The 115,343-nt window shown below is 72.1% G+C and carries 88 protein-coding genes and 1 other RNA gene (1 of these 89 running past the window's edge); 33 read left to right on the forward strand and 56 right to left on the reverse strand.

The window, feature by feature from the left end; translation table 11 throughout:
• Positions 1 to 1,020 (reverse strand): DUF2510 domain-containing protein (locus QNO09_RS27680; RefSeq protein WP_283972977.1); only part of this gene is annotated, 1,020 nt, incomplete at its 3' end.
• Between the two features lie 244 nt (positions 1,021 to 1,264).
• Between QNO09_RS27680 and QNO09_RS27685 the strand changes: the two genes are divergently transcribed.
• Positions 1,265 to 1,675 carry an SsgA family sporulation/cell division regulator gene (locus QNO09_RS27685; RefSeq protein WP_283972978.1) on the forward strand — a complete coding sequence of 137 codons (411 nt, stop codon included), beginning with the start codon at positions 1,265 to 1,267 and terminating at the stop codon, positions 1,673 to 1,675.
• A gap of 11 nt (positions 1,676 to 1,686) precedes the next feature.
• Here QNO09_RS27685 and QNO09_RS27690 read toward each other — a convergent pair whose 3' ends face one another.
• A complete protein-coding gene (locus tag QNO09_RS27690; protein WP_283972979.1) occupies positions 1,687 to 3,093 on the reverse strand; it encodes an FAD-binding oxidoreductase in 1,407 nt (468 codons plus the stop codon).
• 92 nt (positions 3,094 to 3,185) lie between these two features.
• On the opposite strand from QNO09_RS27690, the gene QNO09_RS27695 reads away from it, so the two are divergent.
• Entirely contained in the window at positions 3,186 to 4,604 is a 1,419-nt protein-coding gene (locus tag QNO09_RS27695; protein ID WP_283972980.1) for a tetratricopeptide repeat protein, read from the forward strand.
• Positions 4,605 to 4,655: 51 nt separating this feature from the next.
• Here QNO09_RS27695 and hppD read toward each other — a convergent pair whose 3' ends face one another.
• Entirely contained in the window at positions 4,656 to 5,801 is a 1,146-nt protein-coding gene (gene hppD / locus QNO09_RS27700; protein ID WP_283972981.1) for a 4-hydroxyphenylpyruvate dioxygenase, read from the reverse strand.
• 123 nt (positions 5,802 to 5,924) lie between these two features.
• On the opposite strand from hppD, the gene QNO09_RS27705 reads away from it, so the two are divergent.
• The 6 genes from QNO09_RS27705 to QNO09_RS27730 are packed head-to-tail and all read left to right on the forward strand — an operon-like array spanning position 5,925 to position 10,705.
• Positions 5,925 to 6,395, forward strand: coding sequence for an Lrp/AsnC family transcriptional regulator (locus QNO09_RS27705; protein WP_031140050.1), 471 nt, complete (start codon positions 5,925 to 5,927; stop codon positions 6,393 to 6,395).
• Positions 6,396 to 6,413: 18 nt separating this feature from the next.
• On the forward strand, positions 6,414 to 7,061 hold the full coding sequence (locus tag QNO09_RS27710; protein WP_283972982.1) for an ABC transporter permease: 648 nt from the start codon (positions 6,414 to 6,416) through the stop codon (positions 7,059 to 7,061).
• The gene (locus tag QNO09_RS27715) at positions 7,054 to 8,313 is read left to right on the forward strand and encodes a betaine/proline/choline family ABC transporter ATP-binding protein (protein WP_283972983.1); all 1,260 of its coding nucleotides are present in this window, start codon (positions 7,054 to 7,056) and stop codon (positions 8,311 to 8,313) included. The genes QNO09_RS27710 and QNO09_RS27715 overlap by 8 nt, the downstream gene beginning before the upstream one ends.
• Complete coding sequence (locus tag QNO09_RS27720; protein ID WP_451524676.1) at positions 8,310 to 9,116, forward strand: ABC transporter permease; 807 nt, start codon at positions 8,310 to 8,312, stop codon at positions 9,114 to 9,116. Before QNO09_RS27715 ends, QNO09_RS27720 begins: the two co-directional genes overlap by 4 nt.
• Complete coding sequence (locus tag QNO09_RS27725; RefSeq protein WP_283972984.1) at positions 9,113 to 10,078, forward strand: glycine betaine ABC transporter substrate-binding protein; 966 nt, start codon at positions 9,113 to 9,115, stop codon at positions 10,076 to 10,078. Before QNO09_RS27720 ends, QNO09_RS27725 begins: the two co-directional genes overlap by 4 nt.
• 51 nt (positions 10,079 to 10,129) lie before the next feature.
• On the forward strand, positions 10,130 to 10,705 hold the full coding sequence (locus QNO09_RS27730) for an ArsR/SmtB family transcription factor (RefSeq protein ID WP_283972985.1): 576 nt from the start codon (positions 10,130 to 10,132) through the stop codon (positions 10,703 to 10,705).
• 180 nt (positions 10,706 to 10,885) lie between these two features.
• Here the strand turns inward: QNO09_RS27730 and QNO09_RS27735 are convergent, their stop codons facing one another.
• The 14 genes from QNO09_RS27735 to QNO09_RS27800 all read right to left on the reverse strand — a co-directional run bounded on the left by QNO09_RS27735 (position 10,886) and on the right by QNO09_RS27800 (position 29,639).
• Positions 10,886 to 11,677, reverse strand: coding sequence for a S16 family serine protease (locus QNO09_RS27735; protein ID WP_283972986.1), 792 nt, complete (start codon positions 11,675 to 11,677; stop codon positions 10,886 to 10,888).
• 129 nt (positions 11,678 to 11,806) lie between these two features.
• A complete protein-coding gene (locus QNO09_RS27740; RefSeq protein ID WP_283972987.1) occupies positions 11,807 to 12,448 on the reverse strand; it encodes an IclR family transcriptional regulator in 642 nt (213 codons plus the stop codon).
• A gap of 336 nt (positions 12,449 to 12,784) precedes the next feature.
• Positions 12,785 to 14,584, reverse strand: coding sequence for a DEAD/DEAH box helicase (locus tag QNO09_RS27745; protein WP_283972988.1), 1,800 nt, complete (start codon positions 14,582 to 14,584; stop codon positions 12,785 to 12,787).
• 506 nt (positions 14,585 to 15,090) lie between these two features.
• Positions 15,091 to 15,579: a DUF6083 domain-containing protein gene (locus QNO09_RS27750; RefSeq protein WP_283972989.1), complete on the reverse strand. Its 489-nt coding sequence runs from the start codon at positions 15,577 to 15,579 to the stop codon at positions 15,091 to 15,093.
• Positions 15,580 to 15,738: 159 nt separating this feature from the next.
• Entirely contained in the window at positions 15,739 to 16,905 is a 1,167-nt protein-coding gene (locus tag QNO09_RS27755; RefSeq protein WP_283972990.1) for an SUKH-4 family immunity protein, read from the reverse strand.
• A gap of 384 nt (positions 16,906 to 17,289) precedes the next feature.
• Positions 17,290 to 19,599 carry a xanthine dehydrogenase family protein molybdopterin-binding subunit gene (locus QNO09_RS27760; RefSeq protein WP_283972991.1) on the reverse strand — a complete coding sequence of 770 codons (2,310 nt, stop codon included), beginning with the start codon at positions 19,597 to 19,599 and terminating at the stop codon, positions 17,290 to 17,292.
• On the reverse strand, positions 19,596 to 22,436 hold the full coding sequence (locus tag QNO09_RS27765) for a 2Fe-2S iron-sulfur cluster-binding protein (protein ID WP_283972992.1): 2,841 nt from the start codon (positions 22,434 to 22,436) through the stop codon (positions 19,596 to 19,598). The genes QNO09_RS27760 and QNO09_RS27765 overlap by 4 nt, the downstream gene beginning before the upstream one ends.
• Positions 22,433 to 23,326, reverse strand: a complete 894-nt coding sequence (locus QNO09_RS27770) for an FAD binding domain-containing protein (RefSeq protein ID WP_283972993.1) — start codon at positions 23,324 to 23,326, stop codon at positions 22,433 to 22,435. The genes QNO09_RS27765 and QNO09_RS27770 overlap by 4 nt, the downstream gene beginning before the upstream one ends.
• A gap of 260 nt (positions 23,327 to 23,586) precedes the next feature.
• A complete protein-coding gene (locus tag QNO09_RS27775) occupies positions 23,587 to 25,206 on the reverse strand; it encodes a beta-N-acetylhexosaminidase (protein WP_283972994.1) in 1,620 nt (539 codons plus the stop codon).
• 1 nt (position 25,207) lies between these two features.
• The gene (locus QNO09_RS27780) at positions 25,208 to 26,053 is read right to left on the reverse strand and encodes a carbohydrate ABC transporter permease (RefSeq protein ID WP_283972995.1); all 846 of its coding nucleotides are present in this window, start codon (positions 26,051 to 26,053) and stop codon (positions 25,208 to 25,210) included.
• A complete protein-coding gene (locus QNO09_RS27785) occupies positions 26,050 to 26,901 on the reverse strand; it encodes a carbohydrate ABC transporter permease (protein ID WP_283973062.1) in 852 nt (283 codons plus the stop codon). The genes QNO09_RS27780 and QNO09_RS27785 overlap by 4 nt, the downstream gene beginning before the upstream one ends.
• Positions 26,902 to 27,245: 344 nt before the next feature.
• Positions 27,246 to 28,544, reverse strand: coding sequence for an extracellular solute-binding protein (locus QNO09_RS27790; RefSeq protein WP_283972996.1), 1,299 nt, complete (start codon positions 28,542 to 28,544; stop codon positions 27,246 to 27,248).
• A 211-nt stretch (positions 28,545 to 28,755) separates the two neighbouring features.
• Entirely contained in the window at positions 28,756 to 29,037 is a 282-nt protein-coding gene (locus QNO09_RS27795) for a DUF3039 domain-containing protein (RefSeq protein ID WP_003990595.1), read from the reverse strand.
• Between the two features lie 29 nt (positions 29,038 to 29,066).
• Positions 29,067 to 29,639, reverse strand: coding sequence for a YqgE/AlgH family protein (locus QNO09_RS27800; RefSeq protein WP_283973063.1), 573 nt, complete (start codon positions 29,637 to 29,639; stop codon positions 29,067 to 29,069).
• Between the two features lie 253 nt (positions 29,640 to 29,892).
• Here QNO09_RS27800 and murA point away from each other — a divergent pair, with 253 nt between their 5' ends.
• On the forward strand, positions 29,893 to 31,233 hold the full coding sequence (murA, locus tag QNO09_RS27805; RefSeq protein ID WP_283972997.1) for a UDP-N-acetylglucosamine 1-carboxyvinyltransferase: 1,341 nt from the start codon (positions 29,893 to 29,895) through the stop codon (positions 31,231 to 31,233).
• A gap of 116 nt (positions 31,234 to 31,349) precedes the next feature.
• Here murA and QNO09_RS27810 read toward each other — a convergent pair whose 3' ends face one another.
• From QNO09_RS27810 to QNO09_RS27850, 9 genes are all read right to left on the reverse strand, one after another.
• On the reverse strand, positions 31,350 to 31,631 hold the full coding sequence (locus QNO09_RS27810) for an HU family DNA-binding protein (protein ID WP_003990598.1): 282 nt from the start codon (positions 31,629 to 31,631) through the stop codon (positions 31,350 to 31,352).
• 338 nt (positions 31,632 to 31,969) lie between these two features.
• Positions 31,970 to 33,403, reverse strand: a complete 1,434-nt coding sequence (locus QNO09_RS27815) for an NAD-dependent malic enzyme (protein ID WP_283972998.1) — start codon at positions 33,401 to 33,403, stop codon at positions 31,970 to 31,972.
• A gap of 342 nt (positions 33,404 to 33,745) precedes the next feature.
• Complete coding sequence (locus QNO09_RS27820) at positions 33,746 to 36,043, reverse strand: HelD family protein (protein WP_283972999.1); 2,298 nt, start codon at positions 36,041 to 36,043, stop codon at positions 33,746 to 33,748.
• Positions 36,044 to 36,169: 126 nt separating this feature from the next.
• Positions 36,170 to 37,003 (reverse strand): anti-sigma factor family protein, encoded by an 834-nt coding sequence (locus QNO09_RS27825; protein ID WP_283973000.1) that lies wholly within the window; start codon positions 37,001 to 37,003, stop codon positions 36,170 to 36,172.
• On the reverse strand, positions 37,003 to 37,524 hold the full coding sequence (locus QNO09_RS27830) for a sigma-70 family RNA polymerase sigma factor (protein ID WP_010039908.1): 522 nt from the start codon (positions 37,522 to 37,524) through the stop codon (positions 37,003 to 37,005). The genes QNO09_RS27825 and QNO09_RS27830 overlap by 1 nt, the downstream gene beginning before the upstream one ends.
• 353 nt (positions 37,525 to 37,877) lie before the next feature.
• On the reverse strand, positions 37,878 to 38,471 hold the full coding sequence (locus QNO09_RS27835; RefSeq protein ID WP_283973001.1) for a CGNR zinc finger domain-containing protein: 594 nt from the start codon (positions 38,469 to 38,471) through the stop codon (positions 37,878 to 37,880).
• A gap of 438 nt (positions 38,472 to 38,909) precedes the next feature.
• A complete protein-coding gene (locus QNO09_RS27840) occupies positions 38,910 to 40,061 on the reverse strand; it encodes a uroporphyrinogen-III synthase (protein ID WP_283973002.1) in 1,152 nt (383 codons plus the stop codon).
• A 116-nt stretch (positions 40,062 to 40,177) separates the two neighbouring features.
• Positions 40,178 to 41,563: a nitrate/nitrite transporter gene (locus QNO09_RS27845; protein ID WP_283973003.1), complete on the reverse strand. Its 1,386-nt coding sequence runs from the start codon at positions 41,561 to 41,563 to the stop codon at positions 40,178 to 40,180.
• A gap of 158 nt (positions 41,564 to 41,721) precedes the next feature.
• Positions 41,722 to 42,684, reverse strand: a complete 963-nt coding sequence (locus QNO09_RS27850) for a hypothetical protein (RefSeq protein ID WP_283973004.1) — start codon at positions 42,682 to 42,684, stop codon at positions 41,722 to 41,724.
• Positions 42,685 to 42,819: 135 nt separating this feature from the next.
• Between QNO09_RS27850 and QNO09_RS27855 the strand changes: the two genes are divergently transcribed.
• Entirely contained in the window at positions 42,820 to 43,362 is a 543-nt protein-coding gene (locus QNO09_RS27855; RefSeq protein ID WP_283973005.1) for a hypothetical protein, read from the forward strand.
• Here the strand turns inward: QNO09_RS27855 and QNO09_RS27860 are convergent.
• From QNO09_RS27860 to QNO09_RS27905, 10 genes are all read right to left on the reverse strand, one after another.
• Positions 43,345 to 43,935, reverse strand: coding sequence for a hypothetical protein (locus tag QNO09_RS27860; RefSeq protein WP_283973006.1), 591 nt, complete (start codon positions 43,933 to 43,935; stop codon positions 43,345 to 43,347). The two genes, QNO09_RS27855 and QNO09_RS27860, sit on opposite strands and share 18 nt — an antisense overlap.
• An 8-nt stretch (positions 43,936 to 43,943) precedes the next feature.
• Positions 43,944 to 45,335: a hypothetical protein gene (locus tag QNO09_RS27865; protein ID WP_283973007.1), complete on the reverse strand. Its 1,392-nt coding sequence runs from the start codon at positions 45,333 to 45,335 to the stop codon at positions 43,944 to 43,946.
• Complete coding sequence (locus tag QNO09_RS27870; protein WP_283973008.1) at positions 45,332 to 45,634, reverse strand: DUF6317 family protein; 303 nt, start codon at positions 45,632 to 45,634, stop codon at positions 45,332 to 45,334. Before QNO09_RS27870 ends, QNO09_RS27865 begins: the two co-directional genes overlap by 4 nt.
• A complete protein-coding gene (locus tag QNO09_RS27875) occupies positions 45,631 to 46,260 on the reverse strand; it encodes a hypothetical protein (RefSeq protein WP_283973009.1) in 630 nt (209 codons plus the stop codon). The genes QNO09_RS27870 and QNO09_RS27875 overlap by 4 nt, the downstream gene beginning before the upstream one ends.
• Before the next feature lie 77 nt (positions 46,261 to 46,337).
• Positions 46,338 to 47,663: an acyltransferase family protein gene (locus QNO09_RS27880; RefSeq protein WP_283973010.1), complete on the reverse strand. Its 1,326-nt coding sequence runs from the start codon at positions 47,661 to 47,663 to the stop codon at positions 46,338 to 46,340.
• Positions 47,660 to 49,858, reverse strand: a complete 2,199-nt coding sequence (locus QNO09_RS27885; protein WP_283973011.1) for a bifunctional polysaccharide deacetylase/glycosyltransferase family 2 protein — start codon at positions 49,856 to 49,858, stop codon at positions 47,660 to 47,662. The genes QNO09_RS27880 and QNO09_RS27885 overlap by 4 nt, the downstream gene beginning before the upstream one ends.
• Before the next feature lie 478 nt (positions 49,859 to 50,336).
• Positions 50,337 to 51,353 carry a hypothetical protein gene (locus tag QNO09_RS27890; RefSeq protein WP_283973012.1) on the reverse strand — a complete coding sequence of 339 codons (1,017 nt, stop codon included), beginning with the start codon at positions 51,351 to 51,353 and terminating at the stop codon, positions 50,337 to 50,339.
• A 166-nt stretch (positions 51,354 to 51,519) separates the two neighbouring features.
• The gene (locus QNO09_RS27895; protein WP_283973013.1) at positions 51,520 to 52,485 is read right to left on the reverse strand and encodes a LysR family transcriptional regulator; all 966 of its coding nucleotides are present in this window, start codon (positions 52,483 to 52,485) and stop codon (positions 51,520 to 51,522) included.
• 238 nt (positions 52,486 to 52,723) lie between these two features.
• Positions 52,724 to 53,590 carry a hypothetical protein gene (locus QNO09_RS27900; protein ID WP_283973014.1) on the reverse strand — a complete coding sequence of 289 codons (867 nt, stop codon included), beginning with the start codon at positions 53,588 to 53,590 and terminating at the stop codon, positions 52,724 to 52,726.
• A 12-nt stretch (positions 53,591 to 53,602) separates the two neighbouring features.
• Complete coding sequence (locus QNO09_RS27905) at positions 53,603 to 53,848, reverse strand: hypothetical protein (RefSeq protein ID WP_283973015.1); 246 nt, start codon at positions 53,846 to 53,848, stop codon at positions 53,603 to 53,605.
• A 249-nt stretch (positions 53,849 to 54,097) separates the two neighbouring features.
• Here QNO09_RS27905 and QNO09_RS27910 point away from each other — a divergent pair, with 249 nt between their 5' ends.
• From QNO09_RS27910 to QNO09_RS27920, 3 genes are all read left to right on the forward strand, one after another.
• Positions 54,098 to 55,306, forward strand: coding sequence for an MFS transporter (locus QNO09_RS27910; RefSeq protein WP_283973016.1), 1,209 nt, complete (start codon positions 54,098 to 54,100; stop codon positions 55,304 to 55,306).
• A gap of 77 nt (positions 55,307 to 55,383) precedes the next feature.
• A complete protein-coding gene (yicI, locus tag QNO09_RS27915) occupies positions 55,384 to 57,633 on the forward strand; it encodes an alpha-xylosidase (protein ID WP_283973017.1) in 2,250 nt (749 codons plus the stop codon).
• Complete coding sequence (locus tag QNO09_RS27920) at positions 57,633 to 58,634, forward strand: LacI family DNA-binding transcriptional regulator (RefSeq protein ID WP_283973018.1); 1,002 nt, start codon at positions 57,633 to 57,635, stop codon at positions 58,632 to 58,634. The genes yicI and QNO09_RS27920 overlap by 1 nt, the downstream gene beginning before the upstream one ends.
• Before the next feature lie 48 nt (positions 58,635 to 58,682).
• Here QNO09_RS27920 and ssrA read toward each other — a convergent pair.
• The 5 genes from ssrA to ftsE all read right to left on the reverse strand — a co-directional run bounded on the left by ssrA (position 58,683) and on the right by ftsE (position 62,584).
• Positions 58,683 to 59,071, reverse strand: a transfer-messenger RNA (tmRNA) gene (gene ssrA / locus QNO09_RS27925).
• A 98-nt stretch (positions 59,072 to 59,169) separates the two neighbouring features.
• Positions 59,170 to 59,652 (reverse strand): SsrA-binding protein SmpB, encoded by a 483-nt coding sequence (smpB, locus tag QNO09_RS27930; protein ID WP_062927167.1) that lies wholly within the window; start codon positions 59,650 to 59,652, stop codon positions 59,170 to 59,172.
• Positions 59,653 to 59,698: 46 nt separating this feature from the next.
• Positions 59,699 to 60,868 (reverse strand): S41 family peptidase, encoded by a 1,170-nt coding sequence (locus QNO09_RS27935; protein WP_283973019.1) that lies wholly within the window; start codon positions 60,866 to 60,868, stop codon positions 59,699 to 59,701.
• 68 nt (positions 60,869 to 60,936) lie between these two features.
• A complete protein-coding gene (gene ftsX, locus QNO09_RS27940; RefSeq protein ID WP_283973020.1) occupies positions 60,937 to 61,854 on the reverse strand; it encodes a permease-like cell division protein FtsX in 918 nt (305 codons plus the stop codon).
• A gap of 40 nt (positions 61,855 to 61,894) precedes the next feature.
• Positions 61,895 to 62,584 carry a cell division ATP-binding protein FtsE gene (ftsE, locus tag QNO09_RS27945; protein WP_003990615.1) on the reverse strand — a complete coding sequence of 230 codons (690 nt, stop codon included), beginning with the start codon at positions 62,582 to 62,584 and terminating at the stop codon, positions 61,895 to 61,897.
• Between the two features lie 257 nt (positions 62,585 to 62,841).
• Here ftsE and QNO09_RS27950 point away from each other — a divergent pair, with 257 nt between their 5' ends.
• Positions 62,842 to 63,042, forward strand: coding sequence for a hypothetical protein (locus QNO09_RS27950; RefSeq protein ID WP_283973021.1), 201 nt, complete (start codon positions 62,842 to 62,844; stop codon positions 63,040 to 63,042).
• Positions 63,043 to 63,143: 101 nt separating this feature from the next.
• Here QNO09_RS27950 and QNO09_RS27955 read toward each other — a convergent pair whose 3' ends face one another.
• The 4 genes from QNO09_RS27955 to QNO09_RS27970 all read right to left on the reverse strand — a co-directional run bounded on the left by QNO09_RS27955 (position 63,144) and on the right by QNO09_RS27970 (position 68,277).
• Positions 63,144 to 63,761 (reverse strand): hypothetical protein, encoded by a 618-nt coding sequence (locus tag QNO09_RS27955; RefSeq protein WP_283973022.1) that lies wholly within the window; start codon positions 63,759 to 63,761, stop codon positions 63,144 to 63,146.
• A gap of 289 nt (positions 63,762 to 64,050) precedes the next feature.
• Positions 64,051 to 65,157, reverse strand: coding sequence for a peptide chain release factor 2 (prfB, locus tag QNO09_RS27960; RefSeq protein ID WP_283973023.1), 1,107 nt, complete (start codon positions 65,155 to 65,157; stop codon positions 64,051 to 64,053).
• Positions 65,158 to 65,215: 58 nt separating this feature from the next.
• Entirely contained in the window at positions 65,216 to 66,463 is a 1,248-nt protein-coding gene (locus QNO09_RS27965; RefSeq protein ID WP_283973024.1) for a serine/threonine-protein kinase, read from the reverse strand.
• 122 nt (positions 66,464 to 66,585) lie between these two features.
• On the reverse strand, positions 66,586 to 68,277 hold the full coding sequence (locus QNO09_RS27970) for a serine/threonine-protein kinase (protein ID WP_283973025.1): 1,692 nt from the start codon (positions 68,275 to 68,277) through the stop codon (positions 66,586 to 66,588).
• 362 nt (positions 68,278 to 68,639) lie between these two features.
• On the opposite strand from QNO09_RS27970, the gene QNO09_RS27975 reads away from it, so the two are divergent.
• From QNO09_RS27975 to QNO09_RS28015, 9 genes are all read left to right on the forward strand, one after another.
• Positions 68,640 to 72,656: an FHA domain-containing protein gene (locus tag QNO09_RS27975; protein WP_283973064.1), complete on the forward strand. Its 4,017-nt coding sequence runs from the start codon at positions 68,640 to 68,642 to the stop codon at positions 72,654 to 72,656.
• Between the two features lie 174 nt (positions 72,657 to 72,830).
• A complete protein-coding gene (locus tag QNO09_RS27980; RefSeq protein ID WP_283973026.1) occupies positions 72,831 to 74,243 on the forward strand; it encodes an ABC transporter substrate-binding protein in 1,413 nt (470 codons plus the stop codon).
• A 67-nt stretch (positions 74,244 to 74,310) separates the two neighbouring features.
• Positions 74,311 to 75,594, forward strand: coding sequence for a carbohydrate ABC transporter permease (locus QNO09_RS27985; protein ID WP_283973065.1), 1,284 nt, complete (start codon positions 74,311 to 74,313; stop codon positions 75,592 to 75,594).
• Positions 75,591 to 76,451 (forward strand): carbohydrate ABC transporter permease, encoded by an 861-nt coding sequence (locus tag QNO09_RS27990; protein WP_283973027.1) that lies wholly within the window; start codon positions 75,591 to 75,593, stop codon positions 76,449 to 76,451. Before QNO09_RS27985 ends, QNO09_RS27990 begins: the two co-directional genes overlap by 4 nt.
• A 142-nt stretch (positions 76,452 to 76,593) precedes the next feature.
• Positions 76,594 to 78,855 carry a bifunctional glycosyltransferase/CDP-glycerol:glycerophosphate glycerophosphotransferase gene (locus QNO09_RS27995; RefSeq protein WP_283973028.1) on the forward strand — a complete coding sequence of 754 codons (2,262 nt, stop codon included), beginning with the start codon at positions 76,594 to 76,596 and terminating at the stop codon, positions 78,853 to 78,855.
• 158 nt (positions 78,856 to 79,013) lie between these two features.
• On the forward strand, positions 79,014 to 81,224 hold the full coding sequence (locus tag QNO09_RS28000; RefSeq protein ID WP_283973029.1) for a bifunctional glycosyltransferase/CDP-glycerol:glycerophosphate glycerophosphotransferase: 2,211 nt from the start codon (positions 79,014 to 79,016) through the stop codon (positions 81,222 to 81,224).
• Positions 81,225 to 81,232: 8 nt separating this feature from the next.
• Complete coding sequence (locus QNO09_RS28005) at positions 81,233 to 83,473, forward strand: bifunctional glycosyltransferase/CDP-glycerol:glycerophosphate glycerophosphotransferase (protein ID WP_283973030.1); 2,241 nt, start codon at positions 81,233 to 81,235, stop codon at positions 83,471 to 83,473.
• Positions 83,470 to 85,308, forward strand: a complete 1,839-nt coding sequence (locus QNO09_RS28010) for an arabinofuranosyltransferase AftB family protein (RefSeq protein ID WP_283973031.1) — start codon at positions 83,470 to 83,472, stop codon at positions 85,306 to 85,308. The genes QNO09_RS28005 and QNO09_RS28010 overlap by 4 nt, the downstream gene beginning before the upstream one ends.
• A gap of 72 nt (positions 85,309 to 85,380) precedes the next feature.
• On the forward strand, positions 85,381 to 86,940 hold the full coding sequence (locus QNO09_RS28015) for a hypothetical protein (protein WP_283973032.1): 1,560 nt from the start codon (positions 85,381 to 85,383) through the stop codon (positions 86,938 to 86,940).
• Positions 86,941 to 86,959: 19 nt separating this feature from the next.
• On the opposite strand, the gene QNO09_RS28020 is transcribed toward QNO09_RS28015, so the two are convergent.
• A complete protein-coding gene (locus tag QNO09_RS28020; RefSeq protein ID WP_283973033.1) occupies positions 86,960 to 87,373 on the reverse strand; it encodes an organic hydroperoxide resistance protein in 414 nt (137 codons plus the stop codon).
• Positions 87,374 to 87,491: 118 nt separating this feature from the next.
• On the opposite strand from QNO09_RS28020, the gene QNO09_RS28025 reads away from it, so the two are divergent.
• Positions 87,492 to 87,980 (forward strand): MarR family winged helix-turn-helix transcriptional regulator, encoded by a 489-nt coding sequence (locus QNO09_RS28025; protein WP_283973034.1) that lies wholly within the window; start codon positions 87,492 to 87,494, stop codon positions 87,978 to 87,980.
• On the opposite strand, the gene QNO09_RS28030 is transcribed toward QNO09_RS28025, so the two are convergent.
• Positions 87,910 to 89,460, reverse strand: coding sequence for a glycosyltransferase family 39 protein (locus QNO09_RS28030; RefSeq protein WP_283973066.1), 1,551 nt, complete (start codon positions 89,458 to 89,460; stop codon positions 87,910 to 87,912). The two genes, QNO09_RS28025 and QNO09_RS28030, sit on opposite strands and share 71 nt — an antisense overlap.
• Positions 89,461 to 89,617: 157 nt before the next feature.
• On the opposite strand from QNO09_RS28030, the gene QNO09_RS28035 reads away from it, so the two are divergent.
• Both QNO09_RS28035 and galE read left to right on the forward strand, forming a co-directional pair.
• Positions 89,618 to 91,276, forward strand: coding sequence for a glycosyltransferase (locus QNO09_RS28035; RefSeq protein ID WP_283973035.1), 1,659 nt, complete (start codon positions 89,618 to 89,620; stop codon positions 91,274 to 91,276).
• A gap of 72 nt (positions 91,277 to 91,348) precedes the next feature.
• The gene (gene galE / locus QNO09_RS28040; protein WP_283973036.1) at positions 91,349 to 92,329 is read left to right on the forward strand and encodes a UDP-glucose 4-epimerase GalE; all 981 of its coding nucleotides are present in this window, start codon (positions 91,349 to 91,351) and stop codon (positions 92,327 to 92,329) included.
• Positions 92,330 to 92,561: 232 nt separating this feature from the next.
• Here the strand turns inward: galE and QNO09_RS28045 are convergent, their stop codons facing one another.
• A complete protein-coding gene (locus tag QNO09_RS28045; protein WP_283973037.1) occupies positions 92,562 to 93,188 on the reverse strand; it encodes a TetR/AcrR family transcriptional regulator in 627 nt (208 codons plus the stop codon).
• 185 nt (positions 93,189 to 93,373) lie between these two features.
• Here QNO09_RS28045 and QNO09_RS28050 point away from each other — a divergent pair, with 185 nt between their 5' ends.
• The 4 genes from QNO09_RS28050 to QNO09_RS28065 all read left to right on the forward strand — a co-directional run bounded on the left by QNO09_RS28050 (position 93,374) and on the right by QNO09_RS28065 (position 99,023).
• Entirely contained in the window at positions 93,374 to 94,288 is a 915-nt protein-coding gene (locus QNO09_RS28050) for an ABC transporter permease (RefSeq protein WP_283973038.1), read from the forward strand.
• Positions 94,281 to 95,105, forward strand: coding sequence for an ABC transporter ATP-binding protein (locus tag QNO09_RS28055; RefSeq protein WP_283973039.1), 825 nt, complete (start codon positions 94,281 to 94,283; stop codon positions 95,103 to 95,105). The genes QNO09_RS28050 and QNO09_RS28055 overlap by 8 nt, the downstream gene beginning before the upstream one ends.
• A 79-nt stretch (positions 95,106 to 95,184) precedes the next feature.
• On the forward strand, positions 95,185 to 97,380 hold the full coding sequence (locus QNO09_RS28060) for a CDP-glycerol glycerophosphotransferase family protein (protein ID WP_283973040.1): 2,196 nt from the start codon (positions 95,185 to 95,187) through the stop codon (positions 97,378 to 97,380).
• Positions 97,377 to 99,023: a glycosyltransferase gene (locus QNO09_RS28065; RefSeq protein ID WP_283973041.1), complete on the forward strand. Its 1,647-nt coding sequence runs from the start codon at positions 97,377 to 97,379 to the stop codon at positions 99,021 to 99,023. The genes QNO09_RS28060 and QNO09_RS28065 overlap by 4 nt, the downstream gene beginning before the upstream one ends.
• Before the next feature lie 217 nt (positions 99,024 to 99,240).
• On the opposite strand, the gene QNO09_RS28070 is transcribed toward QNO09_RS28065, so the two are convergent.
• The 5 genes from QNO09_RS28070 to QNO09_RS28090 all read right to left on the reverse strand — a co-directional run bounded on the left by QNO09_RS28070 (position 99,241) and on the right by QNO09_RS28090 (position 107,692).
• Positions 99,241 to 100,794 carry a hypothetical protein gene (locus tag QNO09_RS28070; RefSeq protein WP_283973067.1) on the reverse strand — a complete coding sequence of 518 codons (1,554 nt, stop codon included), beginning with the start codon at positions 100,792 to 100,794 and terminating at the stop codon, positions 99,241 to 99,243.
• On the reverse strand, positions 100,778 to 100,909 hold the full coding sequence (locus tag QNO09_RS28075; RefSeq protein ID WP_283973042.1) for a hypothetical protein: 132 nt from the start codon (positions 100,907 to 100,909) through the stop codon (positions 100,778 to 100,780). Before QNO09_RS28075 ends, QNO09_RS28070 begins: the two co-directional genes overlap by 17 nt.
• A 112-nt stretch (positions 100,910 to 101,021) precedes the next feature.
• Positions 101,022 to 105,971 carry an NAD-glutamate dehydrogenase gene (locus QNO09_RS28080; RefSeq protein WP_283973043.1) on the reverse strand — a complete coding sequence of 1,650 codons (4,950 nt, stop codon included), beginning with the start codon at positions 105,969 to 105,971 and terminating at the stop codon, positions 101,022 to 101,024.
• 471 nt (positions 105,972 to 106,442) lie between these two features.
• Positions 106,443 to 107,108 (reverse strand): HAD family hydrolase, encoded by a 666-nt coding sequence (locus tag QNO09_RS28085; RefSeq protein ID WP_283973044.1) that lies wholly within the window; start codon positions 107,106 to 107,108, stop codon positions 106,443 to 106,445.
• A gap of 68 nt (positions 107,109 to 107,176) precedes the next feature.
• Positions 107,177 to 107,692 (reverse strand): DUF6912 family protein, encoded by a 516-nt coding sequence (locus QNO09_RS28090; protein ID WP_283973045.1) that lies wholly within the window; start codon positions 107,690 to 107,692, stop codon positions 107,177 to 107,179.
• Positions 107,693 to 108,394: 702 nt separating this feature from the next.
• On the opposite strand from QNO09_RS28090, the gene QNO09_RS28095 reads away from it, so the two are divergent.
• Entirely contained in the window at positions 108,395 to 109,150 is a 756-nt protein-coding gene (locus QNO09_RS28095; protein WP_283973046.1) for an Rv3235 family protein, read from the forward strand.
• Positions 109,151 to 109,216: 66 nt separating this feature from the next.
• On the opposite strand, the gene secA is transcribed toward QNO09_RS28095, so the two are convergent.
• Positions 109,217 to 112,063: a preprotein translocase subunit SecA gene (gene secA, locus QNO09_RS28100; protein WP_283973047.1), complete on the reverse strand. Its 2,847-nt coding sequence runs from the start codon at positions 112,061 to 112,063 to the stop codon at positions 109,217 to 109,219.
• 281 nt (positions 112,064 to 112,344) lie between these two features.
• Here secA and QNO09_RS28105 point away from each other — a divergent pair, with 281 nt between their 5' ends.
• Together QNO09_RS28105 and QNO09_RS28110 are read left to right on the forward strand one after the other, a co-directional pair.
• Positions 112,345 to 112,911, forward strand: a complete 567-nt coding sequence (locus QNO09_RS28105) for a GNAT family N-acetyltransferase (RefSeq protein ID WP_283973048.1) — start codon at positions 112,345 to 112,347, stop codon at positions 112,909 to 112,911.
• A gap of 100 nt (positions 112,912 to 113,011) precedes the next feature.
• Positions 113,012 to 114,184 carry a winged helix-turn-helix domain-containing protein gene (locus tag QNO09_RS28110; protein WP_283973049.1) on the forward strand — a complete coding sequence of 391 codons (1,173 nt, stop codon included), beginning with the start codon at positions 113,012 to 113,014 and terminating at the stop codon, positions 114,182 to 114,184.
• A 9-nt stretch (positions 114,185 to 114,193) separates the two neighbouring features.
• On the opposite strand, the gene QNO09_RS28115 is transcribed toward QNO09_RS28110, so the two are convergent.
• Together QNO09_RS28115 and hpf are read right to left on the reverse strand one after the other, a co-directional pair.
• A complete protein-coding gene (locus tag QNO09_RS28115; protein ID WP_283973050.1) occupies positions 114,194 to 114,940 on the reverse strand; it encodes a response regulator in 747 nt (248 codons plus the stop codon).
• A gap of 205 nt (positions 114,941 to 115,145) precedes the next feature.
• On the reverse strand, positions 115,146 to 115,343 hold the final stretch of the coding sequence (gene hpf, locus QNO09_RS28120) for a ribosome hibernation-promoting factor, HPF/YfiA family (RefSeq protein ID WP_283973051.1). 498 nt of this gene lie beyond the right edge of the window; the window shows 198 of its 696 coding nt (coding positions 499-696); its start codon lies off the right edge, out of view — the gene reads right to left on this strand; its stop codon occupies positions 115,146 to 115,148.

The raw sequence follows: 115,343 nt of genomic DNA on the forward strand, positions 1-115,343 counted from the left end.
CTTGCCCACGCCCGGCGCCTGCGCGGCGGCCCGGGCGGCGGCGGCCTTGCCCGCGCCGAAGCCGGGGCCGGACGGACCGCTCGCGGGCCCGGACGCACCGCTCCCGGGGCCGGTCGGCCCGGCCTGCGCGCCGAAGGCGGGCCCCGACGGGGCCCCGACGGGGCCCGCCGATCCGTGTTCACCGCCGAAGGCGGACGCCGCCGCGCCGCCGGCCGGCCCGAAGCCGCCGCCGGCCGCCCCGGCCTGCCCCGCGAAACCGGACGCCGCCGCGCCGCTTCCCGAGACGCCCGAGCCCGCCGGTCCGAATCCGGGGCCGGGGCCGGGGCCGGAGTTGTCGCCTGGACCCACCCCACGGTCCGGACGGCCCGACCCCCCGGGCGGCTTCGAGCCGCCGCCGGCCCGGCCGGTGCGCGAGGACACCGCGCGGAACGTCATCGTGCCGTCGTCCGGGGCATCGGCCGAGGCCCCTCCCCCGGCGTTGCCCGCCGGGCGGCGGAACACGAACGTGCCCTCCCCCGCCGCGGCGTTCGCCTGGCCCGAGGGCGGGAGGTCCGCGGTGCCGTCGGAGCGGGCGGACTCCCCGTCGGGCCGGCGGTCGGCGGGCGGCACCCTCGGGTCGGCACCCGGGGCGCCCTGCCGGTCCGCGCCCTGCGCACCCTGCGGCGCGCCCCACGAGACCCGGCGGTCCTGGTCGCCGCCGAAGCCGGACTGGCGGGAGCGGTCGGCACCCCAGGCGGACGCGGGCTCGGGACGGCTGCCGTGCTGGGCGTCGGCGGCGGACGGCTCCGCGACCGGGTCCTCGTCGAAGAAGTGCGGGCCGGTCTCCTCCACCGGGGCGGGTCGCGCCGCACCCGCCCCGGGCGGCGGCGCGAGCGACTCACCGTCCTTGGGCGCCGGACGGCTGGTGCCCGGCACCCAGGAGGCGCCGTTCCAGTACCGGACATATCCAGGAATGGACGGGTCCGGGTAATACCCTTCGCGGGGCCTGTCGTCACCGGGGGCCGGGGTTGGGGCGCTCATGTCCGTCGTCCCGTATCTGCTCGGGGGCCAAATGGGGGCCTCCACATCTATCAGACGAGCGCCGGCCGCAGCGCCGCTCCCACGGGACCCGCCCCTTTCGAGCACCGATGTGCTACGCACGGCACCGCTCCGGGGGGTCCCCTGCGAAAAAACTTCCGGCAAGGCACGTAATGCCGCGGCCCCTGCCCGCTCTCTCCCCCTGACCAGCCCTCACGGGCAGCCGTCAGGAGAAGGGAACACCGCCATGCACACCGTGGTGGAGCGGGATCTGGAGCTGAACCTCGTCCTGTCGCCGGAGCGCAGGATCCCGGTGCCGGCCCGGCTCGGGTATCTCACCGACGACCCCTACGCCGTCCACGTCACCTTCCACGTCGACTCCGAGCACCCCGTGTACTGGACGTTCGCCCGGGACCTGCTGGCGGAGGGCGTCTTCCGGCCCTGCGGGCAGGGGGACGTGCGGGTGTGGCCGACGAGGACCGAGGGGCGCGGCGTCGTGCTGATGGCGCTGAGCTCACCCGACGGGGACGCCCTGCTGGAGGCCCCGGCGGCGGCGGTGTCGGCCTGGCTGGAAAGGACGCTGCGGGTGGTCCCGCCGGGCACGGAGGGTGAGCAGCTCGGCCTCGACGACGAGCTGGCCCAGCTGCTCGCCCAGTGAGGGCCCGGGCCTCAGAAGAGCTTGCCCGGGTTCAGGATGTTCAGCGGGTCGAAGGCCTGCTTGACGGCCCGCTGCATCTCCATGCCCACGGGGCCGATCTCGCGCGCCAGCCACTCCTTCTTCAGCACGCCGACACCGTGCTCGCCGGTGATGGTGCCACCCAGTTCCAGGCCGAGGCCCATGATCTCGTCGAAGGACTCGCGGGCGCGCCGGGACTCGTCGGGGTCCGCGGGGTCGAAGCAGACCGTCGGATGGGTGTTGCCGTCACCCGCGTGGGCGACGACACCGATGGTGAGCCGGTACTTCTCGGCGATCCGGTCGACGCCTTCGAGCATCTCGGCGAGCCGGGAGCGCGGCACGCACACGTCGTCGATCATCGTCACGCCCTTGACCGCCTCCAGCGCGGTGAGCGACAACCGCCGGGCCTGGAGGAGCAGTTCGGACTCGGCCACGTCGTCGGCGGGGACGACCCGGGTGGCGCCGGCCGCCTCGCACAGCGCGCCGACGGCGGCCAGGTCGGCGGCCGGGGCGGTGGTGTCGAACGCGGCCAGCAGCAGGGCCTCGGTGGTCTCGGGGAGGCCCATGCGCGCCATCGCGTTGACGGCCTTGACCGTCGTACGGTCCATGAGTTCGAGGAGTGACGGGACGTGGCCGCCCTCCATGACGCGGCACACGGCGTCGCACGCGGCTGCCGCGGAGGCGAACTCGGCGGCCAGCACCAGCTGCGCGGGCGGCTTGGGGCGCAGCCCGAGGACGGCCCGGACGACGATGCCGAGCGAGCCCTCGGAGCCGACGAACAGGCGGGTCAGGTCGTACCCGGCGACGCCCTTGGCGGTGCGGCGGCCGGTGGACATCAGGCGTCCGTCCGCGAGGACGACGTCGAGGCCGAGGACGTACTCGGCGGTCACCCCGTACTTCACGCAGCACAGGCCGCCGGAGGCGGTGCCGATGTTGCCGCCGATGGTGCACATCTCCCAGCTGGAGGGGTCCGGCGGGTAGTACAGGCCGTGTTCGCCGACGGCCCGGGACAGGGCGGCGTTGATCACGCCGGGTTCGACGACGGCGACGCGGTCGACCGGGTTGATCTCCAGGATCCGGTCCATCTTCGTCAGGGAGAGCACGATGCAGCCGTCGCAGGCGTTGGCGGCGCCGGACAGGCCGGTGCGGGCACCCTGCGGGACGACCGGGACGCGCAGGGCGGTGGCGGTGCGCATCACGTGCTGCACCTGCTCGGTGGTGCGGGGCAGTACGACGACGGCCGGGGTGCCGGCCGGGCAGAAGCTCGCCATGTCGTGGGCGTAGGAGGCCGTGACGTCGGGATCGGTGAGGACCGCCTCGGCGGGGAGACCGTCGAGCAGGAGGTCGGCCAGACGGGAGGTCGTTTCGTCGCCGGGCGCTTCGATACGGCTCATGATCACAGGTTGGCATCCGGGGCCATCGGTGTGAACCCCGTCGGCGGCACCCTTCACCTGCCCGGGTGTGGTCGTCGTATTGACGCACAGTGACCGTCATGGAGAACGAGCAGGAGGGCCCGGAGCGGCGGAAACGAAGCGCGGGACGCCGCCCGGTGCTGATCGCCTCCGTCGCGGGGTGTGCCGTGCTGGGCGGGGTGCTGGTGTTGCTGCCGTGGGAGCGGGCGACCGAGCCCGCCCCGCCGTCGCCGGGGGCCCTGGCCATGGCCGCGGTGGCCGACGGGGTGCCGGCCGCGCTGCCCGGCCTGGCGGAGCTGATCGACGAGCGGGAGAAGGCCGTGCGGGCACGTCCGCGCGACGCGACGTCCTGGGCGGTGCTCGGGGCGGCCTACGTGGAGCGGGGGCGGCGCCTGGCCGACCCGGCGTACTACCCGCGCGCGGAGCACGCGCTGCGGAGGTCGCTGACGGTGCGCCCGCAGCGCAACACCCGGGCTCTGGCCGGGCTGGCCGCGCTGTCGAACGCCCGCCGGGACTTCCGTGCCGCGCGCCGGTGGGGCGAGGCGGCGCTGAAGCTGGAGCCGCGCCGGTGGACGACGTATCCGCTGCTCATCGACGCCTACACCGGGCTCGGCGAGCACAAGGCGGTCAAGCGGACGCTGGACCGGCTGACCGAACTGCGCTCCGGCCCCGCCGTGCTCGCGCGGGCCGCGGCCGTGTACCGGGACCGGGGCCGGCGGGAGGACGCGGCGGCCTCGCTGGCGGACGCGGCGGCGGGCGCGCGGGCCCCCGCCGAGCGGGCGGCCTACCTGGAGCGGGCCGGGCAGCTGGCCTGGGAGCGCGGGGACCTCGAGGTCGCGCTGCGGCATTTCCGGGAGGCGGTCCGGCTCGACCCCGACCAGCGGGCCGCGCAGGCGGGTCAGGGCCGGGCGCTGGCGGCCCTCGGCCGGACGACCGAGGCCCTGAACGCCTACCGGGTGGCCCTCGCCCGGCAGCCGTGCCCGCGGTACGCCCTGGAACTGGGCGAGTTGTACGAGTCGCTGGGCATGCCGGAAGCGGCCCGGGTGCAGTACGACCTGCTGCGGCAGCGGGTGCGGGCCGCCGCGGCGGGCGGGGCGGACGAGGAGCTGGTGCTGGGCCGGTTCGAGGCCGACCACGGCGATCCGCGGGCGGCGGTGCGGCGGTTGCGGGCGGAGTGGCGGCGCCAGCCCGGGACGGAGGTCGCCGACGCGCTGGGCTGGGCGCTGTACCGGGCCGGGAAGCCGGAGGAGGCCCTGCGGTTCGCGCTGGCGGCGACGGACTCCGAACGCGGGGGCGGGGTGCGCGACGCGGTGTCCATGTACCACCGGGGCGTGATCGAGCGGGAGCTGGAGCGCTACGGCGCGGCCCGCCGGCACCTCGCGGAGGCTCTGCGGATCAACCCGTACTTCTCTCCCCTGCACGCGCGTGCCGCCCGGGAGGCGGCGCGGGAGCTGGGGGAGCCGCCGGACGAGGATGTTCCGGAGATGGCCGGGCCATGAGTTCGTGCGGGTGCCCCGTGACACCCGCACGAGCCCGGTGGGGCGATGGGGTCACAGGTTGCCGCGGCGGTCCTGCTCGCGCTCGATCGCCTCGAACAGGGCCTTGAAGTTGCCCTTGCCGAAGCCCATCGAGCCGTGGCGCTCGATGATCTCGAAGAAGACGGTCGGACGGTCCTGGACCGGCTTGGTGAAGATCTGCAGCAGGTAGCCGTCCTCGTCGCGGTCGGCGAGGATCTTCAGTTCGCGCAGGGTGTCGATGGGGACGCGGGTCTCGCCGACCCACTCCCCGAGCGTGTCGTAGTAGGAGTCGGGCGTGTTGAGGAACTCGACGCCGGCCGCCCGCATCGTGCGGACCGTCTGGACGATGTCGCCCGTGTTGAGGGCGATGTGCTGCACGCCCGCGCCGCCGTAGAACTCCAGGTACTCGTCGATCTGGGACTTCTTCTTGGCGATGGCCGGCTCGTTGATCGGGAACTTGACCTTGAGCGTGCCGTCGGCGACGACCTTCGACATCAGCGCGCTGTACTCGGTGGCGATGTCGTCGCCCACGAACTCCTTCATGTTCGTGAAGCCCATGACCTTGTTGTAGAAGCCGACCCACTCGTTCATGCGGCCGAGCTCGACGTTGCCGACGCAGTGGTCGATCGCCTGGAAGGTGCGCTGGGCGGGCGGCTCGACCATCGGCTGGGCCGCGACGTAGCCGGGCAGGTAGGGGCCGTCGTAGCCGGAGCGCTCGACGAGGGTGTGCCGGGTCTCGCCGTAGGTGGCGATGGCGGCCAGGACGACCGTGCCGTGCTCGTCCTTCCGCTCGTACGGCTCGGCGACCGAGCGGGCGCCGTGCTCCAGGGCGTAGGCGTAGGCGGCGCGCGCGTCCGGGACCTCGATGGCGAGGTCGACGACGCCGTCGCCGTGCTCGGCCACGTGCTGCGCGAGGAAGTGGCCCCACTCGGTGGAGGGCTTGATGACCGAGGTGAGGACGAAGCGGGCGGAGCCGTTCTCCAGCACGTAGCTCGCGGTCTCGCGGCTGCCGTTCTCCGGTCCGGAGTAGGCGACCAGCTTCATGCCGAAGGCGGTGGAGTAGTAGTGCGCCGCCTGCTTGGCGTTGCCCACGGCGAAGACGACCGCGTCCATTCCCTTGACCGGGAAGGGGTCGGCCTGCCGGGCGGTGTCGGGAGTGTGGTGTGTGGTCTGCGTCATAGCCGCAGGGTCTCCCCGACCGGCAAGGTGCGCAATAGTTTGCGTTTTTGCTGGGCAATCTGTTCAGCATTACGGCCGTATCGGCGGCCCTTCTGTACAGGATGACCATGCCGGGAGGCTGCTGTGGCGATCGATCATCTGGACGGCCGGATCATCCTGCTGCTCGCCAGGGAACCGCGGATCGGGGTGCTGGAGATGTCCCGGCGGCTGGGTGTGGCACGCGGCACCGCGCAGGCCCGGCTGGACCGGCTTCAGTCGAACGGAGTCATCCGGGGGTTCGGTCCGCAGGTGGATCCGGCCGCGCTCGGCTACCCGGTCACGGCGTTCGCGACGTTGCAGATCCGGCAGGGGCAAGGGGCCGACGTACGGGCCCACTTGGCGACCGTGCCGGAGGTGCTGGAGCTGCACACGACCACCGGCACCGGGGACATGCTCTGCCGGCTCGTGGCCCGCTCGAACGCCGATCTCCAGCGTGTGATCGACCGGGTCGTCGGTTTTGATGGCATCGTCCGGGCCTCCACGGCGATCGTCATGGAGAACCCCGTTCCGCTGCGGATCATCCCGCTCGTGGAGCAGGCCGCGGAGGAGACCTGAGTCGTGGGGTGAGCGCGTGTGAACTTCTGGGAGTACCTGGTCAACCGGCACCAGCAGCTGCTCGCGGACGCCTACCAGCATGCGAGCGCCGTCTTCCAGTGCATGGTCGTGGCGACCGTGCTCGGGGTGCTGATCGGCATCGCCGGCTACCGCAGCGAGTGGGCCGGGAACCTCGCGACCACGACCACCGCCACCATCCTGACCGTGCCGGCGCTCGCCCTGATCGGCCTGCTCATCCCCGTCGTGGGCCTCGGCGTGCCGCCCACGGTGATCGCGCTGACGCTGTACGGGCTGCTGCCGGTGGTGCGCAACGCGATCGTCGGGTTGCGCGGCGTCGACCCGACACTGGTGGACGCCGCCACGGGCATCGGCATGTCCCGGCCGGCCCGGCTGCTGCGGGTCGAGCTGCCGCTGGCCTGGCCGCCGATCCTGACCGGCATCCGGGTCTCCACCCAGATGCTGATGGGCATCGCGGCCATCGCGGCGTACGCCTCCGGGCCCGGTCTCGGCAACGTCATCTTCCGCGGCCTCGCCTCGCTGGGCAGCGCCAACGCGCTCAACCAGGTCCTCGCGGGGACGCTCGGCATCATCGTCCTGGCGTTGCTGTTCGACGCCGCGTACGTCCTGCTCGGACGGCTGACCATTCCCAGGGGGATCCGTGCCTGAGACCGGCGACCACGGTGCCTCCATCGAGCTGGAGGGCCTGACCAAGCGCTACCCCGGCAGTGCGCGGCCGGCGGTGGACAACGTGAGCATGGAGATCAAGGCGGGCGAGGTCGTCGTGTTCGTCGGCCCGTCGGGCTGCGGGAAGTCGACCACCCTCAAGATGATCAACCGCCTGATCGAGCCGACCGGCGGCCGCATCCGCATCGGCGGCGAGGACGTCACCGACATGGACCCGGTCAAGCTGCGCCGCAAGGTGGGTTACGCCATCCAGTCCGCCGGGCTCTTCCCGCACATGACGGTCTCCCAGAACATCGGGATCGTCCCGAAGATGATCGGCTGGCCCAAGGCACGGATCAAGCAGCGGACGGAGGAGCTGCTCGACCTCGTGGGCCTGGACCCCGGGGAGTTCCGCGGCCGCTACCCGCGTCAGCTGTCCGGCGGGCAGCAGCAGCGCGTGGGCGTGGCCCGGGCCCTGGCCGCCGATCCCCCGGTGCTGCTGATGGACGAGCCGTTCGGGGCGGTGGACCCCATCACCCGGGAGCACCTCCAGGACGAGCTGATCCGGCTGCAGCACGAACTGCACAAGACGATCGTCTTCGTCACCCACGACTTCGACGAGGCGATCAAGATCGGTGACCGGATCGCGGTGCTGCGCGAGCGGTCGCACATCGCGCAGTTCGACACCCCCGAGGCGATCCTGACCAACCCGGCGGACGACTTCGTGTCCGGGTTCGTGGGGGCCGGTGCGGCGCTGAAGCGGCTGAACCTGACCCGGGTACGGGACGTGGAGATCACCGACTATCCGACGGTCACGGTCGACGACCCGTTGCAGCAGATCTTCAACCGGCTGCGCACCAGCGGCAGCAACGAGATCCTGCTGCTCGACCGGCGCGGACGCCCCTACAAGTGGCTGCGGCGCGGCGATCTGATGCGGGCCCGGGGCTCGCTGGCCCGCGCCGGGACCCTGGTGCACGACACCGTCACCCGGGACGCGACCCTGCGGGACGCCCTGGAGGCCGTGCTCACCGACAACGCCGGGCGGGTGGCGGTGACCGGGCGGCGCGGCGAGTACACGGGCGTCGTCGACATGGAGACCCTCATGAACTCCGTGCACGAGATGCTGGAGGCCGACCGGCTCGACGCGATGGAGCACCAGCACGAGCTGGAGTCGCTGCGGGCCTCCCAGACGCACGCGGAGCAGGAGGGGGCCCCGGGCCCGGCGGCCTTGAGCGGCCCGGGAGGAGAACGGTGACCGCCACGGAGGTCGTGGAGACCTCCGAGCCTCCGGAGGAGGCTGAGGCGCCCCCACCGGAGCGCCGGCCCGCCCGCCTCACCTGGCAGAAGCTGACGTTCCTGCCGGTCGTCCTGATCGCCGTACTGCTCGCCACCTGGCTGTGGTTCCAGCAGGCCGACCTGGACGCGCTCACCCGCAACGCCCTGTCGGGCGACCAGGTGAGCAAGGCGCTCTGGCAGCACATCCAACTGACCGTGATCTCCACGTTCTTCGTGCTCGTCATCGCGATCCCGCTGGGCATCCTGCTGACCCGCGGGGCGGTGAGCAGGGCCACCCCGGTGGCGATGGCCTTCGCCAACACGGGTCAGGCGACCCCGGCGATCGGCCTGCTGGCCCTCCTGGTGATCTGGCTGGGCATCGGCCGCAGGGCCGCCCTGATCGGCATCATCGCCTACGCCATCCTGCCCGTGCTCTCCAACACGATCACCGGCCTGAAGGCGAACGACCCGACCCTGCTGGAGGCGGCCCGGGGCATCGGCATGTCCCCGCTGGGGGTGCTGGCGCGAGTGGAACTCCCCCTGGCCGTCCCGCTGATCCTCGCGGGTGTGCGCACGGCCCTCGTCCTGAACGTCGGTACGGCGACCCTGGCGGTCTTCGGCGGGGGCGGCGGCCTCGGCGTGCTGATCACGACCGGCATCACCAACCAGCGGATGCCGGTGCTCGTGCTGGGATCGGTCCTCACGGTGGTGCTGGCGCTGCTGGTGGACTGGCTGGCGTCGATCGCCGAACTGCTGCTGCGACCGCGGGGGCTGCGGCCATGAGGCGGCGTACGTGCCTGTCGGCGGCGGGCCTGCTGCTGACGGCGGCCGGCTGCGGACTGACCAGCGGCTCCCCCTTGACCGACGATGTGGAGCCGGGCTCGATCGGCCGGGGTGAGCCGCTGAAGGGCGCACAGCTGACGGTGACGTCGAAGTCGTTCACCGAGCAGCTCATCCTCGGCTCGATCATGGGCATCGCGTTCGAGGCGGCCGGCGCCGACGTCATCGACCGCACCGGCATCCAGGGTTCCCTCGGCAGCCGCGAGGCGGTGCGCAAGGGCGACGCGGACGCCGGATACGAGTACACGGGCACGGCCTGGATCACGTACCTCGGACACAGCGAGCCGATCGCCGACCCGCAGGCGCAGTGGGAGGCCGTGAAGAAGGAGGACGCGGGCAACGGGCTGGTCTGGCTGCCGCCCTCGGAGCTGGACAACACGTACGCGCTGGCGACGAACCAGCGGAACGCGAAGAAGTACGGCGTGAAGACCATGTCCGACGTGGCGAGGCTGGCGGAGTCCGACCCGGAGGCCGTGAAGCTGTGCGTGGAGGTCGAGTTCGCGAACCGGGCGGACGGGTTGCCGGGCATGCAGAAGGCCTACGGCATGAACGTGCCCGCCCGGAACATCACCCAGATGGACACCGGCATCATCTACACCCAGACCGACACCGGCACTTGCACGTTCGGCGAGGTGTTCACCACCGACGGGCGCATCAAGTCCATGAACCTCGCGGTCATGGCGGACGACAGGGAGTTCTTCCCCCACTACAACGCCGCGCCGATGATCAACGCCAAGTCGCTGAAGGAGTGGCCGGCGATCGCGGAGGTCCTGAACCCGGTGACGGCGAAGCTCGACAACTCCGTGGCGCGGACGCTGAACGCGAAGGTGGACGTGGACGGGGAGGACCCCCATCAGGTGGCGCTGGACTGGCTGGTGGAGGAGGGGTTCGTCAAGGAGGGATGAGTTACAAAGAAGTCGTTGCAAAGAGAGCTTTGCAACGCTACCTTTGCATGCATGCCCGACGAACCGGCTCCCCGCCTTCTCGACGCCCGCTCCCTGCGCGGCCTGGCTCATCCCCTGCGGATGCAGCTGCTGATCGCACTACGCCGCGGCGGTCCCGCCACGGCCTCCGGCCTGGCGGAGAAACTCGGCGAGTCGAGCGGTGCGACCAGCTACCACCTACGGCAACTCGCCGCGCACGGTTTCGTCGCCGACGACCCGGAGCGGGGCAAGGGGCGGGAGCGGTGGTGGAAGGCGGTCGACCGGGGCGTGCAACTCGACGAGACCCTGATCAAGGACCCGGACCCGGCCGTGCGGGGAGCCGTCGCCCTGTTCCGGTACGAGCTCGCCGACGTGCACACCCGGGAGGTCGCGACCTGGCTCGGCAACACGAGTGAGTGGGGTGAGGAATGGGACGGCGCCACGGACCTCAGCGACTTCACTCTGCAGCTCACTCCCGAACTCGCACGTGAGCTGGTCGGCAAGATGCACGACCTCATCCAGAGCTACCGCCCCCTGCCCGAAGGCACACCGGACGCCGAAACGGTACGCGTCCACACGCACGTCTTCCCCAGCCAGACGACGTTGTGAAAGGCCATCACCCATGCACCCGGACATCCACCTCACCCTGCACCACGCCCGCGCCGCCGAACTCCGCGCCGAGGCCGGACCCCGTCCGGCGCGCCGTCCCGACCTTCGTACGCGTCTGGGCTGGACCCTCGTGGAAATGGGGTTAAGACTCGCCACCCGGCCCGGAACGGCCACCGCCCACTAACAACTCGGCACGGACCCCTTGCCCGTCTCCAGGGCCACCAGGGAACTCACCGTGCCCTTGAGGGTGGTCACCGGAATCAGCCGCAGGCCCTTCGGCAGCTCGGCGCGCGCGTCCCCGCACTCCGCCTTCGGCACCAGGAACACCGTCGCACCGTCCCGCTTCGCGGCCTGCGTCTTGAGGGCGACGCCCCCCACCGCACCGACCCGGCCGGTCGCGTCGATCGTGCCCGTACCGGCGATGACCCGGCCGCCCGTGAGATCGCCGCCCGTGCCGTCGCCGTCGAGCTTGTCGATGATCCCGAGGGAGAACAGCAGCCCCGCACTGGGCCCGCCCACGTCCGCGAGCTTCAGGCTGACCTCGATGTCCTTGCCGTCGAGACCGAGGTACCCCAGCGCGGCCCGCGTCGCCGCGTCCTGGGACTCCTTCATCTGCTTCTCGTTGTGCCGCTCGATCTCCTTGACGCTGTTCCCGCTCGGGTAGACGGAGTCGCGCGGCATGACCGCCTGGTCGGTGCGGAACCAGCCGTCGACGACGTCGAGGAGCGAGACGCGGGTGCCCGGGGAGGTCGCCTCGATGGTGGTCATCCGCAGCTGGCCTGGGGTGTCCCGGACCGGCGCCCCGGAGATGGTGATCACCTCCGTGCCCTTGTTCTCGCCCAGCACGTTCGCCGTCAGCCCCGGCTGCGCCACCGAGAACGGCAGCGGTGCGAACACCGCCGTGGCGAACAGGGCCACGACGGGCAGGGCGCAGACGGCGACGGCCTGGGGGCGCGTGAGGCGAGAGAACACAGGATCAATCTAACGCGGGCGTGCGGTACACCCGGGGTCAGGGCGTCGGAGGCCCTCTTCCCGGTACGCCCGGGATCAGGGCGTCGGGGCCCTCTTCCGCGACCCGGCCAGGCGGCCGAGCGGCGTCCGTCAGCGCAGCGCCTCCGCGACCTCCCGGGCCGCGTCGACGACCCGCGGTCCCACCCGCTCCGGCACCGCCTCGGCCAGCATCACCACGCCCACACTGCCCTCGACGCCCGTCACGCCCAGCAGCGGCGCCGCCGCCCCGCACGCGCCCGCCTCCAGCTCCCCGTGGGTCAGGGTGTAACCGGGGCCGGCCATCGGGTGCTGCCGGGCCCCGAGGATCGCCTTGCCGGCGGCGCCCCGGTCCAGAGGGTGGCGGAACCCGGCCCGGTAGGCGACGTGATAGTCCGTCCAGGTCGGTTCCACGACGGCCACCGCGAGCGCGTCCGCGCCGTCGACCAGGGTCAGATGCGCCGTCGCGCCGATGTCCTCGGCCAGCGATCGCAGCGCCGGCATCGCGGCCTCCCGCACCAGCGGATGGACCTGCCGCCCCAGCCGCAGCACCCCGAGGCCGACCCGGGCACGTCCTCCGAGGTCACGGCGTATGAGGGCGTGCTGTTCCAGCGTGGCGAGCAACCGGTACACGACGGTCCGGTTCACCCCGAGCCGGAGCGAGAGTTCGGTCACGGTGAGCCCGTGGTCCGTGTCGGCGAGCAGCTTGAGGACACGCAGTCCCCGGTCGAGCGTCTGAGAGGTCTCCGCGGTCACGACGCCCACTCCTTAGTGGTGAGGTCGGCGGCCCCTCGGTCGGCGGATGCGTCACCGAGTCCCGTCGGTCACGCGCTTCAGAGGCCGCCGATCGGCCGGCGGCCCGGCCTGTCCGGACCGCGTCGCTTCACGGCTGCGCTCCGCGGCGGCGCTGCCACGGGGCGTGTGCGTAGCCGGACAGTAGCGAAGCAGGTTCGCTCAGCGGAAGCCTCCGTCCAGAATCCGGGCACGGTCCGGTGTGGAGTGCTTCTGTTTGGGGCGGTATGCGCGCCCCGAAGGGGCGCGGGGAACTGCGCGACCAGCCACACACAACCCGCGGACGACACCACAGGGGCGTCACTTCATCCGGGTCGCCCACTCCTGCACCTTGGCGATCCGCTGCTTCAACTGCCCCGCCGTCGCCTCAGCCGCCGGAGGCCCCCCGCACACGCGCCGCAGCTCCGTGTGGATCACGCCGTGCGGCTTGCCGCTCTGGTGGACGTACGCGCCGACCATCGTGTTGAGCTGCCGCCGCAGCTCCATCATCTCCTTGTGGGAGACCACCGGCCGCCGCTCGGCCGGCACTTCGAGCAGGTCGGCTTCCTCGTCCGGCTTCTTGCGGCTGTGCGCGATCTGCCGGGCCTGCCGCTTCTGCAGCAGCAGCTGCACCTGGTCGGGCTCCAGCAGCCCCGGGATGCCGAGGTAGTCCTGCTCCTCCTCGCTGCCCGGGTGGGCCTGCATGCCGAACTCGGCGCCGTTGTACATGACCCGGTCGAAGACGGCCTCGGACTCGAGGGCCTCGAAGGAGAACTGCTCCTGCTCGCCGGTGTCCTCGTCCTGCTCCCGGTTCGCCTCGTCCATCTCCTTCTCGGACTCGGCGTACGGGTCCTCCTCGCCCCCCTTCTTGGGCTTGTCCAGGACGTGGTCGCGCTCGCGTTCCATCTCGTTGGCGAAGGAGAGCAGGTCGGGCACGGTCGGCAGGAACACCGAGGCGGTCTCACCGCGCCGCCGGGACCGCACGAAACGCCCGACGGCCTGCGCGAAGAAGAGCGGCGTGGAGATGGTGGTGGCGTACACGCCCACCGCCAGGCGCGGTACGTCGACGCCCTCGGACACCATCCGCACCGCGACCATCCACCGGTCGTTGTTCGCGCTGAACTCGTCGATCCGCTCGGAGGCGCCGGAGTCGTCGGACAGCACGAGGGTGGCCTTGCTGCCGGTGATGTCCCGGATGAGCTTGGCGTAGGCGCGCGCCGAGTCCTGGTCGGAGGCGATGACGAGGGCGCCGGCGTCCGGGATGGCCTTCCTGACCTCGGTCAGCCGCTGGTCGGCCGCCCGCAGCACGGAGGGCATCCACTCACCGCGCGGGTCGAGGGCGGTCCGCCAGGCCTGGCTGACGGCGTCCTTGGTCATGGGCTCGCCGAGACGGGCGGCGATCTCGTCACCGGCCTTGGTGCGCCAGCGCATGTTGCCGCTGTAGGAGAGGAAGATGACCGGCCGGACGACGTTGTCGGCGAGCGCGTTGCCGTAGCCGTAGGTGTAGTCGGCCGCCGACCGGCGGATGCCGTCGTTGCCCTCCTCGTACGTGACGAAGGGGATGGGGTTGGTGTCGGACCGGAAGGGTGTACCGGTCAGCGCGAGCCGGCGGGTGGCGGGCTCGAACGCCTCCAGGCAGGCCTCACCCCAGGACTTGCTGTCACCGGCGTGGTGGATCTCGTCGAGGATGACGAGGGTCTTGCGCTGCTCGACGCGGTTGCGGTGCAGCATGGGCCGGACGCCGACACCGGCGTACGTCACGGCGACCCCGTGGTACTCCCGGCCGAGCGGCCCGGCACTGTACTCCGGGTCGAGCTTGATCCCTATCCGGGCGGCGGCCTCGGCCCACTGCTTCTTCAGGTGCTCGGTCGGGGCCACCACGGTCACCTGCTGCACGACGTGGTGGTGAAGCAGCCAGGAGGCCAGCGTCAGCGCGAAGGTCGTCTTGCCGGCGCCGGGGGTGGCGACCGCCAGGAAGTCCCGCGGCTGCTCCTGGATGTACCTCTCCATCGCACCCTGCTGCCAGGCGCGGAGCTTGCTGGCGGTACCCCAGGGGGCGCGGCCGGGGAACGCCGGGGACAGGTGGTGCGAGGCAGTGCTGGTGCCGGCGGTGGTAGTCACGGTCTCCGTTGGGGGTCGGGCGGCTCGTTCGAGGGAGCCTGACGGCTCGGCTACGTATGACAACCGGGCCACCCTACCGGCGTCCCGAGCCCACCCATGCGCGGACCGGGCCGGGTCACCGGTGGGTGGGACCGACGTCACAACCCCCGCAAGCGCCCCGCGATCCTCCCGACCTCCGCCTCGGCCCCGGAGGCCACGTCGACGACCAGCGCGTAGGCCGCGGTCCACCCCGGCCGGGTCGACGCCGTTGCGCAGAGGCTACGGTCCGTCCGCCGTCGTCTGCCGTCTGCCGTCTACCGCCTGCCGTCCGCCGTCCGCCCCGGATCTACGGTCGTCGTTCCCGCAGCCGTGTCGACACCCAGGCTCCGGCCAGTGCCACCAGCGCGACACGACCGTGTGCGCCGAGTGGTCGGGGCTCGCCTGCGCTGTGTCCGTCAGCGAGCTCCGCTCGGCGGGGAGTCACGTGGGTTCGGATCTCGCCACGGCCCCCACGGGAAAGTCCGGCGTCAGCCGGCGTCCGGAAGTGCTGCCGGGTCCCTTTCCTCGTCGGCCTTTTGTCCCGCTCTGCGCGCGTTCTCCGCGCGTGCGGCCTCCGGCCGGCGCCAGAGGCCGGCTTCCTCCAGGCTCAGGCCGGGGCAGGTGATGCGGTGCGGTACGCGGCACACGGCTCCTGGCGCGGGCTCGTCCTGGCGGCTGTTCCATGCCGTGCCGTTGGAGTCCACGTACCAGCGATGCCAGGCGGGCACCATGTGCGCCGGCAGCCGCATGTCCGGTTCGAGGAGGATGTGCCGGCCGTAGTAGGTGGCACGCCGTTCACCGGACAGTCCGCAGTGCGGGCAGAGGGGCGGAGCGGGCGGCTCGGGCCCGGTGGCGCCTTCCCTCACGGCCTGGGCCCGGTCGGTCTTCTCCCACGGCTGTGGCGCGCCCGGTGGCCGCTGCCGGTGGCCGTCCGGGTCGGGCAACGGGATGATGCTCCATTCGCCTGTGTCCCCCATGGGCGGAGCATGAGCGCGGGTCCGGGACGGGGGGAAGGGCGCGTTCAAGGCGCAACGGGGCAATCCGCCAGGGGTGTCCGGGCCCGTGTCACCGCTGGGGGTAGTCGCACACAACCCCGAATGCCTGTCAGGTGTCCAGGACGCCTGACGGCAGAGCCCTCAGAGCACCCCGCCTGCCTCGTCCTGGAACGCGACCGTCCAGTAGTGGCGTACCGTTCCGGCCGCGGTCACGCCCGTCGGGTCGACCGTCGACAGGACCTGGAGCATCGTCATGGCGAGCTGGTCGTAGGTGTCGGTCGTCAGCTCGTGGGACGACTGGGCGTCTATCGCGCGCTCGCGGTGCAGGAGCCAGAGCGTGAAGGCGAGGGTCGACACGTCCGTGTTGAGCGGGTACAGCGTCGCCTCGGGTTCGCTCCAGTTGAGGACCGCGCCCGTCGCGCCGTCGACGACCAGGCTGTTGTCCTCGACCAGGTGGCCCAGGCGGATCAGGCGGTGCGCTCCGGCGGGGAGTTGGACCGGGATCTCGCTGTCGGCGTAGTACTCGGCGAGCGTCGCCAGGGGGACGTCCGTGTCCAGGGAGAAGACGTGTGCGTCCTCCGGGAGGCCCACCTCGCGCAGGAACCGGCGGGTCGGCTCGTGCGTGAGGGTCGCGGGGAAGTCGACGTCCTCGAAGCGCGCCACCTTGCCGGGGCCGAACTCCTGGTCCAGGAGGCGGTGCGGGAGGTCCAGGGAGAGGCCGGACGTGCCGCCCCGCCCCGCCACCAGGGACAGGGGGCGGATCAGTGCCGCCATCTTCCAGAACGGGGCCGGTTCGCCGTCCGCGCCGTCGCGGAACACCGCCAGCAGGTGCTGAGACGCCTCCGCCACCGCCTTGGGGCCGTAGCGGCCCGCGTAGGAGGCGAACTGCCCGCGCAGGCCCGCCAGTTCGTCCGTGGCCTCCGCGAAGCGGACCAGCGTCCGCAAGGAGGGGGCCAAGGGGCGGCGGTCCATCACACCGGGGCGGTCGTGCAGGACGTACGCCGTCGAGACCTCGCCCGTCGCGCCGTCGAGCAGGACCGACTCCGTCTCCAGGCCGCCGGGGCCCAGTAGTCCGCCTATCACCAACTGCTCGCGCAGCTCCGCCGAGAGACGGTCGTCCGGGTCGGCCGTGGAGTCGGCGACCGTGCGCAGGCCTTCGCGGCTCAGCTCCGCGAAGCTCAGCACACCGCTGTCGCAGGGCAGTCCGGGGCCGGTCAGCCAGTGCCGCGTGGACGCGTGCGTCACCCACGGGTCCAGCTCGGACTCGGTCAGGGTGATCACCGCGCAACCGGCGTCGGTCATACTCATGGGCTCCCCCGCATGTGCTTGCTCACCGCCCCCTGACGGAGCACGGCAGACCGCCCGGCCCAGCCCGGCAGCCGTTCCCCACTGCCCAGAACAGTACGCCCCACCACTGACAACGCCCCGGAACAGCGACGCGCGCCCGACGACCACGCCGCGTCACCTCACAAGACGCTCAGAGCACCCCCGCGCGTTCCCTTTCCGCCGAAATCGCTTTCTTCCCTGGCGTCGCGTCGGTTCCACGCGGGCGGAGCGGAGTCCGGTGCGCGGGGTGTGGGCCTGCGGGCCCCCGGCGGGACGGGGCACGGTCCGGTCCGGGCAGCCCGGCGGGTCCGGCTCGGGCAGCCCGGTCCACAGCGACCCGGGCAGCCCGGCGGCAGCGAAGCGGCCTCAGGCCCGTTCCGTGACCACCGCGGCCTGGGGGCGGATCGGGAGGCGGTTCACCGGGCGGCCCGTCGCGGCGCGGACGGCGGACGCCACGGCCGCCGGGGACGCCACCACCGGCACCGCGCTGACCGCCTTCGCCCCGAAGGGAGCGACCACGTCCCGTTCCTCGACCAGCCGGACGATGCGGATGTCGGGCGCGTCGAGGGCGGTCGGGAGGGCATAACCGGTCAGGTCGGGGTGACGGATGAGGCCGCGTGGTGTGCGGAGGTTCTCCGTGAGCGCGATGCCCACGCCCTGGGTCACACCCCCCTCGATCCGGGCGGTGAGCTGGGCCGGGTTCAGGACGCGGCCCACGTCCTGGGCGACGGCCAGCTCCACGACCCGCACGGAACCGATCTCGATGTCGACGTCCACCACCGCGCGGATCGCGCAGAAGGCCATGCCCACGAAGGCGTCGCCCTGGCCGGTCTCGTTCAGCGGCTCGGTCGGGTGCGGGCGGCACTGGGCGGTGGCCCACAGTTCCTTGCCGTCCAGCGCCTCCGTCACGGTCGTGGAGAGCACCCCGTCGTACGACGTGATCTTCCCGTCGGTGATCTGGAGCAGCTCCGTCGACATGCCGAACTTGTGGGCGAGCGGCTGGAGGAGCTGGGTGCGGACCATCTTGGCCGCGCGCTCCACCGCCCCGCCCGAGACCCAGGTGTGCCGGCCGCGGCAGCCCGCGCCCGCCGGGGGCTGGTCGGTGTCGACCGGCGCCACGTGCACCTCGTCGATGCCGAGGGTCTCCTGGACGATCTGCCGGGCCAGCGTCGTGAAGCCCTGGCCGGTCTCGACGGCCGCGCACAGGACCGTCGCGACGCCGTCGTGGACCTTCACGGTGGCCGTGGAGACCTCGTCCGCGCCCTCCGCGCCGAGCATGTGCACCATGCCCACGCCGTAGCCCACGCCCCGGCGCACGGCACCCGGTTCGCCCGCGCCCTCGGGGCCGCCGGGCAGCAGCCACTCGTCCTCGGGCGTGTCCTTGGGCAGCGGCGGCAGCGGGTAGTCCCGTACGGCCTGGAGCAGTTCGGCCACGGGGGCGGGGCAGGTCACCGTCTGGCCGGTCGGCAACACGTCGCCCGTCGCCAGGGCGTTGCGCAGCCGCACCTCGGCAGGGTCGATGCCGAGCTTCTTGGCGATCTTGTCCATCTGCGCCTCGTAGGCGGCGCAGACCTGCATGGCGCCTTCGCCGCGCACGTGGCCGGAGGGGGGGTTGTTGGTGCGTACGGCCCAGCCCTCGATGAAGGCGTTCGGCACGACATAGGGGCCGCAGGCGAACGCGACGGCGGCGGCCAGGGCCTCGGAGGAGGTGTCGGCGTAGGCGCCCGCGTCGAGCAGGATCTGCGCCTCGACCTTGACGAGTCTGCCCTCCGCGTCGGCGTGGTGGCGGTAGCGCAGCAGAGTGGGGTGCCGGTGGACGTGGCCGAGGAAGGACTCCTCGCGCGTGGCGGTGAGCTTCACCGGGCAGCCGGTGCGCAGCGCCAGCAGGCCGAGCGGGAGCTGGAAGCCCTGGTCCTCGCGGTCGGCGGTGGCGCCGGGGACGCCGGTGACGACGACCTTGACGCGCTCGGGCTCCAGGCCGAACGCGGCGGCGGCCGCGTCGCGGTCGGCGTGCGGGTCGGTGGAGGCGAGGTACAGCTCCACCCCGCCGTCCGGGCGCGGCACGGCCAGGCCCGCCTCGGCGCCGATGGGCGCGGGGTCCTGGCGGCCGATGCGGTACAGGCCCTCGACGACGATCTCGCCGGCCGCCTCCGGGTCGCCGTGGCGCAGCGGGATGTGCCGGATCAGGTTGCCGTCCGGGTGCAACGGCTCGGCCTCGAAGGCCTGTTCCGGGTCGGTCACCGGGTCGAGCACCTCGTACTCGACGATGACGGCGGCGGCCGCCATGCGCGCGGTGTCCGGGTGGTCGGCGGCGACGGCGGCGATGGGTTCGCCGTGGTGGCGCACGACCTCGGAGGCGAAGACCGGACGGTCGGCCTTGCCGCGGCCGTGCAACGGGCTGCCCGGGATGTCCTCGTGGGTGACGACGGCGCGGACGCCGGGCATCTCGCGCGCGTGGGTGGTGTCGATGGACAGGATGCGCGCGCGCGGGTGCGGTGAACGCAGCACCGCCGCCCACAGCAGGCCCTCGGCCCACAGGTCGGCGGCGTACGGGAAGGTGCCCTCCGTCTTGGCACGGGCGTCGGCGGGCGGGAGCGAGGCGCCGATGCCGTGCGGGAGGGGTTCGGGGGCGGGGGCGGCCTCCGCGGCCTGTGCGGTGGCTGCTTCGTTGCTCACGCTGGGCCTCCGTCCTGGCCGTGGGGCTGGTCCTGCGGGTCCGGGGAGTGCGGGGTGTGCGGTTGCGGGGGCGCTCCGAAGGCCGACATGTTCACGCCACCGGCGCCCGGGCCCGCCTGGTGCGGAATGCGGGCCTCGTCGGTGTCGCCGTCGGCGGGCGCGGAGTGGGCCTCACGTTCGGCGACTACTTCCTTGACGGCGTCCACCACGCCCCGGTAGCCGGAGCAGCGGCACAGGTTGCCGCACAGTGCCTGGCGGGTCTCCAGCTCGGTCGGGGCCGGGTTTCCCTCCAGCAGGTCGTGCAGGGTCATCGCCATGCCGGGGACGCAGAAGCCGCACTGCACGGCGCCGCAGCGCGCGAGCGCCCGCTGCACGTCCGACGGCTGCCCGTCCTCGGCCAGACCCTCGACGGTGCGGACCTCGCTGCCGGCGGCGGTCACGGCCGGGACGAGGCAGGACGCCACGAGCCGCCCGTCGACCTGGACGTTGCACGCGCCGCACTCGCCCTGCGAGCAGCCGTCCTTGGCACCCGCGAGTCCGAGCCGCTCTCGCAGCACGTACAGCAGGGACTCGCCGATCCAGGCGTCGGTGACCGGGCGGTCGGTGCCGTTGACGCGCAGGGCGTAGGAGGCGAGGGGGTGTTCTTCCTGGGGGGCGACACCGGGCGGGGCGTCCGGGGTGCCGGCCGGGTCGGCCGCCGGGTCCTCCTCGGAAGCCCGGTCGTCCCGGGTCTCGCCGTCGGCGGCCTCCGGTCCGGTGCCGGCGTCCGCCTCCGCAGGGGCCCGCAGGGGCACGGCAGCGACCTCGGGGGGGCCGTCAGCGGCCTCTTGGCCCTCTGGAGCGTCCTCGGCGGAACCGGCGGGCTCACCGGGCCCCGGAGCGGCCTGTGAGGACTCCTGGGCGTCTTGAGTGCGCTGAGCGTCCTGGGCGTCCTGCGGAGACGCGGCGGCTTCCGGGGGGGCCTCGTGCACGGATTCCGGGCGGAACTCGTCGGGGGCCTCGGCGTACGGCTCGGGCGTCTGAGCGGCGGGCATCGGGTGACCGGCGGCACGGGACGGGTCCGGCCGGTGCCCGGCGAAGCCGGTGGGCTCCGGCCCCTGGCCGGCGGCATCGGCGGACTCGGGGCCGTGTCCGTGGTCGGGGAAACCGGTGGTCTCCGGGCCGTGGTCGGCGAACTCAGCGGCCCCTTGGCCCCGGTCGGCAAAGCGGGCGGACTCCTGGCCCTGGTCGACGAAGCCGGTGGTCTCCGGGCCGTGGTCGGCGAACTCGGCGGCCCCCTGGCCCCGGTCGGCAAAGCCTGCGGACTCCCGACCGTGATCGGCGCCGCGGGCGGACTCCGGGCCGTGATCGGCGAAGCCGGTGGTCTCCGGGCCGTGATCGGGAAAGCCGGTGGTCTCCGGGCCGTGGTCGGCGAACTCGGCGGCCCCCTGGCCCCGGTCGGCAAAGCCTGCGGACTCCCGACCGTGATCGGCGCCGCGGGCGGACTCCGGGCCGTGATCGGCGAAGCCGGTGGTCTCCGGGCCGTGGTCGGGAAAGCCGGTGGCCTGCGGGCCATGGTCGGCGAACTCGGCGGCCCCCTGGCCCCGGTCGGCAAAGCCGGTGGGTTCCTGGCCGTGATCGGCGGCGCGGGCGGACTCCGGGCCGTGATCAGAGAAGCCGGTGGCCTGCGGGCCGTGGTCGGCGAACTCGGCGGACCCCTCGCCCCGGTCGGCGAACCCAGCGGCCCCCTCGCCCTGGTCGGCGTAGCGGGACGGCTCCGCCGTGTGGCCGTTCGCCCCGGGGTCCTCCGGCGCGTACTCCGAAGGCTGGGGCGGGTGACCGGCGGTGGGCGTCTCCGGACCGTGCCCGGTGCTGCCGGACGGCTCCGGCGCATGGCCGAACCGCCCGGTCCCGTGCCCGGGGCCGGTGTCCTCGTGGACTCCCGGTGCGTGGACGTCCTGGGCGTACCCGGCCTCGCCCGGGCCCGCCTCCCCCGGCAACGGCCCGGCGGCCTGCTGGTCGGGGGCGTATCCGGAGGCCGGTCCGGCGTCGGCCCGCTGTCCTTGTCCGTGGCCCTGCTCGTGCTCGTGCCCCTGCTCGTGCCCGTGGGGGTAGCCCGGCTGCTCCTGCGACGCCCTGTCCTGCGGGTCCTGCTGCCCCCACGGCCGGCCCGCGGCCTGCGTCGCCCACGGCGCGGGCGCACCGCCCGGCAGCGTGGCCGGCGGGGTGCCGCCCCACTGCTCGACCAGAGAGGACGTAGTGAACTCGCCCGATTCGTCCGGGAGGTCCCCCCCGGCGACGGGAATGGACCACTGCCCCGTCACGTCGTGGCCGGGCGCGGCGGCGGCCGGGGTCTCCTCGAAGTTCCACTGCCCGGTCGCTGCCGGGTTGTACGTGAACCGGTCGTCCCCGGCGTGCTGCCGCGCGCCCGCGTCGGAGCCGTAGGGCGTCCCGGGGGCGTACGGCGCGTCGGAGCCGTATGACGCGTCGGGGTCGTACGGCCGTTCGGGCAGGTCGTGGCCCTGCTGCTGGTGCGTGCCGTGTTCGTGACCGTGCTGCCGGTGCCCGGCGTTCGGGTCGTGCCACTGCGCCCCGTCGGCGGGCGCCCCCGGCACCGGCCACGCGCCCGTGGCCGCCGGGTCGGTTCCGGCCGTCGTGGCGGGGGTGACCGTTATCTGCGGCGGCACGTAGCCGTGGCCCGGCGCGGCGAGGGGGCTGTCGGCGGCCAGCAGGGCGTCGACGCCTCCCTCGGGGAGCTCGACGAAGGCCGTGGCGCCGTCGTCGTACTCGCCCTGGGGCAGCGGGTCCCAGCGGCTGCCGCCCCGGGGCGTGCCCTCTCCGTGCTGGTCGTCGGTCACGACAGCGCCCTCCCCAGTGCTCGTCGGGCCAGCGCGGCGACGGTGCGCCGCAGGTGCAGTACGGCGGGCGGAAGCTGCGCGACCGAGCCGTCCTCGGCCGGCGCCGCGTCGGGGATGCAGGCCGCGGCGACGTACTCCCCGAACGCGCTCAGCGCCTCCGGCACGAGCGCGCGGTTGTTGTCCCAGTCGATGAGGCCGGCGACCCACTGCTCGGCGTCCAGCGGCCGCAGCGGCATCGGCGCTATGGCGCCCACCGCGCAGCGCACGCCCCGGCGCGCGGGGTCCAGGACCAGGGCCACGGACGCCACCGCGCGCCCAGGCCCGGTCCGGCCGGTCGCCTTGAGGAAGACCTGCGGGGCGTGCAGCAGCGGCACGCGCACGTAGCCGATGAGTTCGCCGGCGCGGAGCACGTCCATCCCGGCGAGCAGGTGCGACACGGGGATCTCCCGGCGGGCTCCGCCCGGGCCCGCGATGATCAGTGTCGCCTCCAGGGCGGCCAGCACCGGCAGCGCGTCCCCGGCGGGGGCGGCCGAGGCGATGTTGCCGCCCAGGGTGCCCGCGTTGCGGATGTGCGGCGGGCCCGCGGCACGCGCGGCGGCGGCGAGCGCCGGGATGAGGGCCGCGAAGTCGGGGCGACCCATACGCGCGTGCGTGAGGCCCGCGCCGAGCAGCGCGTGACCGTCGAGGTACTGCCAGCCGCGGATCTCGTTGATCCGCCCGAGGCCCACCAGGGCGGCGGGCCTGAGCTGCCCGGAGTTGACGGCGGCCATCAGGTCGGTGCCGCCCGCGACGGGCACGGCGGCGGGCACGGCGGTGAGTGCCGCCACGGCCTCGTCCAGTGTTGTGGGCAGCGTGACGGCCTGCGCCGCCTGCGGTGCGTGCGTGGTCAAACCGGCTGCCCCTTCCCGCTGCCCCACCTGGTCCCCACCTGTGCTGCCGTACGGTACGTGCTGACAGGGCGGACGTGGCAACTCTGGCACATCTTGGCGAGAGCCGAGGACACGGGTCCGCTAGGAGGCATTCGCCCACCTCACCGGTGAGATGGTCCGTTTTCGCATAGGTTCACCGCTGCGTGCCGATTGGCACTTTCGGTGACCCTTGTGCGCTTTTTCCGTGGCCTGTTCGAGCTGTTCGGTCGCGTCGGCCGCCGCTACCGGAGGGGCGGCGGACCCTCGATCGGGCGGCCCAGGACCCCGGGACGCCGCTGCCAGGGCAGCGGGCCCGTGGGCGGCCGGTAGGCGACACCCAGGGCGTCGAGCCGCCGGTAGTGGACGCTCATACGGCGCTCGAAGCCGGCGAAGTCCCGTTCCGGCGGCGCCGGCAGGGCGCTCCAGGCGACCTCCGCGAAGGCCGCGAGGCGGGGGAACGCCTGGTAGTCCACGCGGGCCTGGTCCTCCATCACCTCCGTCCACAGGTTGGCCTGGGTGCCCAGCACGTGCCGGGCCTCCTCGGGCGTCAGCTCCGGCGGCACCGGCTCGAACCGGTAGACGTCCTCCAGGGTGCGCACCCACCCGATCGGTACCGGCTCCTCGGGGCCCGCGTCCTGACGGTGGTCCAGGTACACCTGCTGCTCGGGGCACATGACGACGTCGTGGCCGGCCCGGGCGGCGGCGATGCCCCCGGCGTAGCCGCGCCAGGAGGACACGGCGGCGCCCTCGGCGAGACCGCCCTCCAGGATCTCGTCCCAGCCGATCAGCCGACGGCCGCGCTCGGCGAGCCAGGTGTCGAAGTGCCCGATGAACCAGGACTGGAGCCCGTCCTCGTCCACGAGGCCGAGTTCCCTGATGCGCGCCTGGGCGGTCGGCGACCTCCGCCACTGGTCCTTGGGGCACTCGTCGCCGCCGACGTGGACGAACTCCGAGGGGAACAGCGCGAGTACCTCCTCGAAGACGCCCTCGTAGAAGCGCAGGGTGTGGTCCGTGGGGGCGAGTACGTTCGGGTTGATTCCCCAGGTGTCCCAGACGGTGAGGGCGGTGGTGTCGACGACGTCGGTGTTGCCGAGTTCCGGGTACGCGGCGATGGCGGCCTGCGAGTGCCCCGGCACGTCGATCTCGGGGACGACGGTGATGTGCCGCTCGGCGGCGTAGGCGACGATCTCCCGGATGTCGTCCTGGGTGTAGTAGCCGCCGTGCGGCTTGTCCTCCCACAACGGCGAGGCCCGATGGCCGGTTTTGGTGCGGGCCCGCCAGGAGCCGATCCCGGTCAGCCGCGGATGCCGCCTGATCTCGATGCGCCAGCCCTGGTCGTCCGTCAGATGGAAGTGGAAGACGTTGAGTTTGTGTGCCGCCAGCAGATCGAGGTGACGGAGCACGCCTTCCTTGGGCATGAAGTGCCGGGCGACGTCGAGCATCGTGCCGCGCCAGCGGAACCGGGGGGCGTCCTCGATCGTGCGGTACGGCACGGCCCAGGCCCGGTCGGGGCCGAGCGGCGCCCTGCGGAAGGCGTCGGGGCCGAGGAGCTGCCGCAGGGTCTGTGCGCCCCAGAAGACACCGGCCGCGCCGCCGCCCTCGATGAGGACGCCGTGCCGGTCGCTGACGAGGCGGTACTCCTCGGGGCCGAGCCCGGCGGCGAGCCGAAGGGTGACGCCGTCGCCGTGGCCGGGCCGCCTCCCCTCGTGCAGGGGCAGGCCCGTGGACTGCCCCAGGACGGTGCGCAGCCAGTGGCCGACGCTCTCCGTCCCGGCGCCCGCGTCGAGCCGGGAGCGGGCCGTCAACCGCACCTGACCGGGGGCGGCGACGACACTGCGGGGTTGCGGAACCAGTTCGGTCACGTCAGTCCTTCACCGCTCCGCCCAGTCCGGAGACCAGGCGTCGCTGGACGAGTACGAAGAAGACCAGGACGGGAACGGTCATCACCGTGGAGGCGGCCATGACTCCGCCCCAGTCCGGGTCGTCGGGCTTGTAGAAGACGAGCAGGGCCATCGGCAGCGTCGACTGCGCGGTGTCACTGATGATGAACGACTTGGCGAACAGGAAGTCGTTCCAGGCGGAGATGAACGAGAACACGCTGGTGGCCACGAGCCCCGGCAGGACGAGCGGGAAAAGGATCTGCCAGAGGAATCGGGCCCGGCTCGCCCCGTCGATGCAGGCGGCCTCCTCCAGTGCTTCGGGAACGGCTTTCACGAAGCCCCGCAGCATCCAGATCGCGAAGGGCAGGGAGAAGGCGATGTGGGGCAGGATCAGCGAGCCCAGCGTGTTCAGCTGACCGGCGTCCCGCATGAGGAAGAACAGGGGGATCGTGAGGGCTTCCACGGGCACCGTCTGGGCGACCAGAAACATGATCAGAAGGGTGGTCCGCAGGCGGAAGCGGAATCGTGTGACGGCGGTCGCGGCGAGAAACGCGATCAGCGCGGAGGCGATCACGACACTGCCCGCGACGACAAGGCTGTTGAGGAAGTAGCGGCCGAATTCCTGTTGCCCGAAGACGCGCCGGAAGGAATCCAGGGAGGGCGTGAGCGTCCACGGTCTGGGTTCGCCGGACTCGATCTCCCCGGCCGGTTTGAAGGCGCTGAGCACCATCCAGTAGAGGGGGAAGGCCACGACGACCGCGATCAGCAGGGCGGCGGTCTCGGCGGCCGCCCGGCCCGGTCGGCGCACACGGCTGCGCGGCAGGTTCACAGTTCCTCCCCCTGACGGCGCAGCAGCCGCAGATAGACCAGCGTGACGGCGAGCAGGATCAGCAGCATCACGACCCCGATCGCGGAGCCGAGGCCGTACTGCGAGGACGCGAAGGCCTGCTGGTAGGCGTAGACGTTCAGGACGAGGTTCTGGCCGGCGATGCCGCCGCCGTTCGTCATGACGTAGATCTGCGTGAAGACCTTGAAGTCCCAGATGACCGACTGGATCGTGACGACGACCAGGATCGGCCGGAGCATCGGGGCGAGCACCGACCGCCAGATCCGCCACTGCGAGGCGCCGTCGAGGGCGGCGGCCTCCAGCACTTCGCCGGGTACGGCACGGATGCCGGCGTACACGGTCACCATCACGAACGGGAAGGAGCACCACACCACTTCGAGCAGGACGAGGAAGAAGGCGCTGAGACGGCCATAGGTCCACGAGTGGTCGCCGAGGCCCAGCATCCGGTTCACCGGCCCGAAGTCCGGGTCGAACAGGAACAGCCACACCGTGGACCCGGTCACGGCCGGGGTGGCCCACGCGCCCAGGGCGGCCAGCATCAGCGCGAGCCGCGGTACGGCCCGGACGCGGGTGAGCAGGACGGCGAGTGCGCATCCGACCGCGAGGGTGGAGACGACGCAGGCCGCCGCGAACAGCACGGTGGCGAGCAGCACCTGCCAGAACTGCGGGTCCCCGAACAGCTCGCTGTAGTTCGCGAATCCCTCGAAGGTGGCCGGTTCTCCGCCGCTGACCTGCGCCTGGGTGTACCGGAAGAAGGAGATCAGCCCGAGCTGGTAGATCGGGTAGACGAGCAGCCCGCCGAGCACGACGAGCGCGGGCGCGAGATACAGCCAGGGCGTCCAGCCGCCGGCCGCGAGCGGGGACCCGCCGGGCGCGGCCCGCCGCGGGCGCGGCCGGCCGGGCGAACCGTCGCCGTGCCCTCCCCCGGCTTCGGTGGCGGAAGCCGTCCGGGCCGTTCCGGCGGGGGCCGCCTCGGGCGCGGTGACGCTGCCCGGCGCGGAGGAAGGAGGGGACGCCGGCGCGGGTGCCCGGCCGCGGTGCGGTGGGCGTGCGACTCGGGCCGGGGGCGCCCCCGCGGGCACGGTCGGGCGCACGCCGTGCCCGGCCGTGTCGCCACCGGCCGGTCCGGGCCCCGCCGCAGCGGCCGTGGATTCCGTGCGGTCGTTCATCGGGTTCACCCCGCGGAGCCGAACGCGGCGTTCATCTTCTTCGCGGCGTCCCCGGAGGCCTTCGCGACGTCCTTCCTGCCGCTGACGATCTCCTGGAACATCGTCGGCAGGACCAGTGAGGAGTCGATCTGGGCCCAGGCGGGCGAGGCGGGGACGAACTGAGTTCCGGCGGACAGGGTCTGCACGAAGGGCTTCACGAACGGCTCCCGCCGCGCGGCCTGCGCCCGCACGTCCGTGAAGGTCGGCAGGAAGCCCATCGCGTCGAAGAGTTCGCTCTGTGTCTTCTTCGAGGCGAGCCGCTCCATCAGCCGGACGGCGAGTGTGCGGTGGGACGTGCTCTTCAGCACGCCGATGTTGTTGCCGCCCGCGAAGGCGGGAGCGATCGAGCCGGACTTCACCCCCGGCAGCGGGACGACGGCGTACCTGCCCTTGACCTTCCCTGCCTCGACGGCGGTGTGGCTGAAGTCGCCGCCGATCGCCATGCCCGCCTTGCCCGCGGCGAACGCGGAGATCGTGTCGTTGCCGCCCATGCCCGCGCACTTGGCGGCGGGGCAGTTGTCGTCGCCGAAGAGGGACGTGTAGGCCTTGATGCCCTTGCGGGCCTGAGGGCTGTCGATGCCGGACGCGTACGAACCCCGTCTGCCGTCGGCGAGTTCACCGCCGTGGGCCCACACGAACGGCAGCGCGCCGTAGGTGTAGGCGCCGCCGACGACCAGTCCGTACAGCTCGGGCTTCGCGGCGCGTATCGCGCGGGCCGTGGAGGCGAGTTCGTCCATCGTCCTGGGGACGGACAGGCCCAGCTCCTTGAAGACGTCCGTGCGGTAGTAGAGGGCGCGGACGCCGACGTAGAAGGGGGCGCCGTAGAGCCTGCCGTCCACCGTCACCGACCGCCTGGCCGTCGGGTCGGTGTCCTTCGCCTCGCTCCAGTCGCCGAACTCCGCGGTCACGTCGAGGAGTCCGCCGTCCTTCACATAGCCGGCCGTGTCGGTGTTGCCGTACTCCATCACGTCGGGGGCGGAGTCGGGGTCGTTGAAGGCGGCCTTGACGCGCTGGGCGCGGGTGTCGACGGGGATGTACTCGACGGCCACCTCGGTGCCCTGGTGGGCCTTCTCGAAGTCGGCGACGACCGAGTCGACGACCTTCTCCTTGGGGGCGTTGCCGACCTCCTGGAAGAGCCACACGCGCAGCGTGCCGGTCTTCTCGTCCTTGTCGGAGGAGGAGTTCGAGGAGGTCTGGGGTGCGCAGGCGGTGGCCAGGAGGGCGGCGAGCGCGGTGAGCCCGGCGATGGGGACGGACAGCTTCATGGAGTGCTCCTCCGAGGGAGTGTTGCAACATGCGCAATGAAGGTTTCGCTGTGCACAACACCACGGAGGCTAGGGACCACGGGAACACGGCCACAAGAGGTCTCAACCACTCTGTGACCGGCAGACGCACCTTGCGCAACGCCCGGACAGCACAAAAGCCTCCAGGGCGCGCAAAACGCGCCCTGGAGGCTTCACGCCCCGCGGGCAGGGGCTACTTGTCGCCCTTGCCCTTGTCGTCGTCGCCGGAGCTCATGGACTCGTAGATCTCCTTGCACATGGGACAGACGGGGTACTTCTTCGGGTCGCGGCCCGGTACCCAGACCTTGCCGCACAGCGCCACGACGGGGGTGCCGTCGAGGGCGCTCGCCATGATCTTGTCCTTCTGGACGTAATGGGCGAAGCGCTCGTGGTCACCGTCACCATGCGAGGTCTGCGGCGTCGGCTCAACGAGGGTCCCCGTACCAGTCCCGCGCTCGGGCTCGAGAGTGCTCATAGGGCCAAGGGTACTGAAGCTCACACGCATCAGTTGAGCGACGGGTCGTCCGGGTACGTCGCCACCATCGCCAGCTCGCCGCGCTGGCGTCGCAGCACCTCGCGCCACAGCCGCTCGGGGGACGGGGACGAGACGTCGCCGGGCTCCGACTCCACGACGTACCACGCGCCGTCCACCAGCTCGTCCTCCAGCTGGCCGGGGCCCCAGCCGGCGTACCCGGCGAAGATGCGCAGGGACCCGAGGGCGGAGGCCAGCAGCTCCGGCGGGGCCTCCAGATCGACCAGACCGATCGCGCCGTGCACCCGGCGCCAGCCCAGCGGGGCGGCCTCGCCGGAGGCGCCGCCGGGGACGACCGCGACGCCGAGGGCGGAGTCCAGCGACACCGGGCCGCCCTGGAACACGACACCCGGTTCCACGGCGAGATCCCCCCAGCCCTCCAGGATGTCCCCCACGTCCACCGGGGTGGGACGGTTGAGGACGACACCGAGGGAGCCCTCCTCGTCGTGGTCGAGGAGCAGCACCACCGCACGGTCGAAGTTCGGGTCCGCCAGGGCGGGGGTGGCCACGAGCAACCGCCCTGTGAGCGAGGACACCTCGGTCATGGCAGACATGATCCCGCATCTTGCCCTCGCATGGGGAGGCAATGGGGCAGCGGCGGAGAACGCAGCTCAGGGCACACCGAAGCGTCCCCGGCGCACGAAACCCGGCCGTGACCCCATGTGCCCGGAACGGAACGGTTCGTGTTGTGACAGAGCTATGACGTGGCTGGAGCTCACTCAGGCATACAGAAGGAGGGTGGTGGGCGATTACCCTTTCCCTCCTGGCCCCTGCCCGACTCCATGGAACGCGAGATTCATGACCGTCAACGACGATGTCCTGCTTGTCCACGGCGGAACCCCGCTGGAGGGCGAGATCCGTGTCCGCGGTGCGAAGAACCTCGTACCGAAGGCCATGGTCGCAGCGCTGCTCGGCAGCGCTCCGAGCCGGCTCCGCAATGTTCCGGACATCCGCGACGTCCGAGTCGTACGGGGTCTGCTGCAACTGCACGGTGTGACGGTCCGCCCGGGTGACGAACCCGGCGAACTGGTGATGGATCCGACGCGCGTGGAGAGCGCGAACGTCGCTGACATCGATGCCCACGCGGGTTCGAGCCGTATTCCGATCCTTTTCTGCGGGCCGCTGCTGCACCGCCTCGGCCACGCCTTCATCCCCGGTCTCGGCGGCTGCGACATCGGCGGCCGGCCCATCGACTTCCACTTCGAGGTGCTGCGGCAGTTCGGCGCGAAGATCGAGAAGCGGGCGGACGGGCAGTACCTGGAGGCGCCCCGGCGGCTGCGCGGCACGAAGATCCAGCTGCCGTACCCGTCCGTCGGCGCGACCGAGCAGGTGCTGCTGACGGCCGTCCTCGCGGAGGGCGTCACGGAGCTGGCCAACGCGGCCGTCGAGCCGGAGATCGAGGACCTCATCTGCGTGCTGCAGAAGATGGGCGCGATCATCGCGATGGACACCGACCGGACGATCCGCATCACCGGTGTGGACCAGCTCGGCGGCTACAACCACCGCGCCCTCCCGGACCGCCTGGAGGCGGCGTCCTGGGCGTCCGCGGCGCTGGCGACCGAGGGCAACATCTACGTCCACGGCGCCCAGCAGCGCTCGATGATGACGTTCCTGAACACCTACCGCAAGGTGGGCGGTGCCTTCGAGATCGACGACGAGGGCATCCGCTTCTGGCACCCCGGCGGCCAGCTGAAGTCCATCGCGCTGGAGACGGACGTCCACCCGGGCTTCCAGACCGACTGGCAGCAGCCGCTGGTGGTCGCCCTGACCCAGGCCACGGGCCTGTCCATCATCCACGAGACGGTCTACGAGTCCCGCCTCGGCTTCACGTCCGCCCTGAACCAGATGGGCGCGCACATCCAGCTCTACCGCGAGTGCCTGGGCGGCTCGAACTGCCGCTTCGGCCAGCGCAACTTCCTGCACTCGGCCGTCGTCTCGGGCCCGACCAAGCTCCAGGGCGCGGATCTGGTCATCCCCGACCTCCGCGGCGGCTTCTCGTACCTGATCGCGGCGCTGGCGGCCCAGGGCACGTCCCGCGTCCACGGCATCGGCCTCATCAACCGCGGCTACGAGAACTTCATGGAGAAGCTGGTGGAGCTGGGCGCGAAGGTCGAACTGCCGGGCAAGGCACTCGGCTGATTCCCGCCGTAGCGACGCGGTGAGTGACATCAAAGGGGCGGCCACCCGGTTCGGGTGGCCGCCCCTTTGATGTCACTCACTGTGGTTCGTACACCGTCGGCGTACGAACGGCAGGGTTACTTGCCCTTCGCGGCTTCCTTGAGCTTCGAGCCCGCGGAGACCTTCACGCTGTACCCGGCGGGGATCTGGATGGGCTCGCCGGTCTGCGGGTTGCGGGCGGTGCGAGCGGCACGGTGGGTGCGCTCGAAGGTCAGGAAGCCGGGGATGGTGACCTTCTCGTCGCCCTTGGAGACGATGTCGCCGACGACGTCGGCGAACGCGGCCAGCACGGCGTCGGCGTCCTTGCGGGTCACCTCGGCGCGGTCGGCCAGCGCGGCCACCAGCTCACTGCGGTTCATGTTGTTACTCCCGTGTTCATCTTGCCGTTGAGGCGTCAGATCGAAGCCGATGCTGCCAGGGTCCTCCGTGAGTCCCCGGACCCGGGTCCGTCGTCAGACCCTCGCGCCCAGGGACGCATCCTGCCTCTACCTGCGGCGGGAAAGCCAATCCGGCACCCGCAGGAGTCGTGGGAACACCCTTGGGGAGTCACACGAAAAGAGGGCCTGAGCCTGGCGCCACGATAGCTGCGCTGCTGACAGGGTTCTTGCGACGCGCCGGGTTCCCGGCGGTCGTGGGGTTACTCACAGTCCGGAGAGCCGGTGCGCCGGGCCTCCTCGGGGCTCGGCCAACCTGGGCCTCAGACGCCGGTCGGGCTGCCCGCCCCCGCACCGACCGCCCTGGCGGCCTCCCGCACGGCGCCGGCGACCGCTCCCGCGACCTTGTCGTTGAAGACGCTCGGGATGATGTAGTTCGGGTTCAGCTCGTCCTCGGTCACCACGTCCGCGAGCGCCTTGGCGGCGGCCAGCATCATCTCCGTGTTGACCGTCCGGGACTGCGCGTCCAGCAGACCGCGGAAGACACCCGGGAAGACCAGCACGTTGTTGATCTGGTTCGGGAAGTCCGAACGGCCGGTGGCGACAACGGCCGCCGTCTGGCGGGCGATCGCCGGGTCGACCTCGGGGTCCGGGTTCGCGAGAGCGAACACGATCCCGCCGTCGGCCATGGCGGCCACGTCGCTCCCGTCGAGGACGTTCGGGGCCGAGACGCCGATGAAGACGTCGGCGCCGCGCACGGCCTCCTTGAGGGTGCCGGTGAGGCCCTCGGGGTTGGTGTTGTCGGCGATCCAGCGCAGCGCCGAGTCCGGGGCGGCGTCCACCAGGTCCTCGCGGCCCGCGTGCACGACGCCGTGGATGTCGGCGACGACGGCGTTCTTGACGCCCGCGGCGATCAGCAGCTTCAGGATGGCCGTACCGGCCGCGCCGGCGCCGGACATGACGACCCGGATGTTCTCGATCGCCCTGCCGGTGACCCGCAGTGCGTTCGTCAGCGCGGCGAGGACGACGATCGCGGTGCCGTGCTGGTCGTCGTGGAAGACGGGGATGTCGAGGGCCTCGCGCAGCCGGGCCTCGATCTCGAAGCAGCGCGGGGCGGAGATGTCCTCGAGGTTGATGCCCGCGAAGCCGGGGGCGATCGCCTTGACGATCTCGACGATCGCGTCGGTGTCCTGGGTGTCGAGGCAGATCGGCCAGGCGTCGATGCCGGCGAACCGCTTGAAGAGGGCGGCCTTGCCCTCCATGACGGGCAGCGCGGCCTTGGGGCCGATGTTGCCCAGACCCAGCACGGCGGAGCCGTCCGTCACGACCGCAACGGAGTTGCGCTTGATGGTGAGGCGGCGGGCGTCCTCGGGGTTCTCGGCGATCGCCATGCAGACGCGGGCCACGCCCGGCGTGTAGACCATGGACAGGTCGTCACGGTTGCGGATGGGGTGCTTGGACGCCATCTCGATCTTGCCGCCGAGGTGCATGAGGAAGGTCCGGTCCGAGACCTTGCCCAGGGTGACGCCCTCGATGCCGCGGAGTTCCTCGACGATCTCGTCCGCGTGCGCGGTCGACGACGCCGCGATGGTGACGTCGATACGGAGCTTCTCGTGACCGGACGCGGTGACGTCGAGGCCGGTCACCGAGCCTCCGGAGGACTCCACGGCGGTGGTGAGCTGCGAGACGGCGGTTCCGCTCGCGGGCACCTCCAGCCGGACCGTCATCGAGTAGGAGACGCTGGGCGCCGTTGCCATGGCCGACTTCCTCTGCTTTCACCTGACGCTGAGTTGTGCCGTCCGATCGTCGCACCTACCGCTGAGTAGCAGGTAGCCGCCCTCGATTGCGAACGTTTTGTTCGCGGAACGGGGTGGAAGGGGCCGGAAAAAAGAGACCCACGTCACGGGGACGTGGGTCTCTTCCGAAAGTAAGTGGCACCGACCCGCCATGCTCGCCTCGCGGCAAGTGGTCGCTCGTAGCGACGAAGGTTGGGCCCGGGGGCTTGGATCGAGCCGGTGCCACATCCAGGCTAACAAACAGATCCCGTAAGGCCATTCCCGTACCGGTAGTTCATTTCGCCGACAAGTGGGTATCGGGCCTCAGTCCCTGAGCAGATCCGGAACTCCCGCCGCGTCGGGCTCGTCCCGGTCCGCCGAGACGACCGTCAGCTGCTGGGTGGCCCGGGTCAGCCCGACGTACAGGACACGCAGACCGGCCGGGGACTCGTCGGCGATCTCCGCCGGGGAGACCACGACCGTCGCGTCGTACTCCAGGCCCTTGGCCTCCAGGCTGCCGAGGGCCACGACCCGGTCACCGAGGCCGGTCAGCCAGCGGCGCGCCTCCTCGCGACGCTGCATGGCGACGACCACGCCGACCGTGCCGTCGACGCGCTCCAGCAGCCGGGCCGCCTCGTCGCGAACGGTCGCGCCCAGCGTGTCCTCCACGACGGTGAAGCGCGGCTCCACACCGGTGGAGCGGACCGCCTTCGGCGACACGGAGCCGGGCATGGCGAGGGCGAGGACCTTCGAGGCGAGGTCGGCGATCTCGGCCGGGTTGCGGTAGTTCACCGTGAGCTCGAAGCGGCGGCGGGGGCGGGTGCCGAGTGCCTCGTCGCGGGCCTGGGCGGCCTCGTCCGGGTCGGACCAGGAGGACTGGGCCGGGTCGCCGACGACCGTCCAGGTGGCGTGCCGGCCCCGGCGGCCGACCATGCGCCACTGCATCGGGGTGAGGTCCTGGGCCTCGTCGACGATGACGTGGGCGTACTCGACACGCTCCTGGGCGAGGCGTTCGGCGCGCTCGCGCTGCGACTCCTCGCGCACCGGCATCAGCTCCTCCAGGCCGGTGAGCTGGTCGAGCGGGTCGAGTTCGCGCTTCCTGCGGGGGCGGGCCGGGGCCCCGAGGACCGCCTGGAGCTCGTCGAGCAGGGCGATGTCGTGCACCGAGCGGCCCTCGCGCCTGAGGGAGCGGGCGACCTTGCGGACCTCGCCGGGGTTGAGGATGCGCCGGGCCCAGCGGCCGAGGCGGCGTTCGTCGGCCATGGCGTCCAGGACGGCCGCCGGGGTCAGCTCCGGCCACCAGGCGTCCAGGAAGGCGATGAAGGCGTCCTCGGAGGTGATGTCCTCGTCGAAGGAGGAGCGCAGCTCGGCGGCGAGCTCCGGGTCGCTGTGCCGGCCGGCCGCGCCGGACCGCTCCCACAGGGCGTCCAGGAGGAGCTTGCGGGCGCGGGGGCGCAGCAGGTTCACCGGGGCGGTCCCGCCGAGGGCGGCGCGGCGGATGCCGTCCAGTTCCCGGGCCTCCAGCTCCAGACGGCGGCCGAAGGCGACCACGCGCAGCCGGGCGGGCGGATCGTTCCCCTCCAGGGTGCCGCGCGCGGCCTTGCGCAGCACCTTGAGCATGCGGGAGGAGCCCTTGGCGCGGGCCACGGACGGGGAGTCGTAGAGCGTGGCCTCGCTGCCCTCGACCAGGGAGCCGATGGCGCGGATGGCGACCTGGCCCTCCTCGCCGAGGGAGGGCAGCACGCCCTCGGTGTAGGCGACGAGCAGCGGGGTCGGCGAGACGATGAGGATGCCGCCCGCGTAGCGGCGCCGGTCCTGGTAGAGGAGGTAGGCGGCGCGGTGCAGGGCCACGGCGGTCTTGCCGGTGCCGGGGCCGCCCTCGACGTACGTCACGGAGGCGGCGGGCGCGCGGATGACCAGGTCCTGCTCGGCCTGGATGGAGGCGACGATGTCGCGCATGGTGTGGCTGCGCGCCTGGCCGAGCGCGGCCATCAGGGCGCCGTCGCCGATGACGGGCAGCTCGTCGCCGTCGAGGTACGCCGTCAGCTCGGGGCGCATCAGGTCGTCCTCGACGCCGAGGACCTGGCGGCCCTTGGAGCGGATGACGCGGCGGCGGACGACACGGCCGGGGTCGACCGGGGTGGAGCGGTAGAAGGGTGCGGCGGCCGGGGCGCGCCAGTCGATGACCAGCGGGGCGTAGTCCGCGTCGAGGACGCCGATGCGGCCGATGTGCAGGGTCTCGGCGATGTCGGCGGTGTTGTCAGGGCGTACGGCCCCCTCCGCCGGTTCGATCGCGGTGTACGCCCCGTCGGGGCCCTTCTTGCCGTCCTGGCCGGTCAGCAGGTCGATACGGCCGAAGAGGAAGTCCTCGAACTCGTTGTTCAGCCGGCTGAGGTGGATTCCCGCGCGGAAGACCTGGGCGTCCCGCTCGGCCAGTGCGCCGGGGGTGCCGACCTGGCCGCGCCGGGCCGCGTCCTGCATGAGGAACTCCGCCTCGTGGATCTTCTCCTCGAGGCGCCGGTAGACCCGGTCCAGGTGTTCCTGTTCGACGCGGATCTCCCGGTCACGAACCGAATCGCGCACCGAACCGACCGCGTCTTGTCTGTGAGCCTGAACGGCCACCGGGCCCCCTTCTGACGTGCTGGGCAGCCGTCAACCGTACGCGAAGGGGACCCCTGGAGGCTACGGGCTGGCGGGCGGCCTCGGGACCTGTTGCCCCGATGGCGCCCGCCGGGCCACCGAACGGACCTACGCGTCGACCTCGACCAGCCGCTTGCCGTCGAAGGTCACTACCTCGAAGTGGTCGATCTGGTTCGGCTCGAAGGCGGCACCGCCCTGGACGTACAGCGGCTCCTTGGCCTTCTCGGACTTGGCGTCCGGCAGGCCGTAGCCCCATTCAGGGACGGACCAGGAGGCGAGGGTCTCCCGCTCGCCGTTCTTGCCGACCGCGACGAGGGCGCACTTGAGGGGGCCCTTGAGGTTCTTCAGCTCCAGGACGGTGCCGGTGCCCCAGTCCTTCTTCTGGACTGCGACGGTGGCGGAGACCTTGGTGTTCGGGTCGGTGGCCGTGATCTTGTCGGAGATGTCCTCGAAGGCGGCCTTGGCGGGGCTCGCCGCGAGCGGGCGGTTCTCCGCACCGCCGCTGCCGCCGTCGCCGCCGTTGGTCGCCACCGCGACGAAGGGACCGCCGATGATCAGCGCACCGGCCGCGGCCACCATGTAGAAGCTGCGGCGGCGCTTCTGGGCGCGGCGGTCGGCGACCTCGTCGACCAGCTTCTCCACCAGGCGCGGGCGGGGCTTCGCGGACAGCGACTCGCCGATCGCCGGGGTGCTGCCGGAGCCGGGCAGATCGGCGAGGGCGGCGAGCATCGGCTCCATGCCGGCCAGCTCGTCCAACTGCTGGGCGCACCATTCACAGGTCGCGAGGTGGGCTTCGAAAGCGGTCGCCTCGGCGTCGTCGAGGATGCCGAGGGCGTAGGCGCCGACGGTCTCGTGCTCGTTCGGCACCGGAGATTCCTGCATGGGACCAGACATACCCATGCCTCCCGTACCGAACCCTTGGTTACCCCCGTAAACACTCATCACGCCGTCACCCCCCGCTCCTCCAGCGCCAGCTTCATGGAACGCAGGGCGTAGAACACCCTGGAGCGGACGGTTCCGCTGGGTATGCCCAGAGTCTCGGCCGCCTCATTGACGGTACGCCCCTTGAAGTACGTCTCGACGAGCACCTCCCGGTGGGCGGGGGTCAGGTCGTCGAGGGCGTCCGAGAGAGTCATCAGCCACAGCGCCTTGTCGATCTCGTCCTCCGCGGGGATGACCTCCAGCGGCGACGGGTCGACCTCCTGCGGCCGGGCCTGCCGGCTGCGGTGGCCGTCGATGACGATGCGCCGGGCGACCGTCACCAGCCAGGGGCGTACCGATCCGGTCGCCCGATTGAGCTGACCGGCGTTCTTCCAGGCACGGATGAGTGTCTCCTGGACGACGTCCTCGGCGCGCTGCCGGTCTCCGGCGACCAGGCGCAGGACATATGCCAGAAGGGGTCCGGCGTGTTCGCGATAGAGCGCACGCATCAGCTCCTCGTCGGGTTCCGAGGGCTGGGACATGCGATGTCGGGCCCTCGGTGCACGTTCATTGGCCACGACGGAATCCTTGCGCACGCCCACCTCCGGTGTCCGGGGGTTCCCCCAGTCGGTCGCTCCACAAGCCGTACGGACGCGAGCGGTTGGGCGTTCAAAGAGACGCGACAGATTTCTTCGGAGTGACGTGACGAGGGGGGACATGGGTGCACATTCCCACCCCGCGTTCTTTACATTTCCGCCACATCGACAAGATCAAGCCAGGCTTTCCCTACGGTGGCGTAGGTAAACGGCATGTAATCGAAATCACTTTGTCGCCGCCCCCGCAGAAGTCGCATTTAGGACAGGGGAATTGAGTGCACGGACCACTCAATTCCGTTTCACGCGCGGGCGAGTGCCGCGCGCCGACGATGCCGGGCGACTCGTTCGCGGTTCCCGCAGACCTCGCTGGAGCACCAACGCCGCCTGCGGCCCCGGGAGGTGTCGAGGTACACGATGGGGCAGTTGTCCCCTTCGCACTGGCGCAGGGCCGCGCGGGCGACGGGGTCGGTCAGCAGGTCCACGGCGTCCCGGGCGACGACCGCGAGCAGGGCGGCGCAGCCGGGCGGAGCGTCCAACCTCCGCAGCAGCTGGCCGTCTTCGCCGCGGACCGCGCGCGGGGCCGGGGGCGCGGTGCGGGCCAGGTCGTTGACGCGGGCGAGGGCCAGGTCGTACGTCGCGACTCCGGGTCTCGGCCGGCAGCGCACCAACCGGTCGATCTGACCCCGCAGTTCACGGAAGGCGAGCAGCCAGCCGGTGTCGGCGTGGGCCAGGGCGGTGTCCGCGGGGACGAGTCCGGAGCCGGTGATCCAGGCGCGCAGCACGTCGACGGAGCCGAGCCGCTCCTGCGGGTGCGTGGTGGAGAGCAGGTCCAGGCAGATCCGCCCGGCGTCGAAGCGCAGCTCGTACGGGGCCGTGGCCGTTCCCAGTGCCATGTGCCTGTCACCGCCTAGGGTTCACCCCGGTCGCGAGGGCTTCGGTGAGACGCCGGTGAGAGGACCGGGAAACCGTTCCCTCTTACAGTGCCTGCCCGCGCCGACGCCGAAAACCCCTCACGCACACCTCGCCCCGACGACCACCCGGCGGGACCCTCGTTCAGGCCACGCCGGGGCCGACCCGGGGACGGCCGGTCCCTCTCGGGCCACCCCTCCACGCCCCGGCGGGCACCGCCTCCCCCGAGCACAGCACCCGGCGCACTCCCCGAGTCGACCCACCCGCGGGCGTCGCCCTCGGCCCGACTCCGTAACAGCGGGCGTCGCCCAGGCCCGACTCCCCATCCGCGGGCATTATGCCCGGCCCGATTCCCCCAAGGCCGGCGCTACGCGCCCAGCAGGGCCACATCCGGCGTGTTCTGGATCAACCTCCGGGCGGACTCACGCGTCCGCGTACTTCGTTTCGGCGCTGGGGTCCAGGGCCAGGCGGTAGCCGCGTTTGACCACCGTCTGGATCAGCTTCGGGGCGCCGAGGGCCGTGCGGAGGCGGGCCATGGCCGTCTCCACCGCGTGTTCGTCGCGGCCGGAGCCGGGCAGGGCGCGCAGGAGGTCGGCGCGGGCGACGACCCAGCCGGGACGGCGGGAGAGGGCGCGCAGGAGGGACATGCCAGCGGGCGGGACCGGTTTGAGGTCGCCGTCGACCAGGACGGCGTGGCCGCGGATCTCCACGCGGTGCCCGGCGACCGGGAAGGAGCGTGCCCGCGCGGGCAGTTCCTGGCACAGGAGCTGGACCAGGGGGCCGAGGCGGAAGCGTTCGGGCTGGACCGTGTCGATGCCGCGGGACTGCAGGGGCAAGGCCGTGACCGGGCCGACGCAGGCCGGCAGCACGTCGTGGCCGAGCGCCGCCAGCACCTCGTCGAGCAGTCCGCGTTCCTCCGCCCGGGAGAGGAGGGAGGCCGCGGCCGGGGCACTGGTGAAGGTCACCGCGTCCACGGCCCGGGCGACCGTCGCGTCCAGCAGGCGGTCGACCGGTGTGATGTCCTCCGGCGGCATCCAGCGGTACACGGGCACCCCGACCACCTCGGCCCCGCCCGCCCGCAGCGCCTCCACGAAGCCGGGCAGCGGCTCACCGTGCAACTGGATCGCGATGCGCAGGCCGTCGACGCCCTCCTCCAGCAGCCGGTCCAGCACCTCCGCCATGGACTCCGACGACGGCGACCACTCCTCCGTCAGGCCGGCGGCCCGGACCGCGCCCTTGACCTTCGGCCCGCGCGCCAGGATCCGTACGCCGCCCAGCCGCGCCAGCAGTTCCTCCCCCAGCCCCCAGCCGTCGGCGGCCTCGACCCAGCCCCGGAAGCCGATCGCGGTCGTCGCCACGACGATGTCCGGCACCTGCTCGACGATCTCCTTCGTCGCGGCCAGCAGTTCACTGTCGTCGGCGAGCGGCACGATGCGCAGGGCAGGGGCGTGCAGGACGGCGGCACCGCGTCGCTGCAGCAGCGCCCCGAGCTCATCGGCCCGGCGCGCGGCCGTCACACCCACGGTGAAACCCGCCAGGGGTCCGTGGTCCGGTCGCTGTTCTTCCTCGTACATGGCTCTCGTCCCGCACTCGAGTCGTCGTACTTATGGGTACGGCGTACCTACATGCCGATCGAGCCTGTCAACGGCTCGTGACAGGCCCGGATCGGCGTGATGACGACGGTGTTACGTCACACCCTGGCGTAGCTGAGCTGCGGCTCCGCCTCCGAGGTCGCCGTCGTGACGGGTACCCGGGGTGCCGTGCGGCGAAGGTATACGGCCCAGGTGACCAGGAAGCAGACCGCGTAGAAGGCGAGGAAGGCGACGAAGGCGCCGGTGCCGGAGCCGTAGGAGAGGAAGGACTGGCGGAAGGCGAGGTTGATGCCGACGCCGCCGAGCGCGCCCACCGCGCCGATGAGTCCCATGGAGGCGCCGGAGAGGCGACGCCCGTGGGCAGCGGCCGCTTCACCCTTCAGCCCCTTGGCGAGGGCCTTGTTCTGGAAGATGCCCGGGATCATCTTGAACGTCGAGCCGTTGCCGATGCCGGTGAGCACGAACAGCACCACGAACGCGACGGTGAACAGCGCCAGCGACTTCTCCATGCTGGCGGAGATGAGGACGGCGGTCGCCGCACCCATGCCGACGTAGTTCCACAGCGTGATCCTCGCACCGCCGTACTTGTCGGCCATCCAACCGCCCAGGGGGCGGATCAGCGAGCCGAGGAGCGGACCGATGAAGGTGACGTACGCGGCTTCCAGCGGGGTGCGTCCGAACTGGTTCGTCAGGACCTGGCCGAAGGCGAAGCTGTATCCGATGAACGACCCGAACGTGCCGATGTAGAGGAACGACATGATCCAGGTGTCCGGGTCCCGCGCGGCGTCCTTGGCGGCGCCGGTGTCGTTCTTCACGTTCTCGATGTTGTCCATGAAGAGCGCGGCCAGGACGGCGGCGACGACGATCAGCGGGATGTAGATCCCGAGCAGCACGCGCGGGCCGCCGCTGGCGCCGATGATCGCGAGCGCGGCGAGCTGGATCACCGGTACGCCGATGTTGCCGCCGCCCGCGTTCAGGCCGAGGGCCCAACCCTTCTTCCGCAGGGGGAAGAAGGCGTTGATGTTGGTCATGGAGGAGGCGAAGTTGCCGCCGCCGATGCCGGCCAGCAGACCGACGAGGAGGAAGGTGGCGAAGGAGGTCCCCGGCTCCATCACGGCGAACGCGGCGACGGTCGGGACCAGCAGGAGGCTCGCGGAGATGATCGTCCAGTTCCGTCCGCCGAAGATCGCCACGGCGAAGGTGTAGGGGACGCGGACGACGGCGCCGACCAGCGTGACCATCGAGGTCAGCATGAACTTGTCGGCGGGGGTCAGTCCGTACTCCGGGCCCATGAACAGCACCAGCACGGACCACAGGGTCCAGATCGAGAAGCCGATGTGCTCGGACAGTACGGAGAAGAAGAGGTTCCGGCGGGCGACCTTCTCCCCGGTCTCCTTCCAGAACGTCTCGTTCTCGGGATCCCAGTGCCGGATCCAGCGTCCGCCCTTGCTCGGGGGTACGGGTGCCGTGCCAGGGCCTGTCATGACGCCTCCACTGTGCTCCGGGGCTCGGTCGTACTTTGTGCGACTGACCCCGAAGGTAGGGAGGACGCGTTTCCTGCCTGTGGCACCGGGTGACCGCGAGGGAACTTTGCTCTCACCCCGGGCTCGGGCGGGATGAGAGGTCGCGGGAGGTTTCCGTGTCAGTGCTGCGGGGGCTGCCCGTGCGGGTGCTGGGGATGCTGGGGGTGGGGCTGGTGGTACGGCTGGTTGTAAGGGCCGGGAGGCTGCGCCCCGGAGGGGCCGGGCGCGGGACGGCTCTGGTGCGCGGCCGGTGAGGGCTGCCCCGGGTACGGGCCGGGTACGGGCGGACCGCCGTAGGGACCGGGAGCGGCCGGGCCCGGGTACGTGCCCGGCGCGGGCGGACCGCAGTAGAGACCGGGGGCGGGCCGCCGGCCGTCGTATGGTCCGGGTGCCGACTGGGCATACGGCCCGGGGGCCTGCGGGGCATACGCCCCGGGGGCCTGCTGCGCGTACGGCCCACCCCCGAACGGATTGCCCTGCCCCGGCGGCTGCGCCCCGGGCGGCAGGTACCGCAGCCGCCCGTTCTCGTCGTTCACCGGCACGAAGCCGGCCGCCCGCAGCCGGGCCGCGAACTTGGCGTTGCGCTTGCGCGTGACCCCGAGACCGATGCCGAAGATCGCCATGAACACCAGCCACACCGCACCGGCCGCGATGAAGTCGGCGGACTCACCCCCGAAACGGAAGCCGAGGATCACGCAGCCGAGGGTGACGCCCAGGGCCCCGTACGCCATGCGTTTCTCGGCGTGCTTGCCGGTGAGGTCGAAGTTGATGCGGGCCTTGAGCAGTTCGAAGGCGTCGGGCACGAGCGGCGGCAGGGAGACACCGTCCGCCGCGTTGGGGTACTGCGCCCAGTTCTGCCCGGCCCGGGCCCTGGCCTGCGGGCCGGGGTCGGGCATGAGCAACATGGTGAGCGCGCCGTTAAGGCCGCTGCTCTGGCGGACGTCGGCGTACTCGTAACCGAACTGCTGCGCCACGAAGGCCAGCCGGGCGAGCTTCTTCACGGACGCCATCGGGCTGGTGAGTTCGACCGGTTCCCCGCTCGCCATCAGCCGCAGCATCTTCTGCATCTGCCGCTTACTCATCCCACCACTCCCCCGGCCGCCCACTGGGCACACTTGTTCACATGCGCAACTCGGGCAGTTTTCCACACCGGCGAACCCCGGGGGTACGGGGTCCCGTTATCCTCTTGCGGACCCCACCTGGGAAGGGGAGAGTCCATGTCCGCCGAGTCGGGGGCCGAGCGGCCTGAGGCGCAGCGCCCGCAGCGCTCCGTTGCCGGAAACGTCGCCTTCGGAGCGGGAATGCTCCTCGTGCTGGCGCTGGCGACGCTCGGCGCGTTCGCGGCCGTGGCCCTGCTGGGCCGGGTGGTAGACACGGCCCCGCTGTCCGGCATGGTGCCCGACGACGGGAACAACGCCTTGGTGGTGGGCGGCATCGCGGTCGGCGGGCTGACCGGGCTGATGCTGCCGGTGATCCTGTTCGGCATGGTGCGGGGGAACGAGGACACGCCCCGGGTCGGTCCGGGAGCGGCGGCGCGCAAGGTGCTGGCCGTACTGGCGTTCGACGTCTGGCTGCTGGTCGTGGCGTTGCTCGTCGCCCAGCTGGGGTGGTTCCTCCCGACTCAGGTCATCACCGTGGTCGCCGTCTTCACCGTCGGATTCAGCTGGATGCCGCTCGCGATGGTCCCCTGGGAGCGGTTCGGTCTCGGCGATGTCTTCGCCAAGCGCCGGGGTTCCGCCACGTCACGCCAGGCGGAGTGAGTCCGCCAGCTCGTCGGCGACCTTGACGAGTTCCGCGCCGAGTCCCAGGGACGTCCACAGCAGCCGGCCTTCCAGCGCGGTGGGGTGCCGGCGCGGCAGGACGTAGTGGGCCACTCCCTCGACGATCGTTCCGCTGTCCGCGTCCGGTTCCGTCGGCTCCTGGCGGTGCACGCGCAGGGCCGGCCCGAGGGGCAGTTCGACCTCGATGAGCATCTGCTCCGCGCCGAAGTACGGGCCGTCCGCGCCCTCCGCCTCGGCCCGGAAGGCGGTCACCGTCAGGGACTCCGGCGGGATGTTCAGCTCCCGCACCGTGTAACTCGCTACGACGGGCCCGTCCTGGGGTGCCAGGACCGCCGCGCACAGGGCGCGCTGCCGGACCGCCGCACCCCAGTACCAGAGCAGGTCCGTCGCGAACGCCTCCCGCCACTGCTCGGGTACGTCGCCCCCGAGGTGCTGTTCGGCGAGGGTGCGTGCCCATGTCTCGGGGTCCTCGCTCCGCAGGTCCAGGACCAGCCAGTTGTGGTGGGCGGGCAGCGCGACGCGGCACTCCCGCCAGTCCACCGGGTTCGACATGGCCGGGCTCACCGTCCGGCCAGTGACGCGTCGGGACCGGTGACGTCGATCTCCGGGTCACCGCCGAACAGGCCGACGAAGCTGTTGGTATCGGAGGCCGCGCCCGTACCGGTGCCGCCGAGGCCGACGACGTTGTACGCCATGGCCTGCTTGAACGCGTCGGGCGTTCCGATGATGCGCAGGTCCGCCGGGTCGATGTTCTTGATACGCGCGAGTTCGTCGACCATGCCCGGGCCCGCGTACATGCTGGCCAGACCGCGCGGTCCGGCGGCGTTGTAGGCGTCGCGGGCCGCCGAGAGGTTGTCGCCGGCCTTGAACAGGTCCCGCCAGTTGCCCCGGATGGTGGCCAGGTCGTCCGCGAAGGAGCTCGGCAGTCCACGGAAGGCCGCCCTCAGGCCCACGTCGGGCAGGGCGGCCCCGGGGCGTGCTCCGGCCCGTGCCCCGACCATGGACTCGACGAGTGCGCGGCGCGCGGCCGAGTTCATGCCCGGGTTCCAGCCGCGCACGTACTGTGTGGCCGCCGTCCAGACGCGGCTGCGGCCGACGGTGGCGGCGGCCTTGGCGCCCGCGGAGAAGACGCGTCCGATGCCGAACGTGGCGAGGCCCAGCACGTCGATCGCCACATCGCCCCAGGAGCCGTCGCCGTTGATGGCGAGCAGCACGTGGCAGACCAGTGAGATCGCGGTCATGACCAGGGCGATGGTGCCGAGTACACCGGCCAGGGCCTGTCCGATGACGGGTATCCAGCCCACGAGCAGGGACAGCACCCCGCAGACGGCGGCGATGGCTCCCGTGATGTCGCTGACGAGTTTCAGGGTGTCGCGCAGGTCGTCCAGCCAGCCGTCGTTGAGGCCGTCGCCCTCGGTGGTGTCGTGGATGCGCTTGGCGGCCTTGTCGCCGGCCTCCTTGTGACGGGTCTTCAGCTTGTCGAGCTGGCCGCGCAGCCCGTCGAGCCCCTCCTGGAGGTCGGTGACCGCCTTGTCGAGCTTGCCCTGCCCGGCGTCGTCGGTGCCCTTGGGCGGGTTCTCGGCCTTGGACTTCGCGGTGGACAGGCTGTTGTGCTGGGTCTCCGCCTGGGTGAGGAGCTTGTCCGCTTCTCCCTGGATCGTCTCCAGATCGGTGGAGTAGTCCTTGAGGGCGACTCCGGCGTCGGCGTAGCGGTCGTGGGCCTTGCTCACCGTCTTGGCCGTGTCGTTCGCCTTCTCGGCGAAGGCGCGTCCGGCCTCGGAGTCCCAGCTCTCCAGGGTACCGAGCCGGCGCAACGCGTCGGCCGTCTTGGTGATGGTCTCGGCCGTGGCCGTGAACCGGCGCGCGAGGGCCTTCATGTCGTGGACGTCACCGGGCACGGGGTCACCGCTCTCCCCCAGTACCTCCCACCGGTGGTCGGCGGGGCGGGTCACTTCTTCTTCCCCTTGCCCGTGAGCGCGTCGTACAGAGCGGTGTCGAGCTCGGTGTACGCCTTCCCGGACTCCTTGGCGATCTTCCCGAGCCCCTGGATCTCCTCGATCATCTTCTTGCGGTTGTCGTCCCAGCCGTCGGAGAACTCCTGGAGCCGGTCGTGCAGTGTCTGGTGGCCGACGGTGCGGCGGTCGTAGGCGTCCATGAGCTTGTCGAGCCCTTCCAGCTCGGTCGCCACCGTCCGCAGTCCGTTTCCGGCCGTTTCGAGATCCTGCGTCGAGACCCTGAGCTTCTTGCTCACTTCTGTTCCTCCCCCGTCCGCTCATCGTCGCGAGGTTGCCAGCGCAAGGTTCCGGCCACCGCGTCGAACAACTGCACCATGGCGTCCGCGATCGGCTCCAGCGGTGTGCTGAACGTCAGCATCAACACCTCGTCGCGGTCCGGGACCGGTACGAAGTACTCGACGACCGTGTCCTCGAACTCGGAGCCCAGCTTCCGCGACTGCCTCGTCCGCTCCCGCCGGAGCACCCGGGCCACGCGCCCCACGGCGGGCAGCGACTCCAGCGTGACCTCGCCGGAGCCGGCCAGGGCGGCGACGGCGTCGAGGGCGTCGAACCTCTCGTACAGGCGGGAGACCAGCAGGGAGGCCGACAACGGGATGCCGCCCGCCTCCAGGAACGACAGGTACAGCACCACACCGCCCTGCTCGACCGCCGCCTCGGCCGTGCCGAGCAACTGCTCCTGGGCCTTCCGGCGCAGCACCGGCTGGTCGTCGACGCCCGTGAACTGCCGCCGGATCAGCGCGTTCACGGACCCCTCGCGGCGGTCGGCGGGCAGGAGCGGGATGCGGTACCAGTCCTCGGGCGTGATCAGCCCGAAGACCGGCGCGCGCGGTCCGGCCGGTTGTGGCGTCCGTGCCTGTGTCACTGTCGTTCTCTCACCTGGACCGAAAGGAACCCTCGGAAGGGCCGCTCGTCGTCCGCCCCCGCCGATGCCGGGTCAGCTTAGCTTCCGGGGGCCGAGCGCCTCCGGCTGCCGCGAACCCTCACCCGAGAGGCACCGTTCGGCCACAACCGGGGTTTCCGCTTCGCCGCGACGTCCTCGACCCAGCCGAACACGAGGATCGCCGCGCCGATCAGGGGCCAGACCAGGACGAACATCCAGGTCGTGTACGTGGCGTCCAGGGCGGACACCCCGCTGTCGCTCTGGAGGAACGGCAGTTCGTAGAGGAGGTCGAGGATCGGGATCGTGGCCATGATGAGGCAGTTGTGCCAGAGGTAGATCGTGACCGCGCGGTTGTTGGAGAGGGTCACGAGCTTGTCCCACCTGGCCAGGCGGCCCGGGAGTTCGCGCCAGGACGGGGCGTACTCGAGAAGGACGACCACGAAGCCGAAGGACCAGGCCGCCTGGGCCAGGGGGATGTCGTTGAGGTCCCAGCCGTCGGGGCCCAGGTGACCCGAGGCCCACCACAGGCCGAAGGCCATGAGCAGGGCCGCGCAGGAGATCGACAGGTAGCGGGGGATCCGCTTGAGCAGGCCCTCGTGGTGGGCGAAGCCCAGGATCCAGCAGCCGCCGTAGACCGCGAAGTCGGTCACCGCGTTGCCCGTCTCGCCGGGGATCTTCACCAGACCCGTGCCGACGATCGCCGTGAGGCCCAGCGGTGCCAGCAGCGTCGGCCACGGTGCCCGGCGGAACGCCCACAACAGCAGCGGGGAGGCGATGACGAACCAGAGGTAGGCCCGCAGGTACCACAGCGGACCGGCCGCCTGCACCGCCCAGGTGTCCTCCAGCAGGCCGGACTTGGCGCCGAGGTGCCAGGGGAAGGGCGGGGCGCCCACGGGGAAGAAGTAGTTGGCCAGATCGACGAGGGCCCAGGCACCGCCGTGGTACGGGTCCTTCAGCGGGTTCCAGCCGGCCGCGAACATCATCGTCAGCACCACCACGCTGAACACCCAGAGCGGGGGCAGGAGCCGGCGGATCCGGCCCCGGACCACACCGAGCGCCGGGCGGTTCAGCGAGCGCGCCATCAGGGAGCCCGCCAGCGCGAACATCACGCCCATCGACGGGAACAGCACCGTCAGCCACGCCCAGCCGAACAGGTGGTACACGACGACACGGACCAGGGCGATCGAACGCAGCAGGTCGAGGTAGCGGTCACGGCCGCCGCCCTGGTGCTCCGGCGGGGTGGGGGCGGTCGCGGTGGGGGCGGTCGCCATGGCGGTGCCGCCCTCCGGTGCGGGGTCGGTCGTGCGCTGCTGCGGCATGCCGTAGGACGCCCCCGGCACACCGGACGCCGCCGAGGACGTGGGGATCGGGTTTCCGTGGGTCATGCCACCGGCCTCCGCTCGGAGCTGTTCTGGGACCGCTGGCGCGGCACGGGCCCGCCGCCGGGCGCGTCGACCACACCGGTGCGCCGCAGCTTCTGCCAGCGCAACCGGCCGCCGGTCAGGGCGGTGATCCAGGACTGGAGCAGTACGACGTACATGAGCTGGCGGTAGAGGATCTGCTGCAGGGGCAGCGAGATGAGATGCGTCATGCGCTCGCGGTCGAGCCGGAAGGCGTAGGCCGCGCAGACCGCCTGGATGGCCAGGACGCCGAGCCACGCCATGATCGTCTTCTGGGTGGGGCCGAACACGAGGCCGTAGACGAGGAACACGTCGATCAGCGGGGCCAGCAGGGGCGCCAGGACCATGAAGAGGGACACCAGCGGCAGGCCGACGCGGCCGAAGCGGCCCGAGGGGCCCTTGTCCACCAGGGCCCGGCGGTGTTTCCAGATGGCCTGCATGGTGCCGTACGACCAGCGGTAGCGCTGGGACCACAGCTGCTGGACCGTCTCCGGCGCCTCGGTCCAGGCACGGGCGTTCTCCGCGTAGACCACGCGCCAGCCGTCACGGTGCAGGGCCATGGTGATGTCGGTGTCCTCGGCGAGGGTGTCGTCGCTCATGCCGCCGACCCGTTCCAGCGCGCTGCGGCGGAAGGCTCCGACCGCTCCGGGGATCGTCGGCATGCAGCGCAGCACGTCGTACATCCGGCGGTCGAGGTTGAAGCCCATCACGTATTCGATGTGCTGCCAGGCGCCGATGAGGCTGTCCTTGTTGCCGACCTTGGCGTTGCCCGCCACCGCGCCCACGCGTGGGTCGCCGAAGGGCTGCACCAGTTCGCGCACGGTGGACGGTTCGAAGACCGTGTCGCCGTCCATCATCACGATCAGGTCGTGGCGGGCGTTGGCCACACCGCGGTTGAGCGCGGCCGGCTTGCCCGCGTTGAGCTGGCGGACGACCCGGACGTTCGGCAGGCCCATGGCCTCGACGATCCGTGACGTGCCGTCGGCGGAGCCGTCGTCGATGACGAGGACCTCGATGGGGTGGTCACTCTCGGCGAGGGAACGGACCGTGTTTTCGATGCACTTGGCCTCGTTGTACGCCGGGACCAGAACCGACACCGGTTCGGTGATCGGCGCTCCCCAGCGGAAGCCGCGGCGGCGCACCCGGCGTGCGTGCACCCCGGAGAGCAGCAGCATCAGCACGAAACGGCCGATGACGAGGGTGCCGACGATCGCGAGTCCGACGACCAGCCCGTCGGTGAGGTGCTCCGAGGCCTGGACCAGGAAGATCCACGCCGTGCCCTTCCACCGGTCGAGGCCGGTGACGCCGGAGTGCGCGCTCGGGGCGTCGAGGGCCTCGGTGAGGTTGCTGAACGCGTAGCCCTTCTCGCGCAGGTCGGGCAGCATGCGGCCCAGTGCCTCGACGGTCTGGTGACGGTCGCCGCCGGAGTCGTGCATCAGGACGATCGCGCCTTCGCCGCCCTTGGGCGTGGCGCGTCGGATGATCTCGGCGACACCGGGCTTGCGCCAGTCCTCGCTGTCGGTGTTGTTGACGACGGTGATGTAGCCGCGGCGGCCGATGTACTCGGTCACCGGCCAGGACCTGTTGTCCATGGCGGCGGCGAAGGAGGAGTACGGCGGCCGGAAGAGGGAGGTACGGATGCCCGCCGCGCCCGAGAGGGCGAGCTGGTTCTGGGACAGCTCCCAGTCGATGCGCTTCTTGGACTGGTAGGACAGGTCGGGGTGGTTGAAGGTGTGCAGGCCGATCTCGTGGCCTTCGTCGACCATGCGCCGGACCAGGTCGGGGTAGCGCGAGGCCATGGTGCCGGTGACGAAGAAGACCGCGTGTGCGTCGTGCTTCTTCAGAACGTCCAGGATCTTGGGCGTCCAGACCGGGTCGGGGCCGTCGTCGAAGGTGAGCACCAGGCGGCGGTCGGGCACACGCAGGCTCTCGGTGCGGCCGCTGCGGGTGTCGATGACGGGCCCGCCTCTCCTGATCTTCTCCGGCACCTGGTCGGTGGCGGCGGGCGGCCGGACCCGGTGGTCGGCGAGGATCTCGCTGTGCACGTAGCCGCGCAGCATGAGCATCGCCATCAGCGCGACGAGGACGAGCAGGGGCAGGAGCAGGCGCAGCGGCAGGCGGCGCCTGGAGCCGCCACGGGCTCGGGGCGCCGGCCCGGAACGGCGGGTACGGGATGCCATGGGTGGTGGTACTCCGGGTGGTGCGGGATGGGGTGCTGCGGGAACGGTGGGTGGTACGGGGACGGTGGTGATACGGGGACGGTGGGTGATGCCGGGGACGACGGTGCTGCGGGGACGGTGAGTGATCCGGGACGACGGTGCTGCGGGACGGTGGGGGCGGGGCCGTGCCGGCGGGCTCCGCGGCGCCGTCGGTGGGTCCCTCACTCCCCCAGCGGGACCGGGAGCCCGGGGTCCGCGAGGGTGAGGCGCCGGAGCGCCCTTCCCCCCGGCCTCCCTCCGGGGGCGACCTGGCAGGCACCGCTCACGCGGCCGGGACCAGTGCTGATGGCCGGGAAGGATCACCGGCTCGCGATGCTCGGCAGGGTGCCTCGCCGCGTCGTCGCATCACCCGGGTACGTCCTGTAGGCGGGCGATGCTCCGCCGTGCGCACCGCACCGGGCGCCGGGAGCTGTCCGGCAAGCCGTTCCGGCCACCGGCTCTAGACGGCGGGCGTCGGTTCGGCGTTCGGCGTCTCGACCGGGCCTTCGGCGACCGTGCCGGTGCCGTCGCTGTCGTCGGCGCCCAAGGTTTCGGTCGGCTCGGGCGTGGGCTCGACCGTCGGCGTCGGGTCGGGCGCCGGGGTGGTCGGTGGGTCGGCGGGCTCGGTCGGGGCCGGGTCGGTCACGCCGGTGCCCGGGTCCGGTGTGGTCCGGGCCGCGGTCGGCGAGGGGCGTGCCGTCGGGCCGCGGCGGCCGGGTTCGACGGTGGCGGCGGGTTCGACGACGCCGGCAGCGGGCGAGGGTGACGTGGCCTCGTCGGCCGTCGGCGCACTGACCGGGGCGGTGGCGCCGGTGCCGGTGCCGGTGGCCGGGTCCGACTGCTTGGGCAACGGCGGGGTGTCGACCTGCCCGGCCGACGGATCCTGCTTCTGGCCCGGTACGGGCAGCCACGGCGCGTTGGAGTTGCCCGACAGCAGCGTGGCGACGATGACGGCGGCGTAGACCCCGCAGGCCAGGGCGATGGCTATGCCGATGCGGCGGAAGCGGCGGCTGCGGCGGCCCGACTCGTCGACGAAGACCGGCCGGTCGGCGGGGGCCGGGCCCGCGCCGATGCCTTCCTCGACCCGCCGCACGGACCCGTCCCCGAGCTGTACGGCGTCGAGCTGGATGGTGACCTCGTGCGGGTCGTGGGTGTGCCCGGTGGAGCCGGGGGTCCCGGCCGGGTCGTGGGCGCTCCCGACCGGGTGGGCGTCCTCCTGCCAGGGGTCGCGGACCGCGGTCCGGGACTCGGTGCCCGAGTCGGACGAGCGGAACGAGTCGGCCTCGCCCTCGCTCTGCCGGGGGATGCCGCGCAGTATCTCCGTACCGGCGGGCAGCCGGCAGCCGCTCGCCCGGTCGTCACCGTCGCGCACCTGGGTGGCTTTCCGGTCCCGGACGCTGCCGTCCGCAGGGAGTTCCCCGGTCGCCGCCGCGACCTCGGGCCACTCTGGTTGGGCGTCTTCTCGCCAACTTGTCACACGCACGCACTTCCCCCCACGGGATGGTTCGGGTGCGCGTACGACCTGAACACCCGTCGTCGGAACGGGCCCCCACCCGTCCGAGCGCCCCCTATTACCACACCGTGCTCAGGCGTTGAATGTAGCGCACGGGGAGGTTGTGTGTGAGCGCGGGCATCGAATCGTGTCAGCCGTGAGACGTCATGAGGACATCGTCACCGGCCGGAATCCATCCCCCGGTGGGCCGCCGCAGCCACCCCTCCTCGGCGGCGAGCCGGGCCGCCGCCCGCCGCAGCGCGTCGAACGCGGGGTGGGTCAGGCCCTTGCGCCACACCAGGGACAGCGGGGACAGCGGAACGGGGTCGATCAGGGGCCGCACCACCGTCGACGGCAGTGCCGGGAAGCCCACGACGGCCAGAATCGGGTTGCGCGTTCTGGCCATGATCCGCTGGAACTCCTCCTCCCCGACCGCCAGCGGCGCGGGTGGCGCGATCTCGATGCCCCGGCCCTCGAACAGCAGCCGGGCGAGGCCCGTCCACTCCGGCGTGCGCGGATTGCCGGCGCCCGCGTAGACGGTCTCGCCGACCAGCTCGGCGAGCGGCACCGCCTCCAGAGCGGCCAGCCGGTGGTCCTCGGGCAGCACGACCGCCATCGGCTCGTACCGCACGGGCAGGTGGTCGAGCCCCGCCCGCAGCGCCGGGTCCAGCCCGGCGAAACGTCCGAACGACGCGTCCAGCCGGCCCGCGAGCAGTTCACCGGCGGCTCCGGTCAGGCCGCTCTCGTAGCGGGCCATCAGTTCGTGGCCCGGCGCGAGCTCCCGCGCCCGGTGCAGGACGCGGCGGGCGGTGACCAGGCCCGGGGAGTTGAGGTCGACCAGCAGGGGTCGGGCCTGGTCGAAGGCGGCGAGCAGCTCGTCCTGCGCCCGGAGCACCCGCCGGGCGTACGGCAGCAGCCGCTCCCCGTCGGGGGTCAGCGTCACCTGCCGGGTGGTCCGCACGAACAACTCGGCCCTCAGCTCCCGCTCCAGCCGCCGCACGTCCCGGCTGAGCGCCTGCTGAGCCACATGCAACCGCACGGCGGCCCGCGTGAAGTGCAGTTCCTCGGCAACGGTGACGAAGGCACGCAGCAGACGGGGGTCGAGGTGGGCCGGCATGCGGTGCAACCTACAGCGGCGGACGCCGGGTGCGGCGGGCCCCGGGAGTCCCGGGCCCGGGAGGGCCGCGCCCGGGGACCCGGGCTCAGAGGACCCGCGCCCGGGAGGCCCAGGCTCAGAGGGCCTCGCTCGGGAGGCCCGGGCTCAAGAGACCCGGGCTCAGGAGCCACCGGCTAAGAGCGCCCGGGGCCAGGGCCGGCTGCTTCAGGTCTCATGGGCGGATGGTCTTCAGAGACCTTTACGACCCGCCCGGCTGACCTTCCGCACCCCTATAACCTTCCGCACCCCTATAACCTTCCGCACCCCTATAACCCTCCACACCCCTATAACCCTCCACACCCTTCTGACCCTCCGCGCCGGCCGGTGCCGGAGCCTGTCCCACCCGGTGACGTGGAACCGAACGCATCGGCGGGCGGGTGAGGGTGATCTGGCGCACCACCTGCTGGAAGCAGGCGAGGGCGGCGAGGCCGGGCAGGGCCGCCGCCGCGGTGCCTAGGATCGTCCGCGGTGCCTGGACGACGCACAGCAGCACGGCGATGCACGAGAAGACCACCACCACACACCACGAGTGCACGGCACGGCGCTGGTGCAGGGCGGCCCGCAGGACGGACAGGGAGCCCACCAGCCACGGCCCGTACACCAGCAGGGGCCACCAGGTGCGCAGGCCCCGCGCCCCGGGGGACACCGCGACCAGGCGCAGGGGGTCGTAGGCGACGATGCCGCTCAGGAGGCTCACGGCGGAGGCGATGACGGCCGCCAGGGCGGCGACGAGGAAGCTGGTGGTGCGCAGTACGCGCGGGGCCTTGCGGGTCGGGACCTTGCGGTGGCGCCGGGGGACCTCCCGCACGGGCGGAAGCTCCTCGGTGATGTCCTGGAGCCGCCGCATGTGAGTGGCCGGGGCGGAGACCGGCGCCGGTTCCGCGGCCTCGTCCGGGTCCTCGTCACGGGGAGCGGGGATCCTCGTCGCCTGCTCCCCGAGGGCCTCCTCGAGGATGAACGCCAGTTCCTCGGCGGGATCCCAGGTCGGGTCCGGCGGTGTCAGGGGGGTGATGAAATCCCGGGCCGGAGCCCGATGCCGGCCAGTGCCCTCGACTTTGTCGTACATGACGTGACCCGACTATTTCGAAAGCGCGAAAGCCGGCCAATCCGTCGCACTGATCCAGCGCCGGGCGAGATCCTTTTCCAGCGCGCTCATGGCGTCGATGAAATCACGCAGCACCGGCTCGGTCACCTGCAGAGCAACCGGGCAACCGCCTCTGGTGAGGGTGCCGTTGACTGTCGCCGACGAGTGCGCTGGTGCCGGAATGTAGGTATACGGGCCGAGCGTTACCGCCCAGCCGTCTTTCCTGGTCGCCTCGGTCATGTACCCACTAACCGTCGGCCCACTCCGACGGATGCGCGGCAAACGAGTGAAGGATTTTCCGGAATGAACATATTTTCCATGCGCCATGAGGAGCATTAGGAATCTCCATATCTCTGTATGAAGAACAAGGAGCGAACATTTCCGGCCATGGGGTTTCGCCCTTCCGGCCAGTGATCCACAACCCAGGTGCGTGACTGCGCACGGAACAGGTGTTGGACCGGTTGATCGTCCCCGGGCGACGGTGGACGCATGCCGCGCCTCTCCCCGTACCGCCGCCTGTTCCGCCTGCCTGGCGCCCGCGCGTTCACCGCCGGGAACCTCATCGCCCGGCTGCCGATGGGCATGTTCAGCATCAGCGCGGTCGTGATGATCGCCGGGACGCGGGATTCGTACGCCCTCGCCGGTGCCGTCACGGCGACGGGACTGGCGGCGACCGCGCTGGTCGCGCCCTGGATCGCGCGGCTCGTCGACCGGCACGGCCAGGCCCGGGTCGCCCTGCCCGCCACGGTGATCGCCGTCCTCGGCTCCCTGTCCCTGCTGCTGTGCGTGCGCCACGACGCCCCGGACTGGACGCTGTTCGCCTCCTACGCCGCGACCGCCACGACCCCCAACACCGGCGGGATGGCACGGGCCCGCTGGGCGCATCTGCTGGCCGGCGACCCGAAGGCACTGCACACCGCCAACTCCTTCGAGCAGGCGGCGGACGAACTGTGCTTCATGCTGGGCCCGGTGCTCGCGGCCTTCCTGTGCGGGACCTTCTTCCCGGAGGCGGGCACGCTCGTGGGCGCGGTGCTGCTGCTGACCGGCATGGTCCTGTTCACGACCCGGCGTGCGACGGAGCCCCCGGTCGGCGCGCGCATACCCGGAAAGGCACCCCTGCGCGCCCCCGGCATCCCCCCGCTGCTCGCGGTCTGCCTGGCGATGGGCGGCATCTTCGGCGCGACGGAGATCGTCACACTGGCGTTCGCCGACGCGCAGGGGCGGCAGTGGGCGGCCGGCGCCGTCCTCGCCCTCCAGGCCGCGGGTTCCTGCGTGGCGGGCCTGCTGTACGGCTCCGTGAAGCCCGTCGGACCGGCCGAGGCCCGGCTGCCCCGGTGCGTGGCGGCGATGGCCGCGCTGCTGACCCTGCCGCTGCTGGCCGCGGCCCTCACGGGCTCGCTCCTGCTCCTGGCGGCCACGCTGCTGGTGGCCGGGATGGCGACGGCCCCGACGATGGTCACCGCCATGACGCTGGTGCAGCAGCGCACCCCCGACGGGCGGCTGAACGAGGGCATGACCCTCGCGGTGACCGGCCTGCTCGGCGGCATCGCCTGCGGCAGCGCGATCGGCGGCTGGACCGTGGAGCACCTCTCGCCGACGGGGGGCTTCGCGGTCCCGGTGACGGCGGCGGCCCTGGCCTTCGCCCTTTCCCTGCGCCGTGCTTCGAATCGCTTCACCAAGTGTCTCGCACCCCATTGACGCCCTCACGCACCCCGCATACGTTCGATCGTCGAAGCGCTTCGACACCGTGCGCCGGGAGAGTAGGGAACCCTCACATGAAGTTCACCGACGGCTACTGGCTCCTGCGCGAGGGCGTCACCGCGGCCTATCCGGCCGAGGCCCTCGACGTCACCGAGTCGGACGGCGCGCTGGAGATCCACGCCCCGACCCGGCCCGTCCGCTCCCGCGGCGACCTGATGACCGGCCCGGTCCTCACGGTCAGGGCGCACACCCCCATGCCGGACGTCATCGGCCTGACGCTGACGCACTTCACCGGCGGACGGCCCCGCGGCCCGGAGTTCGAGCTCACAGGTTCGGACACCACCGCGGAGATCACGTACGGCGACGAGCACGCGACCCTGACCTCCGGCGACCTGGCGGTCCGGCTGGCCCGGGGCGGCCCCTGGCACGTCGAGTTCCTCGCGCACGGCCGCACGCTGACCAGCAGCGGCCACAAGAACGCGGGCATCATGCGGGACGCCTCGGGCGCGCACCACCTGCGCGAGCAACTGGTCCTGAAGGTCGGCACCTCCGTCTACGGCCTCGGTGAGCGCTTCGGCCCGCTGGTGAAGAACGGGCAGGTCGTCGACGTCTGGCAGGCCGACGGCGGCACGTGCAGCGAACAGGCCTACAAGAACGTGCCCTTCTACCTCACGGACGCGGGGTACGGCGTCTTCGTCGACCACCCGGGCAAGGTGTCCTTCGAGGTCGCCTCGGAGGTGGTCTCCCGGATGCAGTTCAGCGCGGAGACACAGGAGCTGACCTACTACGTCATCCACGGCCCCACCCCGAAGGAGATCCTCCGCAAGTACACGGCCCTGACCGGGCGTCCGGCCCTGCCGCCCGCCTGGTCGTTCGGCCTGTGGCTGTCGACGTCCTTCACGACCGCCTACGACGAAGAGACGGTGACGTCCTTCATCGAGGGCATGAAGGAGCGTGAACTGCCGCTTTCCGTCTTCCACTTCGACTGCTTCTGGATGCGGGAGTTCAACTGGTGCGATTTCCGGTGGGATCCACGGGTGTTTCCCGACCCCGAGGGCATGCTGGCCCGCTTGAAGGCCCATGACCTGCGCGTCTCGGTGTGGATCAATCCGTACATCGCCCAGCGCTCCCCGCTGTTCGCCGAGGGCAAGGCGCTCGGGCATCTGCTGAAGCGCCCGGACGGCGGTGTCTGGCAGTGGGACATGTGGCAGCCCGGCATGGCCCTGGTCGACTTCACGTCACCGGCCGCCCGCGACTGGTACGCCGGCAAGCTGGAGGCACTGCTCGCACAGGGCGTCGACTGCTTCAAGACCGACTTCGGCGAACGCGTGCCCCTCGACGTGGTCTGGTCCGACGGCTCGGACCCGGAGCGGATGCACAACTACTACACGTACCTGTACAACCGCACGGTCTTCGAGGTGCTGCGCAAGCACCGCGGCGAGCAGGAGGCCGTTCTCTTCGCCCGGTCGGCGACGACGGGGAGCCAGCAGTTCCCCGTGCACTGGGGCGGCGACTGCGAGGCGACCTACGAGTCGATGGCGGAGTCGCTGCGCGGCGGTCTGTCCCTCGGTCTGTCGGGCTTCGGCTTCTGGAGCCATGACATCGGCGGCTTCGAGGGCACCCCCACCCCGGCCCTGTTCAAGCGCTGGCTGGCCTTCGGGCTGCTCTCCTCCCACAGCCGCCTGCACGGCAGCAGCTCCTACCGGGTGCCCTGGCACTTCGACGAGGAGTCGGTCGAGGTGGCACGCCACTTCACCCGGCTGAAGCTCCGCCTCATGCCCTACCTGTACGAGATGGCCCGCGCGGCCCACACCGAGGGTCTGCCCCTGATGCGGGCCATGGTCCTGGAGTTCCCGGACGATCCGGGATGCGCGCACCTGGAACGGCAGTACATGCTCGGCCCCGACCTGCTGGTCGCCCCGGTGTTCGACGACGACGGCGACGTCACCTACTACGTCCCCGAGGGCACCTGGACCCACCTCCTCACCGGCGAGACGGTGACCGGCCCGCGCTGGGTGCGCGAGCGCCACGGCTTCCTGAGCGCGCCCCTGCTGGTGCGGCCCGGCGCGGTGATCCCGGTCGGCGCGCGGGACGACCGGCCCGACTACGACCACGCCGACGGGGTGACACTGCGGGCGTACGGCCTGCGGCCCGGCGACGAGGTGACGGTGGCGGTCGGGAACGTGACCTTCACGGTCGTCCGCGAGGGCAGCCGGCTGCGGGCCACGTGCGGCCATCCGGCAGCCGCCTGGGGCCTGGCCGCGGGCGGACGCGAGGTCCAGGCCCCGCCCGGCACGGGTCTCCTCGCGCTGGAGCTGGACTGATGGTCACGATCACGGACGTGGCGCGCCGGGCCGGGGTCTCCCCCAGCACCGTCTCCTATGCGCTGAGCGGCAAGCGTCCGATCTCCGACGAGACCCGGCGGCGTGTCCAGGCGGCCGTCCGCGAGCTGGGCTACCGCCCCCACGCGGGTGCCCGGGCCCTGGCCGGCGGCGAGCCGAACGTGCTGGCCCTCGCCGCGCCGCTGCGCCCCGGCGTGCAGGTCCCGGTGGTGATGCGGCTGGCCGTGTCGGTGGTGACGACGGCCCGCGCCCATGACCACGACGTCCTGCTGCTCACCCAGGAGGAGGCCGAGGAGGGACTGAGCCGTGCCATGGGCTTGGACTCGGTGGCCGGGCTGCTGCTGGCGGACGTCGAGCTCGACGATCCGCGCCTGCCCCGGCTCCGCGCCCTGGACCGCCCGTCGGTCCTGATCGGCCTTCCCGCGGAGCCGTACGGTCTGACCTGCGTGGACCTCGACTTCAGGGCGGCGGGCGAGGCGTGTGTGAACCATCTGGCGGAACGGGGTCACCGCAGGGTCGCCCTGGTCGGCTCACCCCCGGAGGTCTACCTCCGCGGAACGGCCTACGCCCACCACCTCATGCGGGGTTTCACCGCCGCCGCCACCCGTCGCGGCCTGACCACGTCCGTCCACCCGGCCGCCCCCGACCCCGCCACGGCCCCGGGGCTCGCCGAGCGGCTGCTGCGCGAACACCCGGCCCTCACCGCCGTGGTGATACACAACGAACCCCTCCTGGAACCACTGATCCACGCTTTCCGGCGGCTCGGCCCACGGATCCCCGGCGACCTGTCGGTCATCGCCGTCTGCCCCGACGACCTCGCGACGACGCCCGGCGTCCCGGTCACGTCCGTGTCCCTCCCGGCCGACGAGCTGGGCATCCGCGCGGTCGAGTTGCTGATGCGGAAGCTGCGCGGCACCCCCGTACCGCAGGCGACGCTGCTGCCCCCGCGTCTGACGGAACGGGCCACCACGGGCCCCGCATGACAAAGGCCCCGCCGCTCGAAAGCGGCGAGGCCTTGGCCCACATGGGATGAGTGGAGATGGCGGGAATCGAACCCGCGTCCAACGGTGCAGAATCAGGGCTTCTCCGTGTGCAGTTCGCTGCGATTTTCTCGGCCCCGGCGATCACGCGAACAAGTCGCCGACGGGCCCAGTCACTGTTTGGTTTCCCATCGAGCCCCGTGACCGGGCTCGATGGTTTAGTTCCCTAGATTATGCCAGGATCCGGGCCGGGAACACTCCCGGGCTGACACCCATTTAGGGTCCTTCACTCACTGCTTATCAGGCAGCGAGGGCGAAGGACTGGGAATCGCGCTTGGTATTGGCGATTATTTTTTGCGACATATGGTTTACGAGATCATTGCCGCTTCCTCGACACGCTTCCCCTGCTTCGACAGCCGCTGTCGAAACCGATCATCCCCATGTTGTGTTGACAATCCCTCCGGAGAGGGGCGCGCACCCGCTGTGGGGTGCAGACACCATCGTACGTGACCAACGCGGGTCGGTGCCAGCGTATTCCCTACGCCCCGCGCTGCCTCCGCTTCACCGCCGCGATCGCGCGGTCGGTCTCGCGCCGGTCCTGCTTCTCACGGAGCGCCTGGCGCTTGTCGTACTCCTTCTTGCCCTTCGCCAGCGCGATCTCGACCTTGGCCCGGCCGTCCTTGAAGTAGAGCGCCAGGGGCACGATGGTGTGCCCCGTCTCGCCCGTCTTCGACTCCAGCTTGTCGATCTCGGCGCGGTGCAGCAGCAGCTTCCGCTTGCGCCGGGCGCTGTGGTTGGTCCACGTGCCCTGGCTGTACTCCGGCACGTGCACGTTGTGCAGCCATGCCTCGTTCCCGTCCAGCTGGACGAAGCCGTCGACCAGCGACGCCCGACCCTGGCGCAGGGACTTCACCTCGGTCCCGGTGAGGACCAGGCCGGCCTCGTAGGTGTCGATGATGAGGTAGTCGTGCCGCGCCTTCTTGTTCTGCGCGATCAGCTTGCGCCCTTTTTCCTTAGCCATAGTGCCGACCATTTTCGCACTACGGAGGGGCCCTGCGGAAAGTCGATTACGAGGGGCTCGTGAGACCGCGCAGCACGGCCTGGGCCCGCTGGAGGGCGTCCTCGTCGGTTTCCAGGTCGGGCGTGATGCCCCGGCCGTCGACCCCGCGGCCGGAGGGGGTGCGGTAGTGCCCGACGGTCAGCTCCGCCACGGAGCCGTCGGGCAGCCGGCTCGGCATCTGGACCGAGCCCTTGCCGAAGGTGCGGGAGCCGACGACGAGCGCCCGTCCCCGGTCCTGCACGGCACCGGTGAGCAGCTCGGCCGCGCTCATCGTCCCGCCGTCGACGAGCGTGACCAGGGGCCTGGTGGTGTCGCCGCCGGGCTCGGCGTGCAGGGCGCGCTGCTCGCCGTCGACGTCGTAGGTGGCGACCAGGCCGCCGTCGAGGAAGGCGGAGGCTGCGGTCACGGCCTCGGTGACCAGGCCGCCGGAGTTGCCGCGCAGGTCGAGCACGATCCCGGCGTCGCGCGGGGCCCGGCGGACGGCGGCGTGGACCTGGTGGCCGGAGCCCTTGGTGAAGGTGGCGACCTTGATGACGGTGACCCTGTCGGCGAGCTCTTGGACGGTGACCGGGTCGGTGGACAGCTGGGCCCTGCGCAGGGTCCGGGTCCAGGTGTGCGAGCCCCGCTCCAGGCCGAGGCGGACGGCGGTGCCGGCGGGGGCGTCGGTGGCGTCCCCGCGCAGTAAGGAGACGACCTCGGTGACGGGCCGGCCGTCGGTCTTCTCGCCGTCGACGCTGCGCAGCAGGTCCCCGGGGCGGATCCCGGCGGTGGCCGCGGGCGAGCCGGCGCGCACCTTCGTCACCTCGATGCGGCCGTCCCGTTCGCTGCGGGCCCAGAGGCCGACGCCGGTGTACTGGCCGTCGAGGGCCTCCTCGAACTCCTCGAACTCGCCCCGGGAGTAGACGGCGCCCCAGCGGTCCCCGCTGCGGCTGACGGCGCGCTTCGCGGCCTCCATCGGGGACGTGCCGTCGGCCATGGCCTCCTCGGCCGCCCGCGCGACGTCCGTGCGGGGCCCGGCGGTGTCGGCCGAACGGACCTTGTCCGGCGCGGAGTTCCGGTCGTCCTGCGGCAACGCCCCCGTGGCCGCACCGGCGACGAGGACACTCGCGAACACCAAGGTCAGGGCGGCCCCGCGGCGGATGCGACGGGGCTGACAGAGCGGGTCACGACCTGACATGCCGGTGAGTCTAGGACAAGGGGAAGGGCCGTACGGTCGGTTGACCGCACGGCCCCTCTTGGCATGCGTCACACCTTCAAGTACTTGCGCAGCGCGAAGAACGCGGCCAACGCGGGCATCAGCAGGCTCGTGGCGAGGATGAGCGGCAGCTTCGTGAGGACGGCGTCCCAGCCGATGAAGTTGATCAGCGTGAGCTGATCGGCCAGGGCCAGTCCGTGGTCGATGATGAAGTACCGGGCGACCAGCAGGAAGGCGCAGGCGACAGCGCCGCCGATGAGTCCGGCGACCGCGGCCTCCATGATGAACGGCGCCTGGATGTAGAAGCCCGAAGCGCCGACCAGGCGCATGATGCCCGTCTCGCGCCGCCTGCTGAACGCCGAGACGCGCACCGTGTTGACGATCAGCATCAGGGCGACGACCAGCATCAGCGCCATCACCGCGCGCGCGGCCCAGTTCATGCCCTCCAGCAGCTTGAAGAGGTTGTCCAGGGTCTCCTTCTGGTCCTGCACCGACTGCACGCCGTCCCGGCCGTTGAAGGCGGTGGCGATGACCTGGTACTTCTCCGGGTCCTTCAGCTTGATGCGGTACGACTCCTGCATCTGGTCCGGCGTGAGGGAGCTGGCCAGCGGGGAGTCGCCGAACTGCTCCTTGTAGTGCTTGTACGCCTGGTCCTGCGACTCGTAGGTGACCGTCTGGACGACGCCCATCTTGCCGAGGTCGGCCTTGATCTGCTTCTTCTGGTCGTCGGTCACCGCGCCCTTGGCGCAGTTGGGGTCGGACTCGGCGTCGCTCTTGTTGCAGAGGAAGATCGAGACGTTGACCTTGTCGTACCAGTAGCCCTTCATGGTGTTGACCTGGTCGCTCATCAGGAGCGACCCGCCGAACAGGGCGAGCGAGAGGGCGACGGAGACGACGACGGCGAAGGTCATCGTCAGGTTGCGGCGGAGACCGACACCGATCTCCGACAGGACGAACTGGGCGCGCATGGCGACTGGTTATGCCTTTCCGTGGATCTCGGGTGCGGTATCAGTGCTGGTAGCCGTAGACACCGCGGGCCTGGTCGCGCACGAGGCGGCCCTTCTCCAGTTCGATGACGCGCTTGCGCATCTGGTCCACGATGTTCTGGTCGTGGGTGGCCATCACCACGGTGGTGCCCGTCCGGTTGATGCGGTCGAGCAGCTTCATGATGCCGACGGAGGTCTGCGGGTCGAGGTTGCCGGTGGGCTCGTCGGCGATGAGCAGCTTGGGCCGGTTGACGAAGGCCCGCGCGATGGCGACGCGCTGCTGCTCACCACCGGACAGCTCGCCGGGCATCCGGTCCTCCTTGCCGCCGAGCCCGACGAGGTCGAGCACCTGGGGCACGGACTTGCGGATCTCGCCGCGCGACTTGCCGATGACCTCCTGCGCGAAGGCGACGTTCTCGCCGACCGTCTTGTTGGGCAGCAGGCGGAAGTCCTGGAACACCGTCCCCAGCTGGCGCCGCATCTGCGGCACCTTCCAGTTGGAGAGGCGGGCGAGGTCCTTGCCCAGAACGTGCACCTGCCCGTGACTGCACCGCTCCTCGCGGAGGATCAGCCGCAGGAAGGTGGACTTTCCGGAGCCGGAGGACCCCACGAGGAAGACGAACTCGCCCTTCTCGACCTCCAGGGAGACATCCCTGAGGGCGGGGCGGGTCTGCTTGGGGTAGACCTTGGAGACATTGTCGAATCGGATCACGGATGCACCACGGGTCGCCGGGGGTAGATGAGCGTGACCATACGCGAACCGGGTGGGGCATCGCAGTCACCGACCGTGGTTGCGCCACGGATGTGCCGTTTTATACCGAGGCCCGCGGGGCGCGGGGGCACTGTGCGTACCACCACAGAAAACGCGCAGCCGCGCGACGGCCGACGGAACCTGGCAAAGTGGAGGGGGGAACATTCCCACCCCCACGAACGTTGGACACGTGGAACCGGCGCAAGGAGGGCAAGCGCATGACGTACGACCGGCTGGTGTGCGCGAACTGCGCGTCCCCCGTGAACGAGGGCCGTTGCGCCGTGTGCCGCGCGAACCGCGAGCGGCTGCAGCAGGAGAACTTCTTCGCGGGTCTGAACGGTCTGAACCCGATGGCACTGATCGCTCTGCTGACGGTGCTGATCGCGGCGGTGGCCCTCTTGGCGCACCAGACCGCGTAAGGGCGCGGCAGCCGCCCCCCGGACAGGGCCGAGGGCCCGGAGCGTTTCGCTCCGGGCCCTCGGTGTTGCGCTGAGCGCACGGTCCGTACGGACGCCTGCCGTCAGGCGGCAGCACCGCCGCGGCCGCCCACGAGGCGCGGCAGCAGACGGAAGCCGACACCGCCGGCGATCATCGTGGCGGCGCCGATCACCAGGAAGGTGGTCTGCGCGGCACCGGTCTCGGCGAGCTCCTGGCCGTTGCCCTGGGCCCGGGCCTGGCCCTGCGTGGCCGCCGGGGCGGAGTCCGAGCCGATCTCGGTGAGGGAGGAGGAGCCCTCCTCCTGCGGCGAGGTGCCGCCGTCGGGGTCGGTGTTGTTGCCGCCGCCGTTGCCGCCACCGTTGCCGTTGCCCGGGTTCGTCGGGGCGTCGGTCGGGTCCTCGGTCGGCTCGGTGGGCTCCTCCGTGGGCTCGGTCGGCTCGTCGGTGGGCTCCTCGGTCGACGGCGGCGGTTCGGTCGGCTCGCCCGTCGGGATGACGGTCGGCTCACCGGTCGGCTCACCGGTCGGCTCACCCGTCGGCGGCGGGGTCGGAGTGGGCGACTCCTCGGCGCACAGGATGCCGAGCAGGCAGTCCTCGGTCTCCGCGGCGGATGCGGCACCGGCGGCGGTCAGTGAGGCGCCGGCGGCGATCACGGCACCGGCCGCTATCCGCGCGACACGGATCCGCGTCTTCTTCGTCATGTGCTTGCTACCCCCAGTAGCTCATCGTCATTAGGCAGCGCTCGGGGCTGTGCTCGACGGGGGAAGCTGCGATGAAAGGCCCCCGGTTCACATGCGCCCCAGAGACACGCATGCCGCGCTTCACCCTTCCCACTTTTCAAGAACACGTCAAGGCCGTTTGCAGCCGCCATGTCCAATTACGGGGGCTATGCCGGGAGTCTGAGCCTGTGAGTGTGATGCAAAACCCAGACATGCGGGCACAGAAAAGGCAACCGCCGCCCACGGAGCGGCAGTTGCCTTGTCGACAAACTTACTTCTGCTGCTGCTTGCGCCAGCGAATTCCGGCCTCCAGGAAACCGTTGATCTCGCCGTTGAACACGGCCTCGGGGTTGCCGACCTCGAACTCGGTGCGCAGGTCCTTCACCATCTGGTACGGGTGCAGCACGTACGAACGCATCTGGTTGCCCCAGGAGTTGCCGCCGTCGCCCTTGAGGGCGTCCATCTTGGCCTGCTCCTCCTGGCGGCGCCGCTCCAGCAGCTTGGCCTGGAGCACGTTCATGGCGGTGGCCTTGTTCTGGATCTGCGACCGCTCGTTCTGGCAGGAGACGACGATGCCGGTGGGGATGTGGGTGAGGCGCACCGCGGAGTCGGTGGTGTTGACGCCCTGGCCGCCCGGGCCGGACGAGCGGTACACGTCCACCCGCAGTTCGGACTCGTCGATCTCGATGTGGTCGGTCTGCTCGACCACGGGAAGGATCTCGACGCCCGCGAAGGAGGTCTGGCGCCGGCCCTGGTTGTCGAAGGGCGAGATGCGCACGAGCCGGTGCGTGCCCTGCTCGACGGAGAGCGTGCCGTACGCGTAGGGCACCTGGACGGCGAAGGTGGTCGACTTGATGCCGGCCTCTTCCGCGTAGGACGTCTCGTAGATCTCGGTCTTGTAGCCGTGCTGCTCGGCCCACCGCAGGTACATGCGCTGGAGCTTCTCGGCGAAGTCGGCGGCGTCGACGCCGCCGGCCTCGGCGCGGATGTTCACCAGCGCCTCCCGGGAGTCGTACTCACCGGAGAGGAGTGTGCGGACCTCCATCTCGTCCAGCGACTTCTTCACGGCGGCGAGCTCGGACTCGGCCTCGGCGCGGGTGTCCGGGTCGTCCTCCTCCTCGGCCATCTCGAAGAGAACGCCCAGGTCGTCGATGCGACCGCGCAGGGCCTCGGCCTTGCGCACCTCGGCCTGGAGGTGGGACAGCTTGCTGGTGATCTTCTGCGCCTCATCGGGATTGTCCCAGAGGGACGGCGCGGCCGCCTGCTCCTCGAGCACGGCGATGTCTGCCCTCAGCTTCTCGAGGTCCAGAACGGCCTCGATCGACTCCATGGTCGAGGAGAGGGACTTGAGCTCTTCGGATACGTCGACGACTGCCACGCCCTCCAGCGTAACGGCTCCGCCCGGCGGCCATCGCCGGGCGGCCGGAGACGGCGGCTCAGGGGGACTGGGGCGCCGAGTTCCCGGTGTCCTGCGGAGGGGGGCTCGCGCCGTCGTCCGAGGTGGACAGCCACGCGCCGACGCCTATCGCCGCCGCCAGGGCGACCGCGCCCGCTCCCAGGGCCACCCTGCGGCGCCGGGTCGCCGCGCGGTTGCGGGCCGAGCCCGGGCGGGGGGCGCCGGGGGCGCGGGGTGCCCGGGCCGTCCCGTGGGCGCCGCCGGCCAGCTCGTCGGGGGCGGGGACACGCATCGAGGTGTGGGTGTCCCGGTTGGAGTCGGCCGGCTTCGCGCCCGGCACCAGGGGGACCGCGCCCCGCCGCCGGACCCGCTCACGGGCCGGTGCCGGTCCGGCGGGCTGTTCCTCGCGGTCGGCCTCCTCCGCGGAGTCGGTGTCCGGCTCGTCCACCTCCAGCGGGGGCATGCCCGCCAGCATCGGCAGCAGCTCCCGCAGCCGGGTGCCGAGCTCCGAGGCCCGCAGCCGCGAGGCCGGTGCCTTGGCCAGGCACTGCACCAGCAGCTGCCACAGCTCGTCCGGGATGCCGGGCAGCGGGACCACCGTCTCCGTGACGTGCCGGCGCAGGACCGCGCCCGGGTGGCCGCCGCCGAACGGGGTGAACCCCGCCAGCAGCTCGTAGAGGACCGTGGCGAGCGCGTAGATGTCGACGGACGCGCGCGGGGGCAGTCCCTCGACGATCTCCGGCGCGAGGTAGTCCGGGGTGCCGATGATCTTGGTGGCCTTGGTCCGGCGCGGCGTGTCGATGAGCTTGGCCACACCGAAGTCGGTCAGCAGGGCGCGGTGTGATCCGCCGGGACCGAGCGGGCCCTGCATGTCCAGGAGCACGTTCTCCGGCTTGACGTCCCGGTGCACGACACCCGCGGCGTGGGCGGCCGCCAGTCCGTCGGCGATGTCCGCCGCGATGGCGACGGCCGCCTCGGGGGCCAGGCGCCGGTCCCGGTCCAGCCGGGTCCGCAGGTCCGTGCCGCGGACGAGGTCCATGACCAGTGCCAGGTCGTTGCCGTCGACGACCAGGTCGCGCACCGACACCACGTGCGGGTGCTCCAGGCCGAGCAGGGCCGTGCGCTCCTGCACGAAGCGCCCGACCAGTTCCTGGTCGGACGCGAGGTCCTCGCGCAGCAGCTTGATGGCGACGGGGCCTTCCGGGCCCTCACCCAGCCACACCGTGCCGGCGCTGCCCCGCCCCAGGATCTGGTGGGCGGTGTACCGGCTGCCGATCTTCCGTGCCAAGGCTGCTCCTACCGACGCGTGTTGTCGCTAAAACTACGCGCCCGGAGAGCCAACCTTCACCGTGGAGGCGGAAATCACCCGCCAGGTGTCGACAAATCACCAACCCCGCAGGGCGGTTCCCGTCAGTTCGTGCCGGAACCGCTCCCGCCGAGCTTCTCGAACCAGCCGGTCACGGTGCTGAACCAGTCGGTGAGCTGGTCCCAGTAGCTCTTGCCGGTGCCGATCCACTCCTGGAGCGGGCTCAGTTCCCAGACCAGCCAGCCGGCGACGAACAGGATGATGATCGTGAAGAGACAGCCCTTCAGGCAGCCGAGCCCGGGGATCCGCATCCGGTTGGCACTGCGCTGCCTCGGCTGCCGGGGCTCGCGCTGGGGCCGCTGCGGCTGCTGGGGCTGGGCCGGCGGCGCGGGCGGGGCGTAGCGCTGCGGCGGCTGGGGCCGCTGGGGCTGAGGGGCGTACTGCTGGGGCTGCTGGTGCGGACGGCCGTGGCCGGGCCCGGGCGGGGGCGCCTGGCGGCGCGGGGGCTGCTGCTGCGGCTGCGGCCGGGCCACCTGGCGCTGGGGGCGGCGGCGCAGCGGATCCTGGTTCGGGTCGAGGTACTGGACCTGCGTCTGCTCGTTGCGGTCGCGGGCCGCCCGCAGCTGGTTCTGCCAGGGGTGCGGGTCCTCGGGGCCGCCCTGCTGGCCGGGGTGGCCGGGCGAGCCCGGCGGGACCGGCGGCATGACGGCGGTCGGGTCGGCCGCGCCCCGGTGGGGCATGACGGCGGTCGGGTCGGCGGCGCCGGCCGGACCGCCGGTGTGCGGCATGACGCTGGTCGCGGCGCTCGGGTCGTACGCGCCCGCGTTCTGCGGGAGGACCTGGGTCGGGTCGGCCGCGCCGGGTGTGTCCGGCACCGGCGCGGGGGCCGGGTCGGGCACGAGGAGCATGCCGACGCCCTCGGCGGCGGCGATCTGCGCGGAGTTCGCGTGCACCCCGATGCCCTCGGCGACGACGCGCAGGCCGCGGGCGAGGTTCTCGGCGCTGGGCCGCTCGTCCGGGTTCTTGCGCAGGCAGCGCTCGATGACCGTCCACAGCGGGTCGGGGACGGTGGAGGGACGGCGCGGCTCGGCGCTCAGGTGCTGGTGCAGCACCTCCAGGGCGGAACCGCCGGCGAACGGCGGGCGGCCGGTGACCAGCTCGTACAGCAGGATGCCGGCGCCGTAGATGTCGACGGCGGAAGTCTGCGGGCGGCCTTCGGCGGACTCGGGCGCGACGTACGCGGGCGTGCCGACGAACTCCTGGGTCCGGGTCAGTCCCGGGGAGTCGGCGAGGCGGGCGATGCCGAAGTCGGTCAGCAGCGGGTGCATCCGCCCGTCGTACTGCTGGAGCAGGACGTTGGCCGGCTTGAGGTCGCGGTGGACGACGCCGTCGGCGTGGCTGGCGGCGAGCGCGTCGGCGATCTGGGCGGTGAGCAGGGCGGCGGCGACCGGGGTGAACGGCCCGTTCTCCCGCAGGTAGCGGTGCAGGTCGGGGCCCTCGACGAGGTCCATGACCAGCGCCAGCAGCTCGCCCTCGACGACCAGGTCACGCACCCGGACGATGTTCGGGTGGGTCAGCCGCAGCAGGACGGACCGCTCGCGCAGGAACCGCATGACGATGTCGGGGTCGCCGGCCAGCTCCTCCTTGAGGACCTTGATGGCGACGGTCTCGCCGGGCTGTCCCGGCACGGCCGCCTCGGCGCCCGCGGTCTCGCGCTGGCGGGCTCGCCAGACGGTGCCCGTGGCGCCGCGTCCGAGCGGCTCCTCGAGCAGGTACTTGCTGCCTACCGGCCGCACGTCATGCGCTCCCTGGTGCTTGCCTTGCCTGCTGGCCTGTCCGAACCACTGTAGTGCCGGGTGGCCGAGGACCGGAGTGTCGTCTTTCTGTGGGTCTTACGTTTCCGCTCTCGGACTCGTTCGAAGGAAAGACGCTGACCTCGGTCTTGTGGTTGCCGGGAATAGACGTGACCGATCTCAAGCGGTCGCCCGTGGGTCATCTCTCAGGCACTTTTGCGGGCAGAGCCGACCAATCAAGATCACCTTTTCCTGAGAGAGGGGCGCGCTGTCAGTGGCAGGTGCGAGGATGCGTGCAGTACTGGCCGACGTGCTGGGGCGGGGTGGGGGACTCCGCGCCCGGGCAGAAGGGACCGCTGACGGCGATGCAGATCCGGCTGACCGTCGTAGATCCGCTGGGCCCGTCGGCGCCGGCGCGGGACCGCGCCCCGCGCAGCGACGTGCTGGTCACGGCACCCGCCGGTACGGCGCTCGCGGCGGTGGCGTCGGCGCTGGCCCAGGCGGTCCTCGGCGGTGACGGCTCGGGCACACCGGTGCTGTACGCCGGGGAGCAGCGACTGGACGCCCAGCGCTGCACGCTGGGCGAGCCCCCGCTGACCGACGGTGCCGTGCTGTCCGTGGGCGCGCCCGGGGAGCCGGAGCCGCATCCCGAGCTGGACGACGCCCCCGCCCAGCTCCAGGTCGTCGCCGGCCCCGACGCCGGCGGCGTCCATCTGCTGCACGGCGGCGAGATCCGCATCGGCCGCTCCGCCGACGCCGACGTGCCGCTGGACGACCCGGACGTCTCCCGGCTGCACTGCGCGGTGACGGTGAGCGCGGACGGCCGTGTCGAGGTCGCCGACCTGGACTCCACGAACGGCACGACGGTGAACGGCACGCGCGTGGGCGGCCGGGCGGTGCCCTTCGCGCCGGGTGCGCTGTTGCGGATCGGCGAATCGGCCCTGCGGCTGGCTCCGGCCGGGGGGCCGGGTGCCCGGGTGGAGACGACTCCGGACGGGGAGGGGCACGTGCGCGTGCCCGGGCCCGCCGGGGGCGGGGCGGAATCCCCCGTATCCCCCGCGCGCGTGGCCGACCCGGGACCCGCCGGGCCCCTCGGGCCCACGCATCACGCCTACGGCTCGGCTTCCGCGGCCTGGGGCGCGCCGGGTGCCTCGGAACACGGCTCCGCCGATCCGGCTGTGGTGCCGGGGCAGGGTGGGGCACCGAGGATCGAGCGCGGAGACGCGGGCGCGGGGTCCGAAGCGCCCCGGGGACGGGACCAGGGCGACTGGACCCGCCTGGCGGGCAGCGGCGGCGGGGCCGACTCGGGAGGCGGCCCGAGTCATGTGCCGTCCCGGGGCGCGGGAGACGCGGCCCGTGGAGGAAGCGACCGGAGCGAGACGCCCTCGCGCGGCGCCGCGGACGCACCCCACTCGGGAGGCGGCCCGAGCCCCGTCCCGTCCCGGGGCACCGGACGCGCGGAAGACAACCCGAGCCACACGCCCTCGCGAGGCACCCCAGACACACCCCACCCGGGACACCCCCGGAGCCAGATGCCACCCCACGGCACCGGGCCCGCACACGCGGAAGACAACCGGAGCGAGGCGCCGGGCGTCGGCACGCGCGACGGATCGCGGTCGGGAACGGCCGGTGCCGCGCAGGCCGCCGTCGGGACTCACGGAGCACCCACCGGGCAGCAGGCCGCCGCTCGGCGGAGTACTTTCGCGCCACCGGCCGAGGTCGCGCGGCAGCGCGACGGGGTCCGGGCCGGGAGCGGCGCCGGGGACACGCATGCGGGTCGTTCCGGCGCCGGGGCGTTCGGCGACGTGGCCCCCGTCCGGCCGACGACGGTGTACGACGCCGGAGTCGCGGACGGTACCGGCCCTCACCCCTGGGGCCCGGACGGGTCGGTCGCCCCCGCTGTTCCCGCCCGTGCCGTGGACCCGGACCTCGTGGACGAGCAGGCCGGCCGGGGACGCAAGGGCACTCCCCTGCGCGGCACCGACGTGCCCTCGGGCACCCGCAGGCGTGGGGGGCTCGGTGCCTGGGCCCGACGGCTGGCCGGAGGGCGTGGCGAGCAGGCGGCGGAACCACCCGGGACGCACGAGGACGAGCCGGCCGCGGTGACGGCGGCGGAGCACCACCCGGTCGCCGTGTCGGCCGCGCCGGAGACCTGGCCGGACCCGGCCACCCTGCTGCTGACGGCGCTGGGGCCGGGGCCCCGGCTGTGGGAGCGCGCCCCCGGCCATCCGGAGGCGCTCGCCGTGCGCCTCGGCACGGCCGACCGTGCGGCGCCGGACGGCTCGGGTCTGCTGCCCGCCGTACCCGTGACCGCCGGGCTGCGTGAGGTCGGCGCCCTGGGGCTGGCCGGGCCGCGGGCGCGGCTGTCCGGGCTGGCCCGCGCGGTGCTGGCCCAGCTCACGGCGCTGCACTCCCCCGACACGCTGGAGATCGTCCTGATCGCCGCGGACCGCGCCCGGTCCCTTGAGGAGCGCACCGCCGAGTGGTCCTGGCTGGGCTGGCTGCCGCACGTCCGCCCGGGGCACGGGCAGGACTGCCGGCTGCTCCTGGCCCACGACCGCGAGCAGGCCGCGGCCCGCACCGACGAACTCACCCGCCGTCTGGAGGACCACCTCGCGGAGTCGGGTCCGGGCGTCGCCGCCGCCGGTCCGCCGGTGGGCGCCTCGGCGCCCGGCGGCGCACAGCCCACGGGTACCGGTCCGTCCCCGCACCACTCCGTCCCGGCCCCCCGGCGGCCGGCCTGGGCACGTGACGACGCTTCCGCCGCCGACGTGACCGGCGCTTTCCCGGGCCCGTACACGGTGCTCGTCGTGGACGGCGATCCCGGCGGAGCCGACCTGCGCAAGGCCGTCGCACGGCTGGCGCTGGAGGGCCCCGGGGCCGGGATCCACGTCATCTGCCTGGCCGAGACGGCCGCCGCCTCCCCCTCCTCACCGGTGACGGACACCTACGAGGCGGCCTGCTCGGTGGCACCCACCTTCCGGCAGTGCGGCGCGGTCGCGCTGCTCAGCGGGGACGTGGCGACGGCCCTGCGGCTGATGCGCGTGGCCCGGGTAGGTGGCGAAGGAACTCCGGCGGCGCCCGTCGGGCACGGCACCATCGCCACCGTCGACGCCGTGTCCGCGGCCTGGGCCGAACGGTTCGCGCGGGCGCTGGCGCCGCTGCGGACGGACGGCCCGGCGAGCGACCGCCAGCCGCGCGTCTCCGCACCCCTGCCGCAGGCGGCCCGGCTGCTCGACGAACTGGGCCTGGCCCGCGCCACTCCGGCCTCGCTGATGGCACGCTGGGCGGACGCGGCCGACGACGCCGACGCGCTGGGCGGACGCGTGCGCGCGGTGCTGGGCGCCGGGCCGCGCGGCCCGGTCTGCGCGGACCTCGCGGCCCAGGGGCCGCATCTGCTGGTCGAGGGCCCGCCGGGCAGCGGCCGTACGGAGCTGCTGCGGGCGATCGTCGCGTCCCTGGCCGCCGCCGAGCGGCCGGACCGCCTCGGCATCGTGCTGGTCGACGGCCGGGGCGGCCCGGGCGCGGGCGGCGGGCACAGCGAGGGACTGCGGGTGTGTACGGACGTACCGCATGTCACCACCCTGCTCATGGCGCACGACCCGGTCCGCATGCGGGAGTTCGCCCAGTCGCTGAGCGCCGAGCTGAAGCGGCGTGCCGAGCTGCTCGGGCGGTCGGACTTCGACGAGTGGCACACCGGGCGTGAGCTGTCGGGCCGTATGGTCACCCAGCGCACGGCGACGGCACGAGGCGGTGCCCCGGCCGAGCCGCCCGCCTCGGGAGGCTCCGGCGACCTCGACTCCCCGTCCAGTTCCACCATTCGGCTGCGTCCCGGAGCGGCCCGGCGGCAGACGGAGGCGGCCGCGCCCCCGCTCCCCCGGCTCGTCGTGGTCGTCGACGACCTGGACGCGCTGGTCTCCCCGGCGCTCGGCTCGACCGGGCGGCCCGCGGCCGGGTCGGTGATGCGCGCGCTGGAGGCCGTGGCCCGGGAGGGCGAGCGGCTCGGCGTCAACCTCGTCGCGGCCACCGGTCCATGCCCCCGTACGGCGGAGACCGAACCGGCGCGCCGGGCCACCCTGCGCGTCACACTCGACGCCCCGGCCCCGGGCCCGGACGAGCCCGCGCCCGGGCGTGGCCGGCTGACCGGGCCGGACGGGCGGGTCACCCCGTTCCAGGGCGGGCGGGTCACCGGCCGGATCCCCCGCACGGCGACGCTGCGCCCCACCGTCGTGCCCCTGGAGTGGCACCGCATGGGTGACCCTCCGGCCCGGCGTCCGGTGCGGGAGCTCGGGAACGGACCGACCGACCTGGCACTGTTGGCCAGCGCGCTGGAAAGGGCGGCACGGGAGGTCGCGGCGGCGAAGGTGCCGTCGCTCCTGTAGCCGGGTACGGCCCCCGGCCCCGCGGCGTCACGGGGCCACGTCGCTGGTCACGAGGGAGTCACGATCCCCCGCTTGACAGCCGACGCCATCTTGCCGCCCCCGCACACCCGGGCGTAGACCAGATCGCACGGGAGCGCGCTCGACGTTCGACGAGGAACGAAGAACGGGGCAGTCATGCGCATGACGAGCAGCACCATCCGGACACGCTGGTCGCCCGACCGGGACAAGGCGACCCCCCAGCACCGCAGAGCCGCCAAGGCCGCGGCCATCGTCGCCGCGGGAGCGCTCGCGCTCTCGCTCTCCGCCTGCGGAGGCGGCGACAAGGACACCGGTGGAAGCACGGGCGACAGCGAGGAGACCACCAACAGCGTCAACCTTCCGAAGCTGGACGGGACCAGCCTGGAGATCGCCGCCGTGTGGAGCGGCACGGAACAGGCCAACTTCAAGAAGGTCCTCGCGGAGTTCGAAGAACGCACGGGCGCGGAGGTCACGTTCGTGCCCGCCCAGGACCCGATCATCAACTTCATCGGCTCGAAGGTGGCCGGCGGACAGCCGCCGGACATCGTGATGCTGCCGCAGCCGGGCGCCATCAAGCAGGCCGTCGACCGGGGTTGGGCCAAGCCTCTCGGCTCCGACGCCCTCAAGGAGCTCAGCGAGAACTACTCGCAGGGCTGGCAGGACATCGGCAAGGTCGAGGGCAAGCAGTACGGCGTCTACTACAAGGCCGCCAACAAGTCCCTGATCTGGTACAACAACCAGGTCTTCGAGAACGCCGGGGCCGGCGAGCCCGAGACCTGGCCGGATCTGCTCAACACCGCGCGGACGGTCTACGACTCCGGCGTCACCCCGTTCTCCGTCGGCGGCGCCGAGGGCTGGACGCTGACCGACTGGTTCGAGAACGTGTACCTCTCGCAGGCCGGGCCGGAGAAGTACGACCAGCTGGCCAAGCACGAGATCAAGTGGACGGACCCGTCCGTGAAGGACGCGCTGACCACGCTCGCGCAGGTCTGGGGCAAGCCGGACTGGATCGCGGGCGGGGCGAACGGGGCGTTGCAGACCGACTTCCCGGCGTCCGTCACCCAGGTCTTCACCGGCGGGGACCAGCCCAAGGCCGCCATGGTGGCCGCGGGTGACTTCGCGCAGGTCAACATCCCGAAGGACATGAAGATCGGCACGGACGCGAAGGTCTTCCCGTTCCCGGCGGTCGGTGACAACGGGCCGGTGGTCTCGGGCGGCGACGCCGCCGTGATCCTTCAGGACTCGAAGGGGTCGCAGGCCCTGGCCACCTGGCTCGCCTCGCCGGACGCGGCGCAGATCCAGGCCAAGCTGGGCGGCTACCTCTCGCCGAACAAGAACGTGCCGAACTCCGCGTACCCGAACGCGGTGCAGCAGAGGATCGCCAAGGCGCTCATCGACGCCGGTGACGACTTCCGCTTCGACATGTCCGACCAGGCCCCGCAGGCGTTCGGCGGGACGCCCGGCAAGGGCGAGTGGAAGATCCTCCAGGACTTCCTGACGAACCCGAAGGACATCGCGGGCACGCAGGCGAAGCTGGAGGCCGAAGCGGCCGCGGCGTACGGGAACTGACGTCATGACGTCGGTGACGGCGGCAGGGGGCTCCAAGCCCCCTGCCGCTTCCAAGTCGCGCAAGAGTGTGACCGGCACCCGCAGGACCGTCGCGGCGCTGTTCCTGCTGCCCGCGCTCGTCCTGCTCGGCGCGCTCGTGGTGTACCCGATCGGGTACTCGGTCGTGCGCAGTTTCTACGACCAGTCCGGTGACGGCTTCGCCGGAATAGACAACTACCAGGCTCTCTTCACCGACGAGGGCATCCGCACCGCGCTGAAGAACAACATCATCTGGGTGGTGTTCGCGCCGACGGTCGCCACGGCCCTCGGCCTGATCTTCGCGGTGCTGACCGAACGGGTGCGCTGGGGTACGGCGTTCAAGCTGGTCGTCTTCATGCCGATGGCGATCTCGATGCTGGCGGCGGGCATCATCTTCCGCCTGGTGTACGACCAGGACCCGGACAAGGGTGTGGCGAACGCGGTGTGGGTGGGCGTGCACGACACGTTCTCCCAGGCGTCGGCCTTCCCGAAGGCCCACCCGGGCCGGGACTCGCCGCTGGAGCCGGCCGGCGGCGGCGCGTTCATCACCACGTCGCCCGTGCGCACCGGCGAGGCGGTCTCACTGCCCCTGGTGGGCGTGGCGCCCGACCTGATGCCGGACGACGCGAAGGCCGCCGCGGCGCCGAAGCCGGAGCCGGACAAGATCACCGGGACGACCTGGCAGGATTTCACGCGCGGCAAGGGCGTCGGCGAGCTCAACAGCGTCGACCCGACCGAAGTCGGCTATGCCGGCATGAAGATCGAGGCCGTGAAGGACGGCAGGGTGGTGGCGTCGGCGACGGCCGCCGACGACGGCAGCTTCACCCTGCCCGCCGCGGCCGACGGGGCCCTGCTGCGGCTCCCGGCGAGCAACTTCGAGGAGCCGTACAACGGTCTGGACTGGCTCGGCCCGTCCCTGGTCACCCCGTCCATCATCGGCGCGTACATCTGGATGTGGGCGGGCTTCGCGATGGTGCTGATCGCGGCCGGGCTCGCGGGGGTGCCCCGGGAACTGCTGGAGGCCGCCCGGGTCGACGGCGCGACCGAGTGGCAGGTGTTCAGACGGGTCACGGTGCCGCTGTTGGCGCCGGTCCTCGCGGTCGTCATCGTCACCCTGATGATCAATGTGCTGAAGATCTTCGACCTGGTCTTCATCATCGCGCCGGGATCCGCCCAGGACGACGCGAACGTCCTCGCGCTGGAGCTGTACCGCAAGGGCTTCTCCGAGAACCAGCCGGGCATCGCCAGCGCCATCTCGGTGTTCCTGCTGCTGCTCGTGATCCCGGTGATGTGGTTCAACGTACGCAGGCTCAGGCGGGAGGTGCGGCGATGAAGGCCAGACAGTCGCTGGGGTCGCGGCTCGCCGAGGGGGTCGGCGGCGGGCTGGTGCGGGTGTTCCTCATCGTGGTGGGCCTGTTCTGGCTGGTGCCGACGATCGGTCTGCTGCTGGCCAGTCTCCGTTCGCCGGAGAACATCGCGGCGAGCGGCTGGTGGACCGTGTTCACCGAGCCCGCGCAGATCACCTTCGACAGCTACACGAAGCTGCTGGAGAACGACGACATCACCGGCAGCCTGCTGAACACGGTGTGGATCACCGTCCCGGCGACCCTGCTGGTCGTGATCATCGGCTCGCTGGCGGGCTACGCCTTCGCCTGGATGGAGTTCCCGGGCCGGGACTGGTGGTTCCTGGGCGTGGTCGGCCTGTTGGTCGTGCCGGTGCAGGTCGCGCTGATCCCGATCGCCGAACTCTTCGGCAAGATCGGCGTCTTCGGCTCGGTGATCGGCGTGGTGCTGTTCCACGTCGGTTTCGGTCTGCCGTTCGCGGTGTTCCTGCTGCGGAACTTCTTCGCGGAGATCCCGCGCGAGCTGCTGGAGGCGGCGCGGCTGGACGGCGCGGGTGAACTGCGTCTGTTCTTCCGTGTCGTGATGCCGCTCGGCGGACCGGCGATCGCGTCGCTCGGCATCTTCCAGTTCCTGTGGGTGTGGAACGACATGCTGGTCGCGCTGATCTTCTCGGACTCCGGGAGCCAGCCGATCACGGTCGCGCTGCAGACGCAGGTACGGCAGTTCGGCAACAACATCGACGTGCTGGCACCCGGCGCGTTCATCTCCATGGTGGTCCCGCTGGCCGTCTTCTTCGCGTTCCAGCGGCAGTTCGTGTCCGGCGTCATGGCGGGCGCGGTCAAGTAGCGCTCACAGGACGGTAGTCGAAGGGGCGGGCCGGGGGCGGCCCGCCCCTTTCGCGTTCCCCCGGATGCCGTAGCCGGCGTAACCAAGTCGGCCCACCGGGCGTTCCCGGGCCGAACGCCCGCGCCGACCGATGGATGGCCTCTTGCCCAGGTTCAGTGTCATTGTCCCCGCGTACCAGGTTCAGGCGTACCTGCACGAGTGCCTGGAGTCGGTGCTCTCCCAGTCCTGTCCCGATCTGGAACTGATCGTCGTCGACGACTGCTCGCCGGACGCGTGCGGCGCGATCACCGACGAGTTCGCCGCCCGCGACGCGCGCGTACGCCCCGTGCACCTGCCGGAGAACGTCGGACTGGGCCGCGCGAGAAACGCCGGCGTGGCGCACGCGAGCGGCGACTACCTGCTGTTTCTCGACGGCGACGACACCTTCACGCCCGACGCGCTGCGGTCGATCGCCGACCGGCTGAAGGAGACGGGCGAGCCGGACGTGCTGGTCTTCGACTACGCGCGCAGCTACTGGACGGGGGAGGCGATCCGCAACCAGGCGGCCCTGCAGCTGACCGAGCAGGGCCCGGCGCCGTTCCGCCTGGAGGACCGGCCGGGCCTGCTGCGGCTGCTGATGGTCGCCTGGAACAAGGCCTACCGGCGGGAGTTCGTCGAGCGGGAGGGGTTCGTCTTCCCGCCCGGCGTCTACGAGGACACGCCGTGGACCTATCCGGTGCTGATGACCGCCGAGTCGATCACGACCCTCGACCGGGTCTGCGTGCACTACCGGCAGCGGCGGCGGGGCAGCATCCTGCGCACCACCGGCGAACGGCACTTCGACGTCTTCGAGCAGTACGACCGGGTCTTCGCCTACCTCGACGAGCGCCCCGAACTGGCCCAGTGGCGCTCGGTGTTGTTCCGCCGCATGGTGCACCACCTGGCGATCGTGTACTCCCGGCGGGACCGGCTGCCCCCGGGCTCGCGCGCCGACTTCCTGCGCCGGGCCCGCGCCCACTACCGCCGTTACCGCACCCCGGGTGCCCCCATCCCCCTGCGCTGCCGGATCCACCACGTGCTGATCCGCTTCGGCCTGCACCGCACCTACCGCACCCTCCAGTTCGCGTCGGCCGGGCACCGCGCCGCCGCCAAGGCCGTCGGGAAACTGGCGCGGGGCCTGCGGTCGGCCGCCCTCAGGACCCACTACCGCGTCCAGCGCTGCCTGCCGCTGCGTGCCGACCGTGCCGTCTTCGCCGCGTACGAGGGACGCGGCCACGGTTGCAACCCGGGCGCGCTGGAGGCCGCGTTCCGCGAGTTCGCGCCGCACGTCCGCACGTCCTGGATCGCCCGCCGCGAGCACCACCACACGATCCCGCCCGGCCCGCGCCGCCTCGTCCCCGGGACGGCCGCCTACTGGACGGCGCTCGCCCGCTCCCGGTACCTGGTCAGCAACACCGGCTTCGACGACCGTCTGGCCAAGCGCCGGGGCCAGGTCCTGATCCAGACCGGGCACGGCACCCCGCTGGGGCACATCGGCCTCGACCTCCAGGAGCGCCCCGCGGCGGCCCGCGGCCGGGACTTCGCACGGCTGCTGAAGGACGTCGACCGCTGGGACTACGTGCTGTCCGCCAACCGCCACACCACACTGACCCACGAACGCGTCCACCCCGGCCGCTACACCACGCTGGAGTACGGCTACCCCCGCAACGACGTGTTCCGGACGGCGACCCCGGCGGACGTGGCCCGGCTGCGCGCCTCCCTCGGCATCCCCCGGGGCGCGGTGGCGATCCTGTACGCGCCGACCCACCGCGCCTACCGCCGCTCCCAGCGCCACCCCCTCGACCTGCAGCGGATCGCGCGGCGCCTCGGCCCGCGCTTCGTCGTCCTGGCCCGCGCCCACCACGCCTACGACGCCCCGCTGACCACCACCTGCGGCCGGGTCGTCGACGTCAGCGACCATCCGAGCGTGGAGTCGCTCTGCCTGGCGTCGGACGCCCTGGTCACGGACTACTCGTCGCTGATGTTCGACTACGCCAACCTGGACCGGCCGATCGTGATCCACGCCGACGACTGGGAGGCGTACGACGCCGCCCGGGGCACGTACTTCGACGTGCGCGAGGCCCCGCCGGGCGCGGTCGCACGCGGTGAGGACGAGCTGATCGACATCTTCGCCACCGGTCACTGGCGCGGCTCCCGCTCGGCCCAGCTGCGGGCGGCGTTCCGCGAGCGGTTCTGCACCTGGGACGACGGCCGGGCCGCCGAGCGGGTGGTGCGCCGGGTGGTGCTCGGGGAGTCGGAGCTACCGCCGGTCGTGCCGCTCGGCGAGCGCCGTCCGGTGCCCTCGGCGGCGGCCTCGCTGGTCCGTGAGCCGCTCACCACGGTGTCACTGCCGGCCGGTCCCCTCGCCGTCACCGACAGCCTCTGACCACGGTTCTCACTCGGGGAGTCCGCTTGCCCTCCAGCCCGTCGCGGCCGACACCCAGCCGGCCGCCCTCCTGTCGTCCGTCCGGGCGGCCGGGACGCCCGCGCATCGCGTGAGACGGCCCGACTCCAGCAGACCCGCCTCCTGACAGAAAGAGCAGAATGCCCCGCTTCAGCATCGTCGTCCCGTCCCATGGGGTCGCGGGCCGGCTGTCCCTGGCGCTGGACTCGGTCCTCGCCCAGTCGTTCGGCGACTTCGAGCTGATCCCGGTGTGCGACGCACCCGACGCGCCGGCGGCGGACGTCGTCGCCGGGTACGCCGAGCGGGACTCCCGGGTGACGCCGGTGCACTCGCCGCCGTCGGCCGGTCTGGCCGGAGCGCGCAACGCCGGGCTGCGGTCGGCGGTCGGCGGCCATGTGCTGTTCCTCGACGGCGACGACGTCCTGGTCCCGGGGGCGCTGGCGGCGCTGGACGCCCGGCTGGCCGAGGCCGGTGACGCGGACGCCCCGGTGGACGTCCTGTACTTCGAGCACGAACGCACCCCCTGGTGGCAGGGCGAGCCGACCAACCCGGTCGCCCCCCTGCTGGCCAGGACGCCGGAGGGGGCCTTCTCGCCCGGCCGGGCCCCGTGGCTGACGGGCGTGGCACTGCCGGCGTGGAGCGCGGTCTACCGCCGGGCCTTCCTCACCGAGCAGGGCATCGCCTTCCCCGGGGACCACTTCACCGACGTCGGCTTCGGCGGTCTTGTCACCCTGCGGGCGGAGCGGGTGGCGGCGCTGCGCGCGGTCGTCGTCCGGCATCTGCTGCGCCGGCAGGGAAACCGCCTGAACCTCCCCGGCGAGCACCACACCGAGCTGCTCGACCAGACCGAGCTGGTGCTGACGCGGGCCGTGGAGCAGGGGCTTCCGGCGGACCGGCTGACGCCGCTGTTCGAGCAGCTCTTCGCCGCCGTGCTGAAGACGGCCGCCCGTCCGCGGCGGCTGGCGTCCGGCCGCCGCGCCTTCTTCCGGAGGGCGAGCGCGCTCTACCGGCGGCACCGGCCCGCCGGCCACCGGGCGCCCGGCGGGAGCCTCGGCGTCCAGCACCGGCTGCTCGCCTCCGGGTCGTACACGGCCTTCCACGCCCTGCGCGCCGCCAACCGGAGCGCGCTGCGGGCCACCGGGCTGCTCCCCCGCCCCCGAGGGCTGCGCACCCGGCTGCGGTACGCGGTGCACCTGCGCCTCCCGCTGGACCGGAACCTCGTCGTGTACTGCGCGTACTGGGGCCGCGGCTACGCCTGCAATCCGGCGGCGATCCACGCCAAGGCCCGCGAGCTCGCCCCGCACCTGCGCGCGGTGTTCCTGGTGGAGCCGGAGGCGGTGGGGAGCCTGCCGCCGGACGTGGAGTACGCGGTGATCGGCAGCCGGAAGTACTGGGAGGCGCTGGCCCGCGCCGGGTACCTGGTCAACAACGCCAACTTCGCGGACGCCGTGGTCAAGCGCCCCGGCAGCGTCCACCTCCAGACGCAGCACGGCACGCCGCTGAAGACGATGGGCGCCGACCAGGCGACCTACCCCGTGGTGGCCGCGGCGACCGGCAGCTTCGCCAGGCTGCTGGCCCGCGTGGACCGCTGGGACTACAACCTCACCTCCAACCGGCACTCCACCGAGATGTGGGAGCGGGCGTTCCCGAGCGCCCAGGAGACCCTCGAGTACGGCTATCCGCGCAACGACGTCTACTGCACGGCGTCCGCCGAGGACGTCACCCGCGTCCGCAAGGAACTGGGCGTCCCCGACGGCAAGAAGGCCCTGCTCTACGCGCCCACCCACCGCGACTACGCCACCGGCTTCGAGACGGGCCTGGACCTGGCGGAGTTCTGCGAGGCGATCGGCGACGACTACGTGGTGCTGCTGCGCGCCCACTACTTCTACGACCAGGGGTCGAGCAGGGGCGGCGGAAGGATCATCGACGTCACCGGGCACCGCTCGTCGGAGGACGTGTGCCTGGCCGCGGACGCGCTGATCACCGACTACTCGTCGATCATGTTCGACTACGCCAACCTGGACCGGCCGATCGTCGTGTACGCCGACGACTGGGACGTCTACCGGGAGACCCGCGGCGTCTACTTCGACCTGATGCGACAGCCGCCCGGCCGGGTGGCCCGTACGCCCGGGGAGCTGGCGGCCCTCTTCCGCGACGGCTCCTACGCCGACGCGTCCGCCGCGGCCCTGCGTGCCGCGTTCCGGGAGCGCTTCTGCCAGTTCGACGACGGGCGCGCCGCCGAACGTGTCGTGCGCCGGGTGCTGCTGGGGGAGCCGCCCGAGTCGATCCCGCCCGTGATCCCGCTCGCGGAGCGCACCCCGGCCCCCGCCGCCACCCTCGTGAGGAGCTGACCGAAGAAGTGCCCCGCTTCAGCATCATCGTCCCCGTCTACAAGGTGCAGGGCTTCCTGCGCGAGTGTCTCGACTCGGTGCTCGGCCAGTCCTACGGCGACTTCGAGGTGATCGCCGTCGACGACCGGTCGCCCGACGGCAGCGGCGCGATCCTCGACGAGTACGCCGCCCGCGACGCCCGGGTGCGGGTGCTGCACCTGCCCGAGAACGTCGGCCTGGGCCGGGCCCGCAACGCCGGTCTGGAACAGGCGGCCGGCGACTACGTCCTCTTCCTGGACAGCGACGACCTCTACACGCCGGGCCTGCTGGCCGCCGTCGCCGCACGCCTGGCGGTGACGGACGACCCGGACATCGTGGTCTTCGACCATGTGCGCACCCACTGGTGGGGCCGGGGCGGGCGCAGCGAGGCGGCGGACCTGCTGGCCTCGGCCGGCCTGGGGACGTTCGGCATCCGGGAGAGCCCGCGGTACCTGAAGCTGTTCCTGGTCGCCTGGAACAAGGCCTACCGGCGGGACTTCTTCCAGGAGCACGGTCTTCGGTACGCGGCGGGGCTGTACGAGGACGCGCCGGTCACCTACCGGTCGATGGTGCTGGCCGACCGCATCGCCTGTCTGGACCGGATCGGCGTGGAGTACCGGCAGCGCCGGCAGGGGGCGATCACCAAGACGCCGGGGCGTCGGCACTTCGACATCTTCCCGCAGTACGAGGGGCTGTTCGCGTTCCTGGAGCAGCGCTCCGACCTCGACTGGGCGCGGCCGTTGCTGCTGGAGCGGGCGCTGGACCACATGCTGTTCGTGCTGGCCCGCGAGGACCGGGTGCGGCCCGCGGACCGGGGCGACTTCTACCGGGAGATCCGTTCCTGCCACCGCCGTCACCTCCCGGTGGGCGGTTTCCCGCAGCCGGACGGCTGGCGCGGGGTCGAGATGCGGCTGCTGGCCTCGGCGCCCTACGCGTCGTACGCGGCGGTGCGCGGGCTGCGGGACCTGCGCGCGTCCGCCGTGGGCGGGCAGCGGCGGGTGGCGAGGAAGGCGTCGGAGACGGCCCTGCGCGGCTGGTACGCGGCCCAGTCGAAGCGCCCTCTGGATCCGCGTCTCGCCGTCTACTCGACGACCCACCACCGGGGTGTGTCCGGTGACCCCGCGGCGATCTACGAGAAGGCGCGCGAGATCGCCCCGCACATCCGGGGCGTGTGGGTGGTCCGGGAGGACGCGGTGGAGGCGCTGCCGCCCGGCGTGGACCACGTGACCCCGGGATCGCGGCGCTACCACGAGGTCATGGCGCGGGCCACGTTCTGGGTGAACGACGTCAACTGGCCCGGCACCCTGGCCAAGCGGCCCGGCAGCGTCCACCTCCACACCCACCAGGGCACCCCGCTCAAGTACATGGGCGCCGACCTGTTGACCAAGCCGGGCGCCCGGCACGGGTTCGACGTGCCGCAGATGCTGCGCCGGGCCGACCGCTGGGACTACAGCCTGGTCGCGGGGCGGTACGCGGAACGGGCCTGGGAGCGGGCCTATCCCTGCCACTTCACCTCGCTGCGGACCGGCAGCCCGCGCAACGACGTGCTGGTCGGCGCGGGGCCCGAGCGGGGCCGGGAGGTGCGCGAGCGGCTCGGCATCCCGGCCGGTGACACGGTCGTGCTGTACGCGCCGACCCGGCGCGACTACCGGCGGGGCGGCCATGTCGAGCGGTTCGACCCGGGCCGGTTCGCCGAGGACCTGGGCCCCGGGCACACCCTGGTCGTCCGGCTGCACCCGTCGCTGGCGTCGGGCGTCGCGCGGGGCCTCGGCCTGTCCGACCTGCACCGGCGGGGCGTGCTGGTGGACGCGACCGACGAGCCGCACGTCGAGGACGTGATGCTCGCCTCCGACGTGCTGGTCACCGACTACTCCGCCCTGATGTTCGACTACGTCCTGCTGGACCGGCCGATCGTCGTCCACGCCGACGACTGGGGCGCGTTCGCGGCCGCCCGGGGCGCCTACTTCGACATCACGGCCGACGCGCCGGGCCATGTGTCCCGCTCGTACCGGGAGCTGGCCTGGCTGTTCGCGTCCGGCACCTGGCAGGACGCGGAGGCGGCGCGGCTGCGCTCCGGCTTCCGGGAGCGCTACTGCGAGTTCGAGGACGGGCGGGCCGCCGAGCGGGTCGTCCGGCTGCTGATGCTGGGCGAGCGGGGTGGCGCGCTGCTGCCCGCGGCCCGCCGGACCGAGGGCGTCCGCACCCGACCCGAGGCGCTGATCGAGAGATGAGAACTCCCGCGACCCCCGAGGCCGCCCCCTCCCTGCCCGGCCAGCGGGCCGCCCCGGCCCGGCCGCCCGCCGCCGCCGAGCGGCTGCCGTGGGTGCGCGGGTGGCACGCGGCCCTGGTGGCCGTGCCCACGGCGGCCCTGTTCGTGCTGGGCTACCGGCGCCGGTGGATCTGTGACGACGGGCTCATCTACCTGCGCCCGGTGCGGCAGATCCTGGCGGGCAACGGGCCCGTGTTCAACGTCGGGGAGCGGGCGGAGAGTTCGACCGGCACCCTGTGGCAGTGGCTGCTGGTGCTCGCCACCCGGGTCACCGGGGAGGACCCCGCGTTCCTCGCGGTCGGTCTCGGTCTGGTGCTGAGCACGGCCGGGTTCGCGTGCGCCCTGCTCGCCACCTGCCGGCTGCACCGGGGCGCGGGGGCGCTGCTCCCGGCGGGCGTGTTCGTGCTGCTGGCCGTGCCGCCGTTCTGGTCGTACATGACCTCGGGTCTGGAGAGCGGCCTCGGCGCCTTCTGGACCGGCCTGTCGTGGTGGCTGCTGACGCGGACCCGGCGCGGCCAGGAGGCCCGGGAGACGTATTCGGCCGCCTTCGTGTTCGGGCTGGGTGCGCTGGTCCGCCCCGATCTGGCGGTGGTCACGGTGTGTTTCCTGGCGGCGCAGTGGTGGGTGCTGCGCCCCTCCCGGCGGGGCACGGCGGCGATGCTGGCCTCGGCGGGAGCGGTGCCGCTGGCGTACGAGGTGTTCCGGGCGGGGTACTACGGGATCCTGGTGCCGCTGCCCGCCATCGCCAAGGAGGCGAGTGCCAGTGACTGGAGCCGGGGCGCCGGGTATGTGCAGGAGACACTCGGGCCCTACTGGCTGTGGCCCGTCGTTCCCGTGCTCGGGGCGCTGGCGGTCCTGCTGGTGCGCCGGGCCCGGCGGCAGCGGCGGGAGCGCGCCCCGCACCGGGTCTCCCTCGCGGTGCTGCTGGCGCCGCTCGCGGCGGGTCTGCTGCTGGCCGGGTACGTCGTGCGGGTCGGCGGCGACTACATGCACGCCCGCATGATCCTTCCCGCCCTGCTCCTGCTGCTCCTGCCGGTGCTGGTCGTGCCCGCGACCAGGTTCACGGGCGTGGTGAGCGCGCTGCTGGCGGTGTGGCTGTGCGCGGCCGTCAGTCCGCTGCGGACGCCGTTCGACGTGCGCAGCACGCCCGGCTCGTTCAACGTGCGCAGCTCCGACGTGGAGGGCCTCGGCGACCACAACCCGGTGCGCACCGCCACCTGGGTGGACAACTGGCCCGCCCTGCCGGAGGGGCGCGCCATGCTGGCGCGGGCCGAGCGCGCGCCCGGGCCGACGCTGCTCTACTTCGACGCCGCGCGGCGGCTGCACGCCACACCGGCGCGCGCCGACTCGCCGTACCGGGTGGTGATCGTGGGACGTCACCTGGGAGTGACGGGGGCCGCGGCGCCGCTGGACGCCTACGTCAACGACGCCTGGGGGCTGGCCAGCCCGATCGGCGCGCATCTGGCGCTGGAGCGGTGGAGCTGGCCCGGGCACGAGAAGTTCCTGCGCAACCACTGGATCTTCGCCGAGTGGGCGGCGAAGCACCCGCCGCGGCGCGACCTGCTGCGGGCCGGGGCACCGAGGGAGGCGGTCGAGGCGGCCCGGGCCACGCTGGGCTGCGGGGAACTCGCCGAGCTGAGGGAGTCGGTGCGCGCGCCCCTCACCGCCGAGCGGTTCTGGCGGAACCTCACCGGGGCGGTCGAGCGGACGCGGTTCCGTTTCGCGCGCTGGCCGGCGGCGGCGCAGCAGGTGTTGTGCGACCGACCGGCAGGTGGGCGTAGCGGCCTCACCCGATGAAGTGACCCGAGGTCAGGGCGCGCGGAGGGGCGGGAACATTCGGCGCATGCCCCAGACCTCCTCCCCCCTCCTGTGAGCGCCCCGGTCCTCGTCCGGCGGGCCGTGCGCGGCGCGACGGCCCTGCGCGGCGGCCGTGCCGGGCGGCTCACCCCGTACCAGCTCTACGGCGCCCTGTTCTGGCTGGTGATGGCGCTGGCGTACTGGCGGATCCCGCTGTGCTGCGACGCCGGACAGCACGCGGCGGTCGTCGAGCGCCTGAAGGCCGATCTGCTGCACCCGGCCCACACCATGGCCGATCTGCCGGGTGAGGGCAGCCCGTACTACGGCCCGTACGCCGTCGCCCAGGGCGTGCTGGCGCGGTTGACGGGGCTGTCGGGCTGGGAGGTCGTGAAGCTCGCCGGGCCGGTGCACCTGCTGGTGCTGCTGACGGGGCTCGGCCGTTTCGTGCGGACCCTCACCGCGCGTCCCTGGGCGCCGGTGTGGGCGCTGCTGTGCATGACGCTGCTGTGGGGCACCGCGCGGATTCTGTGGAGCGGCTACCTCGGGCTGATGTCGATGACGACCAACCTGGGCTACCCGTCTGCGCTGGCGATCGGCCTGACGTTCTGGGCGTGGGCCTGGACGGGCAGCCGCGCGCGGGACGACGCCCCCGCCGTGCGGTTCGTCGGCCCGAGCGGAATCGGCGGCTGGTGGGGGTACGCCGGGATCGGCGCCCTGTACGGGCTGATCCTGCTCACCCACCCCGTGACGGCGGCCTCCGCGCTCACCGGAGCGGTGGCGATCGTGGCGTCACGGCAGCGCGGCTGGCGCCGGCCGGTCGCGGCACGCTGGGCGCTCACCGCGGCGGCCTGCGCGACGGCGGCCCTGACCTGGCCGTACTACGACGTCCTGACGCTGGTGGGCGACACCGGCATGGACGCGATGCACCGGCAGCTCTACGAGAGGATGCTCGCCAACGCGTGGCTGGCGCTGCTCGGGCTGCCCGCGCTGTGGCGGCGGGCCCGCAGGTCCCCGCGTGATCCGCTGGTGTGGATGTTCCTGCTGGAGTGCCTGCTGGTGGCGTACGGCTGGGTGAGCGGGCACTACACGTACGCCCGGGCCCTGTGGGCCGTGCTGGTGCCGCTGCAGTTCGCGCTGGCGGTGGAGCTGGCGGCGCCGCGGCCCTGGAGCCGGGCCAGGCGGGTGCTGGGCGGGGCGGCGGTGGCCGGGGCGTGCGTCGGGTTCGTCACCGTGCACGCCGGGGCGGTCGTGCCGCGCTCGGTCGACCCGGTGGGGTTCACGCAGCCGACGCGCTGGCCGTCGTACGACTGGGCGGCGCGGCACATCGGGCCCGGCGAGGTCATGATCACCGACGGCTACTTCGCCTCTCACGCCATCGCCGGGTACGGGCCGAATCTGGCGGCTCCCATCTGGCCCGACCCGGCCCTGGACGAGCGGAGCCGGAAGCGCCGGGCGGCCGATGTCCGCGCCTATCTGGCCCCGGGTTCGACCCGCGCCGAGCGGTCCGCCGTCGTCCGCCGCTATCACGTGCGCTGGCTGCTGCTGACGCGCTGGCACCCGGTGCCCGAGGAGGCCGTGGTGGTGGCGTGGAGCAGACGGACGGGGGAGGTGCTGGCGCGGGTCGGGGAGTGATCTCCGCGGGCCCGCGGGGTCACTCGATGACGAGGTCGACCTCGATGTTGCCGCGGGTGGCGTTGGAGTACGGGCAGACCTGGTGGGCCTGGTCGACCAGCTTGCGGCCGGTCGCCTCGTCCACGCTGTCGGGCAGCTCCACGCGGAGCGTGACGGCGAGGCCGAATCCCTCGCCCTGCTTGCCTATGGAGACCTCGGCGGTCACGGCGGCGTCACTGACGTCGACCTTGGCCTGGCGGCCGACGAGGCCGAGGGCGCTGCCGAAGCAGGCGGCGTAACCGGCGGCGAAGAGCTGCTCGGGGTTGGTGCCCTGGCCGTTGCCGCCCATCGCCTGGGGCACGCCCAGGGCGAGGTCCAGCACGCCGTCGGAGCTGACGGCGCGGCCGTCGCGGCCGTGGGTGGCGGTGGCGACAGCGGTGTAGAGCGCGTCCATGGAAGACCTTCCCTCTCATGTCATGGTGCGGCGGCCCGCTTCCGGGCCGCCCGACACCCAGGATTAGAGCACACAATTAAGTTGTACGCAATTGAATGGCGCAAGCTACCCTGGAGGCATGAACGCGCCCGACGACGACTGGCTCCGCCTGGACCAGCAGATCTGCTTCTCCCTGCACGCGGCCTCCCGCGCCTTCAACGGCGTCTACCGCCAGATCCTCAAGGACCTCGGGCTCACCTACCCGCAGTACCTGGTGATGCTGGTGCTCTGGGAGCACGACGAGCTGCCCGTGAAGAAGCTCGGCGAGCACCTGCGGCTCGACTCGGGCACGCTGTCGCCGCTGCTCAAGCGGCTGGAGGCGGCCGGTCTGGTGCGCCGGGAGCGCAGCGCGCGCGACGAGCGGTCGGTGGAGGTGCGGCTGACCGGGGAGGGTGTCGCCCTGCGTGGGCGGGCACTTCAGGTGCCGCGCCGGATCGCCGCCTCGACCGGCTTCGACCCCGGCGAGATCCGCGCCCTGCGCGCCCGCCTCGACGAGCTCACCACCGCCCTGGACGCGGCCGCGCTCGCGGAGCCGCAGGGCGGCTCACCGGCAGGCGGGCCGTCGTAGCGGCACCGGGCGGCACGCCGGGCGGCTCGTCCGCCGGCTGCCGCCGGACGTGCAGGCGGAGCACCACGCCGTCCCGGGCGTGTTCCTCCCGGACGGCGAACTCCTCCCTCAGCACGGCGAGTTTGGCGCGCTCGACCGGGTCGGCCGGGGACCAGCGCGGATCCAGCGCGTACGGCTCGGAGACGACCCAGACGCGGTCCACCGAGGCGAGCCGCCGGCGCAGCTCCCCGGGGGTCGCCTCCCGGCCCCACAGCGTCCCGGAGCGGGGGGCGGACTCCCGCAGCGCGATGTCCCGCGTCCGCCGGAACCCCTTCGGGTAGGCCAGTGCGGCGAGCCTGCCGACCGACGGCACGAACAGCACCGGGTCACCGGGCCGCAGCTGCCGGGCGGCGAGCGCGGAGACCACCGCGAGGTTGTCCGGGCGGTGGGCGGCGGCACGGTCCTGGCGATGCACGGGCAACTGGCTCAGGAAGGTGGCGACCAGGGCGAGGACACCGGCGACCCCCAGCAGGGCGTGCACCCGCCGACCGCCGACCCGCATCCGCCGCCCGTCGAACCGCACCCGTCCCAGAGCCCGGGCCACCCGCCCGGCCCCGGCCGCGATCAGCAGGGACGCACCCGCCAGCGCGTAGAGCACATACCGGTCGTGGTAGAGCGGCCGGACCTGCGACACGGTCATCAGGATCGCCGGCGGCACCAGCAGCAGCGGCAGCGCGACCGCCGCCGTCCGCCGCTCCCACAGCCCCACGGCCGACAGCAGCAGCGACCCCCAGAACACCGGCCCCGCCGGGCCGGGGACGAAGTTCCCGGCCAGCCTCTCCACCCGGTCCCACCCCGGCGCCACCAGCCACGCCACCTGCCCGGACTGCCCCTGCGACACCCACACCAGCGGCACCAGCAGCAGCGCCACCGCCACCGCCGCCCGCCCCCAGCCGGACCAGACCCCCTTCGGGGCCCGCAGCAGGGCCAGCGTCACCGCGTGCGCGCACAGCACCGGAACCGCCAGCTCGTGCAGCGCACAGGTCAGGCCGACGACCGCCCCGTACGGCCCCCAACCCCGGCCACCCACCCCGTCCACAGCCCTCAGGAGCAGCAGCGTCGAGGCCGCCACGCCCGCCGCGACGAGCGCGTACGACCGTCCCTCCTGGGCGTAGTGGCCGGCCATCGGCGTGATCGCCCAGAGGACACCGGCCCACAGACCGACCCGGGGCCCGGCCAGCCGGACGCCCAGGGCCGCGACCAGACCTGCCGTCGCCGTGGCCGCGCACACCGACGGCAGGCGCAGCACGACCTCGCCGGGATGGACGGTGAGGACGGCGTGCATGAACAGGTAGTAGAGGCCGTGCACCGCGTCCACGTCGTGCAGCAGCCGCCAGATCTGCGGGACCGTGCGCTGCGCGACCTGGAAGGTGACACTCTCGTCGCCCCACATGCCCCCGCGGTCCAGCCCCCACAGCCCGATCCCGAGCATCACCGCCATGGGCACCGCCACGGGCACCACACCCGCGCCGAACCGGCCGCTCCCCCTCGACTGTCCGCTCATCACGGCCCGATTCTGTGTCGCTTGAGACCAGTTAGCCGGGTTCTATGGTGTGTTATCACTTTCATGTCATTCGCCCGGCTTACGATCCGTCGTGATGAACGCCGTGAAGTATGCCGAGACCGACACCGAGAGACCGCTCGCCGAGGTCGCCGTCGTGGTGATCGGCTACGACGACGCCGCCCATGTGACGGACGCCGTGCGCTCGGCGCTCGCCCAGGGCCCGGCCGTGCGCGAGGTGGTGGCCGTCGACGACTGCTCCACGGACGGCAGCGCCGGCCTGCTCGACCGGCTCGCCGCCTCGGAGCCCCGCCTGAAGGTGATCCGCCGCCGGGTCAACAGTGGCGGCTGCGGCACCCCGCGCAACACCGGACTCGACGCGGTGACCGCGCCGTACGTGATGTTCCTGGACAGTGACGACGTCCTGCCGCCCGGCGCGGTCGGCGCGCTGCTCGAAGCGGTCTCGGGTGCGCGCGCGGAGGTCGCGGGCGGCCTGTGTGTGCGCCGTGAGGTGCCGTCGGGGCGCGAGATCCCCTGGCAGGCGCGCCTCTACGCGCTGCACACCGTGGTGCCGCATCCCGCGCAGCGCCCCCGCCTGGTCCACGACACGCTCTGCGTCAACAAGCTCTACCGCACCGGCTTCCTGCGCGCGCACGGCATCCGCTTCCCCGAAGGCCGCTTCCCGTACGAGGACGTCGTCTTCACCGCGCGCGTGCTCGCCGCGGCCCCCCGCATCGTCCTGATCCCCGACCGGGTCTACGTGTGGCACGTGCGCCGGTCCGCCGAACGGCTGTCGATCTCCCTGGACCGGGCCGGCGTCGAGAACTGGCGGGCCCGCACGGAGGCCTGCCGACAGGCGCACGAAGTGCTGCTGGGCGCCGGGCACAAGGAACTCGCGCGGGCCGTGCGCGCCAAGTTCCTCGACCACGACCTGCGGATGTACCTGCGTGAACTGGGGTTGCGCGACGCCGCCTACCGGCGCGCGTGGTGGGAGCTCACGCGGTCCCATCTCGCGCAGTACGACGCCGACGACTGGGCGCGCAACCCGGGCGCTCCCGGCCGGCTGGCCGGGCGGGTCCTCCTGGCCTCCCCGGAGCCGCGCGACCTGCCCCGGCTGCGGGAACTGGCGGCCCGCCCGGCCCGTCTGTACCCGCCGTACGCCCGTGCCGCGGACGGCACGCCCGTGTGGTCGGACGGCCTCCCCCAGGTCTCCCTGGAACCCCTGCGGGACAGGCCGGTGCGGGCACTGCCCCTCGCCGTCGACGGGGAGCTGCGACCACGCTCGCGTGACACCCGGCTGCGGCTGTGCCTGCACGAGCTGTACGGGCGCGTGGCGCAGGCGGGACCGGAGACGGTGGAGACGCAGTGGCGGCACCGGGACGACGAGGACGTGGCGCTCCGGGGCGCGCCCGTCGCGCTCGTGCCGTCCGCGACGGGCTCCGGGACCGCCGGGGACGCCGGCACCTGGTGGGCGGAGACGACCGTCGACCTCGCCGCGCTGGCGGCACGCGGCGTGGGCACCTGGGACCTGCGCCTTCGCATCCGCTTCCGCGACGGCGCGAGCCGCGACGTCACCGCGCACGCGCTCACGGGCGCCGGTCTGCTGCGCCGCAGCGCCGTCCCGAGCGCCCGGCACGGCGTGGTACTCGTACAGCCGTACACCACCCACTCCGGTGCGCTGGCGCTGCGGGTGGCTCCCGGCGTACGCGGTGTGCTGTCGGTCGCCCGCGCACGACTGCGCCGCCTGCTTCACTGAGAGCGCGACACCCGCAACGCAGCAGCTCACAGCACCACCACCACGGGTCAACTGACGAGGGGACGGCCGCACATGACCTGGTTGATCACCGGCGGCGCCGGCTACATCGGCGCGCACGTCGTACGGGCGATGACCGCGGCGGGGGAACAGGCGGTGGTGTACGACGACCTGTCCACCGGTATCGCCGAGCGCGTGCCCGACGGGGTGCCGCTGGTGGTGGGCTCGACCCTGGACGCCGAGCGGCTCGCCCGCGCCCTCGCGGACCACGCGGTCACCGGCGTCGTCCATCTCGCGGCGAAGAAGCAGGTGGGCGAGTCGGTCGACCTGCCGCTGCACTACTACCGGGAGAACGTCGAGGGCCTGCGGGTCCTCCTGGACGCCGTGACGGCGGCGCGGGTGCCGTCCTTCGTCTTCTCCTCCTCGGCGGCGGTGTACGGCATGCCGGACGTGGACCTGGTGACGGAGGAGACGCCGTGCGTGCCCATGTCGCCGTACGGCGAGACCAAGCTGGCCGGTGAGTGGCTGGTCCGCGCGACGGGGCGGGCGACCGGGCTGTCGACCGCGTCCCTGCGCTACTTCAACGTGGCGGGCACGGCGGGCCCGGAGCTCGCGGACGTCGGGGTGTTCAACCTCGTGCCCATGGTCTTCGAGAGGCTGACGCAGGACGCGCCGCCGCGGATCTTCGGCGACGACTACCCGACCCCTGACGGCACCTGTGTGCGCGACTACATCCACGTCGTCGACCTGGCCGAGGCCCATGTCGCGGCGGCCCGGGTCCTGCGCTCCTCCCCCGGCCGCGCTCTCACGCTGAACATCGGCCGGGGCGAGGGCGTGTCCGTGCGCGAGATGATCGACCGCATCAACGCGGTCACCGGCCACGACCGGCCGCCCACGGTGGCACCCCGGCGCGCGGGCGACCCGGCCCGGGTCGTCGCCTCCGCCGACCGCGCGGCCACGGAGCTGGGCTGGAAGGCCCGGCACGACGTGCAGGACATGATCACGTCGGCGTGGGAGGGGTGGCTGCGGCTGCATCCGGGGGCGGGGAGGAGCTGATCCGCCCGAACGGGTGATGAGTCCCGGGGTGGCGGAGCTGATCCGCCCGTGCGGGTGACGAGTCCCCGGGTGGCGGAGCTGATCCGCCCGAGGCGGGCGATGAGTCCCCGGGTGGCGGAGCTGATTCGCCCGAGCCTGTGACGAGTCCCCGGGTGGCTGCCGGGGCCCACCCAAGGGCGGCTCACTCGAGCGCGGCTGACGCCCGGGTTCATGGAGCCGCCAGGGTGATGCCCTACAGCGCCTTGAGCCCCTCCGACGTGGCCCGGGCCAGCGCGCCCAGATACCCCTTCGGCAGCTTCGGGCTGCGGATCACCACCGAGCGCCAGTACAGCGGGCCGGAGATCAGGTCGAGGGCCAGGTCGTGGTCGATGCCCTCGCGGAGCTCGCCGCGGCGTTCCGCCGCCGTCACGATGCCGGTGGCGACGCCGTCCTGGCCCTCCCGCAGGGCCTTCTGCAGGGCCTCGGCGATGTCGGGGTTGCGGGCCGCCTCGGCCTGGAGATCGGGGATGACCTGCGAGGCGACGGGGTGGCGCAGGGCGCGGGACGTCACCCCGTAGAGCAGCCGCAGGTCGCCCTCCAGGGAGCCGGTGTCCGGCGCGGGCAGGCCCTGCACGGCGAGCGCCGAGACGATGTCCAGCACCAGGTGCAGCTTGGAGCGCCAGCGGCGGTAGACCGCCGTCTTCCCGACGCCCGCCCGGCGCGCGATCCCCTCGATGGACATCCGCGCGTAGCCGACGGCCGCGAGTTCCTCGAAGACGGCCGCCCGGATCGCTTCCGTCACGTCCTCCCGCAGTACGGCGGCCCCCGCGGGGGCCCGGCGGCGCGGCGGCTGCTGGGGCTCGTCGGGCTTCGTCGTCATGCCGACAGCATAGGGCGTCACGACGAAACGGTTGCGTTCCGACGTTCACCCGTCGTACGCTCCCGTTACGACGATACGGTCCCGTCCCGACGTAAGAATCCGTGAAGAGTCCGGTAAGGACCACCCCCTCCGGAGCTTCACGGCGCCCAGGCCCCACCCCGTCCCCCCGAGCGAAAGCAGCGGATGTGAGCACGGTCCTCCACACACCGCCCCAGACCCCCGCCCCGGCCTACGACGACCTCGCGGCCCTCGCCGCCCGCCACGGTCTCTCGGTCAGCGGCGCCCGGCCCTCCCTGCCCGAGTACGTCCGCCGGCTGTGGGCCCGCCGCCACTTCATCACCGCGTTCGCCACCGCCAAGCTCACCGCCCAGTACAGCCAGGCGAAGCTCGGCCAGGTCTGGCAGGTGATGACCCCCCTGCTGAACGCGGCGGTCTACTACTTCATCTTCGGCGTGCTGCTCGGCACCAAGCACGGCGTGCCGGACTACGTCCCGTTCCTGGTCACGGGCGTGTTCATCTGGACGTTCACGCAGAGCTCGATCATGGCGGGCACCCGCGCCATCTCCGGCAACCTCGGCCTGGTGCGCGCCCTGCACTTCCCGCGCGCCGCGCTGCCGATCTCCTTCTGCCTCCAGCAGCTCCAGCAGCTGCTGTTCTCGATGGGCGCCCTGATCGTCATCCTGCTCTGCTTCGGCGTGCCGGTCGGCGTGTCGTGGCTGCTGGCGCTGCCGGCGCTGTTCCTGCAGTTCACGTTCAACGCCGGCGTTTCCATGGTCATGGCCCGGATGGGCGCCAAGACCCCCGACATCGCCCAGCTGATGCCGTTCGTGCTGCGCACCTGGATGTATGTCTCGGGTGTCATGTGGAGCATCGACAAGCTGGCGAAGAACGACAGCCTTCCCCACGCGGTGACCATCGCCCTCGCGGCCAACCCGGCCGCCGTCTACATCGACCTGATGCGCTTCGCCCTGATCGACAGCTTCCAGGCGAGCCAGCTCCCCGCCCACGTGTGGGCGCTCGCCGTCGGCTGGGCACTGGTCGCCGGTGTCGGCGGCTTCATCTACTTCTGGAAGGCTGAGGAGACGTACGGCCGTGGCTGAGCACCCGAGCGAGAAGATCCCCACCGTCGTCGCCGACGGCGTCGACATCGTCTACCGCGTCAACGGCACCGGCTCCGGACGCGGCTCGGCCACCGCCGCCCTCAACCGCATCGTGCGCCGCAAGCAGACCGAGAGGGCGTCGGGCGTGCGCCGGGTGCACGCCGTGAAGAACGTCTCCTTCGTCGCCTACCGGGGCGAGGCGATCGGCCTGATCGGCACCAACGGCTCCGGCAAGTCGACCCTGCTGAAGGCCGTCGCCGGGCTCCTCCCCGTGGAGAACGGCCGGATCTACACCGACGGCCAGCCCTCCCTCCTCGGCGTCAACGCGGCCCTGATGAACGACCTGACCGGCGAGCGCAACGTGCACCTCGGCGGCCTGGCCATGGGCATGTCCCGCGAGCAGGTCAGGGACCGCTACCAGGAGATCGTCGACTTCTCCGGCATCAACGAGAAGGGCGACTTCATCACCCTGCCGATGCGGACCTACTCCTCCGGCATGGCCGCCCGGCTGCGGTTCTCCATCGCCGCCGCCAAGGACCACGACGTCCTGCTGATCGACGAGGCGCTGGCCACCGGCGACCGTTCCTTCCAGAAGCGCTCGGAGCAGCGCATCCGCGAGCTGCGCAAGCACGCGGGCACGGTGTTCCTGGTCAGCCACAACAACAAGTCGATCCGGGACACCTGCGACCGGGTGCTGTGGCTGGAGCGCGGGGAACTGCTCATGGACGGGCCGACCGAGGACGTCCTCAAGGAGTACGAGGCGTTCACCGGGGACAAGGCGCCCAAGCCCAAGCCGAAGGCCGCCGTTCCCTCGTGAGGCCCACCCGGTCGGCCCTTTTGTCTCATTGATGGCAGCATGAGCGCATACGGTGCAGCTGTGAGAGGGGGTCCCCGGGATGGCCGAGCTCAGTGTCATCGTCCACGGACCGAACGTCCAGGACCATCTGACGGAACTCCTCGGCTCCCTCGCCGCCCACCCCCTCGCGGACGCCGAGGTGATCGTGGCCGCGGTCGGCGACTGGGCCCGGGAGACGGCCGAGCGGCACACCCCGGACGTCCAGGTCGTGCCGCTGCCGGACGGCACCGGGGACGCGGCGGCCCGGGCGGCGGGCGCGGCCCGGGCGTCCGGCCGCTGGCTGCACTTCGTGCACGCCAAGGACGGCCTGCCCGCCGGCGCCCCCCGCACGGTCGCGGAGCGGGTGGCCGAACTGCCCGGCGAGGTCGACGTCCTCCTGCTCGACCACGTCCGCAGCACCTGGCACACCTCCGGCATGCCCTCCCCGGACGGCCCGCTCCTCGCCCGGGCGGGCCGCGCCGACGTCGCCCTCGACGACTGCGCGCCCCTGCTGCGGCTGACCTCGCTGCTGGGCACCCGCGTCCTGCGCGCGGACTTCTGGCGGGCGCACGAGCACCGGCTCGCCACCGACGACGAGCCGTATGCCGCCCTGGCCGCCCTGCTGCTCGCCGACCGCGTCGCCTGCCTGCCGCACGTCGCCTACGAGGACCGCCGACTGCGCCCCGCGAGCCTGCCCCCGGTCACACCCGAGCAGCGCTACGGCCTCGTCGAGCGCTACGAGTCCCTCCTCGACCTCACCCGCGACCGGCGCGCCGCGCACACCGTGCTCTACGACGTCATGGTCCGCGACTGCCTGCGCACCTTCGCCCGCGGCGGCATGCCGGAGGAGGTCGCGCGGGAGTTCTTCCGCCGGGCGTCCCTGGCCGCCCTGCGCCGCCGCCCCGAGGGCCACCGCCGCCCCGCCGGGCTCGAAGGCGTCCGCCGTTCCCTGCTGGAGGAGGGCGCGTACACGAAGTACCGGGCCTTCCAGGCCGTCAACCGCACCCGCCGCACCGCCAGGTCGGCCGTACGGACCCGGAAGCGCCAGGCCGGCGCCAAGCTCCGCGACCACCAGTACCGCAGGGCGCTCGGCCGCCCCGTCAACCCGCATCTCGCGGTGTTCTCGGCGTACTGGAACCGCGGCGTGGCCTGCAATCCGGCCGCGATCGCCGCCAAGCTCGCCGAACTCGCCCCGCAGATCCACGCCGTGTGGGTGGTGACCGAGGAGAACGCGGCCCTCCTCCCGCCCGGCACCGACCACGTGGTGCCCGGCAGCCGCCGCTACGGGGAGGTGCTGGCGACCGCCAAGTACCTCGTCAACAACGTCAACTTCCCGAACGCGGTGGTCAAACGCCCGGACGCGATCCACGTCCAGACCCACCACGGCACCCCCCTGAAGCGCATGGGCCTCGATCAGATGGCGTTCCCGGCCGCCGCGCAGGGCCTGGACTTCCGGGCCCTGCTGGAGCGCATCGACAAGTGGGACTTCAGCGTCTCCGCCAACAGCCACACCACCCGCATGTGGGAGCGCGCGTACCCGTCGCGCTACGTCTCCCTGGACCACGGCTACCCGCGCAACGACGTCTACTACACGGCCGGCGCCGACGACATCCGCGCGGTCCGCGACCGCCTCGGCATCGCCCCGGGCCGCCGTGCCGTCCTCTACGCGCCCACCCACCGCGACTACGAGGCCGGCTGGACCCCGCGCCTGGACCTCGCCGCCCTCGCCGACCGCCTGGGCGACGACACGGTCCTGCTCGTGCGCGGCCACTACTTCTACGGCGGCGCCGCCTCCCCGCTCACCAACCTGCGCCGCACGGGCCGGATCATCGACGTCTCCTCCTACGACCCGGTCGAGGAGCTGTGCCTGGCGGCGGACGTCCTGGTCACGGACTACTCCTCGATCATGTTCGACTACGCCAACCTCGACCGGCCGATCGTGATCCACGCCGACGACTGGGAGACGTACCGCACCACCCGGGGCGTCTACTTCGACCTGATGGCGGAGGCCCCGGGCCCGGTCGCCCGCACCCAGCAGGAGCTGACGGAGATCCTCACCACGGAGGCCTGGCGCGACGAGGGCGCGGCGAAGACCCGGGCCGTCTTCCGGCGCCGGTTCTGCGAGTACGACGACGGACGCGCCGCCGAACGCGTCGTGCGCCGGGTCTTCCTCGGCCAGGACGAACGCGAACTGCCGTCCGTGGTGCCGGTCGAGGAACGCACCCCGGCCCCCACCCCGCAGGAGGCGAGCGCATGAGCACCCCCGACGTCACCGTGACGGTCATCGTCTACAACGACGCCGAACGGCTCACCCGCGCGGTCGAATCGGTCCGCCGCCAGACCCACACGAACATCGAGATCGTCATCAGCGACGACCACTCCACGGACGAGACCCCGGTGGTGGCCCAGCGGCTGGCGGCCCAGGACCCCCGGGTCCGCCACCTCCGCCTGGAGCGGAACAGCGGCGGCTGCAGCGCCCCCCGCAACCGCGCCCTGCGCATCGCACGCGCCCCGTTCCTGATGTTCCTCGACAGCGACGACGAACTCCCCGACAACGCCGTCGAACTGCTGCTCGCCGCCCATCGCGAACGCGAGATCGATTTCGCCATGGGCGCGGTGCAGCGGATCCGGGTGGACAACGGCCGCCGCTCGACCTGGATGCCGCACCTGGTCGCCGAGCGCCGCACCCTCGACGGCATCGAGGCCGACCCGCGCCTGCTCTTCGAGCACCTGTCGACGAGCAAGATGTACGCCCGTGCCTTCCTCGACCGGCACGACCTGCGCTTCCCCGAGGGCATCCACTACGAGGACCAGCTGTTCTCCGCGCAGGCGTACTGCCTGGCCAAGAGCTTCACGATCATCCCGGAGCCGGTCTACCGCTGGTACGTGGCGCCCTTCGCGGCCTCCGAGGCGGCCTCGATATCCAACCAGCGGCACAAGCTCGCCAACGTCCGGGACCGGGTCCACGTCCAGCACCTCATCGACGCGTTCCTCGCCGAGAGCGGGCACGAGTCGCTGCGCGAGGACAAGGACCACAAGTTCCTCAAGCACGACGTGCGGATGTACGCCGGTGACCTGCCCTACCGGGACGACGCCTGGCTGACGTCCTTCGCGGACATCGTCACCCCCTACCTCGACACACTCACCCCGGGCGCGTTCGCGCGTCTCCCGCGCGCCGAACGTGTCGTCATCCAGCTGATCCGCGACCGCCGTCTGCCCGAGGCGCGTCTGGCGGCCCGGGGCCTGGGGCACGGGGTGGCACCGAGGCGTGTGGTCACCGACGGGGACGGCCGCACCTACTGGGGGGACCGGATCCCCGAGTCGGAGTGGTCACGCCGCGAACTGGACATCTCCGACCTGGAGCTGGAGACCCGCCCCTTCCCGAGCGCCCAGTTCCGCCACGAGATCAAGGAGATCACCCGAGGCCCGGGCGCGTCGATCGACCTCACGATCCGCACCTGGGACCCGGCGCTGCGCCTCCCCGTCGGCCCCCAGCGCGCGACGCTCCTCATCGCCCCGGGCGGCCGCCGCCTCCGCGTCCACTTCCGCCTCGCCCCCGTGCGCCCCGGCCTCTTCGAGGGCCACGCCCACCTCGACCTCGCGGCGGCCCCGCTCCCCCTCCAGGGCTTCGCCGGAATCCGCCACCCGCTGCTCCGCCTCCAGCACCAGGGCCTGTCCCACACGGGCCTGCTGCTGGCGCCCCTGACCTTCCCGACGCTGACGACCCGCGTCCCCTCCCACCACCTGACGGTGGAACCGGAGGGCCACGGCCCGGGCCGCCTGCAAGTCCGCTGGAAGCCGGTGGGGGTGACGGCCAGGGTGATCCGCCCGACGGTACGCAGGGTGGCCCGCCCGAGGGTGAAGAGGGCGGCACGCTTGGTGGCGAGCGCACTGAGGTAACGGCCTCCGCCGCAGAGCTGCGGGCACGCCTGCCGCTACCGGCTACGGGAGCGCGTGCCGCTACCGGCTGCGGACAAGCGCGCCGCCACTCAACTGCGGGCATGCGCGCCACCGCTCAGCCGCGGACCAGCGCACCGGCCGCTCAACTGCAGACAAGCACGCCGCCACTCAACTGCGGGCATGCACGCCACCGCTCAGCCGCGGGCATGCGTGCCGCCTAGGGGCGGCACGGGTGGGCGCAGGCAGCACCCCGCTCCGCCGGGCTGCGGACCCACCCGGCCTCAGCAACCACCCCGCGCACCGGCTCACTCACCACCGCGTACAACACCTGCCCCTCCGGCCCCCGAGCGACCTCCCGCAACCCGACGCCCCGATGACCAACCCCCGCCACGACCCACCGCACCCCGTACTCCCGCAGAATCTCCCTCCGCTCCTCCCCCGGCGTCCCCGCCGCGAAGTACCTCCGCACCGCCCGCTCCCGCCGCCCCTCGTCCGGCAGGAAGAAGTCGGGATACCCCGGCGCGACCGTGTACGCCCCGTACGCCGGGATCTGCCGGGCCGGCCGCCCCTCCCGCGCCATCACCACATCGCCGTACCGCACCCAGCGCGTCATCCAGTGGTACCCGGCCCACGGCCGCCGGTACTTCTCCGCGACGGCCTCCGGCAGATCCCGCGGCGGCACGACGTACCCGACCGTCCCCGCCTGCGTCCACGCGCCCAGCACCAGCGCCACGCCCAGCACCCACGCCCACCCGGCCCGCACCCCGCGCCGCCCTGCCTCGCACACCTCCACGGCCGCCGCGAGCTGCGCCGGGATCAGCGCCGCCGGCAACGCCCGCCCCCAGGAGTAGTGCCCGCTGACCCCGCCCACCGCCACCACCGCGACACCCAGCACGAAGAACAGCACCAGCGGATCCCACCGGTCCCGCCCCGCCCGCACCCCCAGGGCCACCACCCCGAGCAGCACCAGCCAGTACCGCCCGAGCAGGTCCTCGTACAACGGCCGGTGCACCGCCTCCAGCCCGTCCCTCGCCCCGAACAGCGCGAAGAAGTCGTAGTACGGCCACAGCGCCAGCACCGCGAGCCCCACGGCCGCCCCGCCGCCGAGCCGGAGCCACACCTGCCGGCCCGGCCGCGCCGCCAGCACCGTCGCGACCGCGCCCAGCGACGCCACCACCCCCGAGAACTGGTGGCACAGCAGAATCACCGCCCACAGCGTCCCGAGGCCGGACCACACCCCCCACCCGGCACCGCTGCGCACCGCCCGCGCCAGCCACGCCCAGAGGTGGAACGCCAACGCCAGCGCGAACAGGCTCGGGTACGACACCGTCAGCGCCAGCGAGCTGAGCCCGTAGAAGCCACTCCACTTGAACAAGGCCGTTCCCCACAGGAACAGCAGGCTCAGCAGGGCGAGCGCGGGCGCGGCACGATGACCGGTCAGCGTCCGCACATACCGCCACACCCCTGTCACCAGCAGCCCCAGTCCGGCCAGGGCCGCCAGCCGCAGCACCACGAAGACCGACAGACCGCTGACCCGCGCGACGCAGCCGAGCACCAGCATCCAGGGCGAGTAGTAGGGGCTCGGCGTGTCCGCGTCGACGAGCGGATTGCCCGGGTCGACCAGGTCGTGCCGCAGCCGCTGGACGGTCGCCGCGTGCATCCCGAGATCACCGGCCCACGGCAGCCGGACGATGACCAGGAGCAACAGCAGGACGACCACCGCGGCAGCGGCCTGCGCGGCGACGGCGGCCGGTCTAGGCGCGGTGCGCATCATGGGGCCCGTCCAGGCCGAGGCCGTGATACCCGGAGTAGAACAGTCCGCTCTCCCTGGCGACGCCGAGCGCGCTGGGGGCGGCCACCCGCTCCTCGAAGAGGTTCACAGTCACGACCCAAGCCTCAGCCGGATTCGGTGAGTCCTCCAGTCGAATCGCCCTAATGCACACCAAGAAGAAGCGCCCCGGGCCGGAACCGGCCCGGGGCGCCCGTCACGCCGTGCGCCTATGAATGCGTGCGCAGCAGCGTCCTCATCGTGCGCATCGCCACCGACAGGTTGGCGAGGTCGAACGCGTCGGAGCTCTGGATGTCCTCCAGTGTGGTGCGGGCCCGGCCGAGGATCGCCGCGTTCTTCTGCTCCCACGCCTTGAAGCGCTGCTCGGGCGTCGAGGTGCCGTTGCCCACCGCCAGGACGTCGGCGGTCAGCGCAGCGTGCGCCGCGTACAGGTCCTCGCGGATCGCCGCGCGGGCCATGGACTGCCAGCGGTCGGCGCGGGGCAGCTCGATGATGCGGTCCATGAGCTGGGTGATGCGCAGCCGGTCGGCGAGGTCGTAGTACACCTCGGCGACGTCCATCGGCTCCCGGCCCATGCGGTCGGCGATCGAGACGATGTCGAGCGTCGGGAAGGCCGAGGAGAAGCCCGCCACCCGGGTGGCGAGTTCGTCCGGGACTCCGGCGCCCGTCAGCTCGTCGTAGATCTTCTGGTACCACTCCAGGTCGGCGCCGCGCAGCAGCTTGGGCAACTGCCCCCAGACCTGCTCGACCCGGTCGGCGAAGAAATCGACGGTCCCGGCGAGCTCCAGCGGCTGCGGCCGGTTGTTGAGCAGCCAGCGCGTGCCGCGCTCCACCAGGCGGCGGGCGTGCAGCCGGATACGGGTCTGGACGTCGGCCTCGACCTTGTTGTCCAGGGCCTCGACCCCGTCCCACACCGGGGACTGGCGGAAGATCGCCCGGGCCACGGTCTGGGCCCGCACGATCTCCTCCAGCGACGCGCCGGTCTCCTCGCGCAGGCGGTGCAGGTACGTCGTACCGCCCGTGTTGACCGTGTCGTTGACCAGGACGGTCGTGGTGATCTCGCGGCGCAGCGGGTGACCGTCGAGCCGGTCGGAGAACTGCTCGCGCAGCTCCGTCGGGAAGTACGCGTGCAGCAGGCCCGTCAGGTACGGGTCGTCGGGCAGCGAGGTGTGGAGCAGCTCCTCGGCGACCGTGATCTTCGTGTAGGCCAGCAGGACGGCCGTCTCCGGGCCGGTCAGGCCCTGGCCCTGGGCGAGCCGCTCGCGGATCTGCCGGTCCGTGGGCAGGAACTCCAGCGCCCGGTCGAGGTGTCCCTCCCTGACCAGGTGCTTCATGAAGCGCTGCTGGGCGTGGAGCATGTCCTTGGACTGCGCGAGGGCGTTGCCGATCGCCGTGTTCTGCGCGTAGTTGTTGCGCAGCACCAGGCGGCCGACCTCGTCGGTCATCTCGGCGAGCAGCTTGTTGCGCTGCTTGACGGTCATGTCGCCGTCCCTGACCAGGCCGTTGAGCAGGATCTTGATGTTCACCTCGTGGTCGGAGGTGTCCACGCCCGCGCTGTTGTCGATGGCGTCGGTGTTGATCCGGCCGCCGTGCAGCGCGAACTCGATCCGCCCCAGCTGGGTCAGGCCGAGGTTGCCGCCCTCTCCGACGACCTTGACGCGCAGGTCCTTGCCGTCGACGCGGATGGCGTCGTTGGCCTTGTCGCCGACGTCCGCGTTGGACTCCACCGAGGACTTGACGTACGTGCCGATGCCGCCGTTCCACAGCAGGTCCACCGGCGCGTGGAGAATCGCCTTCATCAGGTCGGCCGGGGTCAGCTTGGTGACCTTGGCCTCGATGCCGAGGGCCTCGCGGATGTGCGCGTTGACCGGGATCGCCTTGGCCGTGCGCGGGAAGATGCCACCACCGGCCGACAGCAGCCCCTTGTCGTAGTCCTCCCAGCTGGAGCGGGGGAGCTCGAACAGGCGGCGCCGCTCGGCGTAGGAGGTCGCGGCGTCCGGGTCGGGGTCGATGAAGATGTGCCGGTGGTCGAAGGCGGCGACCAGGCGGATGTGCTCGGAGAGCAGCATGCCGTTGCCGAAGACGTCACCGGACATGTCGCCGATGCCGACGACCGTGAAGTCCTCGGTCTGGGTGTCGACACCCATGTCGCGGAAGTGCCGCTTGACGGACTCCCAGGCGCCGCGGGCGGTGATGCCCATGCCCTTGTGGTCGTAGCCGGCGGAACCGCCGGAGGCGAAGGCGTCACCGAGCCAGAAGTTGTAGTTCTCGGCGACGCCGTTGGCGATGTCGGAGAAGGTCGCGGTGCCCTTGTCGGCGGCGACCACGAGGTACGTGTCGTCCTCGTCGTGCCGGACGACGTCGGCGGGCGGGACGACCTCGCCCGCGACCATGTTGTCGGTGATGTCGAGCAGCGCCGAGATGAACGTCTTGTAGCTGGCGATGCCCTCGGCCAGCCACGCGTCCCGGTCGACGCTCGGGTCGGGCAGCTGCTTGGCGACGAAGCCGCCCTTGGCGCCCACCGGCACGATGACGGTGTTCTTCACCATCTGCGCCTTGACCAGGCCGAGGATCTCGGTGCGGAAGTCCTCACGCCGGTCGGACCAGCGCAGGCCTCCGCGCGCGACCTTGCCGAAGCGCAGGTGCACGCCCTCGACGCGCGGCGAGTACACCCAGATCTCGAACGCCGGGCGCGGTGCCGGCAGGTCGGGGATGGCCTGCGGGTCGAACTTCATGGAGACGTAGTCGTGCGGTTTGCCGCCCGCCGCCTCCTGGAAGAAGTTCGTCCGCAGGGTCGCCTTGATGACGGTGAGGAAGGACCGCAGGATCCGGTCCTCGTCGAGCGAGGCCACCTGGTCGAGGGCCGCGTCGACCTCCTCCAGCAGCGCGTCCACGATCTCGTGCCCGGCGCGCTGCCGGTCCGGCGACATCCGCGCCTCGAACAGGGAGACGAGCAGACGGGTGGTGTGGACGTTGTTGCGGAGGGTGTCCTCCATGTAGTCCTGGCTGAAGGTCGACGCCGCCTGCCGCAGGTACTTGGCGTACGCCCGCAGCACCGTCGCCTGGCGCCAGTTGAGCCCGGCGCTCAGCACGAGGGCGTTGAAGCCGTCGTTCTCCGCCTTGCCGGTCCAGGTGGCGGCGAAGGCGTCCTGGAAGCGCTCGCGGGCGTCGTCGCCGAAGTGGTCGCCGCCGTTCGCGCGGGGCATGCGCAGACCGAAGTCGTAGATCCAGGCCACCCTGCGGTCCGAGCAGCGCAGCTCGTACGGCCGCTCGTCGACGACCTCGACACCGAGCCGGTTGAGGACCGGCAGCACGGCCGACAGGGAGATCGCGTCGCCGGTGCGGTAGATCTTGAAGCGGCGCTCCTCGGGGGCGGCGCCCACCGGCTCGTACAGGCTGAGCGCGAAGTCCTGGTCCGCCTCGGTGTTCAGCTGCTCGAGGTGGACGAGGTCGGCGACCGCGGCGCGCGGGTTGTGGTCGGCCTTGTAGCCCTCGGGGAAGGCGTGCGCGTACCGGCGCATCGCTTCGGCCGCGTGCTCCTCGCCGAGCTCGGCGTTGAGCGCCTCGGCGAAGGCGTCCTCCCAGGAGCGGGCGGCCTCCACCAGCCGGGCCTCGATGCGCTCCTTGTCGGAGTCGGACAGCTCCGGCAGCTCGGTGCCCTGCGGGACCCGCACCACGAAGTGCAGCCGGGACAGGATCGACTCGGTGTTCCATGCGGTGAAGTCGACGCTGATGCCGCCGAGCTCCTCCTTGAGGATCTCGATGATCCTCAGGCGCACGGCCGTGGTGTAGCGGTCGCGCGGCAGGTAGACGAGGGCGGAGTAGTAGCGCCCGTACTCGTCCTGGCGCAGGTAGAGCCTGAGCCGCCTGCGCTCCTGGAGGTACAGGACGGAGGTGACGATGGCCCGCAGCTCGTCGACCGGGGTCTGGAACAGCTCGTCGCGCGGGTACGTCTCCAGGATCTGCGTCAGGTCACGGCCGTCGTGGCTGTTGGGCGAGAACCCGGCCCGCTCCAGGACCTCCTCGACCTTGCGACGGATGACCGGGACCCGGCGCACGGACTCGGTGTAGGCGGCGGAGGAGAACAGTCCGAGGAACCGCCGCTCGCCGATGACGTTGCCCTCGGCGTCGAACTTCTTGACGCCGATGTAGTCCAGGTACGACGGCCGGTGCACGGTCGCCCGGCTGTTCGCCTTGGTCAGCACGAGCAGCTTGTGCTCGCGCGCCTTGGCCCGGGCGTCGGCGGGCAGCCGCTCGAACGACGGGCTGACCGGGTGGCTCTCCTCGGCGGCGTGGTGCGGGTCCGCGCGCAGTATGCCGAGCCCGGTGCCGGGCACGGCGGCCAGCGAGTCGTCGTCGCGCAGCTGGTACTCGCGGTAGCCGAGGAAGGTGAAGTGGTCGTCGGCGAGCCAGCGCAGCAGCTCGCGGGCCTCCTCGACCTGAGGTCCGGGCAGGTCGGCGGGGGTGGGCTCGTCCGGCAGCCCCTCCGCCAGCCGGATCGCCGCCTCCCGCATCTTGCCCCAGTCCTCGACGGCCTCACGGGCGTCGGACAGCACGCGCAGCAGGTCGGCGGTGATCTGCTTCAGATCGGCCCGGTCGGTCTCACGGTCGATCTCGACGTGGATCCAGGACTCGACGTGCGCGTCGTGCGGGAGGTCGCCGGTGGCCGGGGTGGACAGGACCTCGATGAGCTTGCCGGTGACATCGCGCCGCACCACGAACTGCGGGTGGATGACGACGTGGATCCCGCGCCCCTGACGCGTCAGCTCATTGGTGACGGAGTCGACGAGGAAGGGCATGTCGTCGGTGACGACCTCGACCACGGAGTGGCTGCAGGTCCACCCGTTCTCTTCCACCGTGGGGGTGTGCACCCGCACGTTGGCGGTGCCCTGGGGGCGGTTCTCGGCCAGCCGGTAGTGCGATACGGCGGCTCCGAAGACATCGACCGGGTCGCGGTCGGTGAGGTCCTCCGGGGCCGTGTGCAGGTAGTAACGCTGGAGGAACGTCAGGAGGGTCTCGCGGTCCGGGGCCTTCTGGGCGTCTGGGGTCTCCTCGCCCGTCGACCCGGTCGGTAGGTGCCCCCCGACCGGGCTGTTCTCAGCTACCCGGGCAGCCCTCTCGAGCAACTCGGCCTTGGCTTCGTCCAGCTTGGTCTGCATTGTCCTCTGGCTCCTGTCGCGCGCCGTTGCGTGACGTAGAAGGAAGTACGGCCTCTGCGCTTACGACCCCACGTCGTGACACGGGGTATCCGGTCTGTTCCGACGCTATGCCGCAAGGTGAGATGAGCGGGGGTGTCTGAGCCATTCTTGAGCTGCGCCACCGGTGTGACGCTGCTCTCTGCGACGCCTGGGAACGGGTGATGCTCGGCGTCCCGGGAGTCCTCGATGCCACGTCCCGCCCGCGAAGACCAGCGACCGCCGCCCGGTCACGGATGTCGTCCGTGCTCTCCGGGCGCAGGGCAGGGACGACGACGTCCCCGCGAACTATCGCGCTGATCACGCCACCAAGGCTATCGCTCCTTACAGGTACTCCGTCATGAGCCGTATGTGTACAAAACCAGCCCCGGAAGTTTGACGTTCTGCACAGTGTCCCCGCGGGGTCCGGTCGGGGCTGCCGGTCAGGACCGCCCATCAGGCCGCGAGCCGCTCCGCCTCCGCGACCGCTTCCTCCAGCGTGTCCACCACAGGGACGCCGACCGCTTCCAGGCTCATCCGGCTGTGCGACCCGCCGGTGTACAGCACCGCCCGGGCCCCCACGTGCAGGGCGGCCACCGCGTCGTCCGCGGCGTCCCCGATCACCACGGTCCGCTCCGGCGCCACCCCGCTCAGGGACGCCAGGTGCCGCACCATGTGCTCGGCCTTGCTGCCCCCCGACGGCCCGGTCCGCCCGTCCACCCGTATGAAGTGCGGCTCGATCCCGAAGCCCCGCACCAGCGGGACGAGCTCCTCGTGCACGTACATGCTCAGGATCGACTGGCTGCGCCCCGCCGTCCGCCACCCGGACAGCAGCTCCACGGCCCCCGCCGTCAGCCCGCACGTCGTCCGGTGCTCGGCGTAGTACCGGTGGAAGATGTCGTCCATGGCCTCCCACTCGGCCTCGGTCGGCAGCCGCCCCATCAGCCGCTCATAGAACTTCGGCACCGGTACGCAGTACAGCTCGCGGTACTTCTCCAGCGTCAGCGGCTCCAGCCCCAGCTCGGCGAAGGCCGCGTTCGTCGCCCCGATGATCGCGTCGATGTCGTGGAACAGCGTCCCGTTCCAGTCCCAGACAATGTGCGCGCCCGTCTTCATCCCCATGCCCGAAAACGTACCCGCCTCCACTGACAATCAAGAGAACGGCGCCTCAACGCGCCCCCTCGGCCCGCTCAGGCCCCGCCCTCCACCAGGTTCCGAATCTCCTGCGTGGCGAACCACAGCAGCTCGTGGTCCTCCGCCCCGTCCACGACGAACTGCGCGTCGCCGTCCCCGCCGTCCGCCGCCGGCAGCGCCTCGACGGCCGCGGTCACGTCGGTCTCCGCGTCCGCCGCGTCGGCGTGCACCGACGCCGCCTTGCCCAGGGGCACCGCGGTCGCGACCCGCACCTCGCCCAGCGCCGCCGGATCGAGTCCGCGGTCCGGATCCGCGCTCACGGCCCGGTCGGCCACGTCGACGGCGACCACCACCCGGCGCCGCGGCGCCCCGGGCTCGGCCGCCAGCAGCCGCAGCGAAGCCAGCGCGGCCCGGCCGAGCGCCGCGTACTCCAGCTCCTCGATGTCGTCGGACACGTACCACTCGCGCAGCCCGGGTGTCACGGCATAGGCGACGAACGGCCCGGCTCCCAGCTGGCCCGCCTTGTACGCCTCGGCGAGACCGGGGAGGGTCAGGGGCACGTAGACACGCATGGCTGGCCGCTTTCGTGGTCGGGTCGGAGGGCTCCGGAGGGCCTTCAGGATACGTGCGGGGTGTCCCCTTTCGAGTCCCGCCCCATGCCGCCCGACGCGTCCACCCCGGTCCCGGAATTCACCCGGCACACCCCCGTACCGACGGGGACCGCACCCCCGACATCACCCGGATAGGTGAACATTCCGGCGCCCGCGACCCGAATTCCGCTTCCTTGCCGCCGCCCCCGTCGGCCCCGTACAAGATCACAGACCCGAAGTTACTCTCCGGTATCCACCGGGCCCACGAAACGGGGACCCATGCACAAGGTCATGACCAGGACCCAGCACCGTCCGCCCACCCACCCACCGACCCACCACGAGCCCCACCACCCGAACCCCACGACAAGTCCCACACGCGACGCTCCCGCGAACACGACACCCCCCGCTTCCGCGAACACGGCACCGGGCACACCCCCGAGTACCACACCTGGCACACCCGACAGCCCGGCACCCCGCCCTCCGGCCCGCACCGCAGCCCCCCTCCGCCACAGCACGGCACCGGGCACACCCCCCGACACCACGCCCGGCACCACGGCACCCCGCCCTCCAGCGGGCACCGCAGCCCCCCTCCGCCACAGCACCGCACCGGGCACGCCCGCGAACGCCACGCCCGGCACACTCGGCAACACAGCGCCCCGCCCTCCGGCCCGCACCGCAGCCACCGTGGGCCACAGCACCGCACCGGGCACACCCCCGACCACCGCACCCGGCACACCCGACAGCGCGGCACCCCGCACGCGTACTCCCGCCGACGCCGACGCCTATGCCACCGGGCCAGCCCCCGCCGCCCCCGGAACCACACCGCCCGCCCCTGCCGGCGCCGCACCCCCACGCTCGCCCGGCAGCGGCCGGACCCGGCCTCAGGCTGCGGGTGGCCGTCCACCGGCCTCCGCCCGCACCAGGACCTCCCGCACGCGCCCCGCGGACACGCGCCCACCGACGCCCTTCACCGCCCGCACAGCGCCCCGCAGGGCGACGGACACCACCACCCCGGCGCGCGCGAGCGTCACCGCCCCGGCCGCCCCCGAAGCCGCCCCGCGCGTCCCGGTCCAGGGCTTCCGCCCCGCGGCGGTCCCCCAGCCCCGGCCCACCGACCTCTTCGCCGACCTCCTCCTCGCCGTCCTGAGCGGGCACCGCCCCGTCCACTCGATGCTCCGCCACACCCGCGGACGCGCCTACGACGAACTGGCCTGGCTGGCCGAACGCGGCCCGCTGCGCACCCGCGGCGCCCGCCCCGTCGTCCGCGACATCGGCTACTTCGAGCCCCGCCCGGGCGCCATCGAGGCCTTCGCCCGCATCGGCGCCGGAGACCGGCTGCGCGCCATGGCCTTCCGCCTGGAACTGGGCCAGGACCTGCGCTGGCGCTGCACGGCGGTGGAGCTCGGCGGCCCCCGCCCACCCCGCCCGGAATCCGACTGAGGCCTTCACGCCGAAGGGCCGGACACCCGCAGGTGTCCGGCCCCTCAAGCCGCTACGCGACTACCGTCACTTCTTACGACGCCCGCGGCTGCGCGCCTGCTTGCGCCGCTCCGCGCGCGTGAGGCCGTCGGCCTCGGAGCGCACCGGCTCGCCGTCCTCGGTGAAGTCGCCCTCGATGGTGCCGCCCTCGCCGTCGACCGTCGGCGCGGAGAAGTGGAGGTTGCGCCGCTGCGGGACGTCGAGCCCCTTGGCGCGGATCTCCGGACGGGAACCCGCCTGGGCCGGCACCGCGTCGTGCTTCTCCAGGTCGGCCACCGGCTTGGTGTCCTCGACCGGGACCTCCTCGACCTGCTGCTCGACCTGGACCTCCAGGTTGAACAGGTAGCCGACGGACTCCTCCTTGATGCCCTCCATCATGGCGGTGAACATGTCGAAGCCCTCGCGCTGGTACTCGACCAGCGGGTCCTTCTGCGCCATGGCGCGCAGGCCGATGCCCTCCTGGAGGTAGTCCATCTCGTAGAGGTGCTCGCGCCACTTGCGGTCCAGGACCGACAGCACGACCCGGCGCTCCAGCTCGCGCATGATCTCGGAGCCGAGCTGCGCCTCACGCGCCGCGTACTGCTCGTGGATGTCGTCCTTGATGGAGTCGCCGATGAACTCGGCGGTCAGCCCTGCGCGGTCGCCGGCCGTCTCCTCCAGCTCCTCGACGGTGACATTGCACGGGTAGAGCTGCTTGAAGGCGCCCCACAGCCGGTCGAGGTCCCAGTCCTCCGGGAAGCCCTCGGCGGTCTCGGCCTCGACGTAGGCGTCGATGGTGTCGTCCATGAAGTGCTGCACCTGCTCGTGCAGGTCCTCGCCTTCCAGGACGCGGCGCCGCTCGCCGTAGATGACCTCGCGCTGGCGGTTGAGGACCTCGTCGTACTTCAGGACGTTCTTACGGGTTTCGAAGTTCTGCTGCTCGACCTGCGACTGGGCTGAGGCGATCGCACGCGTGACCATCTTGTTCTCGATGGGCACGTCGTCCGGGACGTTCGCCATCGACATGACGCGCTCGACCATCTGTGCCTTGAACAGCCGCATCAGGTCATCGCCGAGGGAGAGGTAGAAGCGCGACTCACCCGGGTCGCCCTGACGGCCGGAACGACCGCGCAGCTGGTTGTCGATGCGCCGCGACTCGTGACGCTCGGTGCCGAGCACGTAGAGCCCGCCGAGCTTCTCGACCTCGTCCTTCTCGTTCTGGACGGCCTTCTCGGCCCGCTCCAGCGCCTCGGGCAGGGCGTGCGCCCACTCCTCGATGTGCTCCTCCGGGTCGAGGCCACGCTGGCGCAGCTCCGCCTCGGCGAGGTCCTCCGGGCTGCCGCCGAGCTTGATGTCCGTACCACGGCCGGCCATGTTGGTGGCCACCGTGACGGCGCCCTTGCGGCCGGCCTGGGCGACGATCGTCGCCTCCCGGTCGTGCTGCTTGGCGTTGAGCACCTCGTGCTGGATGCCGCGCTTGCTGAGCTGCTGCGAGAGGTACTCGGACTTCTCGACGGAGGTGGTGCCGACGAGGATCGGCTGCCCCTTGCGGTGCTTCTCCTCGATGTCGTCGACGACCGCCTCGAACTTGGCGACCTCGGTGCGGTAGATCAAGTCCGACTGGTCCTTGCGGACCATCGGCCGGTTGGTCGGGATCGGCACCACACCGAGCTTGTAGATCTGGTGGAACTCGGCGGCCTCGGTCATGGCCGTACCGGTCATGCCGCACAGACCGGGCTGTTCCTTGCCGTTGTGGTCGTGGCGCTTGTAGAGGCGGAAGAAGTTCTGGAGGGTGATCGTGGCGAGCGTCTGGTTCTCGTCCTTGATCGGCACCGCTTCCTTGGCCTCGATCGCCTGGTGCATGCCCTCGTTGTAACGGCGGCCCGCGAGGATACGTCCGGTGTGCTCGTCGACGATCATGACCTCGTCGTCGATGATGACGTAGTCCTTGTCCTTCTTGAAGAGCTCCTTGGCCTTGATGGCGTTGTTCAGGTAGCCCACGAGCGGGGTGTTCACCGACTCGTAGAGGTTGTCGATGCCCAGCCAGTCCTCGACCTTGGCGACACCCGACTCGTGGATGGCGACCGTGCGCTTCTTCTCGTCGACGTCGTAGTCGCCGGTCTCCTCGATGCCCTTGAGCGGCTGGCCGGCCTCGCCGCGCTTGAGGCGCTTCACCAGCTTGGCGAAGTCCCCGTACCACTTGGTGGCCTGGTCGGCCGGGCCGGAGATGATCAGCGGCGTACGGGCCTCGTCGATGAGGATGGAGTCGACCTCGTCGACGATGGCGAAGTTGTGGCCGCGCTGGACGAGCTCTTCCTGGGACCACGCCATGTTGTCGCGCAGGTAGTCGAAGCCGAACTCGTTGTTGGTGCCGTACGTGATGTCGCAGGCGTACTGCTGGCGGCGCTGAGCCGGCGTCATGTTCGCGAGGATGCAGCCGACCTCCAGCCCCAGGAACCGGTGGACACGGCCCATCATCTCGGAGTCGCGCTCGGCCAGGTAGTCGTTGACCGTGATGATGTGGACGCCCTCGCCGGACAGGGCGTTGAGGTACGCGGGAAGGGTGCCGACGAGGGTCTTGCCCTCACCGGTCTTCATCTCGGCCACGTAGCCCATGTGCAGCGCCGCGCCACCCATCATCTGCACGTCGTAGTGACGCTGGCCGAGGACGCGCTTGGCGGCCTCGCGCACGGTGGCGAAAGCCTCGGGCAGCAGGTCGTCCAGGGTCTCGCCGTCGGCATAGCGCTGCTTGTACTCATCGGTGAGGGCGCGCAGCTCGGCGTCGGAGAGGTCGACGAAGTCCTCTTCGATGGAGTTGACCTGGTCCGCGATGCGGTGCAGCCTGCGCAGGATCTTGCCTTCGCCTGCACGCATGATCTTCGAGAGGACGGACACGGGGGTTGGTCTCCTTGCCGGTCGGGCCTGGGACGGTCGGTTACCACTTGACTTACTGAGCAACGGCCATCGTATGCGAGGACCCCGCCGCGCCGGGAGGGCCTGCTGTGACGGCGACCGTCCGCTGCTTCCATTCTGATTCACGTCTGCTTCAAAGGGGACAACGCCCGGCCCTCCCGGATGGTGCCGCGCCTCCCGGCCGAATTCGCACCGTGCGTGATCACCCCCTCACTCACGGCAAATCCATGACATCGCGCCCGGCCGCCGAGCAGAATCGGCCGATGGACCCCGTCACCCTCACCACGGACCGCCTCCTGCTGCGCCCGGTGGGTCCCCAGGACACCGACGCGGTGTACGACGCCTGCCAGGACCCCGACATCCAGCGCTGGACCACGATCCCCTCGCCCTACCTGCGCGAGCACGCCCGGAACTTCACGGAGCAACTGGCGCCGCAGGGCTGGGCGGACGGCTCCATGTTCGCCTTCGGTGTCTTCCTGCGCTCCGGAGACCTGGCGGGGATGCTCGGCATCACGATGCGCGCCCTGGGCATGGGCGAGATCGGCTTCTGGGCCGCGAAACAGCACCGCGCCAACGGCTACGTCACCGAGGCCGTCCTGACCGCCTGCCGCTGGTCCTTCACCCGCGCCGCACTCGACCGCGTCGAATGGCGCGCGGAGGTCGGCAACCGGGCGTCCCGAGCGGTGGCCGAACGAGCGGGCTTCACGATCGAGGGCACCCTGCGCTCCGCGACGAACAACAAGGGGGTACGCCGTGACACCTGGGTGGGCTCGCTGCTCCCCTCCGACCTGGGCCTCCCGTCGACGGCCCCGTACCTTCCGGCGCGCTGACCGGCTCGGCCGTCCTGCCTGCCGGCGCTGACCGGCTCGGCCGTCCTGGCGAACCCGCAGATCACATCCCCTTGTCAGTCCCACCCCCTACGCTGCGACCATGACCACCCCGCGCCCCACAGCAGACCTCTCCGCGGACGAGGCCCGCAGAATCGCGCTGCGCGCCCAGGGCTTCCTCGGCGCGCCCGACCGTCGCTCAGGCGTCCGCGGCGTCCTTCGCCACCTGGGCGCGATACAGCTCGACACCATCTCGGTCCTGGCTCGCTCCCATGAACTCGTGCCCTACGCCCGCCTGGGCGCGGTGGGCCGGAGGACGGTCGAGGACGCCTACTGGCGGGACACCCACTCCTTCGAGTACTGGTCCCACGCCGCGTGCATCCTCCCGATCGAGGAGTGGCCCCACTTCGCCTTTCGCCGCCGCGCCTACCGCAACCGCCCGCATTGGGGCCACGAGTTGCCCGACGGCGCCTACGACCAGGTCATCAAGCAGCTCCGCTCCGAAGGCCCCCTCACGGCCACGGAGTTGGGCGGCGCGAAGAAGACGAACGACTGGTGGGACTGGTCCGGCTCCAAGGTCGCCGTCGAACGCGCCCTGATGTACGGCGAGGTGGTGTGCGTGGAGCGCCGCGGCTGGAAGCGCGTCTACGACCTGGCCGAGCGGGCCGTCCCCGAGGCGCTGCTGCACGACGAGCTGGACGACACCGAGTGCCTGCGCCGCCTGGTCCGTCTGGCGGGGCGGTCGCTCGGGGTCGGGACCCGTGCGGACATCGCCGACTACCACCGCCTCAGGGGTGAACAGGTCGACGCGGTGATCGCCGATTCCGGCCTGGTCCCGGTCTCGGTCGAGGGCTGGGGCAAGCCGGCGTGGGCCGACCCCGCGGCCCTGGAGACGTCCCCGCGGGGGCGTCACCGCACGACGCTGCTGTCGCCCTTCGACTCCCTGATCTGGGAGCGGGCGCGCACGGAGCGGATCTTCGGCTTCACGCACCGCCTGGAGGCCTATGTCCCCAGGCAGAAGCGGGTCCACGGCTACTTCGCGATGCCGGTGCTGGCCGGTGGCCGTCTCGTCGGCCGCGTGGACCCGGCCCGCGAGGGCCGCACCCTGGTGGCCAAGCAGGTCACGCTCGACGGCCCGAAGGCGATCCCGGCCGTCGCCCAGGCCTTGGCCGAGGCGGCTGCCTGGGTGGACTGCGCGGACGTCCGCGTGGAGCGGGTCGACGCGCCGGATCTGCGCGAGCCCCTGGCGAAGGAACTCGCACGCCTGCTCGGCTGAGGCGGGGTCCTAGCGGATCTCGAGGATCTTCTCCCGCATCGCGTACACCACCGCTTCCATCCTGGAGTGAAGTTGCAGCTTCTCCAGGATGTTGCGGACGTGGTTCTTCACGGTGTTCTCGGAGATGAACAACTCCTTGGCGATGTCGCGGTTGTTCATTCCCGTGGCGACGAGCTTGAGGACTTCGAGTTCGCGGTCGGTCAGGCGCGGCGCGGGCACCAGCCGGCGTTCGTCCGTGCGCTGGATCATCGACTTGAACTCGGTGAGGAGTTTCGACGCCATGGACGGGCTGATCTGCGACTGCCCGTCGGCCACCGCGCGAATGGCGGTGGCCACCTCGTCCGTGGAGATCTCCTTGAGGAGATAGCCGGTCGCGCCCGCCTTGATGGCGTCGTAGAGATCGGCTTCCTCGTCGCTGATCGTCAGCATGATGATCTTGGCGCTGGGTGCCACCTCCTTGATGGAGGTGCACGCCTCGATCCCGCCCCGCTTGGGCATCCGGACATCCATCAGGACGATGTCGGGCAGCAGGTCGGCGGCCTTCTCGACGGCCTCGGCGCCGTCGCCCGCCTCTCCCACGACCTGGATGTCCTCCTCGGCGGCGAGCACGATCTCCAGACCACGGCGGAACAAGGCGTGGTCGTCCACCACGAGGACTCTGATCGGTTCCTTGCGTGGAGTCCCCGAGTCCGGGCCCATGGCGACGACGCCGTCGCCGGCATCCTTGTCACGCATCGGTCCGAAGCTGTCCGCCATCGTTCCTCCCCCTGAAGGCTGTGGCCTGAGGTCCTGAGCCATCGCCAACCCAGAGCAACGACCCACCGGTTGGGCCGTGGCCACCATGATTTCATGCCCGGACGGCACCGGGGTGCCGGAGCGGGGCGCGAAGTGGTCGCACGGGGGTGCCCCTGGGGGCGCACACGCGCTCCAGGGGCACCTGTTCCGCTGTCACCCGGCGGGGTCAGCCGCCGAGCACACCGCCCGCATCGGGGGAGTGCGCCTGGGTGACCATCGTGTCCGTGCTGAGGTGGATCACGCCGTAGTCGTAGGCGTGCCGTCGGTAGACGACACTCGGTTCCTTGGTCTCGGAGTCGACGAACAGGTAGAAGTCGTGCCCGACCAGCTCCATCTCGTAGAGAGCCTGGTCGAGGGTCATGGG

It is taken from the genome of Streptomyces sp. 378, assembly GCF_030124145.1.
GTDB lineage: Bacteria > Actinomycetota > Actinomycetes > Streptomycetales > Streptomycetaceae > Streptomyces.

Bases quoted from the DNA above. Each gene is read 5' to 3' on its own strand.
- QNO09_RS27840 (WP_283973002.1), bottom strand. From the start codon at position 40,061: ATGTACGAGGAAGAACAGCGACCGGACCACGGACCCCTGGCGGGTTTC.
- QNO09_RS27815 (WP_283972998.1), bottom strand. From the start codon at position 33,403: ATGGCAACGGCGCCCAGCGTCTCCTACTCGATGACGGTCCGGCTGGAG.
- QNO09_RS28010 (WP_283973031.1), top strand. From the start codon at position 83,470: ATGAGAACTCCCGCGACCCCCGAGGCCGCCCCCTCCCTGCCCGGCCAG.
- QNO09_RS27885 (WP_283973011.1), bottom strand. From the start codon at position 49,858: ATGGCATCCCGTACCCGCCGTTCCGGGCCGGCGCCCCGAGCCCGTGGC.
- QNO09_RS27825 (WP_283973000.1), bottom strand. From the start codon at position 37,003: ATGAGTGTTTACGGGGGTAACCAAGGGTTCGGTACGGGAGGCATGGGT.
- QNO09_RS27830 (WP_010039908.1), bottom strand. From the start codon at position 37,524: ATGTCCCAGCCCTCGGAACCCGACGAGGAGCTGATGCGTGCGCTCTAT.
- QNO09_RS27850 (WP_283973004.1), bottom strand. From the start codon at position 42,684: ATGAGTAAGCGGCAGATGCAGAAGATGCTGCGGCTGATGGCGAGCGGG.
- ftsX (WP_283973020.1), bottom strand. From the start codon at position 61,854: ATGCGCGCCCAGTTCGTCCTGTCGGAGATCGGTGTCGGTCTCCGCCGC.
- QNO09_RS27920 (WP_283973018.1), top strand. From the start codon at position 57,633: ATGGTCACGATCACGGACGTGGCGCGCCGGGCCGGGGTCTCCCCCAGC.
- QNO09_RS27905 (WP_283973015.1), bottom strand. From the start codon at position 53,848: ATGACCGAGGCGACCAGGAAAGACGGCTGGGCGGTAACGCTCGGCCCG.
- QNO09_RS27800 (WP_283973063.1), bottom strand. From the start codon at position 29,639: ATGACCGAGGTGTCCTCGCTCACAGGGCGGTTGCTCGTGGCCACCCCC.
- QNO09_RS27950 (WP_283973021.1), top strand. From the start codon at position 62,842: ATGACGTACGACCGGCTGGTGTGCGCGAACTGCGCGTCCCCCGTGAAC.
- QNO09_RS27975 (WP_283973064.1), top strand. From the start codon at position 68,640: ATGCAGATCCGGCTGACCGTCGTAGATCCGCTGGGCCCGTCGGCGCCG.
- QNO09_RS27935 (WP_283973019.1), bottom strand. From the start codon at position 60,868: ATGTCAGGTCGTGACCCGCTCTGTCAGCCCCGTCGCATCCGCCGCGGG.
- QNO09_RS27860 (WP_283973006.1), bottom strand. From the start codon at position 43,935: ATGTCGAACCCGGTGGACTGGCGGGAGTGCCGCGTCGCGCTGCCCGCC.
- QNO09_RS27990 (WP_283973027.1), top strand. From the start codon at position 75,591: ATGAAGGCCAGACAGTCGCTGGGGTCGCGGCTCGCCGAGGGGGTCGGC.
- QNO09_RS28105 (WP_283973048.1), top strand. From the start codon at position 112,345: ATGGACCCCGTCACCCTCACCACGGACCGCCTCCTGCTGCGCCCGGTG.
- QNO09_RS28115 (WP_283973050.1), bottom strand. From the start codon at position 114,940: ATGGCGGACAGCTTCGGACCGATGCGTGACAAGGATGCCGGCGACGGC.
- QNO09_RS27835 (WP_283973001.1), bottom strand. From the start codon at position 38,471: ATGGCACTGGGAACGGCCACGGCCCCGTACGAGCTGCGCTTCGACGCC.
- QNO09_RS27790 (WP_283972996.1), bottom strand. From the start codon at position 28,544: ATGAAGCTGTCCGTCCCCATCGCCGGGCTCACCGCGCTCGCCGCCCTC.
- QNO09_RS28025 (WP_283973034.1), top strand. From the start codon at position 87,492: ATGAACGCGCCCGACGACGACTGGCTCCGCCTGGACCAGCAGATCTGC.
- hppD (WP_283972981.1), bottom strand. From the start codon at position 5,801: ATGACGCAGACCACACACCACACTCCCGACACCGCCCGGCAGGCCGAC.
- QNO09_RS27810 (WP_003990598.1), bottom strand. From the start codon at position 31,631: ATGAACCGCAGTGAGCTGGTGGCCGCGCTGGCCGACCGCGCCGAGGTG.
- QNO09_RS28035 (WP_283973035.1), top strand. From the start codon at position 89,618: ATGAACGCCGTGAAGTATGCCGAGACCGACACCGAGAGACCGCTCGCC.
- QNO09_RS27750 (WP_283972989.1), bottom strand. From the start codon at position 15,579: ATGGGGGACACAGGCGAATGGAGCATCATCCCGTTGCCCGACCCGGAC.
- murA (WP_283972997.1), top strand. From the start codon at position 29,893: ATGACCGTCAACGACGATGTCCTGCTTGTCCACGGCGGAACCCCGCTG.
- QNO09_RS27855 (WP_283973005.1), top strand. From the start codon at position 42,820: ATGTCCGCCGAGTCGGGGGCCGAGCGGCCTGAGGCGCAGCGCCCGCAG.
- QNO09_RS27980 (WP_283973026.1), top strand. From the start codon at position 72,831: ATGCGCATGACGAGCAGCACCATCCGGACACGCTGGTCGCCCGACCGG.
- QNO09_RS27895 (WP_283973013.1), bottom strand. From the start codon at position 52,485: ATGCCGGCCCACCTCGACCCCCGTCTGCTGCGTGCCTTCGTCACCGTT.
- QNO09_RS27845 (WP_283973003.1), bottom strand. From the start codon at position 41,563: ATGACAGGCCCTGGCACGGCACCCGTACCCCCGAGCAAGGGCGGACGC.
- QNO09_RS27755 (WP_283972990.1), bottom strand. From the start codon at position 16,905: ATGAGTATGACCGACGCCGGTTGCGCGGTGATCACCCTGACCGAGTCC.
- QNO09_RS28060 (WP_283973040.1), top strand. From the start codon at position 95,185: ATGGCCGAGCTCAGTGTCATCGTCCACGGACCGAACGTCCAGGACCAT.
- QNO09_RS28065 (WP_283973041.1), top strand. From the start codon at position 97,377: ATGAGCACCCCCGACGTCACCGTGACGGTCATCGTCTACAACGACGCC.
- QNO09_RS27795 (WP_003990595.1), bottom strand. From the start codon at position 29,037: ATGAGCACTCTCGAGCCCGAGCGCGGGACTGGTACGGGGACCCTCGTT.
- QNO09_RS27900 (WP_283973014.1), bottom strand. From the start codon at position 53,590: ATGTACGACAAAGTCGAGGGCACTGGCCGGCATCGGGCTCCGGCCCGG.
- QNO09_RS27695 (WP_283972980.1), top strand. From the start codon at position 3,186: ATGGAGAACGAGCAGGAGGGCCCGGAGCGGCGGAAACGAAGCGCGGGA.
- QNO09_RS28085 (WP_283973044.1), bottom strand. From the start codon at position 107,108: ATGGGGATGAAGACGGGCGCGCACATTGTCTGGGACTGGAACGGGACG.
- QNO09_RS27880 (WP_283973010.1), bottom strand. From the start codon at position 47,663: ATGACCCACGGAAACCCGATCCCCACGTCCTCGGCGGCGTCCGGTGTG.
- QNO09_RS28045 (WP_283973037.1), bottom strand. From the start codon at position 93,188: ATGACGACGAAGCCCGACGAGCCCCAGCAGCCGCCGCGCCGCCGGGCC.
- QNO09_RS28030 (WP_283973066.1), bottom strand. From the start codon at position 89,460: ATGGCGGTGATGCTCGGGATCGGGCTGTGGGGGCTGGACCGCGGGGGC.
- yicI (WP_283973017.1), top strand. From the start codon at position 55,384: ATGAAGTTCACCGACGGCTACTGGCTCCTGCGCGAGGGCGTCACCGCG.
- QNO09_RS28000 (WP_283973029.1), top strand. From the start codon at position 79,014: ATGCCCCGCTTCAGCATCGTCGTCCCGTCCCATGGGGTCGCGGGCCGG.
- QNO09_RS28080 (WP_283973043.1), bottom strand. From the start codon at position 105,971: ATGCAGACCAAGCTGGACGAAGCCAAGGCCGAGTTGCTCGAGAGGGCT.
- galE (WP_283973036.1), top strand. From the start codon at position 91,349: ATGACCTGGTTGATCACCGGCGGCGCCGGCTACATCGGCGCGCACGTC.
- QNO09_RS28090 (WP_283973045.1), bottom strand. From the start codon at position 107,692: ATGCGTGTCTACGTGCCCCTGACCCTCCCCGGTCTCGCCGAGGCGTAC.
- QNO09_RS28070 (WP_283973067.1), bottom strand. From the start codon at position 100,794: ATGCGCACCGCGCCTAGACCGGCCGCCGTCGCCGCGCAGGCCGCTGCC.
- QNO09_RS27685 (WP_283972978.1), top strand. From the start codon at position 1,265: ATGCACACCGTGGTGGAGCGGGATCTGGAGCTGAACCTCGTCCTGTCG.
- QNO09_RS27730 (WP_283972985.1), top strand. From the start codon at position 10,130: ATGCCCGACGAACCGGCTCCCCGCCTTCTCGACGCCCGCTCCCTGCGC.
- smpB (WP_062927167.1), bottom strand. From the start codon at position 59,652: ATGGCTAAGGAAAAAGGGCGCAAGCTGATCGCGCAGAACAAGAAGGCG.
- QNO09_RS28020 (WP_283973033.1), bottom strand. From the start codon at position 87,373: ATGGACGCGCTCTACACCGCTGTCGCCACCGCCACCCACGGCCGCGAC.
- QNO09_RS27955 (WP_283973022.1), bottom strand. From the start codon at position 63,761: ATGACGAAGAAGACGCGGATCCGTGTCGCGCGGATAGCGGCCGGTGCC.
- QNO09_RS27725 (WP_283972984.1), top strand. From the start codon at position 9,113: ATGAGGCGGCGTACGTGCCTGTCGGCGGCGGGCCTGCTGCTGACGGCG.
- QNO09_RS27910 (WP_283973016.1), top strand. From the start codon at position 54,098: ATGCCGCGCCTCTCCCCGTACCGCCGCCTGTTCCGCCTGCCTGGCGCC.
- QNO09_RS28110 (WP_283973049.1), top strand. From the start codon at position 113,012: ATGACCACCCCGCGCCCCACAGCAGACCTCTCCGCGGACGAGGCCCGC.